This window comes from Leptothoe sp. PORK10 BA2 (genome assembly GCF_034932105.1).
GTDB lineage: Bacteria > Cyanobacteriota > Cyanobacteriia > Phormidesmidales > Phormidesmidaceae > Leptothoe.
Genome location: NZ_JAYGIG010000119.1, coordinates 1 through 84569, shown reverse-complemented (window position 1 = coordinate 84569; position 84569 = coordinate 1). Strand labels below are relative to the sequence as shown.

Genomic DNA, 84569 nt, shown 5'->3' with positions numbered 1-84569 from the left:
CGCCGAATCGACGCTTAAACTTTGAATTGCTAAGGGTTTGGGTGGCTTCGTAGTTCATCTGCCTAGGTGTAAAGCAATGAACCAAAACCTAAAAATCTACCATAGAAACTATTATGCAAGAGGTCTAATATGGCCCTAGTCAAAGCCGACCCCCAAGAAAAAACCGTCAGCATCAATGTCAACGGTCCCCTTAATAGCCGTCGCCGCCTACTCGCCATCATCCGGTCTGACTTTGACCGCATCCACAGCAACTTCAAGTTCATCCCCAAAGAACTGGTTCCAGTCCCCGGCTATCCCGATGTCACCGTCAGCTATAAAGACCTACTCATTCGAGAAAATAAAGGCAGAAAATCATTTGAGGAAGTCGTTGGGGATAAACTACTCGACCTCAATGTTCAAGACTTGCTCAACGGCGTAGATATCGAAGGCAGCCGCCCAAGAACGTCCGACATCGAGCGCCGCGACCAGGCCCTAAAACTGTTCTATAGCTATGCCCACAAGGACGAAACCCTACGCAATCACTTAGACACCCACCTCAAAATCCTCCAACGCCAAAAACTGATCAAACCATGGCATGACCGCTGCATTGTTGCCGGTACAGACTGGGCCAACGAAATCGACGACAACCTCAAGCAAGCAGACATTATCCTGTTGCTCATTAGCGCCGACTTTATCGCCTCAGACTACTGCTACGAAATCGAACTCAAACAAGCCATGGAGCGGCATGAGGCTAAGGAAGCCAGGGTAATTCCCATCATTCTGCGGCCTGTGGACTGGAAAAACACCCCATTTAGCAGCCTCCAGGTATTTCCCACCAATGCCAAACCCGTCACCTCATGGCCTAATCGCGACAAAGCCTGGCTCAATGTGGAGACCGCGATTAAGGCAGCGGTTGAGGATATTAAGGCACAGCGATATCGATAGGGTGTACGAACCCCTACCCTGCGGGAACGCTGACGCCGACACAGTGGGGTTGGCACCCATTAGCCCTGACACTTTGAGGGCAGAGTGAGCTGGCGCTGTTTACAATCAAATGAGATCGAGCATGACAATCAGCCGTTGGGTTCAGCTCCGCTCACCCAACTCAGCATCTATTCATCTCCCACAAACAATTGACAACCCGATGTCACAGGAATGTCACATCCCTTAGATAAGCTACAACTAACACATTGAACTTAGAACCATCACGGCTATGTCCTATCCCCTTCACCCCAAACCTGCTAACCCCAGAGCCCGGAGCATTTCAGCCCTCGGCAGCCTAGTCATAGGGGCCGGATTAGCAACAGCAGGCGGCTTCCTAGCCTGGTCACCAGTATCCCCCCTCCGCAGCGAAAATCGCATTGCCGTTGCCCAAACAGCCCCCACCCCAACCATTAGCCTAGCCGCTAACCCCAACTTCATCACCGACGTAGTCACCAAAGTCGGACCTGCCGTCGTCCGCATCGACGCATCACGCACCGTCAGCCAACAGGTGCCAGACATATTCAACGACCCCGGCTTCCGCCAATTCTTTGGGGAACGACTCCCCCAAGGTGGCCAAGAACGCACCGAACAGGGCCTCGGGTCAGGCTTTATCATCAGTGAAGATGGCCGCATTATTACCAATGCCCACGTCGTCGAGGGGGCAGACACCGTCACCGTCACCCTAAAGGATGGCCGCATTTTAGATGGCCAAGTCCTGGGAAGCGACCCAGTGACCGATATCGCCGTGATTAAGGTAGAAGATGAACAGGATCTACCTACCGTCGCCCTAGGGGACTCGGATCAGCTGCAGCCCGGCGAATGGTCCATCGCCATTGGTAACCCCCTGGGCCTAGATAACACTGTCACCGTAGGGATTATCAGCGCCGTCGGTCGCTCTAGCAACCAGGTGGGGGTGCCGGACAAACGGGTGGAGTTTATCCAAACAGATACAGCCATTAACCCCGGCAACTCGGGAGGCCCCCTGCTCAACCAGCAGGGTGAAGTGATTGGCGTCAATACAGCCATCATCAGCGGCGCCCAGGGCCTCGGGTTTTCCATCCCCATCAACATGGTGGAGCGCATTGCCACGGAGCTAGCGGAAACTGGCAAAGTGGAGCATCCCTTCCTAGGGATTCAGATGGTGACCCTGAGCCCAGCCGTCAAGGAAGAGATTAACTCGAACCCCAACAGCGGTCTGACGGTCGAAGCAGAGACCGGTATTTTGATTGTTCAGGTACTGCAAGGTTCACCGGCGGCTAAGGGTGGCCTCAGGGCTGGGGATGTGATTAAGACCATGGACGGTACCCCCGTGGCCGATGCAGAAGCGGTGCAACGGGTGGTGGGCCAAGGAAAAGTGGGCCAAAAGCTAACGTTTGAAGTCGAGAGAAATGGTGAACTCAAACGGGTGGATGTGAAACCGGAAAATATCCCCCAGTAGGTGTTGGGGCAGGGCTGTAGTTGGGCCTGTAGCCAGTTCGTAGCAGAGCTCTGAATCCTAGGAGAGTTGAGCGCATCCGGTGTGCCGGTCGCCCTGCTCCTAGGATTTTTTTAACCAATCTATGATGGATTTTAGCGATCGCACCCCATAATCCGCATAGTCCGACCAAATAAATTCCCCCGCCGGGTCAATGTAGACAGTCGTTGTCCCAGCCCGCTGCCCCGCCTCCAGATCAAATTTATAATCCCCCACCATCACCGCTGCCGTCGGCGCAGACTGCCACGTATTCAGTAGGGCCAAAATGCCATCTGGCTCAGGTTTCGGCGCATGACAGTCACGACTGAGCACCAGCGTCGGCTCAAAAAAATCCATCAAACCACAAGCATCCAGGGTTTCATGGGCAATATCCTTACCATTGCGGGTCAGAATCGCAATTTGTTTTCCCTGGGAAATCAACAGTTCCAGCAGCTCATGGGCCCCCGGCTGGGCAGTAGCCCGACGGGCAAAATCCATTTCTATGTCCCGCAACTGCTGGTGTTTAACCCTAGCAATATCAGGCGGCAGTTGCCGCAATGACTCTAAAATTGGCGCATCCGGAGGCAGTTCCAAGGCTGCTCGAATCGCTTCAAAGTCATGGATGCTAACGGTTAAGGTGCCATCCATATCAAACACCCAACAGGTGCGATTAGCCAGGTTTTCACTGCCGGTTAGGTTCATGGATATGGTGCCGCCTTGCGTTGCCTAGGCCAGTGTAGCGCGCAGCTACGCCGACAAAACTATGGGCTAATTGCCTGGACAAACGGACCATGATCAAAAGCAGATTGAACCATCACAAAAAGGGTATCAACTTAAGCCGGAAAATCCTGGCTAGGTGGGGAATCAGGGGCCAGAAGCCAGAAGCCAGTGAGGCCCTGACTCCTGACTCCTGAATACTATCCTTGGGAAAACGTCCCGCTTTGAGTTGATACCCCACAAAAAAACCTCCTTTTCCCTTAGGAAAAAGAGGCCCTGCAAATTAGGAATACTTCGTTGTCAATAACTCAGGCAATACTAAACGTCTTGGGTATACTTCACGCCACGATAGGTAAGCTGCGTCCGGTGGTGGGGATGGCTAGGAACCTTAAACGCCTTACGTTTGAGGGGAGCCCCACGATAGGTGCCAATATTTTCAGTATCAGTGACTTGAACATCTTCAAAATGCGCTTCGTAGGTAGCGCCAAGGAATGATAGTTTCATCTCGGTCCCTCCAAGTGTGTAGATGCCATGACAGAAACGTTCACCAATGGAGACGATTGCTAAACTTTCCTGTCAGAAACATGCATAATGTGTAATTGAATACAGTTTATATTTTATACGTGTGAATTAACGCGAAGTTAACGAAGCTTAAAGTTACAGATAAGCTTTGCCTAATGATTTAACTAATCACACAGGTCCCAACGGCAATAGTGCCACCACCACCCGGACTGTGAATGACGATGGTCAGATCATTCGGCCCCGTAGTGTCCGAATGGCAATGAAGTTACCACCGTGACGGCAGGTAGCGATGGTGTTTACACCCGTACGACCACCGGGCCCAATAGTCGTTCTGCGACTGGGACCCATGAAATTACGGTAGAAGATGGAACCATTAACCGTACATCCACCGGCCCCCTTGGCAATGAGCGCTCAGTCATCCGTCGTCGCTAGCCCCAGACTATCGAGCATAAAGGCATATTCAAAAGCGGTTTCTTCCAGCCAACCGTAGCGCCCGGAGGCTCCCCCATGGCCCGCATCCATATTGGTTTTGAGCAGTAGTCGGTTCTGGTCAGTCTTGAGCTGCCGCAGTTTTGCGGTCCACTTGGCGGGCTCCCAGTAGGACACCCGAGGGTCGTTTAGCCCCCCCGTAATCAACAGGTCAGGATAGTCCTGGGCGGTGACATTGTCATAGGGGGAATAGGATTTCATATATTTGTAGAAGTCCTGTTGGTTGGGGTTGCCCCACTCGTCCCATTCCATCACCGACAGGGGCAGACTGGGGTCCAAAATGGTGGTCAGAACATCCACAAAGGGCACGGCGGCCAAGGCCACCTTAAACAGATCAGGCCGCATGTTGAGCACCGCTCCCATCAGTAACCCACCAGCACTACCGCCATAGATCGCCAGTTTATTAGGCCGAGTCCACTGGTGCTGGATCAGATACTCGGCACAGGCAATAAAGTCGGTGAAGGTATTCTTCTTGTGGAGAAACTTACCGTCCTCATACCAGGGCCGTCCCATCTCACCGCCGCCACGAATATGGGCAATGGCGTAGACAACACCCCGATCTAACAACGAGAGGCGAATAGAGGAAAACGAGGCGGATGAGGAATGGCCATAGGAGCCATAGCCATAGAGAAATAGGGGATTGTTACCGTTGCGCTCCAGGCCTTTTTTGTACACCAGGGAAATGGGGACCTGGGTGCCATCTGGGGCGGCGGCCATCAGCCATTCGCTCTGGTACTGGCTGGGGTCATAGCCGCCGAGGACGGGGGTCTCTTTCTTTAGCTCGCGTTCGTGGGTGTCCATGTCATAGTCAAACACGGAGGCGGGGGTGATTAAGGATGTGTAGGTAAACCGTAGGGTTTTGTTGTCAAATTCGGGCATGGCCCCCGCCCACACCGAGTAGGTGGGTTCTGGAAAGTCTAGGGCGGTTTCTTCCCCGGTGGAGAGTTTTTGGATGCGAATGGTGGGGAGTCCACCCTGGCGCTCGTAAATGATGAGGTGATCGATGAATACACTGATGCCGGTGAGTTGCACCTTAGGCCGATGGGGGATAACCGTTTGCCAGTTCTCTTTGCCCAGGGAATTCACCGGGGTCACCATGAGTTTGGAGTTGATGGCGTCTTCATTGGTGATGATATAAAACCGGTCAGAGTCTCCCCCCTGGCCAGGGTGGTGGGAAATGGAATATTCCACCCCATGTTCCCGGGGACAAACAACTTTAAACGCTCCGTCGGGCTGGTTGGCATCGAGAATGTGAATCTCTGACGTCACCTTACTGTCAATGGAGATGAGCAAATAGGCGTCACTCCGGGTGTTCCCCAGGGAGACATAAAAGGCTTCGTCGGTTTCTTCGTAAATCAGCTGGTCTTGGCTGGGGTCTTCCCCCAGGCGATGTTTCCAGACCTGACAAGGGCGGTGGGCCTGATCTAGGCGAGTATAAAACACGGTGCGGTTGTCGTTGGCCCAAACAACTTCGGCCATGTCTTTAATCTCTTCTGGAAAGAGTTTACCAGTGGCCAACTCTTTGAAGACTAGGGTGCAGCGCTCTGAACCGTTGGTATCGATGGCATAGGCCAACAGCTGATGATTCAGGCTGATGTCGGAATCGCCCAGGGCAAAAAACTCGTGACCTTTAGCTAGCTCATTTTCGTCAAGCAAAATCTCTTCTGGAGCGTCTAGGCTGTACCGCTTACGACACAGGATGCCATAGGCTTTACCTTCTTCGGTGCGGCTGTAGTAGAAATAATCGCCGTCTTTGGTGGGGACAGACAGGTCGGTTTCCTGGATGCGGCCCAGCATTTCGTCGTATAGGGCTTTTTGGAATTCCTTGGTGTGGGCTGTCTGGTCTGTGGCGTAGTCGTTTTCGGCCTGGAGATACTTCAGGGTGGCATCGGAGGTGCGATCGCACAGCCAATAGTAATCATCAATCCGCACATCCCCATGATGCTCCAGGGTTTTCGGCTCTTTCTTCGCAATGGGCGCTTCAGACTGACTCAAAACCGTTGGCTCCTTAGGGATGTATTTCTAGAATACTGAGCTAGGGCGTGGGTGACCACCTTAAAACCCACCGATAAACCACTTATACTAATCAAACTCCACCCACCCTTACCCCTCCTCCATGGCTGATCTGATCCTGTTTTGGCACCGGCGTGACCTGCGCATCAGCGATAATCTAGGCCTGGCCACGGCGCGGGAACGGAGTCCTAAGGTGGTGGGTGTTTTTTGCCTCGATCCGGACATCTTAGCGGCGGATGATGTGGCTCCAGCCCGGGTGACCTACATGGTGGGCTGTCTGGCCCAGCTGCAGTCCCAGTATCAGATGGCGGGGAGTGAACTGCTGATTTTGCAGGGCCAGCCTACCCAGCAGATTCCCCAGGTGGCTGTGGCCCTGGGGGCCAGGGCGGTTTACTGGAACCGGGATGTAGAACCCTACTCCCGCCAGCGGGATACGGCGGTGGCCGCAGCCCTATCAGCCAAGGGCATCGAAATACACACCCAAACCTGGGACCAGCTGCTCCATGCACCGGGAGATGTGCTGACGGGGGAGGGAAAACCCTACACGGTGTATGGTCCCTTTTGGCGCACCTGGCAGAAACAACCCAAACTGGCTCCCGTGGCCACCCTGCAAAATGCCATCGGCCTTAGTCAGTCAGAACGGGCGTTGGCGGGTGCGATCGCACTCCCCTCTGCCCAGGCCCTAGGCTTTACCTGGGATAGCCCATTACCCCTAGAACCCGGTGAACTGGTAGCCCAGGCCCAACTGGCCAGCTTTGGCCACCGGGCCATTGAAGCCTATGACGAACAACGCAATTTTCCAGCGGTGGAGGGGACCTCTCTCCTCAGCGCCGCCCTCAAGTTTGGCGCAGTAGGTATACGCGAAGTGTGGCAAACGGCCGCCACCGCCTACGAAGCCTGTCGCAGTGACGAAGCCCGCACCAACGTACAAACCTGGATGCAGGAGCTCGCCTGGCGAGAGTTTTACCAACATGTGATGTATTTCTTTCCAGAGCTAGCCCAGGGCCCCTACCGAGAGGCATGGAAAGACTTTCCCTGGCATAATGACAACGCCCAGTTTACCGCCTGGTGTGAGGGCCGCACAGGCTACCCCATCGTAGATGCAGCCATGCGCCAACTGAACGAAACCGGATGGATGCACAATCGCTGCCGCATGATTGTGGCCAGTTTTCTCACCAAGGACCTGATCATCGACTGGCGCTGGGGAGAAAAGTACTTCATGCAAAAATTGGTGGATGGGGACCTCAGTGCCAACAATGGCGGCTGGCAGTGGAGCGCCTCCAGTGGCATGGACCCCAAGCCCCTAAGAATCTTTAACCCGGCTAGTCAGGCCAAAAAGTTTGATAATGAAGCGGAATACATCCGCCAATGGGTACCTGAAATTCGCCATGTGGATACGGGTGCCCTCGTCACGGGCAAACTCTCCCCGCTGGATTTAGCAGGAACTGGTTACGTCGCACCCATTGTGGATCATAAAAAACAACAGGCCCGTTTCAAAGAACTCTACAAACAACAAAAGTCTAAGTTGGAGTCTACGTTGGCATAACTCGTAGAACCCGGTGATCACCCTACCCACCCCAGGTGATTGATCACACATCGGCCCTCTAAGCGTAGCTATAAAGCTATATCTAGAGTTCTGACGCTTGATCTGGGACATATTGCAAAGTATTGAGTACTTTTTGGCCTGTCATCCGGATTTTTTTACCGGTCAGCTTGATTGAATTTTCATTACAAGGTTTTTCTATTTCTAGAATCGGGCAAATTGAAAGATATGCCGTCATCGTCTGCAACTATGATTGGCATGATGAAAACGCACACAGAAAAGGAAATGGAGCACAATGGCTAATTCAGGTGGAGTAGAAGGGGCCGACAAGAAAATTGTGGCCGGGATTTTAGGGATCTTGCGCGGAGCTTTGGGTATCCATAAGTTCTATTTATGTGCGTTTAGGCATATTAGGAGCGTTGTGTACCCCACTCCTAATGGTTGTACTCCATGGACTGGGGTACGAGGTTAATCTATGGGGATGTCCGTTAAAAGCCCTGGTGGGTATTCCTTGCCCAACGTGGGGTATGACTAGGGCGGTGTTTGCGATCGCAAACCGCCAATGGTCCACCGCCCTGCAATACCACCTGCTGTCCCCCCTAGTCATCCTCCTCTGGGCCATGGCCCTGGGGCAAATTAGTGCAGAATTGCTCACCAAACGCACCTGGGGAGGATGGTGGCAGAAACGCAACCTATGGCTCAGCGTTCTGGGGCTAATGTTTGGCTACCACAGCATTAGACTCTATGGTCTGTGGAGCTCTGGCACATTGACCACAGTCATGGAACAGTCTTTTCTCGGTCATCTGATCTAGCGCCGTTCATCTATTAGTGTGAAAAACACCATGCGTAACCGCAGACTTCCCCTCAAAGCTGGACTAGCCCTAGCCGGGTTGACCTACTGCCAAATCTTCGCCCACATAGACGTCAATCCCTTCCTCAAAAACTACCTAATCTTGGTGCCCATCCAGGTAGGCGTCCTGATATATTTTGGCTACACTTACTGGAATGGCAAATACAAACAGCCATAGGACCAGTAAAGCTTTGCCACTATATCTAGCCAAAATATCTAGCTAAAATATCTAGCCAAACCGCATCCAAGTTAAAACCTGGAGGTTTCCCACGGAAAAAACTACAGTTCTGGACGTGGACAAGGTTTAACAAAGCCAGCCTATAAATCCAGTTAAAGTTGCGGATAAATTGGCCAGGGATAAGTAGTGAGTAATGTTTGTCCTCAACCACCTATCTCTAATCTACTTATTACTACTTATTATATGAAGCCCTTAAGCTTAGATCTCAATCACGCCATGGGCGAACCCCGCCTCCAATTAGCTCAAAATCTCACCGAGTTCCCCCTAGAAATTTTAGATCTAGCGGATTCATTAGAGATTTTAGACCTCTCCAATAATCAGCTCAGCACCCTACCTGACGAATTTTCCCAGTTAAAAAACCTCAAAGTTGCATTTTTCAACAATAACCAGTTTGAAACATTTCCAGAGGTCTTGGCTGCCTGTCCAAACCTTTCCATGGTCAGCTTTAAAAGCAACAAAATTAAAACCATTGGAGAAACAGCCCTATCCCCAAACCTGCGATGGCTGATCCTCACCAACAACCAACTGACCACCCTGCCAAAAACCATCGGCAAACTAACCAAACTGCAAAAGTGCATGCTGGCGGGCAATCAGCTCCACACATTACCCGAGGAACTCGCCAACTGCACCAACTTAGAACTCATTCGCCTGGCCGCAAATCAGCTCCAAACCATTCCCCCATGGCTATTCACACTGCCCCGATTAACCTGGCTGGCCTACGCAGGAAATCCCTGCTGCACAACGGCAAACCCACCACAGACAGCCCCCCACAACCAGGTATCCCTGGCCACTATTGATCCAGCAGAACTACAACTGGGCGAAGTTCTCGGACAAGGGGCATCGGGAGTAATTTATAAGGGGCTGTGGGAGCCTGGCACAACAGCTGAAGCCCTTCAGCAGAGGAACCCTCAGGACGTGGCCGTAAAACTCTTCAAAGGAGAAATCACCAGCGATGGTGTTCCCCTAGATGAAATGCAGGCTTGCATTGCAGCAGCCGACCATCCCAATCTAGTCAAGGTTTTAGGGAAATTGGCCCAACCCATTGCAGATCAAGCCGGTCTCGTCTTCTCATTTATTACCCCTGACTATGTCAACTTGGGGAGACCCCCCAGCCTAGATACCTGCACCCGTGACACCTATGGTGACGACACCACATTTACCCTGCCAGTCATTTTAAAAATTGCCCAAGGGATTGCCTCCGTTGTCACCCATCTGCACACCCAAGGCATTATGCATGGCGACCTCTACGCCCACAATATTCTAGTCAACAATCAGGGAGAGAGTATCCTAGGAGACTTTGGTGCAGCCTCTTTTTATGACCCCAGCAATCCAGCAATTGCACGCTCCCTAGAAAGATTGGAAGTCAGGGCCTATGGCTGTTTGCTAGAAGATTTACTAGAACGCCATGTTTCTAAGAATGAAGAGACTGAAGTAAAAATATTTAGGCGTTTACGCAAGTTACAACAGCACTGCATGGACCCCATCCCCAGTGAACGGCCGCTGTTCAGTACAATTAATCAATTGCTGACCGAGGTATCAACGTTTGTTTGAGGTAGCTCCCTTTCGCATTCATCATCCAACGGCGACTCCGTGCCCCATTGTGGCCAGTATTCCCCACAGTGGGCTAGTCATGCCAGACGGGATTGTAGGAACGCTGAATGAAAAATATCAGCACTTTCTTCCCCATCAAGATTGGCATCTCGATAAGCTTTATGATGGCTTGCCTGAATTGGGCATTACGGTTTTAAAAGCTGTCTACAGCCGGTATGTGGTGGATCTTAATCGAGCGGCCAAGCCTCCATTTATGGGCAGTTTTTGGCAGGCGGCGGTGCCTCAGCAAACGGCCTATAGCCAGCGACTGTACCGAGTGTTGCCATCTCAGCAACAGGTCCAAGACCGAATTGAGCTGGTTTACCGCCCCTACTATCAAGCATTAGAGAAACTTCTACAGGAAACCATTGAACAGTTTGGCCAGGCATATCTGTTGGATCTGCACAGTTTTGCCGGACCGATTCAGGATCAGGTTTGTTTAGGTAATGCCAATGGCACAACCTGTTCTGATTTTTTGATGTCAGCGGTTGAATCAGCCTTCTCCTCCCAGGGGTATCAGGTGGCTCGCAACCATGTGTTCAACGGTGGTAACATTACTCGGCACTGTGGGGCCATGGAGAAAGTTGAAGCATTACAGATCGAGCTGAGGTACCACAACTATTTGAATCTACAGCAGCTTGACCAGGAACAAGTTCCAGATTGGGATATCCCAGAATTTCACCAGGCCAAACAAACCCTGCATTCAGTGTTCACCCACCTTACCAAGACTATTGCTGCCGATGGGCCATAGGTTGGGTAGATCCCTTGGACTCGACTAACTCGGCAGCTCCCATGCAACCCTATTGCTATACTGCAACGTATCATTCTCCTGTCCAGGTAATGCCCAAATGGTTTAACACGGCTGGTCCATGCCACCCGGATAAGCACTATATGCTGCCAGCCACAGTGCGACTCCCCTCACTGGCTCGTTGGATTGCGCAAGAAAGCTACTTCGTGATCCATGCCCCCCGACAAACGGGCAAAACCACGGCTATGCTAGCCCTAGCCCAGGAATTAACGGCTAGCGGTGACTATGCCGCCATCATGGTTTCTGCCGAAGTGGGTCAGCCGTTTAGTCACGACCCAGGCAAAGCAGAAATCGCGATGTTAGACGCCTGGAGAAGCGCAGCTGAGTTTTATCTACCGGATGAATTGCAACCTCCCCCCTGGCCTGCCGCTGGTGCTGGCCATCGGATTGGAGCAGCTCTACAGGCATGGTCCAAGGTTTGCCCCCGTCCTCTCGTCATCTTTATTGATGAAATCGATGCCTTAACGAATGACGCTCTGATGACGGTGCTACGGCAGCTACGGGATGGCTATCCTCGACGCCCTAGTCACTTTCCCCATGCCCTAGCTTTGATCGGCCTCAGAGATGTGCGCGATTACAAGGTGGCCTCAGGGGGTAGCTCCCATTTAAAAACCGCTAGTCCCTTTAATATCAAAGTAGAATCGTTGACCCTGCGAGATTTTAATCCAGATGAGGTAGCGCAGCTTTATGGTCAACACACGGCTGAAACAGGTCAGGTATTTACGGCAGAAGCCATAGATCTAGCCTTTGACCTCACCCAAGGCCAACCTTGGCTAGTCAATGCGTTGGTACGTCAGGTGGTAGAAGTGTTGGTACCAGATGGCAAAACAGTGATTCTCCCTGGACATATTCAGCAGGCTAAAGAAATCTTAATCCAACGACAAGACACTCATCTAGATAGTCTAGCCGAGCGCCTACGGGAAGATCGGGTGAGAGCGATTATCGAACCCATCTTGGCAGGACAATCTCTGCCTACGGTCCCCAATGAAGATTTGCAATATGTGTTGGATTTGGGTCTGTGTCGCTTAGCCAATGGCGGCGGATTAGTCATGGCCAATCCGATCTATCGAGAGGTGTTGCCACGGGTATTGGCCAAGGTACCCCAGGCTTCATTGCCTATGATTGCGCCATCCTGGCTAAATGACAACGGTGAATTAGTCCTAGAAACCCTCCTTGCCGCATTTCTCTCATTTTGGCAACAACATGGTGAACCCTTGCTTAAAAGTGCTGCTTACCATGAAATTGCGCCCCACTTGGTCATGATGGCCTTTCTGCATCGAGTGGTTAATGGCGAGGGAACTCTGGAGAGAGAATATGCCATTGGTACAGACCGCATGGATCTCTGTTTACGCTATGGTGCGGTCACTCTGGGCATTGAACTCAAGGTGTGGCGACAAGGTCGCCCCGACCCAATCACCGCTGGATTAACCCAGTTGGATAAGTACCTGGCAGGGCTGGGCATAGATACAGGTTGGCTAGTCATTTTTGACCAACAGCAAGGATTACCACCCCTGGCTGATCGGACCACGACAGAAATGGGAACCACAGTCCATGGACGCCGAATAACTGTAATTCGCGGGTAGATCAAGTCTGGACTTCTGGGCGAGGGAAAGTTTTAAGGCTTATTTGCCTAAATTTAGGCACGCTTCATAGCCAGCATCAGCCCATCGGCCATCGGCACCAGGCTCATCGCCACCCTCTCATCCCCATGAATTTTCTCATTCAGGGCATGGATGTGCTGCGTGCGATTATCTTGTCGCTCCATCGGCTCAGCCACTTGCCCCGACCACAGGACATTGTCCACCACAATTAATCCACCCACCCGCACTAGCTGCAACGCTCGCTCGTAATAATTGTCATAGTTACTTTTGTCCGCGTCAATAAATGCAAAGTCAAAACTGTTGCTATGCCCTTCGGCAATCAACTGATCCAGCGTCTCTAACGCAGGGGCAATGCGCAGGTCTACCTTGTGGGCCACCCCCGCCTTTTGCCAATACTTACGGGCCATGGTGGTGTATTCATGGCTAATGTCACAGGCAATCAGCTGCCCATCCTCGGGCAAGGCCATGGCCACAATCAGCGAACTGTAGCCGGTGAACACCCCGACTTCTAGGGCTTTTTTCACCCCCAATAGCTGCACTAGCAACCCCATAAACTGCCCCTGCTCTGGGGCGATCTGCATTACAGATCTGGGATGCTGAGCATTTTCTTCTCGCAGTTGTTGCAACAGCTCACTATCGCGCACACCAACGGAAAGCAGATAACGATAGAGATTTTCGGTGAGGTTGAGAATTTGGGTAGACATGGGAAAGAGGTTTGACGGCCTGTTATAGCCTCAAAACTCTAACTCAAAACTCTATAGATCTATAGATCGGCCTGGCAATGCCAATGTTGGGGCAAGGGAAGGGTTTGCTAACCTAGGTATAGATAAGTAAGTGAGGCACATCCCCCATGGATGTAACCCATGTAGTTCAAGTCTCTGCCCTGGTAGGATGGATTATTGAAATTACCCAGCAGGATAATGGCTACCGCTGCTGGGTAATTAACCGCGAGCTAGAAGTGCTGAGCGATGGCCACCTATACACCACCAGCAGCGCCGCCTTAGCTGCTGGCAGACTATTTGTGGAAAGACACTAAACCTTTTTTACGACTGGCACAGGACCCGACGCATGGTTTTCATGTTGCCAGGTAGGTCAATCTTCATGGCTTGCTCCAGCAAAAACTTAGGGGCTGGAATCATGGGTGTGGCCTTGACGGAGTAGGTAAGCAGGGTACCTTCACCAAAATCTTCGAGGACCAGGTCAGCGGCAAAGTCGGCAAAGGTACCGCGCTCTAACCGAAACTGAATGCTCTGGTGCAGGTGCTCTACGACGTTCAGATAAATTTCTACCTGGGCGGTGAAAAGGATAAAAGCTTTGCGGGCTGCTTGATAGAGCCTACGGGTAATACGCTTGGACTGCTGCTTGACTTGATGCTTGACGGAGGCTTCTAGCTCACGGCTTTGGGTAATGTCGGGGAAATAATGCACCCAGCGACTGTAGTCGGTCAGCTGCTCCCAAAGTTGCGATCGCACCAAAGGCACATACATTTGAGCAGTTACAGCGGCTCCTTTACCAGCGTGATGGTCAGTGGCTATTAGGACATCGCCGCGCAGCAATGCGGCCTGTTGTGTGATCGAAACCATAGGAAATATAAGGAAAACTCTAAAGATATTTATTTAGGCACTGGATAATCTACACCGATTGGAACCATGAATCAGCATTCAGTGTGCCGATTTCTACGGATTCGTTGCCATTATTAACCAGCCAGCGTAAGACTAGTGTCAAGCAGAGACACTATTGAGTAAAACCTTAGTGAACCTTGTAGCTCCCTAGGCATATATACCGGGCTTAATCAATGGCTAATCGTTTTCGTTTGCGTCCAATTACCCAACTTTTGCTGGCCACCATGGCCATGACTGCCATTGTCTGGATTCTACGCGGCATAGGGCTACTGGCGTTTTTGCCAGGGATTATTATTTGGCTCCTATTGTTAAGCTGCTTTGCGATCGCACTCTTCAGCAGTCTGCAATCGACCCGATAAAGGCACGGCCACCGGTGCAAATGGTTCTACTGGGCGGATTACCCCAGATTGCCCCAGATTTAAATCATTCCTCAACCAAACATTAAATTCCCCTTAAATTTAGACTGCTAGGTTGCCGGAGAGGTGTCAGGCAATCAGCCATGGAACTACTACATATACTCAACACCCTAGGCATAGCCCTGTTGTTACTGCTGCTGGGGGACTTCATCGCCACATTCGTCTACCATGTGCCCGAGCACGTATTCGGCCGCTACCACAGCATTGTCCACCACAGTCCCAACCGCAGCTTTGTCAGCTACGCTTGGCGCAAGCACTGCCCCCAGGCTCTACTACCCGGCTTTTTAGGCGCACTGCCTTACTTGATCTGGGTACCGCTGCTGTGGCTGCTATCTCCTCTGGGTACGGTCATCGGTTTGCTGCTAGCCGAACTCCACGTCATTTGGCGGCATCAGTTTGCCCCCGGCTACCGTACCCCCAAGGGACTGAAAATTCTCTGCCGCTGGTGTTGCATCACTACCCCAGAGCGTCATCGACTGCACCACCGCAATGCCAACCTGGCTTTTGGGGATGTCTTCACCTTTTATGGCCAGCCAGCCCAACATTGGCTCACCTTTCTCCGCCAGCTCAAACGCCAGTGGGCCTAGGCTGAAATCGCCCAAAATCCCTGGAACGCAGCTAGTCCAGTGCCGTCTACCCAATGACAGCTGCAGTTGTCCTGTTAATCTTTATAAAGGACAAATCGACTCACCGGCGCAAGGAGTACCATGGCCATCCAAACGGTTTCGACAACACCTTTTTCAGATCAAAAACCGGGCACATCCGGATTACGCAAACAGGTGACTGTCTTTCAGCAACCCCACTATTTAGAAAACTTTGTCCAGTCTATTTTTGATAGCCTAGACGGATATCAGGGTCAGACCCTGGTGGTCGGTGGGGACGGTCGCTTTTACAATCGCCAAGCGATCCAGATCATTCTAAAAATGGCCGCCGCCAATGGCTTCGGTAAAGCCCTAGTGGGCCAGGCGGGCATTTTTTCCACCCCAGCGGTTTCCTGCGTCATCCGCAAATATGGAGCCTTTGGTGGCATCGTTCTATCCGCCAGCCACAACCCTGGTGGCCCCGACGGCGACTTTGGCATTAAGTACAATACGGAAAATGGTGGTCCCGCTCCAGAAAAGGTAACCGACGCCATTTTTGATCGCAGCAAAGTAATTGATCAGTATCAAATTTTAGACGTCGAAGACGTCAACCTGGATCGCATCGGCCCCACCTCCCTCGGTAATATGACCGTTGAGGTGCTAGATGCGGTCAATGACTATGCCGCCCTGATGGAAACCCTATTTGACTTTGAGCAAATCCGTCAGCTGCTCACCTCCGGTAAGTTCACCATGTGCATGGACTCCCTCCATGCGGTCACCGGTCCCTATGCCAAGGCGATTTTTGAAGGACTGCTGGGGGCAGCCCAGGGCACCGTACAAAACGGTGAACCCCTAGAAGACTTTGGCGGTGGGCACCCCGACCCCAACTTGGTCTATGCCCATGACTTAGTCAAAGTTATGTTTGCCGCCAATGCTCCCAGCTTTGGGGCGGCCTCCGACGGCGATGGCGATCGCAACATGATCCTCGGCAATAACTTTTTCGTCACCCCCAGTGACAGTCTGGCGGTACTAGCCGCCAACGCCACCTTAGTCCCCGGCTACCGTAGCGGCATCACCGGTGTGGCCCGTTCCATGCCCACCAGCCAAGCTGTGGACCGCGTCGCCGAAAAGCTGGGCATTGACTGCTACGAAACCCCCACCGGTTGGAAATTCTTTGGCAACCTACTGGATGCAGACAAAGCCACCCTCTGCGGAGAAGAAAGCTTTGGCACCGGCTCCAACCACGTCCGTGAAAAGGATGGCCTGTGGGCGGTGCTATTTTGGCTCAACATCCTGGCGGTTAAGGGTGAGTCGGTGGAGACTATCGTTAAGGATCACTGGGCCACCTACGGGCGTAACTACTACAGCCGCCATGACTTTGAGGGGGTGGATTCAGCGGTGGCGAATGACCTGATGGCGGGGGTGCGATCGCAGCTACCCAGCCTCCAGGGTCAACCCCTAGGCAGCTACACCGTCGCCTATGCCGACGACTTTAGCTACACCGATCCTATCGACAATAGCGTCAGCAAAAATCAGGGCATCCGCATCGGCTTCACCGACGGCTCCCGCATTGTGTTCCGCCTATCGGGCACTGGCACTCAAGGAGCCACCCTGCGGCTCTATGTAGAAAGTTACGAGCCCGATGCCACCAAACACGACATCGACACCCAGGAAGCCTTGGCTCCCTTGATTCAACTGGCTGATCAAGTGGCGAAAATTAAGGAGTTAACCGGGTTCGAACAGCCCACGGTGATTACCTAAACCTCGGCCACTAAACTAAAACCTATTGCCGCTCGGGGTGGTCATCCCGAGCGGTAAATGATCTAGAGCATTTCTAGATCATTTACTGTCCCGGCACCGCCACACTACTTTTGACCGACTGCTTATCCGTACTTTTCCCATACTTCTCCGCCACAGCGGTCACTTCCGCCACCCGCTCAGCATTGGTCACCTCTTCAGCCACGCTGGCCTTGGCCATGTCTTCTGCCCTTACCTTTAGCCCCTGTTTTACCCGACTCAAAAAAGACGCGGTAAAGCCCACCCCGAGATAGGCCGTACTCAAAAGCACCCAGCCTTCGATGACGTAGGTCATCATTTCGTTTAAGGTTTCAACAGTCATGATGCGTTCCCGTCGGTAAAACAGCTTTATTAAAAGACAAAAGGACAAACCCCTACGCCCTAGGGTGATTTGATCATGCCCGGTACAGCAAGATTGTTTTCCACCATTTAAGCAAGTTCTTTTTAGGATCGGTACTTATCGCAAAAAATATTTGAGTACGCCTTTTATTAAGGCAACTTTATATACCTAGCAGTCATCCCAGATCTGACCAGGCAGCAATGTAAAGTGTGCTTTAGCTCAAATTTCTACCTTGGTAGAGTTTTGAGTCTATGGATAACTTTATTAAATTGGTGCTATGAATTTCTCTACGTTAACTAAGTCTCTGTCGGCAACCGTTGTAGGCTTACTGGCCATCGCTACCCCAGCCCTCGCCCAGCCTGGAGACAACGAAATTGGTAACTATGTTGGCCTGGGGGCGCGCTCAGGGCTGAACGACTCCTTCGCAGTGGTGATTGACTCTAAGTTCGAAATTTTTAAGCTGGATCAGAATACGGTATCCGTCAGGCCAGCCATTTATGTGGGTGATGACTTTGAAGGGCGCTTACCCATTTCCTACGACGTCATCCTCGATGAACAGCTCCTATTCTTCGGCGGCGGTGGCTTTGCCTACAACTTTGAGGACAGTGATTTTGACCCCATGCTCACAGCGGGGTTGGATATGCCCCTGAGTGAGCGTCTGATTCTGAATGTGGAAGGTAACCTGATCCTCAAATCCAACGACACGGATGCGGAAATCGCTGGCTCCATCAACTGGCGGTTCTAGACTATCTAGATGGGGTATCAATTTAAGCCGGGAAATCCTGGCTGGGTGGGGAGTCAGGGGTCAGAAACCAGAAGCCGGTAAGGCACTGAATTCTGACCCCTGTAGAGCTTGCTCTTCTCAAAGAGTCTTCTAAATTCTGTCCTTGGGAAAACGTCCCGCTTTAAGTTGGTACCCTCTAGATAGCCTCATTTTCTCGGCAGAAGATTGTCCATTTCCCCATGGGTTTGGGGATTAAGGTCAAGGGATAAACCTCGATCGGTTTATCCCCCAAGGACACCTGGATATAGCTCAAGCAGCACTATCTGTGCAGGGCGCTCTTCGGTATGGTGAAATACCAAGCGTCACTGTCTGTTTTATGTCTAACCGCCTATCTTTTCAAACCAAATTTACCTATGGCGTGGGTGAATTTGGTACGGCTATTCCCATCGGCCTATCGATTTTTTACCTGCTATTTTTCCTGACGGAGGTGGTGGGTCTATCCCCCACCCTGGCGGGAACGGTGCTGTTACTGGGTCGGGTGTGGGATGCCATTAACGATCCAGTGATTGGCTGGCTGAGCGATCGCACCCAGTCCCGATGGGGACGGCGCTATCCATGGCTGGTGTTGGGAGCAGTGCCCCTGGGCTTTTTCTGCTTTATGCAGTGGATTGTGCCCCCCCTAGAATCGCAAACCAGTCTGTTTATTTACTATGTGCTGATGGCCATGGGGGGCTATGCGGCCTTTTCGGTGGTTATTTTGCCGATGGTTGCGATCGCAACCGAACTCACCCCCGACTACGACGAACGCACCAGCATCATGTCCGTGCGTTCAGCGTCCGATATCCTTGGTTCGGTGGTGGGGCTAGTGCTGGCCCAAATTATTTTTGCCCTGGTTGAAGACACCCGACGGCAGTACATGATCCTCGGCGGGGTCAGTGGCATCGTTATTGTGCTAGCCATTGCCATTTGTGTGGTGGGTACCTACGACCAATATCGGCCCGTCCTCCGGCAGCAGACCCAGGCCTCATCCCATTCGATGGGCTTTCAACTCCGTCGAGTCTTTCAGAACCGTTCCTTCCGCTGGGTCATGGGGGTCTATCTATGCTCCTGGATGGGGGTACAGGTGACGGCGGCGATGCTGCCCTATTTTGTCACCGACTGGATGCAGCTGGGGGAGCAGCACTTTACCCAAATGGCCATCGTCGTCCAGGGTAGTTCGGTGAGCATGCTACCGTTCTGGCTGTGGATCACCAAACGCACCAGCAAGCAAATGGTGTACTTTGCCGGTGCCCCCATCACCCTCATCGGCGTGGGACTACTGGGGCTGGTGCAACCGGGGCAGGTGGCGGCCATGTACCTCGTCGGGGGCACCATCGGCGTGGGGCTGTCCACGTTTTATTTAGTGCCCTTTGCCATGCTGCCCGACGTGATTGATGACGAGGAACTGCGCACCGGCGAACGTCAGGAAGGCATGTTCATTAGCATGATGGTGTTTTTGCAAAAAGTGGGTGTGGCGATCGCCATCTTTGTATCGGGCTGGATGCTGGACTGGGCCAATCAAATCGGGCCAGACACCCGACTGCTGGTAATCCGTCTCCTAGCCAGCGCCCTGCCCAGTGTCTTGATTTTTGGCGGCGTCTACTGCGTCTATCGTTATCCCCTCACCCGCAAAGCCCACCACCGCATTCGCCTGCAACTAGAACGCGATCGCAAACAACCCCAAGAGCATTAATATTGCCCCTTACCCCGTGAGCTTTGCCCACCCTCCCCATGGCAACCGCGACCGAACGGGGATACCCGCCACTCACCCGCATCCCGAGCCTTCGTATGTCCATACGCCACCTATGGGTAAGATAAATCCGAATTAATATCGCCTGTTGTGTAGCTATGGGTAATGTCCCATTGACAGCTATGGTAAATCGACTCAGAAATTTTGCTCGCCTGATCGCCAGCTCCTGCGCAGGAGCCCTGTTGCTCGCTAGCTGCAACGGTGGTAGTGACACGGGTACTACTGGTCGCGGCTTTGAAGTGAAGCTCCTGGTGGGCAGCGCCCTCCAACACTTTTGTGAAGAAGCAGCGGTGCAGTTTAATCAGACCAACCCCAAACTAGCCAGTGGGGATGCCTTTCACATGACCTGTGAAGCAGCGGGCAGTGGGGACATCATTGAACGCACTGTAAACCTAGCGGAGCAGCTCCAGCAGGGCACCCTGACCGCCGATGCCCCTGAATTTCCCACCATGCTATCGGTGGATGGGGAAATCTATCAGAACCAGCTGATCTATCGCATGGATCAGCTCTACCCTGGCCAAAACTATATACCTGCAATTACCGATGCACCGCTGTTGGCCAATAGTCCCATGGTGTTTATGGTCCCGACGGATCTGGCCCCCGGTCTACGCCGGGTGGACGATCTATTTGCCAAACTGGTGACCGCCCAGACCCATAAGGATCTGGATGCTAGCAGCCCAGACCAGCCGGTCTACTACGTACACACGGCTCCTACCCGGTCAAACTCAGGCCTGCAAACATTGGTAGCTCAATTTGCCTCCGTATCCGGCAAACGCCCGGAAGAACTAACCGTGGCGGATGTGCAACAGCAGCAGGCGGCAGTGCAAAAAATTCAGAGCAAAATCACCCGCTACGGTAAATCCACTTCCAGCCTGGCCGAGTCCATGGTGGAAAACGGGCCGTTTTGGGCCTCCATTGGTTCGGTGTATGAGTCATCGGTGATTGAGGCCAATAGTGACTTACCCCCCGGCGGCACCCGTTATGAGGCGGTCTATCCCAAATCCACCTTTACCTCCAATATGCGGGGCATTGTGCCCAACGCCCCCTGGGTTAACGACCAAGAGAAAGAAGCAGCCGATCTGATTTTGGCGTACCTCACCTCTCCCCCCGCCCAGCAGATTGCCACCAGTTTGGGTCTGCGCCCCGGCACCCCCGGTGTGGCCCTGGGTCCCAAGTTTTCGGCTAACTTTGGTGTGGACCCTAAGGCCAGCTACGATTCCTACCGACCTCCCGCACCGGAGGTGGCAGAAGCCATGCTGACAGCCTGGAGCCAGGTCGCCAAGAAGTCTTCCCTGGTAGTGGTAGTGGTCGATACCTCTGGGTCGATGGAAGGCAACAAGCTACCGTCGGTGCAAAATACCCTCAAAACCTATGTGGATAGCCTTGGCCCCAAGGATCAGGTGGCCCTGATTGACTTTGACAGTAATATTCGTCAGCCCGTGCTGGTGGATGGCACGCCGGAGGGTAAATCACTGGGGTTACAGTTTATCGCCAGTCTCCAGGCCGACGGCGGCACCCGACTATATGATTCGGCCCTGGCGGCTCGCAACTGGCTCTCGTCCAACCTTAAGGCCAACGCCATCAATGCGGTTTTGATTCTCACCGATGGGGAAGATTCCGAGTCGGGAATTAGTTTGGATCAGCTGGGTCAGGAACTCTCTCGCAGCGGGTTTTCGTCGGATCAGCGGATTGCGTTCTTTACGGTGGGCTATGGCGAGGAAGGGGAGTTTGACCCCCAGGCCCTCGAGCAAATTGCCCAGCTAAATGGGGGGTACTATCGTAAGGGTGATCCGGCTACCATTGCCCAGCTGATGGCCGATCTGCAAGTAGAGTTTTAGTCAAGCGGAGTATTAGGAGCGCCGATGAAACTAGCCAATCCATTGCAGTATCCCCTGGCGGTACTGGCAGGGGGCGTTTTTCTGGTAGGGGGAGTGCGGCTGGGGGGTCTGCCTAGCGTGGTGGCCATCCCCGGTGCGGTTGCGATCGCAACCGCAGGAGCCGCCGTCCTCAAGTCCCGCGCACCTGACACCGTTGAACTCGCCAATAAAGTCATCAACCGTGAATTTCAGCAGGTGCGCCAGCAGGCAGTGGCCCTGGGAACGCGGGCCGATGAGCTGAATGCAGAAGCCACTAAGCTACTAACGGCCAGCGAGCAGATAGAGCTGTTGGGGGTGGTGCAGTATGCTTGCGATCGCACCCAAGAACTGCCCCAAAAAATCGACCAGCTGGCCCTGCGCATGGCAGGCAACGACGCCCTCTTGTCCGTTAATGACCTAGAGAGCCAGCTCAAACAAGCCGAAATCAAAGTCCGCAACAGCAAAGGCGTCGCCCAAGAACAATGGGGCAAACTCGCCAACAGTCTGAAGCGCAATATCGCCCTGGCCAAGCAAGGCGAAGATGCCCGTCAGGCCCAGCTAGCCAACCTATCCACCCTAATTGCCGAATCCGGCGGGGTGCTGCAACAGCTACAAAACAAACTGCGCACCGCCGATCTCACCAGCGAGATAGCCGCCGATGAACTGCGAGAACTCAGCGACGAATTCAAGGGTTTCCAAGAAAATGTCGATGTATTGATTGCCTAATGACCGCTCCAATGTCGGTGGGGGCATTGCATGCAATGCCCCCACGGGAAACCCCAAAAATGCCCATTGTCCAGTGGACCGTGCCCACCCTCCGATTGCCGATTGACCTACCCATTCCCCATGTCTAAACCCATTATCTCCCTTGCCATCATCGCCGCCGCCGCCGGTCTCGCCTACGCTCCCCTCCCCGGCGTCAACCAATCCATCACCATCGTCAGCGGCAGCGAACTCCAGGAGCCCCTCCAGCTGCTAGAGACCCGCTTTGAGCAACAAAACCCATCGGTACAAATTAACCTTGAATTTCAAGGCTCCCAAGATATCGTCAACAAATTTATCGACGACAAAAATGACTTCAAACCCACGGTCCTAATTCCCGCCAACAGCCAGCTGCTGGACGAGCTCAACCAGCGCTGGCAGGCCCAGTATGGTGACGAGCCCTTTTACGAAACACCCCAACCCATTGCCAAAACCATGCTAGTGGCTGTTTCCTGGCCCGAGCGGGCCAAGGCCCTATTCCCCGGTGGAGAGTTTCAGTGGCAGCGGGTAGAAGATGCCATGGCCAGTGGCAACTGGGGCAAAATTGGTGGCAATGCCGCCTGGGGTAGCTTTGACTTCATCACCACCGACCCCACCCGCTCCAACAGCGGTCAGCTCACCCTGAGTCTGTGGTCCCAGGCCGAGGCCAACAGTAACAACTTGAATACTAGCGACTTTAGCAAAGACAATGTTCAAGCCCTATTTGGGCTGGTGAAACGCTCGGTGTATCAGCCCCCCCGCTCCACTGATACGTTGTTACAAGAGTTCATTACCCGTGGCCCCAACGATGCTGACATTGCCACGGTCTATGAGAGTGTGGCCCTCCACCGTTGGGAGCAGTCCAGTGCAACCCAAGGCCAGCCCTACCAAATTCTTTACCTAGATCCCACCATTGAGACCGTCTCCACCGCCGCCATTGTGCGCCGTGACATCAGCGGCGGCGAAGCCAAAGCCGCGCGGGGGTTTATTGATTTCTTGATGGCCCCAGAACAGCAAGCTGTCTTTGTCCAACACGGCTTTCGTCCCATGAATGCCCAAGTTGATCTAGCCTCAGTCCCCAACAGCCCCTGGAGTAAAAATATTCCTGGAGCTATGACCGACCCTAAGGGACAGATCAGTCCTCCCCCCGATCGGAATGTGGTAGAAGAAGTTGTTCGTCAGTGGCAACGGGCGAACTAATCGCCGGAAAAATAAACAATGGTTCTCTGTCGTGGTGTGTCCAGTCGTGCTCGGTGCCATCACGCCAAACCTTCGGTAAGCCCCTGCCCTGGGGAATCATGGCGATAGTTTTTCCCTGACTACCGCGATACTCGGTCCGAGGCGTCTCTAAGATCAGGCGTGATTGGTTAGTAACAGCTTTTTGAAAAGTCAGAAAACTACTATGGGTTCGGGGTTCCCCTATCTCCAACACAAACCCGCGATCAAATGGATGGACGGCCACCCAAACTGGGTCACAGTCCAAAAACGTAATGGTATCCATCGGTTGTTCAACACAACTATCAGGAAAATCAATACTCGGTGATTCCGTTCCATACCAAATCAACAGATTTTCGTACTGGGCTATAACATGGGGCTGCTCAGCATTCACCTGAAACTGATCAATACCGCTGCCGTTCACTCCATGCAAACTAAATCCATTCCAATCACCGCCAGTCCCCTGGGCGAGGCTACCGAGCTGATAAACCTGGCCAATGTACAACGTTTCATAAAAGGCAGGGCCATAGCGGTCGGGTTTCCAGTTTTCGTAGTGGGGGTGGGTACGTTGTAGTTCCATGGGTTTAGAGAATCGACGCTGTGCGATCGCAACCACATCCTCAGGGGGTAAATAATCACTGGTCAGGGCATAGATCCAATCCCGCTCAACCTCTTTAGGGGCCGGGGCATCACCAAAATATAGCCAGAAAAACTGAGCCGCCCCATCCCCATAGGTCCGTTTAGACGGCCCAGTCCAAACACCGCGCCAATACTTGATAGCCGCTGAACGGTATAGCCAGTCCAGTGCATCCTGGGCCAACTGTTTCACCTCAGGATCCTGGGCAAAGTCATATAGGTTGAGATAGGCCGCCGTGGTATGCCCGTGGTATACCGGACTATCCCATTCCCCCATGCCAATATCCAGCAGCGTGGAAACATAGCGTTCCAGGTGTTGCTTATAAATTAACCGGGTGGCTTCGTTGCCGGTCTCCTCCGCCATCAGGTACACCGATGTATCGCGCATGGCCCTTAGATTGTCCGTGTTCCGACAATCCACCGGAGTATCACAGTCATCCGTAGATCGGGCCCAAAACTTGCGGGGTGGGTCAGCTTTACGCGTCAGCGGATCGGTGACAGTAAACCCATACATGGCCTCCCACATCCGCTGCCGATAGGCCGGGTCAAGCTGGTCCCCAAAGTAAAAATACTTGCGCATCTGGCCCTTCAGGGTAAACCCTGAGAGCAGATCGATCCCCTGGGTTTCAGCCGATTGGGCATCAATTTGTTGCAAAAAGTCAAGAGCCGATGCCTGTTGTCCCCACAGCACATCGGCCATAGCCAAGGGATACGAGTTTTTTTCATACTCATAGGCAATACTGCCATAGGTTGGCACCGCCGCCAGCTGCAGCAAGGCCAACTGTGCCCTCAGCTGAAACATCAAAATCCACCAGAGTTCTTGCATGGGTTACCTCGGCACCTATGCCTTACCCTAGCTCAGTGCAGACTCAGATCTTGTTTGAATTTCCCCAAAGACGTGGTTGAGATGCTCTACTTTACCGCTGTCCGAAAGCGCACATAACCATAGGCATCATTCACCACATTTCCAGCAGAGCTAGCGTTGGTGATGTTGCCAAAATCTACCACCACCACCCCATTTATATTAGACCTCTTGCATAATACCCACATTCCGCCCTTCTAAGTGGCACAAAGCTAATTAATGACGAAGCCAATGGATTACAGTCTCTAAAGAGGCATAGATTCTCAATAGCTAGGCACTATTGAGAATAATCTAAAAATAGTTCAAGAGAACTATTAAGGCATTCAAAGTCTCTATGTAAAAGGCTTTCAGATTTAATGCCTGATTGTGACAGTTGGGAGTGCGGAATGTTGGATAGAAAAAACGAAATTGAAGCTGTTTTAGCAGTTTCAATTTCGTTTTGTTTTTGATTAATTTTAGTTGTTGTTAAGCTGTTTCTGATATATTAGTCAACTTCAAAAGGTGGAAAACTCACAATATAGCGATAGCCATTGGTCTGGGATCCTTGAATAGTAATTTCGCCATCGTGGACAGCGGTAAGTTGTTGACTCAGGAGCAATCCTAGTTCTTGCCAGTCATCAGTTTCTACAAGTTCGTTGTGTGACTGGTCACGATTGACGGATCCCCCCCAATCTTCCATGACTTCAAAACCATAGGATGGCTCTGGAGCAGGTGCTGGCGGGAGTAAATCATTTTTCCGCCCCCAGGCAATGACTGTTTGAGGCAAATCTTCCCCCAGCCATGGGTTAGAGACCCACACAGCTAAGTTGAGACGCTCATCTTTGCGAGAGACATGGAGGCGCACCATACTGCCACCGGTGGATGCTTTTGAAATACTGAAGATGAGATAGTAGAGCAGTTGTTTAATGATGCTCTTGTCCAGCACCCATATCCGTGAACCTGGCTCTACCGTTAGATTAAAGCTGAGGTCTTTCTGGTTAGATCTGGCCTCTATCGGATGCAAGCTCTGTTGAGCCAGCATTTCAATATCTACAGGTTTAAGGAGTAACTCATAGGGTTGATGCTCAATCGAGCCCAACTCCATGATCTCGTTAGTTAAAGACAGTAGATTCTGACTGCTATGTAAAACAATGTTGGCGTATTCTTGCTGTTTCTCGGTTAGGGGACCATAAATTTCACGGCTTAGCATACTGGCCATGCCAGTGATAGCGGTTAGGGGATTACGTAAATCTTGGGTGAGCCGTGAGATTAATCCTATGCGGAGAGTATCGATTCTACTTTGACTTGTTTTCTCCGCAGGGGTGATGGAATTATTGTCAGCTGTTTTCTGTTGGATTTTTCCATTTTTTAACCAACATTGCTTTTCATATTCACTCATGGCCCAGCGAGCATTGAGTTCGAGTAGGACCAGATCCTGCTGAGTATATTGGCGCGGCATAATATCCATCACCTCTAGGGTGCCTATGCAGCATCTCTCAGCAGTCATTAGGGGGACACCCAAATAGGCCTGTACGCCATACTTTTGCACCAATAGGCTTTGGCTAAAGGCTGGATGCTGGGCCACATCTGCGAGCATGAGCGACTGTCCACTATCGACCACATGAATGCCAAAGGATTCGAGCTTGGGCAGTTCACGGGTAGCGGCCAACTGATTCATCAAGCCCAAGCTGGATAACCCCATGGTGGCCTTAAAAATCTGGTTATGTTTGTCAAACACGCTGACTAGGCAAATGGGGGCAGCAAGCAGTCGAGAGACACTTTGGGCGGCCTCTTCAAAGACAGGGATTGGTTCTGAGTTGGTTAAACTGAGCTGTTCTAGAGCACTGATACGCCTTTGTTCACGGGCCATGGGCGGCGTTCCATCCAGCGGACATGTCGGACGCGGCCCCATGGAGATAGTTGGCTGAGTATTCGTGCCAGTTGGAGTAACACCGTAGTGCATTGCGATATTGCTAAAAAAGTGGGTTTCGTGCCTCCATCATTCCCGAAACAGTATAGGGACTAAACGATGGAGCATTTATGGAGCATTGGGTTAGAGTGGTATAGCCTGTCTGGAAACTTACCCCCAGGCGTTGAACCTGTTGATGTCAACATTGTTTGGACGTTTACTATGCAGCCTGCCCTAGCCATCGGTGCTCTTTTGCAAAATCGATACCGCATTGTCCGATTACTGGGTCAGGGCGGGTTTGGGCGTACCTACCTGACCAAAGACCAAGGGCGCTTTGATGAGGAGTGCGTGATCAAAGAATTTATGCCCACAACGGGCGGCGATCGCTTCTCTAGTAAAGCGGCTGAGCTATTTCAACGAGAAGCTGAAATTCTGTACCAGATTAGTCATCCTCAGATTCCGCAGTTTCGGGCCACTTTTGAGCAAGACCAACGCCTATTTTTGGTGCAAGACCATATTGAGGGGCTAACCTACCGAGAAATTCTCCAACAGCGTCCGGGGCAGGCCTTTTCGGAAACTGAAATTCGGGCTTTTTTGGGGCAGCTATTGCCGGTTTTAGCCCATATTCATGCAACGGGCATTATTCATCGAGACATTAGCCCTGACAATATTATTTTGCGCCGTAGCGATCAAAGACCCGTGCTGATTGACTTTGGTGTGGTAAAAGAGGTGGTGACTCGGCTCCAGACTAGTACCACGACTGTGCAGGCAACCACGGTGGGTAAGGCAGGATATGCCCCCAGCGAACAGCTGCAGTCAGGGCGAGCTTACCCCAGCAGTGACCTCTATGCCTTGGCGGTGACCTGTTTGGTATTACTGACGGGGAAAGAACCCCATGAACTGTTTGATGATGCGACTCTGAGCTGGCAATGGCGGCCGTTTGTGCAGGTCAGCGATCAGCTGGCGGCGGTGCTAGACAAAGCCCTGAGCTATCGTCCCACGGATCGTTATCAGTCAGTCAGTGAAATGCTCCAGGCATTGCAGGGGAGGGGGCCCACCCCTAGCAGCCCTGGGCAAAATCCGACGGTGACGAGGGCACCACAACCGCTACCGATTTCTGAAATGCGGACGGTGGCGGTCAGTAGCCCAATGGATAGCTCTAGCACACAACTTAGGACTACCTCTGGGCATGGCCCCATGGGAACAGTGGGCGCTGACGGAACAGGGCGATCAGGCACCCGCCCGGCTGGGGCTAAAACCCAGGTGGTGACATCGTCCAAACGGCAGCAGGGGGCATTGGATAATCCATTGGTCTTGACAGCCATGTTTGTGGGGGCAACGACCTTAGCCGGAGTGGGGGGCTGGGCTACGGTGAATTATGTCTTGAAGCCAGAACCACCTGCCCAGGAAAATCAAGTGCAACGGCTACCACTGCCGGAGGAGTTGGACTCTACCAAAAACCCAGGGAATAAACAGCCTGATGCCTCTCAACCTAAGCCCTTGGAACCGGATGGCCCCACCAACTATGTCTCTGACATCGAGCTAGTGGTGGGTGAGCAGAAAACCGTTGAGGGAGAGATTCGGCAAGGCGACACCGTTGACTACGCGTTTGAGGGGAAAGCGGGACAAACCCTGAGTACATCCTTAGAAGGGGAGGGGGTGGTTCTGTCGGTGCTAGATCCTGAGGGCAAGCCATTAAGCGGGGGTCAGCAGGTGTTGGATTGGCAGGGGGAACTGCCCGAGGATGGCCGCTATAGTGTGCAGGTGGAGACTACCCGCGACACAGAGGAGGGAACCTATGGGCTGGGGCTATCCCTAGCCGCAGCGGGCACTGGTAGTCCTGAGGAGGATACCGATATCCCCTTGTCACCGGAGGAGGACGGCAGTGATAGCGGGGATACCGGGGCAGAGCAGGATGGTAGTGGGTCTGGGGACGGTGAATCGGATGGTGGGTCACCCGATGATGTGCAGGAACAGGTTTCTTCTCAGCGGGTGCTATTTCCTGAAGGGCAAACGGGGACGTTGTTAGCGAACTCGGTGGGACCTGGCCGAGTGCAGAAGTATGTGGTGAATGCCCAACAGGGACAGATTATTACGGTGAAAATTACCCAGGCTAGTGGCCCAGTCACCTTTGATGTGTCATTTCCAGGAGGAGAACCGATTGCGGATGCGGAAGGGGTGCTGTATTGGAACAGCTATTTACCTTTGGGGGGTGATTATGAGGTAGATGTGCGGTCGAGCAGTGCGGCGGAGTTTACCTTGGATGTGCAAATTGTGGGTCAGGGAAATCCTTAGGTTGTCTAGGGATTTCCATATTTTAGAAAAGGAAAAATTCGTAGGGTGGGCAAGGCCCACTATTGGCTAAATAGTGAGTGGATTATTAATTGCGGCGACGGATACGGATTGTGGTAAGACGGTATTGACCTGTGCTCTGATGGCCTATTGGCGACAGTATTGCGCTTCCCGGCGGTTGGGGGTACTGAAACCAATCCAGTCGGGGCGGGGAGATCGGGAATTATTTCAACAATTATTTGATTTGGAACAGTCCTTGGAGGAGCTAAACCCGGTGTTTTACCAGGCTCCTTTGGCTCCGCCGATTGCGGCGGCGTTGGAGCATAGGACGGTGGATTTGGCTCCTGCCTGGCACCGATATGTCACGTTAGGTCAGCAATGTGACTGGGTGCTGGTGGAAGGTCTGGGGGGGCTGGGGTCACCGGTGACGGATGAGATGACGGTGGCGGATCTGGCGGCGGACTGGCGGCTGCCAGTGGTGCTGGTGGTGCCGGTGAAGTTGGGTGCGATCGCAAACGCCGTAGCCAATGTCGCCCTGGCCCGTCAACACCAGCTCCAGCTCCAAGGCATCGTCCTCAACTGCTCCACCCCCGACGCCGAAAAAAACTTGGAGCACCTAGCCCCACCGGCCATGCTTAGTAACCTCACCCGCATCCCCATCCTGGGAGTGCTGCCCTACTTTAAAGATCCCACGGACTTAGAGCAGCTTAGCTCTGCCGCGCGTCAGCTCACCCTGGAGGCCATCATGCCCGCAGCATTTTGGGTGGCCTGAAAATAGGTTTATAGGATTGGTTTATAGGATTACGGTTTATAACAGTAACTGTAACGGTTGTGTCTGCTAAGGTCCTATGGTTTCTACGTTGCCCCTCAATACGCAAATCTCCAAAACACCGCCCCAGGTGCGGGCCCAGATTCAAACCCTACAATCCCAGCTAGTGCAATGGCGGCGTTACCTCCACCAGCGTCCCGAACTAAGTTTCGCAGAAAATCTCACCGCTGACTTTATCACCCAACAACTCACCCAATGGGGCATTGCCCACCAGACCGGCATTGCCAAAACAGGCATTGTCGCCACGGTTGAAGGCAGCAGCCCAGGGCCAGTTCTGGCCATCCGAGCCGACATGGACGCCCTACCCATCCAAGAACTGAACCAGGTGCCTTACCGGTCATTGCATGACGGCAAAATGCACGCCTGCGGCCACGACGGCCATGTCACCATTGCCCTGGGCACAGCCCATTATCTGTCCCAACATCGCGACACCTTCGCTGGCACCGTGAAATTCATTTTTCAACCGGCGGAGGAAGGCCCTGGCGGCGCTAAGCCCATGATCGAAGCCGGGGTGCTCAGCCACCCCGAAGTAGACGCCATCATTGGCCTCCACATCTGGAATAACCTCCCCCTGGGGACGGTGGGGGTGCGCAGTGGCCCCCTGATGGCCGCCACCGAGTATTTCCACTGCACCATTCAGGGGCGCGGTGGGCACGGCGCATTGCCCCACCAAACCATCGACTCCATTGTGGTGGGGGCCCAGGTGGTCAACGCCCTACAAACCATTGTGGCCCGCAACATTAGCCCGATCGAATCAGCCGTTGTCACCGTGGGGGAGTTTCAAGCAGGGACAGCGGTGAATGTAATTGCCAACACGGCCCGTCTGAGCGGTACCGTACGCTACTTTAACCCAGACTATCGAGACCTCTTACCCGAGCGCATGGAGGCCATTATTGCCGGACTGTGCCAGGCCCATGGAGCCAGCTACCAGTTTGACTATGAACGGCTCTACCCCCCGGTGATTAATGATCCAACCATCACAGAATTGGTTAGATCCGTTGCCAGCTCTGTGATTGAAACCCCAGCTGGAGTGGTGCCCGAATGCCAAACCATGGGGGGTGAAGACATGTCCTTCTTTTTGCAGGAAAAACCCGGCTGTTATTTCTTTTTAGGCTCGGCGAACCCCGAATTAAACCTGGACTATCCCCACCATCACCCTCGGTTTGATTTTGACGAAACCGTCCTGGGCACTGGGGTAGAAATATTTGTGCGATGCGTTGAGCAATTTTGCCAGAAAAAGTAAGGAGGCTGTGCTGTGCCCACCATGGGAATAACCGGACCAAAGCAGGCATGGAACATTAATGAAAACCATCGACCAGGTGCAGGCAGAACAACCAACCCAGGAAGATCAATGTTGGCGCGGCAGCCTCGATCTTCAATTTGCCAAAATCAACGGAAAAACCTTTCCTAAAAGAGCCTACAGCACAGCTCCCCTGCGAATTCAGCGACCGTTTTATCCAGCCGCAGCCCCCAACAACTGCCAGAGTGTCATTGTGCACACCGCTGGGGGCATGGTGGGGGGCGATCAGCTGGATATAGCCATCACCGCTGAGACCGACACCCAGGCATTGATCACCACCGCCGCCGCCCACAAGGTGTATCGCACCGAAGATAACTGGGCGGAGCAAACGATTCGAATGACGGTGGAGCCGGGAGCCTATGTGGAATGGCTACCCCAGGAGCTAATTTTGTTCAACGGGGGGCGGTTTCGCCAAACCGTTAGGGTCGAGCTGGAACCGAGTGGGGTGTGGATTGGGTGGGATGTTACCCGGTTTGGCCGCAGTGCCAGGGGGGAAACCCTGACCCAGGGGCATTGGCGATCGCAAACCGAAATCTGGCAGCAAGGCACACCGCTATGGATCGATCGGCAACAGCTCACAGGGGGCACTGAAGTCCTACACAGCTACCATGGATTAGCCGGATACCCTGTGGTGGGCACATTCCTGTTGTTGGGACAAGCCATGGCCTCCGAACACATCACGGCCATCAGAACCCTCATCGAGACCCAAGGCCCCACCCCAGGGGAGTTAGGGGTTACCCAGCTAGAGCAAGGCCTAGTGGTTCGCTACCGAGGCCCCTCTAGTCAAATGGCTCGGCAGTACTTTATGCATATTTGGCAATATCTACGAACGGAGACATTAGGTAAAAAGGCCTATATACCCAGGGTTTGGGGAGTCTAGGTCAGGGGGGTGAGCAGACTTTCCAAGGTCTTGGGGAGTGAGCGATCCAGGGAAGGAGACTCGTCCCGAGCATTTCTTGGTTTAATATCTCTGTTGTGGTCAGTTTCCTCCCCCTCCTATGCAACTCACTCCCCAAGAAAAAGATAAGCTACTGATTTTTACCGCTGCCCTAGTGGCCGAACGCCGTAAGGAGCGAGGCGTGAAACTCAACCACCCAGAAGCCGTTGCCTACATTTCTGCCGCCATTTTGGAAGGGGCACGGGATGGCCGTACGGTGGCGGATCTCATGAGCTACGGGACCACGCTACTGGGTCGAGATGACGTGATGGATGGCATTGCCGAAATGATTCACGAAGTACAGGTGGAGGCGACGTTCCCAGATGGGACTAAGCTAGTTACCGTACATAACCCCATTCAGTAGGAAAGGTTGCATGCAACATCCGCACAGCCAAAATTCGATTGTGTAGACGTATTGCCTAGATATTTTTATGGTTGAGTCGGATAGTTCTGATGGTTCTGTAAGGGCTGGTGGCGATCTGCAGGATGGCAATCTCCAGGATATTGATCTAGATCTGGTCAGTCGTACCCTTGTGCTTGAGGCGGTAGCTGAGGCCCTCGATCGCTATGCCTTACCCCAGGCGGCCGCCAAGGCCCAGGCAGATATTCGTCAGCGGCTGAACGGGGGCGGCTATGGCGACATCGTCAGCGGCTATCAGTTAGCAGAAACCCTCACCACTCAGTTACAAACCCTGACCGAAGATCGCAGTATGCGGGTGTACTTTAGCCCCACACCGCTGCCAGAACTGAGTGCCGACACGCCCCCAACGGCTGAGGAGCTAGCCTATCAAGCGCAGCAGAGCCAGCGCCGTAACTTCGATATTAACCGGGTGGAACGGTTGGCAGGGAACCTAGGTTTTTTGCAACTATATGGGTTTGAACCACCCGAGTTTGCCGGGGACACCCTAGCCGCAGCCATGACCTGCATCGCCCATACCCAAGGGCTAATTATTGATCTGCGATACAACCGGGGAGGGTCGCCGGGCATGGTGGCACTACTCTGTAGCTATTTGCTGCCCGCCTATCCAGCGGTACACCTAAGCGATGTGAACTGGCCCGCAGAAAACCGGACCCAGCAAAGCTGGACCATCCCCCATGTGGGTGGCCCCCGCTATTTGGATCGTCCTATTTATCTGTTGATCGGACCAGAAACAGCAACGGCGGCGGAGGAATTTGCTTATACCCTCAAACAGCTCAAACGGGCCACCTTAATTGGTGAAACAACGGCTGGCAAGGCCAACCCAGGGGCCGGACAGCGACTCCACGATCATTTCTGGATGTTCTTGCCTATGGGACAAGTGGTTAACCCGGTGACGGGTGCTAACTGGGAAGGCAGCGGCGTGCTACCGGACTTTAAGGTACCGGTGGAGCTAGCCTTGAAAGTCGCCCACTATATGGGACTGACCGACTTGAAAAAACACTCCCAATCCCTAGATCAGGAATTAGGGGCAGCCTTGGCAACGGTGAAAAACCAGCTGGATCAAATGCAGCAGGATTTAATTAGTCAACTTGGAGGATTGCGATAATGTCCGATAGCTCAACTAGTCAAACTATTATTCCTGGGGAACTGTTACCCGCAGACGGCGACATTGAGCTGAATGCCGGTCGCCCCACAGTCACATTGACGGTGGCCAACGGTGGCGATCGACCGATTCAGGTGGGTTCCCATTTTCACTTCTATGAAGTGAATGATGCCCTCCAATTTGAACGGGACCAGGCGAAGGGGATGCGGCTGGATATCCCAGCAGGGACAGCGGTCAGATTTGAACCGGGGGATGAGCGTTCTGTTACGTTGGTGACCCTAGCTGGATCACGCCAAGTCTATGGCTTTAACCAACGCATCGAAGGGAGTTTGTAAAGCTGCTGAGAAATCGGCAACGTGCCGGATGGCAAAGCAACAAAAGATTGATTATGACTGATATGGGGTTTAACCGCTTGAATCAGGAAAGGAACGCCTGGATAGCAGTTATTTACTGATTTGCTCTGTTGTGAAAATAGGGCATAAGCCAACGGCGGCTCACGGGAGCATGTCAACTGAAAATGCATTCTGAGATTAACTGACATTGACTATGTTGCGACTACACCATTTTGCTGCGATCGCTTGCCTACAAGGGACTCTGCTGTTAGGTCATGTACCAGCACTGGGTCAAACCTCTGGGAATGGTTCAGCAGAGGCAGCTCTGCCTGCGGCCATCAGCCCTGACATGGCAGGTATTGTGGATCTGGCTGACACAGATCTATCCCTGGGCGTAGGTTATCTCTCTCCAAAGGCGCGTTCAGGTCAAAATGCGAGTTGGCTATCCTCGGTGGAACTGCCCCTTTATAGTCAACCCGGTGGTGACCATTGGGGTTGGATTTGGCAGGGCTGGCTGATTCCCAACGGTCAACAAGCCTTTGCCATTGGCCGTGACGCTCGTTTTACCATGGTCAGTGTGGATTCCTCCCTGCTGGCGTTTCCGATCCTGGAAGCCCGTGAGGATGGCTGGTTGCAAGTGCAGTATACCGACGGTGGCAGTGCCTGGATTCATCGCAATCAGCTGGAGGATCGCGGTCTGGCACTAGCGTTTTATCCCTGGGAAGACCGGTTAGCAGAAGCTGAAATGCTGTCTCTGCGCAATGAGGAGGATACCCAAGTGTTGCGATCGCAACCCGAACGGGGCCGCAATGTCCTTAGCCTGGTCAGCCCCAACAGTCTGATCGAACCCCTAGAGATCCAAGACGACTGGATCCGCGTCCGCATCACCCGCCCGACCAATGGCTGTGAGCCCCTAGCCGGTGCCAGCGAAGAAGAAGGCTGGCTACGTTGGAAAGACACCGATGGCGAGGTGTTAATGTTGCCCAGCCGGGAAGCCTGTGCGGGGTAGCAGGGCGATGCAACAGGACACCTCGTTCTCAGCTTGGGCAAAGGTCCAGCTTGGGCTAGGTGCATCCTGAGCTAATTATTTAAAATGTTCGCGATATATCCATCGGCGTTCCTGAGCTAGCGTAAGCTATCCAATGGCTTTGCTTTTTACCCCCCTACGCTAGGAGACCCCGATGAGCTACCGCATGGATCGCCGCGCCTATGCTGAAACCTATGGCCCCACAGTGGGTGACCGGGTTCGATTAGCAGATACCGCCCTGGTGATTGAAGTGGAGCAGGACTTTACCACCTACGGGGATGAAGTCAAGTTTGGCGGTGGCAAGGTCATCCGTGACGGCATGGGACAGTCCCCCATCACTCGCGCCGACGGTGCCGTGGATATGGTCATTACCAACGCCCTAATTTTGGACTGGTGGGGCATCGTCAAAGCGGACATCGGCATCAAGGATGGCCGCATTGCCAAAATTGGGAAAGCAGGCAACCCTTATATTCAGGACAATGTAGACATCATCATCGGCCCCGCCACCGAAGCCGTAGCAGGGGAGGGCATGATCGTCACCGCTGGGGGCATTGACTCCCACATTCACTTCATCTGCCCCCAGCAGATCGATACCGCCATTGCCAGCGGTGTGACCACCATGATCGGTGGCGGCACCGGGCCAGCCACCGGCACCAACGCCACCACCTGCACCCCCGGTGCTTGGAACATCCACCGCATGCTGCAGTCAGCAGATGCATTTCCCATGAACCTAGGCTTTATGGGAAAAGGCAACAGCGCCCAGCCCAACGGCCTGATCGAACAGATACAGGCTGGAGCCATGGGCCTTAAACTCCACGAAGACTGGGGCACCACCCCCGGCACCATCGACACCTGCCTGGGCGTCGCCGACACCTTTGACGTGCAGGTAGCCATCCACACCGACACCCTCAACGAAGCTGGCTTTGTGGAAGATACCATCGCCGCCTTTAAGCATCGGGTGATTCACACCTACCACACCGAAGGGGCTGGGGGGGGCCACGCCCCGGACATTATCAAAGTGTGCGGTGAAGCCAACGTGCTGCCCTCATCCACCAACCCCACCCGCCCCTACACCCGTAATACCCTGGATGAGCACCTGGATATGCTGATGGTGTGTCATCACCTCAGCCCCAGCATTCCTGAAGATGTAGCCTTTGCCGAGTCCCGCATTCGTCGGGAAACCATCGCCGCCGAAGATATTTTGCACGACCTAGGGGCCTTTAGCATGATCGCCTCCGACTCCCAGGCCATGGGCCGGGTGGGGGAAGTGGTAATCCGCACCTGGCAGACCGCCCACAAAATGAAGGTGCAGCGCGGTGCCCTAGCAGAAGATTCTGATCGCAACGACAACCATCGAGCCAAGCGCTATGTGGCCAAGTACACCATCAACCCAGCCATTACCCACGGCATCGGCCATGAGGTAGGCTCCCTCGAAGAGGGCAAGCTGGCGGATATTTGCCTGTGGAAGCCCGCATTCTTTGGAGTAAAACCCGAGCTGGTCATTAAGGGTGGGGTCATTGCCTGGGCCCAGATGGGCGACCCCAATGCCAGTATTCCAACGCCACAGCCGGTGCATATGCGCCCCATGTTTGGAGCTTTTGGTGGAGCCATTGCTAGTACATCACTGACGTTTGTGTCCCAGGCGGCGATGGCAGCTGACATTGCGACTCAAATTGGTCTACAGAAAAGGGTAGTAGCTGTCAGAGGCTGCCGTGACCTGAGTAAAGCAGACATGAAGCTCAACGACTACTTACCAGCCATGGAAGTAGACCCTGAAACCTATGAAGTACGAGCAGATGGGCAATTACTCACCTGTGAACCAGCAGAGGTGCTCCCCATGGCCCAGCGCTATTTCCTATTTTAGGAAAAGATGCATCAGCCTTAGCCAATCCACCAGGAACAACTTCGTCGAGTTGTTGGTCGAGTTGTGGCTGGTCGAGTTGTTGTTTGCCATTGCAACCATAACAAGATAAATTACGCGATTGGATTGCAAGGCACTTCCCAACAGATTTTTCTGTCGGTTTTCACACTATACGCTTCTCTAAGATGCAAGACTTTTATGGACTGCTGTTAGAGAATAGTATCTCTTTAGGAGTAGCTATCAGCCTAGGGATGTAGTAGGCTCACACATGGTGACAGATGTCCGTCACCGCTTGTGACCATTAATCTCTAATCTCTAGCCGTTTTTTGGGATTTCCAATGATGATGTCTGCTATCAAAAGCCTAGGATCCTTCAGCTTAGTGACTACTCTGCTATTGCTAGTGGTGGACCCTAGTTTTGCCCAAACCCTGACACCGGAAGCGGTGGTTGCCCAAAGGCGCGATGATAATGAGCGCATCAACTACTTTGGCGTTGGTGGCACCATTGGAGTATCCGATGATGGCGACACAGAATTAGGAGATGGCGGGTTTTCCCTAGTCGGTCGGTTTTCATTGACCGACAGCTTATCCATTCATTCAGCATCGGTGCTGGGGGGAGATAACTTTGCATCATTTGCCCTCACTACCGGATTTCCTAAGACACAGAATGTTGACCAGTTTAGGGTTCATCCCTTTATCGGTGCGGGCGTCGGTGTGGAGTTCGATGAATTTGAATTGAGCCCCTTGGTGACAGCTGGGGTAGATGTACCGATTAATGACCTCATTACAGGCACAGCTCGGGTCAATGCAGCCTTTAATGACGGCACAGACATCGGTGTAGTCCTGGGTGTTGGCGTCGATGTGCTAAGTCTATTTTAGCGCCACCCCTAGGGACGTCCCATGACCACCTTTCAATACACGAGCCTGATCGCGGCAGCACCCGAAACCGTCTGGCGCTTCCACGAACGACCCGATATTCTTGATCTCCTCACCCCCCCCTGGCAACCCGTTGAGGCCGTCCGTCGAGAAGGCGGCCTCGGCCCTGGAGCTCTCAGCGAGTTTCGCCTGTGGCTTGGGCCTATTCCCATTACCTGGATAGCCCGCCACACCGACGAATACGAACCCAACCGACTTTTTACCGACATTCAAGCAAGTGGTCCGCTAGATGCCTGGACCCATCGCCATCGGTTTTTACCCGAGGGTAATCAGACACGACTGACGGACGATATTACCTTTACCCTACCGATGGCATGGGTCAGTGAGCCGATGATTAGCGGGTTTGTACTCCAACGACTAAACGATATGTTTGAGTATCGCCATCGGGTAACGCAGGAAGCCTGTAGCCAAGGTTAGGCAATCTCCGTCGGGGGATCCTGCTGCTCTGCCAGCTGCTGGAGCTGTGCCCGCATAACCTGCTCCAGCATGGTTCTCGGCACCTCAACGCCCTGGCCCTGACCCTTTTCCTGCATAAAAATAATGCTATCTACTTGCTTCATGGATAGGAGTTGAAATAGTAAATGGGTACTCGGATGGGGCAACGCCATCATCTGGGGATTGTCTGCCTGACCTACTGCCGCCGCCGCTAAGGAAGGGTAGGCATAGACCACCGTCTTCGTTGCTTGCGGATCTTGGCGACCGCGTAGGGTGGTTATCACCCAACCCTGCCCTAGGGATTGGACGACATAATATATTTCCTGCGGCAGCTGTTCTGCAATTTCCTTTAGTAGCGGAGCTACCAGCAAAACTGCCTGACCTATGCTCTGATCCGGAGCATCATCAATCAAAATTTGAATTTGTTTTTCAATATCCATCCGACTTTTTTGATAGTTTCGTGAAAATTACTGACTTTTGTTAGAACGGGCGGAAAACTGTCTATGCTCAGGTGAGGTATTGCCTGGGACGAGCACGTTCTAATGACTCCGCTGCTAATGCTTGAGGAAACATCTACAACACTTGAAAAAGCACTGAATACCGACGTTTTACAGTTGCTAAAGCAAGTGACCAGGACCGCCGAAAGAAGCTGTCAGACTGTGGCCGAGCGCATCTGTAGCGAATCGCTTCGTATTTGTACAGAAAGTCAACGCATTCAAGACTCCGGAGATGTAAAAAGTTGGGCATTTAACCTAGCTCACCATCGAGTTGACCAGTGCAGTCGCTATTACAAACTTAGCTCTGAACGGGGTCGGATCGAACTGCATAGTACCCTCAGTGCTATTATCTATCGCTACATTTCGGTCCCTTATACCCAAACCAGCTATCAGGCCCGCCTTTCACTCATTGAAGATTTTCTACAAAATTTCTATAGCGAAGCCATCAACGCCTTTCGCCGGGAAAACCAGCTGCCAGCTGAGTATAAGCCCCGTACGGCCCTAGAACTGGCAGAATACATGGCGTTCACCGAGCGATACGGCAAACGTCGCATTCCCTTGCGACGGGGCCGTAGCCAGCAGTTGATTATTTTACGAGCCCAAACCTTTTCTAAACAGCAACCCCCAGAAACCGCTGTAGATATTGAGCAAGCTACCGAGGCTGCCAATGACAATGAACAAAGCTGGAAAAATGCCCCTGTCCAACGGCTGCGGGAAGAGATCCTACTTCAGTCGGACATCCAGCCGGAGGATAACCTACGGGATCGGGTGGTGGATGAGCTGATGGTCTACCTCAAGGATAAAAAGCAAGAGGACTGCGCCGACTACTTTAGTTTGCGCCTAATGGATCTGCCCGCCAACGAAATTGAAGAACTGCTAGGGCTGACATCCAGAGAAAGGGACTACCTACAACAGCGTTTTAAGTACCATCTGCTCCGCTTTGCCCTCACCCATCACTGGGAACTGGTGCATGAATGGCTGGGCATTGAGTTAGAAAAAAACTTAGGACTCACACCTCAACAGTGGGATCACTTACAGGCCAAAATGGACCAAAGTCAGGCCAAGCTGCTGCAGCTCAAGCAGCAGGGGCTTTCCGATACGGATATATCTCAATCCCTGGGTCTGAGCTTGACACAGATTAGAAAACATTGGTCTAAATTGCTTGAACAAGCGTGGGAGTTACGTAACCTGTCAGTAGGTTAGCGATCTGCCAATGGATCGTCGTTTTTTATGCAGCCAACTGAGCTATTTTTTTTACACATCGGCTTTATTATCCGGATCAGGGACATTCAACCATGAATAGTGAGTCAGAAAATTTGAAACGCTTATTACTAGAGTTTTTAACTTTTGACCGCTCGGCATCCCCTAAATCAGGGAGGGAGCCTACCCCATCGACAGGATCCAACCCATCAGCAGTTTGTGCATCTGAAGTCGGATCTGACACTGTGCCATTTGATTTTTTATTTGAAACGGGTCAGTCGTTTAACTTCGGAGATAAAACCACTGTGCAAGATCGTTTCCACACACTTTTAAAGCACCGATTCCAAACGGAATTTGCTAACCGCCCCCCGCTGTTTCCTTGGGAAGCTGAGGTGCGTGAATATCCAGCTGAGATATCCATGCCTGCCTATGCTCAACCTATCAGCCGTCTGTGGCTTGAAAACCCACTCCGGTTTAGTATCTCAAGCAAACTGCCGGAGACAGTTCTGCAAGCTTTGTTAGACCGCTGCCAAAATATGGCCCAGTCTACGCAAAAGCAGGGCGTCAAACTCGTGCAGATTGTTGAGGCCCTTTTCCCAGACTCATTAGACGCTCTAGAGCCCATTGCCAATATTGTCCTCACTCCGGCTTACCGATCTGGGTCAGCCTTAGCCGAGGCAACCCTACAGGAAGTTGAAAACCTTGCAGGTGGTTATGACCAGGCCACACCAGAGCAGCAAATCGCCTTGACCATGTTGGCATCGATGGAAATCATGTCGGCACTCGCGTTAACGGTATCGACGGCAGAGCCCACCATTAGCCGCGACTGGGTCACACCCCAGGGCGTGGTTCATGTGGATGTGAACTATACGGGTGCAGTCTTGATTATCAATGCAACCATGCCGACTGGCGGCAGTATCCAACTGGTGGGTGCTGATGCAGATAGTCAATCATCTCGCCCAGAGGCAGGCATCCTAACACTGGCGCAAACGGCTCCGGTGATTGGTGGGGCTTACTCCTTGGAAGTTTCCTTGGATGATGATGATCAACGACCGCTGCGATTTTCATTGATGGTGGTAGAACCATCTGCGAATTAGGCCAGCTAGGATAGAACCACGCCAATTTTCGGTTTTTTCGTGCGTCTACTAGTATGGCTACTCCTATTTCTACCCTGAATACTCCGCCCCGAGGTTTGTTCTCACGATGGCGGCAGCGGTCATCGACCCTGCCGCCATCGGTGTCTGAAGATTCTATTTGGCTGCGGGTGCTAGTGCAGTGTTTGGTAACGGTGGGGATTGGTAGTCTCAGTGTCGCAGCCCTGGGGGTAACTGATACGTCCTTGTGGAATCTGTTGGCGATTCCCCTCAGTGGGGCAGGGGCCTATTGGAGTTGGCGCAGCCGTCGCCGTCGGAATATTGCGGCTAAGTTTTTGATTGCCCTGGGTATGTTGGTAGCCCTGGCATTTTTTCTGGGCCGGATGTTGCAGGTGCCTGGCGACACGCGGATTGTACTGGCGGAGCTATTGATCCATTTGCAGGTACTCCATAGCTTTGACCTGCCGCGTCGTAAGGACTTGGGTTATTCCATGATGATTGGGTTTGTGCTGATGGGGGTGGCCGCTACCATCAGCCAAACTTTAATGTTTGGCCCGTTTTTGCTTTTATTTTTTTTGCTGGCCTTGCCAGTGCTGGTGCTGGATTATCGCTCTCGGCTGGGGCTCCTAGATTGGCGGCGGGTATCGACGGGCTTACCCTTGAGACAGCTGGGGGGTATTGTGGCGATTGTCCTTTCCTTAGGTATGGCGATATTTATTGCCATGCCTAGATTGCCGGGGTATCAGCTCCAGACATTTCCGGCCAGCGGTAGCGTGGATGTGACTGGGGATGTGACAGAGCGACAGATTTTTAATCCAGGTTATGTCAGTCGAGGGAATAACGGCGATGACCCTGCACAGGGCAATGGTGACGGTGGGAATGGCAGTCCGGAAACAGGCCCTGGCCGCATCAGTACTGATTTTTATTACGGGTTTAATCGGCGGATTAATCAAAATCTGAGGGGGGAGCTGGAACCGCAGGTGGTGATGCGGGTGCGATCGCAACAAGCCGGTTTTTGGCGGGTTATGGCCTTTGATGAATATACGGGCCAAGGATGGAATGTGTCCCGCGGGGAAAACCTGATCGATCTGGGTCGTACGCCCTTGTCTTCTCGGTTTTTACCCGTTGGCCCCCAGAGCATTGGGCCAACCCAGGAAGTGGTGCAAACCTACACCATGGTGCAGGACTTTCAGAATCTGGTGCCGGTGCTGTATTGGCCAGAAGCGGTTTATTTTCCAGCTGAGGAGCTAGCCATGGACCCTGAGGGAGCGTTGCGCCCATCCGGTCTTTTGCCCGAAGGTCTGACCTATACGGTGGTTTCCCAAGTGCCGTTGCGCAATGGGGAGCGGTTAAACCAGAGTCGAACGGATTATGCAGACTCCATTCGCAAGCATTATTTACAAATGCCAGACGAGATTCGCGATCGCATCCGCACTGAAACTGAACGCTGGTTAGCCACCTCTGAAACGCCCCTCAACACCCCCTACGAAAAAGCCACATTCCTGACCCAGGTCCTGCAGGAGAACTACACCATTGAAAAGGATCTGCCCTATTTCGAAGAGGGTGAAGATCTGGTCAGTACTTTTTTGTTTAAGTATCAAGGGGGCACTCGAGATCAGTTTTCCACCGTGCTGACTATCATGCTCCGCTCCGTTGGCATTCCAGCTCGACTGGCCACCGGCTTTGGACCCGGGCAGTTTAATCCCTTCACTGGGTTTTATATTGTTCGCAATACTGACGCCTATGCCCAAACTGAGGTCTATTTTCCAGGAGAGGGCTGGTTTTACTTCAACCCCATTCCCAATAGTCTGTTGTTCTCCCCCGAAGACGATGGGGCCAACCCGTTTAGTGTGCTGCGCCAACTATGGGAATTTTTAGAGGGGGCGTTACCTACCCCTGTTATCCGGGTGATCCAGCGTGGGTTCCAACTCCTGGTCATGGTGCTGGGCATACTGCTGCGATTTTTATCCCGGTTTAATGGCCAGGGCTGGCTCAGTGTCATTTGGTGGGCCGTGGGCCTGACGGGACTTGGCTTTTTGGGCTGGCTCGGTTGGCAGGGCTGGCAACGGTGGCGGCGTAGTCTCCGGTTGAGACGTCTAGCCCCCGCCGAGCAGATTTACCAGCAGATGTTGTGGCTGCTACACCAGCAGGGTTATGGCAAACGGGCTAGCCAAACGCCGTTGGAATATGCGGTGGGTTTACAACGGCGGGAGGACTTTAGCCAGGCTAATTTGGTGCGTCAAATGGTCGATCGCTATGTGAGTTGGCGCTATGGTGGGCAGCCGTTGGATGTGGACGATTTGCAGAGAGATTTACAAACCTTGAAACGGTCTGGACGATAGAGTTAACCAGGGTGGGGATGGCTCTATCGTCAGCTCAATAGTTAGCTCGATGCCGTTTCCGATCCGGTGCCATGGTCCAGCTGTTTCTGAATTGTCTGCACGAAGACGGGTTCAGAACAGCCAGGATTAAACTTGGTGGCAACTAGGGCGGCTTCCCTGGCAATTTCGGTAGCGGTTAGGGGTTGTTGGTAGAGAATTTCTAAGGCTCCCAGGGCAAATCGACAGCCTGATCCCACGGCCCAAAATTTGGAGTATTCATTGACCTGGCGGTAGGGGTTAATGGAAAAAATACCATAGGGATTGATCAACATGGCCGTGAGCCACTGGGATTCAGTGGGCTGGCCTTTATCATTGCCGTTGTCTGTTTTCATGTAGTAGTCGGACTTGAGGGTATCCTGCTGAGCCAATAACCAACGAAAGACATCTGTCCGTGACGCTAGCCGAGCTGGCTCGCTACGCCCTAGGAGGTCTTCAAAGATTCGCATCACGGCACAGGAGCCAGAGACGCCTAAGATGCTTTCACCATAGGTAATGAGCTTGGAGGCATTGACCTGGTATTCGGCCAGAAGCATCAGACCGCTATCGCTACTGCTAATTTGGGTATCGCATGCGATCGCAACCTCATCACCCTTTTGGACAGCCGTAATAATCGTCATGGGACAACCAGAACCTATCAACTAACATCAATGGGTTAAGCATGCCCGAAAAGCTGCTGCTTTAGGTGATGAAGCAATTCGCAAGCGCCTCAGACAGCTTAGACATGACGGCAGCCGTCGGGCCGAGGCTCCCCACCCCCCTAAAAAACTGCCCACATCTATCAATTCTTCTAACGGTTAATGCCAGGATGATTGCCTACAATCATCTTAGAGAAATAACATCCGTCAGGTTAGTCAGGAGCATAGACATTCCTGCAAACTTTGAGCTCCAAAGCTAACCTGAGCCGCAACCGACCAATGCATTGGTCAGTTGCTACAAACGCGACATAGAAGAAGAGGTCAGTTCGTGGTCAATCTAAAACAGCTTGCTAAACTCCCCTTTAAGGCCTTTGGGTCAAAGTCCTCCAAAACCTTTAAACCCGAGGTATTCGACAGCCATGTGATGACCACCTACGGTCGTTTTCCCCTGGCCTTGACCCATGGGGCAGGCTGCCGCGTGTGGGATGACCAGGACAATGAATATTTGGACTTTGTGGCCGGGATCGCCACCTGCACCCTGGGCCATGCCCATCCGGTGATGGTGGAGGCTGTGACCCAGCAGATTCAAACCCTGCACCATGTATCGAATCTGTATTACATTCCAGAACAGGGGGCCTTGGCCCAATGGCTCACCGAGCATTCTTGTACGGACCGGGTATTTTTCTGTAACTCAGGAGCTGAGGCTAACGAGGCAGCCATCAAACTGGCCCGGAAATATGGCCACACTGAGCTGGGCATCGAGGAGCCGGTGATTATTACCGCCCATGCCAGCTTCCATGGCCGCACCCTGGCGACCGTTACCGCCACAGGTCAGCCCAAATACCAAAAGAACTTTGCCCCGTTGGTCCCTGGGTTTCACTATGTGACCTATAACGATATCGAGGCATTGGAAGGTGCGATCGCATCCCTTAATGCCAACGGTCCCCAGGTCGCCGCTATTCTCCTAGAAGCCCTTCAGGGCGAAGGGGGCGTCAATCCGGGCAATATTCAGTACTTCAAGCGGGTGCGTGAGCTGTGCGACCAGCATAAGATCCTGCTGATCCTGGATGAAGTCCAGGTGGGTGTGGGCAGAACCGGTAAGCTCTGGGGCTACGAAAATCTAGACATTGAGCCCGATGTGATCACCGTCGCCAAGGGCCTCGGTGGCGGTATCCCCATTGGCGCAATGCTCTGCAAATCTAGCTGCGACGTCTTCCAACCCGGAGACCATGCCAGCACCTACGGCGGCAACCCCTTCGTTTGCGGTGTGGCCCTAGCCGTATGTCAAACCCTAGAGTCAGAGCACCTCATGGCTAACGCTAGCGCCAGGGGACAACAACTACGCCAAGGGTTACTGAAATTAGTGGATACCTACCCGCACCTATTTGAGCAAGTCCGGGGTTGGGGACTGATTAATGGTCTGGTACTCAAGGCCGAAGCACCACTAAAATCTCTCGATATCGTCAAAGCAGCTACAGCCCAAGGGTTGTTACTGGTACCGGCCGGCCCCAATGTGATCAGATTTGTTCCACCCTTGATTGTCAACCCATCGGAGGTTAACGAAGCCCTTGAAAAACTGACTACAGCCATCAAAAACATTACCTAGGCCAGAGACAATTGAGCAATCAGCTAACCTGGCAAACGGGAAAATTAAGATAGCTATTTGCTAACTAGGCGACCGTTGGTCACATGTAAAACCTGGGAGGAGGTGAGCCATTTAGCGTCAAAAGATCCCAGATGGGTTGTGGTAATCAGGGTTTGAAAACGATCCTGGATCGTATCGAGCAGCTGATTTTGGCGATTTAAGTCCAACTCAGCCAGCACATCATCCAGCAACAACAGGGGAGGCTCCCCCACCACCGATTCAATCAGCTGTAGCTCTGAAAGTTTTAGGGCTAATACCAGTGTGCGCTGCTGTCCTTGGGAACCGTACTGGCGAGCTGGCGTGTCGTCAATCGAGAAGTCAATGTCATCTCGATGGGGACCCACTAAGGTGGTGCGCTGATAATACTCAGCTGTGGTGCGGGTTTTGAGCTGATCAAGAAACGCCTGTTGAATCTCATGGGCATCATCACTGTAGATCCCACTGTCCAGCCCACTGGCAAGCTCAACATTAGGGGCGTAGCGAATCTCCAATTGCTCAGTGCTACCGCTAATGGCTTGGTGCCATGACTGGGCAATGGGAATCAGCCGTTTGAGCATACGGGCACGTCGCCTAATGACACGGGTTCCGAGGGTGACTAGCTGGGCATCCCATAGGGCCAGCTGGGTCGGCTCAAGCTGAGGTGGCTGGTCTGGTGCTCTCTCCGCCGTCTGCTGTTTGATAAAGGCATTCCGCTGTTTAAGCACCTGGTGATATTGCTGCAGAATGTAGACATACAAGGGTTCTAGCTGCATTAGTAAGGTATCGGTCCAGGTACGTCGTTGCCCCGGACCGCCCCGCACCAGATCTAGGTCTAAACAGGAAAATTGCACGGCATTGAGGTGACCGAGAAAATCTTGCTGACGCCGAAGAGTTTCGCCATTGATTACGGCTGTGCGGCGACTGCCACTGCGGAGGGTGAGCTGGAGGGATGACACCCCCAAGTCTCGTTTGAGATGGGCTCGAATTTGGGCAGTGGCCATGGCGGTTTGGACCAGGTCGCGATCGCGACTCGTCCGATGGGATTTCAGGGTAGCCAACAGCTCCACCGCTTCTAGCAGATTAGACTTTCCCTGAGCATTTTCCCCCAGCAGGATAGTCTTGGGTGCCAAAAATTCAACGGACTGATCACCGTAGTTGCGAAACTGATGGAGGTGCAGCGATTGAAGAAACATAGATAGCCAGGACGCTACCCTAGTCTAGGCTGAATAAACCGGCATTTTGGTCTGGTCAGGCGCCAGACTTTCCTGGACATCATTGCACCAGTCCAATACTCGATTCCAAGCCCACCACTGATCGGCATCTTGGATTTGCCGTTGACAGGCTGCACTGCTGATATAACCCACATGCCCTCCCTGGGCCGTCAGGACCAAATCAATGGCCGGATTCGCCGCACACCGCGCCTGAATATCTGGCAAGAGAGTGGGATCAAAGAGGGGATCATCAGCGGCATAGATGATCAATGTGGGCTTTTGGAGTTCTGGCAAAAGATATAAACCACTGGTAGCTGTGTAGTAGTCCTCAACAGATTTAAATCCAAGCCGCCCAATCACCATTTCATGGTCGAAGCTCCAAATACTCCTCACACGCTCAACGGCATCGGGATCAAAGGCCCCGGGATGATCTTGCTGCAGCCCGGAGAGTAGCTGATTGAGTTTGCGAGTGATCGCTTTTTCAAGATATTTACCCAGGGGAGCGTTAACCAAATATTGCAGCGATCTCAACGACTCTAATGCAGGACAGATGACAGCACAGCCGCCAATATCATCCAACGTCAACTCCAAATCTGCCCCCCATGTTGGCAAATCTTGGGCCGCCTTAACGCCCCATAAGGCCAGCAGCCCCCCCAGAGAAAAAGCCGTAAACCAAAACGGTGCCGGACAGCCCATCGCCTTAGCCGCTGCGGCAATCCTGACAAAATCCTCCCCTTCATACAAACCATCGGAGGTTAGGGTGGGGGATAATTTGGCAGTTTTGCCATGGGCGCGCCAATCATAAATCACCACCGCATAGCCTTGGGCATAGGCTTTACGCCCCATAATGCGCAGAAACCACTGATTATCAAGATCACCCGTGATGCCATAGGTCCCAATGATGGTGCCTTTAGGATGAGGCGGAATGGCCACCAGACCAAAAATGGGCACCCCTTGAGCACCTGTGAAAACCGTTTCTCGGTAAATTGGCTCGGGATCAGCCAGGGTAGTTTGCCAGTTTTTCTCGGCCCATAGCCCAGCATGGATGGTCATCAGTAGACCATTGGTCAATGGCCAAGGGGCACGGTAGACAGTAGAATTCATGGCTTATGACTGCACAGGATGACGGATCGATCAGGTTCCAATATGCCATACAGCCAGCTGGAGAATTTGCTCCTTCTGAGCAGGATTGCAGCTGCCAGATATTGGCCTATAACCTTTTTAGAAAGACCGTTTCATCCCCTCACTCAACGATGGCACAAAAGTTGATGCAGCTATTGACACTACCAGGCTAAAAGCTGCTACTATATCTGAGTTAGCAGTTGGGATTAACTAAGTATTGGTTGTCTTGGTGCTTAAATCAAATTGTTGGGGCGTCGCCAAGTGGTAAGGCAACGGGTTTTGGTCTCGTCATTCCTAGGTTCGAATCCTAGCGCCCCAGTTTAGTTATTAATTCAGTCTCATCTAGGTTGCATTCAGACCTGCAGGGTTTTACTGAGTCTGCCCCTTGAGCTGAAATCCATAGTACTCAGCCATTCAGTTTCAACACCGTATATTTACGGTTTAATTCTAGGCGAGCAGGCTCAATCAATGACTCGTCAATTCAACAAGAGTTTTTGAATTCAGGCTATTTCGCTTAGGTTGTGTGAAGCCCGTGTAGGATTTTACTGAGTCTGCCTCTTGAGCTGGAATCCATGGTACTCAGCCATTCAGTTTCCACACTGTATATTTACGGTTTGCTTGTAGGTGGGCAGGCTCAATCAATGACTCGTCAAGCCAACAAGAGTTTTTGAATTCAGGCTATTTCGCCTAAATTTTAGGTCAAAACACAAAATTCAGTTTAAAACAAACGCCACATAACTGAATTTATCTTCCATTATGAGGAAACTATCGCTTATAACCCTGCGTCTAAGTAATCAGTAGTTTCAACGAGCAATCAGGTGGTTATTAATCAAATTCGCTTAATTAATAACTCAGCTGTACGGAAGACAGAGCAAACCGCTTTGTCTAGTGCTGTCAATGGGCTATTAGGGGTTCCTTTGCGAGGGGTATGCAATACCGTCTTATCAGGTCTTCACTATCACATTAAGTTTATTCGATGGGTTTCGATGATTTGTGGAGTGAGGACGACTTAAGCGTTATATCTTAGCTAGGCGGGATAGTCAGCATGACCATAGTCAGCATTACCTAAGATAGAGCTATCGGTTTGGTCTGATATTGCTCTTTAGGATTTTGAGTTTGTGTTCCCTAGGGGTCTTAGATATGTTCTTATCGGCTCTTCATTGTCTCATCAAGCTTATTCGATAAGTGTAGGCAAGTTACGGAAATCTCCCTACAGAAGCGTTATAAAGCTATTGAGATGGGTGTTCAAATTGTCAGCTCACCACTGGCAAACATTAGCTTTAAAGGGAATTGTTCTTTTCTATTCGGACTGGAGATTTCAGTTTTTACCTTTCATCTTAAGTTGTGACTGTTTTTTGTATTTAGTTAGTAAGAAAAACCTCTGAAAATCATGCAATACCAAGGCTCGGTTATCCCTTCAACGCAGCATGTCACGGACTCCCATCACAGTTTGCCAGTCCTACCTGCCAACAAAAGCGCCACAGTAAATATCCTAGATGTTGAAATAGACAATCTTACTCGGGAGGAACTACTGCAGCGTCTAGCCACCGATGGTGGTGTAGTCGTCACTCCAAATGTGGATCATCTGATGAAGCTGCAGCACGATCAAGAGTTTCGCGATGTGTACGAGGCAGTTGACTTCCGCGTTTGCGACAGCAAAATTTTAATGTATGCCGCTCAATTTTTGGGCACGCCCATTTGTGATAAAATTTCAGGCTCTGATTTGTTGCCTTGGTTCTGTGACTATAACCGGGATAATCCTGATGTCAAAATTTATATGTTGGGTGCGGCCCCTGGTGTTGCCAAGCTAGCGCAGCAGAAGATCAATGCCCGTATCGGTCGTGAAATTGTCGTCGCTGCTCATTCTCCTTCCTTTGGTTTTGAGAAAAATCCTGAGGAATGTAAGGCGATTATCGAACGCATTCAGGCATCATCGGCCAATGTCCTGGTAGTGGGCGTTGGTGCCCCTAAGCAGGAGAAATGGATTGTGAAGCATCGCCATGCCCTGACCAATATCAAAACATTCCTAGCGGTTGGTGCGGCCATCGATTTTGAGGCAGAGCACAAGCCTCGCTCACCTGAATTTGTTACTGAGCTGGGGCTTGAGTGGCTGTACCGCACGCTGTCAGAGCCTAAGCGGCTGTGGAAGCGCTATTTGATTGAAGACATGCCGTTCTTTGGTCTAGTGTTCCAACAGTGGTTAGCGGCTAGAAACGATCGACGCAAGTCGGCATAGGAACAGATCTTAAGCATGGGTCAACCGCAGTGAGCTGAACCATGTTTGAGATACTTTCATACAGACAAAAGCCCTTGGGTGTTTTAAACACCCAAGGGCTTTTGTTTGATTTATTTGTTTGATTTATAGGACACGAAGATAACAGGCCTGCTTACAGGTCTTCGATGTAAGCCTCTTGTCCCTGAAGGTTGCGGAGCGATGGGGAATCACGATTAATGATGTAGGGAAACTGGCCCGTGACGAGGGGGACAATTAATCGACTGTCCTGGGATGCATTTAGAGCTGATAGGGTGGCTTGAGCCGTTGCGATCGCATCCGCCCCTTGCCAGCGGGTCAACCAAAGATGAACCTGGTCAATCGATTGATTACCGGGCACCGAAGAGACCGCAAACAGATTATCCCCAGGATCAATCACCATCCGCTGGGCAATGCCTGTTTTGAGCACTTCAAACGACTGGTTAATGACCGTTGCCCTAACCGTATTCTCAGTTAGGCTCCCAGTACTTTGGGCATCGCCCCACACCAGTAACTTTTCCCCCACCTGGGAGTCTACTTGGCCCTGGATAGCGGTCACAATAGCCAACACCACCGGCCCCTCAACCAGCCGATCTAAAAGACAAGAAAAAAGTTCTAAAGAAGACGTTTTAGAATTAACCGTCAGTTGGGACATATATAAACAAGCGCTCAAGTAGCGCGATACTATGGATTGGGCAATTTGGGCAATCGGGATGGATTAACGGTCCCAGGCAATGTCTTAACTTAAGGCATAAAACGTAAAGATATATTATGACAATCATCCTTAAAAACGACATCCCTTGTCCCGAGACAGGGGACAGTTAAAAAAGGTAACCTGACCGTTCCCTTTCTATTCTTCGTATTGGATATGGCACAGACAGCACAGAAAGTTGGCATTATTGGTGGAGGTCAATTGGCCTGGATGATGGCCAGCGAAGCCAAAAACCTGGGTCTGAGCCTGATCGTCCAAACTCCCCATCAGTCGGACCCAGCCGTAGCCACGGCGGATCAGGTGGTGCTAGGGGCCGTAGCCGACGCTCAAACCACCGCCCGATTATCTGACCAATGCGATGTCATTAGCTTTGAAAACGAATTTATTGATCTACCCGCCTTACAACGGCTCGCCGATCAGGGTACTTCGTTTTACCCCCAGCTACGCTGCCTGGCCCCCCTATTAGATAAGTACGACCAACGTCTGTACTGCCAACAGCTGGGCCTGCCATCTCCCCAATTTGCCACCCTCAATTCAGAGGCTGACCGCCCCAACCTAGAGGCCGCTGTTGCCTCGGTAGGACTACCCCTGGCCCTCAAAACCAGGCGTCATGGATATGACGGCCAGGGCACATTTATCCTCAAAGATCTCGACGCCGTCAGGACGACTTGGGCAACGTTGGGCCACCAACCCATTTTGCTAGAGGCCTTTGTGCCGTTTGAACGGGAGCTAGCGATCATGGTCGCCCGTTCCCAGGCTGGAGAGATTGCCCTGTATCCTGTGGTGGAATCCCAACAAATTGATCAGATCTGTCGCCGGGTGATTGCGCCAGCGACCGTCAGCCATCAAGTCCAGCAGCAGGTAGCGGATATAGCCACCACCCTGATGACCCAGCTGGATGTGGTCGGGATCTTTGGCATTGAGTTGTTTCTCACCGCTGATGGCCAGGTTTTGCTGAATGAAATTGCCCCACGCACCCACAATTCAGGCCATTACACCCTGGATGCCTGCTTAACGTCACAATTTGAGCAACAGCTGCGGGCGGTGGCGGGACTACCCCTGGGATCAGCAGCCATGAATTGCCCCCAGGCAGTGATGGTCAATTTGCTGGGCTTTGAAACCTCCACCTCCGACTATGGTCAGCAGCGAGCGGCCCTAGCAGCCATGCCCAACGCCCACCTCTATTGGTATGGCAAGGGGGAGGCCCGGACCGGACGAAAACTAGGTCATGTGACCTTAACTTGCGATCGCATCCACACCCAGGACGAATTAAATCAGCTCATTCACCAGATCGAAGCCTTGTGGTACCCGCCCCTCAAGGCCTGATGTGCCATCGTGCGGCCAGCGCCCGATAGCCTCCTAAAGGGTCTGATTTGAAATAGTGATTGAGGTAGAGAAAATCCCTCAATCATCCCTATCGATCCCCCCTGTCGATTTACCAGGACAGTGGTTATGATGACGTTAGTTTCACTACGGCGTTGGTGACTGCCAACAATGTTTCTTGATCTATGCTTTTCTCTTACGGGCATCGAACAGGATTGCGACGGCAGTATACCGGGCTTGCTCCCGGAAACTATAAATCGCAGCCACGGGCCCACCTGGATTTTCCAGGTCAAAAACTGAGGTAAGACGGCGCTGCGGTGAAACTTTCAAGCTTTGAAAAGCTCTTGATCCCATGATGATCAAGAGCTTTTTGCTGTGGAAGCGAATATCCGGTATTATGATGGATATCGCTGGTAAGTACAAATATACTATTCCATGGTTCAGTACACGATTCCCCAAAGCCCCGAAGATGTATTGATCACCGTTGCTGGACGCGACTCGGCTAAAGCTCGCGAAAAGGCAATGGATCAGCTTCTGGAAATGATGGGTAATGGTGAGCTAGCGGCAGACTTGGATGATGGCTTTACCCCAAAGGATTTTATTGAAGTGAAAGAACACGATACAGAGCCTACAGCTGAGGAAAATGCAATTGTTGAGGCTGTTCAGGTACTCAGTAACTTGGCCAACTTAAAAATGAAGGTGCAGGGCTCCCGCAGTGAAGCCCTCAAGGTCAGGGATTTGGTCGATTTGCTATTCACGGATGATGTGATTGAGGAAGAGCAACTCGAAGAGCTAAAAAACGGATTTAAGGTGTTGAAAACTTTTGCCCAGAGCAATCTGCGCTATCGTGATGCCCGGGCCAGTGCAGAAGATGCTCGCAAAGTTTTGGATTCAGCCCTAGGGTAATAGGGGGTTGAGCTAACTCCATAGATTGGGTCAACGTCTAGAGTAGTGGAGTGTTTGATATGCCGTAGTGCCATACTATGGGGTCAATTGCTGCAACAAGATTGTGAATGGGTGCCTATGACGAGTCAGCACTGTCCTGAATTACTAGCACCAGCGGGCAATTGGGATTGTGCCAGGGCGGCGGTGGAAAATGGTACGGATGCCATTTACTTTGGGCTGGATCGGTTTAATGCGCGGATGCGATCGCAAAACTTCACCGAGGCTGACCTGCCCGACCTGATGGCATTTCTCCACAGCCGGGGCGTTAAGGGCTATGTCACCTTTAATACCCTGATTTTTCCCAAGGAACTGGCCGCCGCCGAACGTTACCTGCGCACCATGATCACCGCCGGAGTGGATGCCGCCATCGTGCAAGATGTGGGTATGTGTCGGCTGATTCGTCATCTGTCACCGGACTTTCCCATCCACGGTTCCACCCAAATGACCGTCACCTCTGCCGCCGGGGTGGAGTTCGCCAACAATCTTGGGGCACAGCTGGTGGTGCTGGCGAGGGAATGTTCCCTGAAGGATATTGAGAAAATACAACAACAGACCCAAGAGATTGCCCTGCCATTGGAAGTATTTGTCCATGGAGCGCTATGCGTTGCCTATTCGGGACAATGCCTGACGAGTGAGTCCCTCGGTGGCCGGTCTGCCAACAGAGGTGAATGTGCCCAGGCTTGCCGCATGACCTATGATATGAAGGTGGATGGAGAGGTTGTAGAGCTGGGGGATAAACAATATTTACTCAGCCCCCAAGATCTCTCCGGGTTACCCGTTCTCCCAGACTTGATTAAGTCTGGTGTCAGTTGTCTCAAGATCGAAGGACGGCTTAAGGCCCCCGAATATGTGGCCAATGTCACCCGGGTGTATCGTCAGGCCCTGGATCGGGCATGGCAAGACATTGCGTTAGTTCAGCCAGAGACAAGAGAACAATCTCCAGAACACTCTTCAAAACTATCTACGCTGACATTAGGCAATCCTCCCGTCACCTATCAGCCTACCGCAGACGAGCGCTATAACCTGGAAATGGCCTTTTCTCGAGGCCTCTATACGGGCTGGTTTCGGGGCATCAACAACCAGGAACTGGTCCATGGCCGGTTTGCTAAAAAACGGGGGGTGTACCTAGGGGATGTGGTACGGGTCACCCAACAACAGGTGGAGTTAAAGGTACTGGTCCCCGTGAAGGCTGGGGATGGCATTGTATTTGACTCGGGCCATCCCGATACGGACCAAGGAGGGCGCATTTACGGCGTGGAGGCCAGGGGACAGCATGTCTGGCTAAGCTTTGGGAAGCATGACATCGATCTAGGGCAAGTGAAGCCGGGGTATAAGGTGTGGAAAACCTCGGACCCAGAGCTGGAGAAAACCCTGCGCCAAAGCTACGGTGGGGAACAGCCAAAGGTACACCAGCCCATTGAGATTGAGGTGCATGGGGGTGAAGGGGAAAAGATGGTTGCGATCGCAACCGATCCCCAAGGCCACATTGCCAAGGCGATCTCTGAAAAGGTTTTGGCGGTGGCGCATAACAAACCTTTAACCGATGAAAAGTTGGTACAACAACTTTCTCGGTTGGGGAATACACCGTTTCGGCTAGGGAAGTTGACCAACCATCTGGCTGAGGGATTGATTTTGCCAGTGAGCGAGCTGAATCGTCTACGGCGGGGGCTAGTGGAGCAGTTGTTAGAGCAACGGGAGAGACCAAAGGTTTGGGGATTGGATGGGGAGCGAGGATATGGGGATTTGTTGCCAGCAACCGATGGCCTGTTGGCTTATCCCCAAGAGCAAAGCTCCGCCCCCAAGACTTCAACCCAACCTACGCTAATTCCGCTAGTCCGCAACCTGCCACAATTACGGGCAGTGCTGGCATCGGACCTCACCACGATTTATTGCGAACTGGAAAATCCGGTGCATTATCGGGATGCGGTGGCACTGACCCGTGAGCTAAATCCTGGGGCGAGGCTCTATGTTGCACCACCTCGGATTACGAAACCAGGGGAGCAGTACATCCTCAAGCAGGTGCGCCAATGTGACGCGGATGGCTATTTGGTGCGCAATTATGACCATCTAGCATTCTTTGCCGATCGGCCCTGTATTGGGGACTTTTCCCTCAATGTGGCGAACCCGATTACGGCCAACTACTTCAAAACGGAGTTTGGGCTGGAGCGGCTGACGGCCAGCTATGACTTGAATGTGGCCCAGCTGATGGATTTACTAAAAACCACCCCCCCTGACTGGTTTGACATTACAGTGCATCAGCATATGCCCATGTTTCATATGGAGCACTGCGTATTTTGTGCGTTTTTATCGGAGGGGACGGACTTTACCAACTGTGGACGCCCCTGTGAGCAGCATGAGGTGGTACTGTGCGATCGCACCGGCACAGAGCATATTCTCCACGCTGACGCAGGCTGTCGCAATACCCTCTATAACGGCGTAGCCCAAACGGGGGCAGAGTTTATCCCCCGCCTGATGGAGCAAGGCGCTCGCCATTTCCGCATCGACTTTCTCAATGAATCACCGACCCAGGTAAAACAGATTCTTACCCATTATCAACAGCTCCTCCAAGGACAGATCACCGGTCGCCAACTCTGGCAAACCCTCCAGCTATCTAACCAACTGGGCGTCACCCGCGGCACCCTAGAGAAAAAATAAACTCACCCTAAAGATCGTGATTTAAATCACTTAATTAAATGACCTAAATCGATGCGTTTAAGGACTCAAAAAAGTTGATTTTAAACGCTGTTTAAAATCAATAAATAACCCCGACATTACTGCCGGGGCTGATTACACATATTAGGTTATTCATAAGATGTGCCTTAAGCACAAATTCAATGTAGTCAATTTTGACAACCCCGATCATAAATTACTCGTAAATATATTTAAAGAATACCTAGGAGACAATAATTGTAACTTAGATCACCTTATTTCCAGGCTCAAATCAATCTATTTAGCTACTCTTCAGACATTAAAAACCCTACTTAAATACCTATTCAAACCCAATAAATAACCCCGACATTACTGCCGGGGTTGATTACACATATTAGGTTATTCATAAGGTGTGCTTTAAGCACAAATTCAATGTAGTCAATTTTGACAACCCCGATTATAAATTACTCGTAAATATATTTAAAGAATACCTAGGAAACAATAATTGTGACTTAGATCACCTTATTTCTAGATTTAAATCAATCTATTTAGCTACTCTTCAGACATTAAAAACTCTACTTAAATACCTATTCAAACCCAATAAATAACCCCGACATTACTGCCGGGGCTGATTACACATATTAGGTTATTCATAAGGTGTGCCTTAAGCACAAATTCAATGTAACCAATTTTGGATCCTGCCACCGTAAATACACCATGAACCTAATTAAAGAATAACTGAAGCAAAGTAATTAGCTACTCAAAACAAGGCTGAAAACATTGCCTTAAAAGGATTTCTTTAAATTGAAGATGAATGCATCAATTTTATTTTTTATCAACTGACACTGGCATAAAATCCTCAGTATTGTGATGTAAATCACTTATGCGATAGAACGTCCGGATTGTAATACAGACCCTTTGTAAGGGAGATTTTCATAAATACAAGGCTATTTTCTTTGCCCATTTATGCCCCTCCATCAACCCAATAAAAAACCCCGACATTACTGCCGGGGCTAATTACACATATGGGTTTTATATAGGTTGTGTTGCAAGAATAAATTCAATTTAACCAATTCTTTGGCACACCACCATAAACCCATTGGACCTAACCAAAAGTTCTACCATTCCATCCCCACATGGCCCCTTCAGAGTCAGCAAATTCGATGTAGGTGCGGTCTGGGGGGACCCCCAAGGCGGCCTGAACCTGGGCGCAGAATTCCTGGCTCATAGTTTTGGTTTTGCTGCCCATGGTGCCCACGCTTTTGATTTCGATGTAGCAGGTGGGGTCGGTACTGCCCCCAAAGGTCATGGGGGTGCTGGGCTGAAATGCAGTCATCACATAGGACTCTGGTTTGCCAATATGTTTTGCCAAGCTGGCAGATAGCTGCTTGAGCATGTCTTCGACAGCGCCTTTAGATGGGGCATCGACGGAGGTTTGGACTTTGATAAGAGGCATGGTTATAGCAGGGATAAACAACTAATCTCATTGTGTAAAGAGGTGGAGTCCTTTGCCAACGGAGTATATCCACACATTCAGACTATCCGCCGTAGTTCCAACCGGTGGTGGATAATAATAGGGCATCGCCTTCACGGTGAATGCCTGAGCCAATGACTTCACCGACAAAGACGGTGTGGTCGCCATGCTCAACAGCGCTGATCACGCTACATTCCACATAGCCCAGGGTGTCTTTGATGATGGGGCAGCCGGTTTCGGGACCGGGATAAAATTCGATGTCTTCAAATTTGTTGCCCACCCGACGCAGAGGCTTAAAGAAGTTTTGAGCCAGGTCTTTTTGACCGTCTTCCAGCACACTCAGGGCAAAGACGCCACTGGCTTTAATCATGGCATGGGATGTGGAGTCGGCTTTGACGCAGTTGACCACTAGGGGTGGGGCAAAGGACGCTTGCATAACCCAGCTAGCGGTAAAGCCGTTGACATCTTCGCCATCTTTGACTCCACAGATGTAGAGCGCATGGGGAATTTTGCGCAGCATCGTCTTTTTGGCCTGTTCGTCGAGCATGGAATTTATCCTTCGCATTGCCTACAACAGTTCAGTTTAAACGAATTGAATTACGCAGAAACAGTAAATCTGTATGGCTGTGAACTCATTGCCCATAGTTACCCCAGTATTAGACGTACTTGAGTCAGAAATCCGTCAGCTACTGAGATAGCCCGTTTTGCTTCATCAAGGGTTACCCGACGAGATTCACCATAATCTCCAACCTGGCGGAGTTCGGCTAACCAGTTTGAATTCCTGCCATAACTTTTATCTAGACGGCCTGTTTTAACAAAGTGAAGGCTAATGGCTCGCAACACTTGGACTACTCACAGCAGACGAATTCCTTCCTGTTGAATATTTCTATAGAGTTGTGTGTTGCCTGCTTCGAAGTCATCTTGAGCAGCTGGTTTAATGGAAATCCAATGGGTTGCTTCTAATTGCAGCGGGTAAAGTAAATCAACTAATGAGCTTAGTTCTTGGGCATGATCTATTGTTGACGGCAATAACACCAATAAATCAATATCACTCGTGTCAGTCCTTTCTTGTCTAGCAGCAGAACCAAATAGGATAAGTCCCTTTAGACGCTGACCATAATGATCAACCAGTAAGGTTTTACAGGTTTCTAAGGTGCTGTTGATAGGTAGCTGGGCTAGAAAGTTCTGCGAGTTCATGTTTCTGATGCTGGTCGGGACATCTCTTGGTTAGCACCCACAGGACGGAGCGGCGGAACGCCTCCGCACTTCCTACGATTTTATATCTACTTCGATTTTGCAGCGCCCCATGGAGCTGCTCTAATGCATTGCCATGGTCGCTAGGGTAGAGAATGTGTTTCAAAAAGGAACGATCACTACCAAAATTACGTAGAGCCTAATCGAGGAAGAGTATCGTTCTCTGAGAATTTCTCCATCTAGGCCGCATAGCCAAACAGACTATCCAAATAAAGACTATTCACATGGGGTTGATTCACACCATTTTGCATGAGAAAGAGAGAAAGCGCAGCCTGCATGACCCGCTCCTGACTCCAAAGCTCGTGGGTATTCAAATAGTCCTGCATGGATAGATGTAGAGCTTCAGGAATTTCTACCATCAGGCTGACAGTGGCTGGATTTACAGCAGCTGGATTTATCGTGGCTGGAGTTGCAGTAGCTGTATTGGCCGGAACTGTAGTCATCAATCTAACGCCTCTTTAATTCAAAACACAAATTCAAAACACAACAAGCTAGAGCTTAGTACGAGCACCCTTACCCCATTGCTACTACAAACGATTTAGCAGCATCGGCACCCAGGGTAAAGCAGGAGACTTTTCACTCGGTCTCCTGATTCAGTGGAGCTTCATTGTGCAAGAGACGATCGCCCTTGGCAATGCCTGCCATTCTTTAGAATTTCCTAATTCAAAAATCTGGCTGACGGTACCAAGAGGGTTAAAGCAGTATTTTCGTTATATTGACTTACAAAGTCAGACTGATCCCCAGACGAACGAGTTTTCCACAGAAGCTGTGCATGGATTGAGCGTTGGTAGCAACCTGGGGAAAACCCTGCTTAACCTGGGGAAAACCCAAGGAAAACCCTGGGGAAAACTGCGTCTATTATTAAGAAAAAAAAATAGTGATTTTACGCAGATTGGGCATAATTCACGAGAAGTTTTTTAACAGTCAAACTATGGATGGTATAAGGGGCTACCTCACAACTTGGCCCATATAGTTGCTCCAAAGTTGGGCAGCTTCTGCACTACTGCCGTTGGTGGGGTCGTTATTGTCATTCCCCAGCCAGATACCGGTGACTAGGTCGGCGCTGGGGACAAAGCCGACAAACCAAAGGTCAACGTTGTCGTTGGTGGTACCGGTTTTGCCCGCTTCACCCAGGCCTAAATAAGCGCTAGAGCCAGTGCCACCGTTGACGGTGCCTTGCATCAGGGTGGTCATGGTGCGGGCGGTTTCGGATGTGAGGACGTCTTGGTTAACGTCGGAGCTGTTGGTGGCAAAGTCAAAGATGACGCGGCAGGTGTTGCGATCGCGACTATCTGCACAGTCGCTACTGTCCAATATCCGCTGAATACCGTGGGGCCGATTCCAGATACCGGCATTTGCGATCGCACCCACCGCCCCGGTCATTTCCAAAGGGGTCACCCCACTTTGCCCCAGCACCATCCCCGGCACCGGATCAAGTTCTGACTCAATGCCCATGGTACGAGCCAAAGCCGCAATATTATCTAATCCAGCCTCGCGAGCTACCCGGAGCGCCACCACATTCTCTGACCGGGCAAAGCCTCCATACATATCCAGGGAGCCCCCCCCCGAACGACAGCCCTCGTAAAATTGGCCACCCCAGTTAAAGTCATCACAGCTATAGGCAGTACCAGGGGAAATGCCCTGTTCTAGGGCACTGGCATAGGCAAAGACTTTAAAGGCGGAACCGGGCTGACGGATCGCCTGGGAGGCTCGATTAAACTGGCTTTGAGCATAGTCCGCTCCGCCCACTAGGGCCCGAATTTCCCCCGTGGAGGACTGCAGCGTGACTAACGCCCCTTGGGAAAAACCGGAGCGCTCCCCCAGGTTGGCAATGCCCGAACGCAGGGAGGTTTCGGCCTGGGCTTGGACCGCTAAATCCAGACTGGTTTCCACATGAAAGTTGCCCTCACGAGCCAGCCCCAGCCCCAGCAGCTGGTCCAGCTCATCAAACACATAGCTGTAAAAATAGGGAGCCCGAATGCTCTGGAGTTGGCGACGCGCCTTGGGACTAATCTCAATCCGGGAGCGCCTAGCCCGACGACCATCCTCCTGGTTGATCATGCCTAGCACCACCATGCGCTCAATCACCCGGTTGCGGTAGTCCAGGGCGTCATCGTAGCTCTGCACCGGGTTAAAGGCATTGGGGGCGGGCAAAATTCCCACCAACATGGCGGCCTCTTGAATGTTTAGGTCCTTGGCAGACTTTTCAAAATAAAACTGGGACGCATCTTCAAACCCGTAGAGATTATTGCCCAGATACACCCGGTTTAGATACAGCAACATGAGCCGGTTCTTACTGAAAAACGTTTCCAGCTTGAGGGCGACGACCATCTCACGGATTTTGCGCATGGCGCTGTCATCACTGCCCACATACTCCGGATAGATGTTGCGGGCCATTTGCTGGGTGAGGGTGCTAGCCCCTTCCCGAATGGAGCCGCTGCTGAGGTTCGTTTTGGCAGCGCGGGCAATACCCCAGGGATCCACCCCTAGGTGCCAGTAGTAGCGAGAATCTTCCGAGGCCACCACCGCCTGGGGCAAGTAGGGGGAATACTCCCGCAGCCGAGCTTTTTCGATGTGGGCCTGGTTATTGATCGGGTTGAGCAGCACCCGATCGCCATTTTCGTTGCCATAGACCGACACTGGCCCCTGCACCGACTCGGGGATGGGGCGAATGGGAATTTTGGGCCATTCAATGGCCACTACCCAGAAGGCCGCTAGGGCAATGGAGCCGGTCATACCGTAGAGACCGTAGCGAATGGTCTTGAGGTACCACGGGGCCGGGTTTCGGAACCGTAGGGTGACGGCATCGTTCAGTTCCCTGGGGCCCAGGCTGAGGACATCGCCGTCTTGCAGTTTGAAGGTTTTTAGCCGCTTTTTGCCACAGTAGGTGCCGTTGGTGGATTGCTTGTCTTTGAGGACAAAGGGGTTGCCCGGTTGGTTGCGATCGCGAGTCAACGTCAAATGGGTTTGACTCACCAACGGGCTGCGCACCACAATGTCACAGCTCTTAGAACTCCGCCCCAGCACATAGTGATCACCCACCAGGTCATACACCTGCTGCTGAGCGTCATACTCCACCACCAGCTGAGGTACCCTGGCCCCTGGCTTCAACACCAGCTGATTAAAATCTATCCGAGCGACATTTTGAATCACTTGGGTCATGGTCCCCAAGATGGTTCGAGGGGGAGACATCGATGATTTTCGAGGGGGCGGCTGAGTCATCCTGGAACGCAAGAGAATTAATTAAATTAAAAATGCATATAAGCAATAGGGGTACCCTTTCCCCCTAACAACTGGCCCCTGATCTGCCTAATTCGTTGATTGCAAATACAAACGACACAATCAGGATTACGGACATGATAACTAAACGAAGCCTAACCAAGACTACTCACTACGACTCACTTTGAGTTGAATTATGCATTTAAATGAGTCATTCCAATCCTAAACAATGCCCCTTGTCATAGACCTTATAGAATCTCAGTCACCCCATAAGGCCCCTTGTTATAGACCTTATAGAACTCAGTCACCCCATAAGGCCCCTTGTTATAGACCTTATAGAACTCAGTCACCCCATAAAGTCCCTGATCATAGACCTTATAGAATCTAATCACCCCATAAGGCCCCTCATCACCATAGGGCTTAAGATTGCCGTTTCTCCCGTTTTGCCGTCAGCAAAATGGCAATAAACAAACAAACAATACCCACGTTTATCCATATATCTGCCAGGTTAAACACCGGAAACCGGGTCACCGGAAAGGCCTGGATAAAGTCCACCACTTCCCCCGCCTTCACCCGATCAATGCCATTGCCCAAGGCTCCCGCCAAAATAAAACCCCAGCCAGCCCGCTCCCAACGATCCTCAATCCGGACCCACAGACCATAACCGGCAATACCAATACTGACAATAATCGACAGCCAGGGAAGGATCCAACGACAGCTATCACCACTACAAATACTCCAAGCGGCACCGCGATTGAGCACATAGGTAAAATTCAGCACCCCCGGAATCACAGTCACCGGCTGACCTAGGTCAAAATTTTGCACCGCCCAATGCTTGGTTACCTGGTCTAACAAAAGGCCAACAAAAGCCGCTACCCAGAACAGGCGATTGATCTTTGTTCTTCTGAATCTGCCCATGCTGTTATGACGACACTAACTAAAACACTTGGAAACACTAATAAAACATAAGCTGACGCATACCGTAGGCCATCACCGAAACGGCACAGACCAAAACTAGCTGTCCTGGAATAGGGGCAATGGAATAGGTAAAAACAGCCTCTGCCAGAGATGGAGCATTGGCCCCAGTCCACTGTAATACATAGGCTAGGGGCAAATACACCAACCCCACCCCATGCATCGTTAACAGCCCCCCCAAACAGCTGAGGGCTAAGGTCTCTAATTTAAGGGTTTCCCAAAAGGCCAGATAACCACAGACCCACGCCGCCGGGATAAACCCCAGCAAGTAACCAAAGCTCGGCTCCCGTAAATAGCTCAGCCCACCCCCCTGGGTAAAAACTTGCAAATCAAATGTCTGAAACAGCAAAAGGCCCAAACCGAGATAGGCAATCTGGGAAAGGGCTGCGGCATTTTGCCCCCCTAAACAACCAATCAACAAGACGGCCCCCACCTGAAAGCTCACCCCCAGGGAAAATACCTCTACACCACTGGTCCAAGCCCAAGGTCCGTTGATCACGAAGACCTCTAGCCAGGTACCCCCAATGGTTAGAATCAAGCCGATTAGAGCCCATAGCAGCTCTGCCGTTGCAAACACCTAAAATACCCCCACGGTGACGGTGGCTCATTTTATCGCTTCTGGTTCCAGTTCTCAGGAATTTCCTAGGGGTTGCCATGGAACACCTCGACAAAATTCACGGCCCCATAGACCCATATTTCCGAACGTTACTTTTTTTAATCTGACTGAAAATAGACCCCTAAGCAGGTTCTAGACTATTTACTTAAACCCTTTTATACGGCTTTCTTTAAGAACTGACATGTTTCCAACTCATCGCCCTCGTCGGTTGCGCAGCCACCCCCAATTGCGCCGCATGGTCCGTGAAAACGTCGTGACCACCAGCGACTTTATCTATCCGCTGTTTGCGGTGCCTGGTGAGGGCGTTGCCAATGAAGTCAAGTCCATGCCCGGCGTCTACCAGTTATCGGTGGATAAAATCGTCGAGGAAGCGAAGGAAGTTTATGACCTTGGCATTCCATCGATCATTTTGTTTGGCATTCCCGAAAGCAAAGATGACGACGCCACCGATGCATGGCATGACTGCGGCATCGTGCAAAAGGCGACAGAAGCAGTCAAAGCAGCTGTGCCTGAGCTCGTGGTGACCGTCGATACTTGCCTGTGCGAATACACTCCCCACGGTCACTGCGGCTACCTAGAGGTGGGCGATCTCACCGGTCGGGTGTTGAATGATCCCACCCTAGAGCTACTGAAGAAAACGGCGGTTGCCCAGGCCAATGCGGGGGCCGATATTATTGCCCCCTCCGGCATGATGGATGGCTTTGTCACCGCTATCCGCTCTGCCTTAGACGAGGCAGGCTTTGAAAATATTCCGATTCTGTCCTACGCCGCCAAGTACTCTTCGTCCTACTACGGACCGTTTCGGGATGTGGCAGAGTCCGCTCCCCAGTTTGGTGACCGTCGCACCTACCAGATGGACCCGGCCAACGGACGGGAAGCGCTCAAAGAAATTGAGCTGGACATTGCCGAAGGGGCGGACATGCTCATGGTGAAGCCCGCCCTAGCCTATATGGACATTATTTGGCGAGTCAAAGAAGCCAGCAACCTACCCGTGGCTGCCTACAACGTTTCCGGGGAATACGCCATGGTTAAAGCCGCTGCCCTGAATGGCTGGATCGACGAGGAAAAGTTGGTGATGGAAACCATGATGAGCTTTAAGCGCTCAGGGGCCGATTTGATTTTGTCCTACCATGCCAAGGATGTCGCCCGCTGGCTAAAGGGTCAATAAAACAGGGCATAAGCATAAAAACTAGCCAGGATGACAAAACCCTAAGCAAGCGTAACAATAATTAACGAATATCTTCCGTTGGGGATATTCGTTATTTTTTTGATCATCTAGCCCACCTACTAGTTTTAGCCCTTGAGCACCTCCTCAGACGCCATCTCCCATTCCCACCCCCATGGTTCCCGTACCGCCCATGGCCACAGCGCAGAATCCCTCAAACGCATTGTTAATCGTCTATCTCGCATTGAGGGCCACGTGCGCGGCATCAAGACCATGGTGCATGAGGACAGACCTTGCCCCGATGTCTTAGTGCAGATCGCTGCAGTGCGTGGAGCATTGGACCGAGTCGCCCGGATGATTTTGGATGAACACATTAGCGAATGTATTAGCCGAGCCGTAACGGAAGGCAATATTGAGGAGGAGCTAACTGAACTAAAAGCCGCCCTAGACCGTTTCTTCGACTAGTACATAGACTCTACTGGATAAACGCTTATGGCCAACCTAATCGCTAGCCAACAGTCATCCTTTTGCAATTAAGCTGCAATTGAGTCGGTCAGCACCCCCAGTTAAGATTGCGAATAAGATTGCGAAAAATCACAAAACGATACAAAGCATATACTTGAATGTGCCGTTGTTAAGCCTCTTCAGGGAAGGGTTTAGGGGCTCCTGGGAGGCCTGCCCGGATGTGATTAGCGTGTCCTGTGCGTAAAAAAATTTAATGAAAGGCCTAATCAAAACGGTCTACGGTAACAAATGTGGTGATGTATCCATTGCTAAAACGATTTAGCCCGTCGTCCTACGCCTGCAGCGGACGATATTAAACTCCATTTAACGTCGAGATATTTTAGTATGAGCAGCAATTTAGCCGAAAAGCTCAAGAAAGGCACGCAGAAAGCGCACACAATGGCCGAAAATGTGGGCTTTGTGCGCTGTTTTTTGCGGGGCGTGGTTGAGAAGAAGTCCTACCGGAAGCTAGTGGCAAACTTCTACTATGTTTACGCTGCCATGGAAGAAGAACTGGAGCGTCATAAGGACCATCCTGTGGTCTCGTCGATTTATTACCCTGAGCTTTACCGCAAGGAAACCCTAGAAACCGATTTGGCCTACTACTACGGCCCCAATTGGCAGGACCAGATTTCCATCTCCCCAGCGGGTCAGGCCTATGTGGATCGGATTCGTCAGGTCGCCAATGAGTCTCCTGAGCTATTAGTGGGGCATTCCTACACTCGCTATTTGGGTGACTTGTCCGGTGGTCAGATTCTAAAGAATATTGCCCAGCGAGCCATGAATTTGGCGGATGATGAGGGTGTGGCTTTCTATGAATTCCCCTCCATTCCTGATGATGCCGAATTTAAGGCGAACTATCGCAGTTCCATTAATGCAGCTCCCGTGGATGACGCGATGGCTGAGCGGATTGTGGAAGAAGCCAATGATGCCTTTGGCACAAACATGAAGCTGTTCCAAGAGCTGGAAGGTAACTTAGTGAAGGCCATTGGTCAGATGCTGTTTAACAGCCTCACCCGGGGTCGTCGTCGTGGCAGCACCGAGCTAGTCACAGCTGAGTAGAGTTTAGACTCGATCAAAACCGAAAAAAGACTAAAAAGGGGTCGGATTCCTGGTGTGGATCTGTCCCCTTTTCAGTATTTGCCGTTTTCCTAGGCCCAATTCGTCGCCAGGGGTTGTCCTTTAGAAGTCGCTCCTGTAGGATGAGGCTCAATTTCCAGTCAATTAGTCGGTCGATTCCAGGTTCCTGATTTTGGAAATTCCGGCGGAATGAGTGGAACGAGTTGGATACTCTTTTCCATTGCGTGCCAAATAATACTTGAGATATTGACGTTTTCTGGTATTTTTTGGTGATGTGTGAAAAAGTAACCACGGTAGGTTTGGAGCGTGCCTAGCTCTGACCTATGGGGGCAACATGTTATGTGTGAGTGAAGGAGTAAACGAGTGGGTTTTGCCATTAGGGCTGATCAAGAGAGAAATGACGATGTTGGGGGCTCTAACCCACAGAACCTGTTATTACTGCACCCTATAGGGTCGTGGCCTAGACCAGTCGCCACCCCGTCAGCCCAGGCTGTGGCTAGGATGCCGATGGAGGCCCCCACTGCCATACCGGACCAACCTAGGGTTCCGGCTGAAGTCCGACAACTGCCCAAGGCACCTCAACTCCCTCTCGGCCTAAAGTTATTAGTGGGTGTACAGCAGGGTTCTACGGTCTTAACGGGGGGACTGGTGGCGACAGCCCTGGTAATTTATAGTTGGACGGTCTATCTGGATAAAACCGTTGCCCGCTCATTTCAGCACTTGGAATCCCTTAAGGTTTCTACCCAGCAAGTGACCACCGCCAATGAAACGTTGAAACACAGCATGGCTCAACAGGCTGAATCACCAGCCTCTGGACTCCAACCCCTGGAGCCGAAGCGTGCTATCTTCGTGTCACCTGCCCCACCCCGGCAATTGGTTAAGCCCGACCTAGTAGAGCCCAAGGTGCAGCCTCCCATGCCCCATCCATTGGGTTACTAAGTTACTAAATGGTTACGCAATGGTTACGCACCCATCTCATCCATCCCCTCGTCAGTCATCTCGTCGGCCCCGTTACTTGTCATCGCCACGGTTTCGGCTAGTCACGGTATGGGGCTTTATGGTGCTGGCAATGGTGGGACTGAGCGTGCGCCTGGCCCGCTTGCAGCTGGTGTTAGGCAGCGAACTTAAGGCCCAGGCTGAGGGGCAACGTCAGAATTTACCCCAGGTACCCCAGGCATCGCGACGACCCATTATTGATCGCCAGGGCAACGTGCTGGCGGTGGATCGGGTGGTGTATACCATCTATGCCCATCCCATGCTGTTTAGCCGCTCCCGTGAGGAGATGGCGGAAACCTTGGCAGGGCTATTGGCTCAACCCCAGGAGACTCTTTTGGCCCGTTTTCAGGAACAGGAAACGGGTATCCAGGTGGCAGTGGATGTGTCGGAGGAGCTAGCGGAACGGATGCGCGGCATGGGGCTGGAGGGGTTAGATCTATTCCCCAGTCAGCAGCGCTTTTATCCCCAACAGGAGCTGATGTCTCAGTTGGTGGGATATATCAATCTGGAAGGGGAACCCCAAGCCGGTTTGGAATATGCGCTACAGGACAAGCTGCTGTATGAGTTGGATCAGGCCCCGTTACCCAACCAGGACTTGCAACGGCTGCCCAATCGTGACGGTATCCGGTTACAGCTGACGGTGGATAGCCGTCTGCAAAGGATCGCCCAGCGCAACTTGGAGGCCACCGTAAGCCAACATGGGGCTAAGCGAGGGGCCTTGATTGTGATGGACAGTCGGGATGGGGCTGTGCTCTCGTTGGCCGTTGCCCCCACATATGATCCCAATCGCTACTACGAAGCGGATGTGGAACAGTTTAAGAACTGGGCGGTGAGTGACCTGTACGAACCGGGGTCAACATTTAAGCCGATTAATGTTGCGATCGCACTAGAAGCAGGGACGCTTGACCCCGACGACTACATCTACGATGAAGGAAGTTTGCAGTACGACCAGTGGACCATTCAAAACGTCGACTACAAGTCGGTGGGGGGCCGGGGCTCCATCTCCATCACCGATGTTTTGCGCCATTCCAGCAACGTGGGCATGGTCCACATCATGGAGCAGCTCAAGCGCTCCGAGTATTATGATTGGTTAGAAAAACTAGGTCTAGGGGAAACCACGGGCATTGAACTCCCCGCCGAGTCCCCAGCCCAGCTCAAGAGTCGTCCCCAGTTTGTCAACAGTGCTGTAGAAGCCGCCACCACCTCCTTTGGCCAGGGCTTTTCCCTCACCCCCATGCAGCAGGTACAGCTCCACGGAGCCTTAGCCAATGGGGGCAAGCTAGTGACTCCCCATGTGGTGCGGGGCCTGGTGGACCAGGAAAATAACCTGATCTGGCAACCAGAGCGCCCCCAGGCGACATCCGTCTTTTCCCAGGAAAACACCGAAGCCGTGGTGAGGATGATGGAGGAGGTGGTGAAATCAGGCTCGGGCCAACCAGCCCAGGTCGCCAACTATCGAGTCGCGGGGAAAACGGGCACTGCCCAAAAAGCCAACGAATACGGCCAATATGGCGACGGTCGGATTGTCAGCTTTGTGGGTATCGTCCCGGTGGAGAATCCGCGCTATGTGGTGCTGGCGGTAATCGATGAACCCCTGGGGGAAGATGCCTATGGATCAACGGTGACAGCTCCCTTGGTTAAGTCGGTCATTGAGTCTCTAGTGGTAATGGCCGGGGTCCCGCCATCTCCTCAGGAATAGAGGCATAGAAGTCACGACCGGGGTCCCGCCATCTCCTCAGGAATAGAGGCATAGAAGTCATGACCAGGGTCCCGCCGTCTCCCCCGACGAATTGAGCGAACCCAATACCAGCTGCTCCAGCTCAGTCAGGGCCAGGTCTAGGTCGTCGTTGATGATTTGATGATCAAACTCAGCGGCGGCGGCAATTTCGACTTGGGCACGGGCTAGGCGTTTTGCGATCGCATCCTCAGAATCCTGACCTCGCTCACGAATACGGGCTTCCAACGCCGCCAGGTTAGGCGGTAAAACAAAAATCTGATGGGCCGTAGGCAAGGTGGTGCGCACCTGACGTGCCCCTTCTAACTCAATCTCTAACACCACCGTATGGCCATGGGCCACCATGGCATCCAGGGGCTGGCGCGGGGTACCGTAATAATTCCCAGCAAACTCAGCCCATTCCAATAGCTGGCCCAATTGCACCATCGCCTCAAACTCAGAACGGGAGACAAAATAATAGTGCTTGCCATGTTCTTCCCCCGGACGGGGCTGACGAGTAGTGGCCGAAATCGATAGTTGAATATCTGGATGCCGGGCTAGCAATCGGCGCAGTAGGGTGCCTTTACCTACGCCGCTAGGGCCGGTAAAAACAATCAGCTGACCTGGGGGCGCAGCTTTGATCGCCGCTTCTGAATCCAAGGGCACCGATGGGGAAAGCATAGTTAACTCAGGGAACTGCAAAGTAATGGCTAAAACTAATCGCTAGAACTGTAGCCACAAGTAAAACAGTCAGGACAGCCAACCGTGACCACCCTAGGGTGACTGCCCATAGTTTAAACAAATGCGGGCCTATTCCCCAGGCAGATCAAACAGCACCGTAGTCATGTAACGTTCAGCCCAAGCAGGGTCAAACGCCTTTTCTAAAATGCGACGGGTTTTATCATTTTGCTGTTGGTGGATGCAGTAGTTGCGCTGCCCAGCCAACACCTTGGACCGCTGATGGGGGGCCGGGGGGGTAGCCACCGCCTGGGTGCAATGCAGGGTGAGATAGTGCAGCACCTGCTGCAAGAAGCGGTGATTTTCTTGGGGGCCAATGGGCTTCACAAAACAGCAATAGTCAGAAAAAATATGCCCCCACGAAGGTAGCTCCCTTGGATGGCTATACCCAGCTGTCCCCATCCCCTCCAGGGCCAGTTGATAGGCCACCGGTAGGCCATCGGGGCTAGTGGGGGACAGATCCACCACAGCAGCGCTAATTTGCCCCCGACCACTGACAATGTCGCAACCAAATATGGGCAAGCCATAGTCCAACCGAGGAAACATCACACAGTGGAGAATATCCAAGTTAGGACCGACCTGAGCCAATTCTAGGTGGAGCTTGCGGAATTCTGGAGTCTGATAACAGGCATTCTCAATCACCAACCGTTCACCTTCCAGCCGCCCCTCCACATGGCCCAGGTCCTTGGGAAGATGGTAGGGCGATAGGGCAAGATGACGCTGCCAGGTCGCTTCAATCATATCGGCCAGGTCGCAGATGACAGAATGCTGATGCTGGCGGATGGAAGACTTTACCGTAATCGACATGGATGAGCGTTCAATTCACCCCTCAAGTTTACAGTAGTGCCCAGGTCTCGGGCAGGATTGACCGAGTATGTTCCAATTTGTCACCTGAATTCCTGATGCTGACTGTTTTTTAAGGAAAAGATGGTTACTTCATTGTTTTGATGATTAGGGCATAGCATGGCAACGGCCCAAGAGTTGGCCCCCGCCCCCGCGTTTGTTGCGCTCCGCCCCGCAGTTACTGTCCCGCAGTTACTGGCCCGCATTTTCTGCCCCGCGTTTACTACGTCGCTTCAACATTACCCACACTTTTTCTCCGCTATGGTGGCTACACAACTCAGGTCTCGTCAGGTTTTGGGGCTCAATCAACGGCAATACGAAGGCCTCAAAACCACCCTACAGCTCAACCTCAGACGACAGCTTTTAATTGCCGTCTGTGATAGTGATAGTCTGCAGGCTCAACTGGTGCAGCGACTCCAGTCAGATTTGGCCACGGCGGCAAGTATTGATGATGACTTTGGGGCGGTTAAGCTGACCACGCTGACCTTTGAGCCCACCCAGCCAGATTTGGTGGTGCAGCTGGCCCATTGGATTAAGCAAGCCCCCCATCCCCTGCCCAATGTGCAAGTGGTAGGGCTGGAGGCCATGACCCACCAGTCGATGCGATCGCAAAATCATTTCCTGCGCTCCCTTGAGAAAATCCAGGCCCTGCTGCCCCACCTCGAAAGCAGCTTGGTGCTATGGCTCTCATGGCCCTGGTACCGAACACTACAGAAGTCTGCCCCAGAGTTTTGGCAATGGCGTAGCGGCGTCTTTACCTTTGTCAGTGAACTCGTTTCCGGGGTATCCACCCCCCCAGAAAATCCCCCCATGGATGGCCTATACGGCCAGATCAATCCCCGACAGACCCAGCAAAATGCTGATATATGGCAAATCCTCAGCGAAGACCTGGCTCAGCTGGAACAGCCTGCCCATGGAACTCAACAGGCTGCAGCGGCGACGGTGCCCACAAAAACTCCGGTAGCTCAGTCTGCGACCCCAGCTCAGTCTGCGACCCCAGCTCAGTCTGCGACCGCAGCTCAGTCTGCGACCCCAGCTCAGTCTGCGACCCCAGCTCAGTCTGCGACCCCAGCTCAGTCTGCGACCCCAGCTCAGTCTGCGACCCCAGCTCAGTCTGCGACCGCAGCTCAGTCTGCGACCGCAGCTCAGTCTGTGACCGCAGCTGTCGCCATCCCCCAAAGCCCAACAATTGATCTCACTACGTTAGAAAACCCGCTGGAATTCATCGCTCAGCGGCAGGCCGAGGGCGCAACACCGGAGGAACTGAGCCAGGCATACCGGACCCTAGGCAACCACTATCGCGATCGCATCGAAGCCGGGGACATGACCCCAAGCCTGCTAGCCACCGCCATCGAAACCTTTGATCTCTATTTGCACTGGCTGCCGCAAGACGATGACCAGCGGGCAGCGGGTCTCAATGATCTGGGCACCCTGCATTGGCTCCAAGCCCAACACCACAGCGATCGCACCGCCCTGATTGCAGGCATGAACCGTAGTGTGGAGCTATATAAAGCCGGTCTTGACTGCCCCCTGGTGGAGGCCGAAACCCATAGCCGCCTGTACGGCAACCTGGGAGCCGTATATAGCGCCCTAGCAAATTACGATGACTCGGTCACCCATCTCAAGCAAGCGGTCGCCGTTTACCTTCAGGCCCTACCATTCGTCCCCGTAGCTACCCACGCCGAAGAGTACGGCACCCTGCAAAATAGTCTGGGCTCGGTCTATTGGAAACTGGCCTACTACGAAGAACCCAAAACCTATCTGCACCGAGCCATCGCCGCCTACAACGAAGCCCTAGGCTGCCACCATCCCGACCGGTCCCCCCTGGACTATGCCGCAGTGCAAAATAATCTGGGCATTGCCTATTGGAGCCTGTCCCGTCATGAGCGGCCCATATTTTTACTCAAACATGCCATTGCCGCCTACCGAAAGGCTCTCCAGTACCGTACCCCGACCACCGATCCCATCGGCTGTGCTAGCACCTATAACAATTTAGGCACCGCATTTTGGGAATTGGCCAACCATCCGGAGGCACCGGCAGACCCAGAGGGACACTATCGGCAAAACGCCGTGATTGCCTACGAAGCCGCCCTCAAAGCCTCGGAGTTGACATCGGAGTTGGCCCCATCCAGCCTTGACCTGGCATCCATTCGCCACTGCTTGGGCAGCATCTATGACCGGCTGGCCCGGTCCGACGATGGCCAGTCCACCTCCGCCAACCTGGAGCGGGCATTGGGCCATTATGTCACCGCCCTCAAGGAAACCCCGAAAACCGCCGCCACCTATGACCCGATCTTTAAGGCCCTAGTACGCAATGTAGCCATGCACTACGAACTACTGGGGCTAGAGGGACAGCAACAGGCCCTGAACCAGATTCCGGCGGAGCTATTGCCCGAGGTGATGCTCAAACTATAGGAGAGCGATGAGAAGCCACCGCCTGGGTAGTAACTAGGTCTTAGATCCGGTTAATTCCGGTAAGGATTTGGCCAACAACGCATTGAGTTCCTTACTCAGATCGTTATCACTGCGATGGGCTTCCCAAGCACCGTTATGCCGGTTATCAATACGCCACTGACCGTGGATATGATCGCCATCCTCTGACACGGTCCCCTGGTACTGAATGGTATAGGTAGGGTTATTGAAATACTTCTTAGTAAAGGTGACCTGCCGTCCGGTCACCTGACCCTGAATTTGAGCCTCCCCCAAGGGACTGTCGTCCATAATTCGACCAATGAGGCTATTTTGTGCTTGCACAAAGGTGGCTTCAAAACGGATGGGGGCTTCTCGATCCCAATAGGACCCCAGCCAGGGACCGGTTAACTCAGCCATCGCATGGGTCCTCTCGCAACAACATTACTTCTGATTTTGCTGCAACTATTGGGATTTGACCGATTAGTTTTAGCAAACTTCTGACAAACATTGGGCCGCCATCAATGGGTAGGGACCTGTCATCAGTAGGGGCCGGGCATGGGGAAAAACGCCCCCTAGGCGGTGCCTTTATCAGCCAAAATTGAAGAAATTCCCAACTTTAGCCGATAAAAGCTGGAGGTCAGTTTCACTAGGCTTGGGTTAATTGCTATTTGCGGGCTATTTTACCGATGGCGCTATTTCTTATCTTTGCTCTGGTGATTGCGTTTTTTGCGATCGCATTCGCCCTCCAAAACGATCAGCTGATCACCATCAACTTCTTTCTCTGGCAGCTAGAGCGGCAGCATCTGGCCACCGTGCTGTTGCTCACCTCCGGCCTCGGGGTGGTCTTTGGCCTACTGGTCACCATCCCCACATTTCTCAAACGGGAATGGCGGATCTCCCGCACCAAACGCCAAGCTAGCAGCCTAGAGACTCAGCTCCTAGCCAAGCAGCAAGAAGTCAACAGTCAGGCTCGCCAAGCCAGCACCCTGCGCCACAGCCACCAAAACCTACTGCGGTCTCTGGATCTGCTAGACCACACCACAGGCCTAGTCAATGATGCCGTGGTTCCCCGCACCACGAGGGCCCTGCTCCAGCAGATGAAAATGCAGCCCCTCAACCCAGAATTTCAATCCGTCGGATTACTGATCATCAAACCCCATCGACGGCAACCCAATGCCAGTGATCTCGGGGGGGATCTCAGAAAAGATCAGGCCCTATGGTCAGCCATTTCCCATGTATTACAGCAAAACTTGACCGTAGACGCTTGGCTCTTTAGCGACAACCAAGGCACATTCACCTGTAGCCTTACAGGCCTAGATGTCAAAGCCATTACCCAGTATGCCGAAACCCTAAAAACCTTCCTGACAGAGGCCCCCCTATCCCTGAAAGACGGCACTCAAACCACCCTCGATGTCCACATTGGTGGAGCCGTCACTGACAAGGATCACCCCACAGAAAGCGAAAAACTATTGATGGACAAAGCCGAAGAGGCCCTGGCCCTGGCCACTAAACGCGGTCGCAATCGTCTGCGGGTGATGTGGGTAACCGACAAATTGCAAACTCATTGACCAGGCGCTAGCAACCTTGGGCACAGCTTTTTAAGCACAATTAAACCAAAATGCTCTGAACTTAGAACACCCTGAGCGTACCCAGGCAAAATCTAGACAAAATTCTTAAGTCATGAAACCTAAATTTTCTCGACTTTTTTTTCCTTTGCCGAGAAAAGCGTAACGCTTTGCGTCTAGGGACTATGAGTATTTTTACTCAGGCAGACATTAGTTCGCCTAGACGTATTCTCTGACACAGATTCTTGAGCCTAGCGCCGTTGGTGCCTAAGATGAAACTAATGATTGAGTTGCAGAAAATCTAAAGAAGCAGGAGATATGTCCATGGCAGACCGTCCGATCATCCTTGGCATTGTTGGAGACAGTGCCGCAGGTAAAACCACCCTAACCCGCGGGATCGCCCAGGTACTCGGTGAGCATGATGTAACGACCATCTGCACCGATGACTATCACCGCTACGATCGTCAACAGCGCAAGGAAATGGGAATTTCCGCCCTGCATCCCGATTGCAACTACGTTGACATTATTGAGCAGCATTTGGGTCTGCTGCGTCAGGGACAACCCATTCTTAAGCCCATCTACAACCACACAACCGGTGGTTTTGATGCCCCTGAATACATCCAGCCCAAGAAATTTGTCATCGTGGAAGGCCTGCTGGGCTACTCCAGTAAGGTGGCCCGCGATGCCTATGACGTGAAGGTTTACCTCGCACCACCTGAAGACCTACGTACCAAGTGGAAAATCAAGCGTGATACCCGCAAGCGTGGCTACACTGAAGCTGACGTATTAGCAGCTCTAGCGGCCCGTGAGCCCGACTCCGAAGCATTCATCCGTCCTCAAAGAAAGTGGGCTGATGTCGTGATCACCTTCTATCCACCGACCACGCCCGAAGACGCCTCTAACGATCTGCTCCTTAACGTCAACCTGGTGCTACGTCCCACCATTCCCCACCCTGACTTTACGGATATCTTAGATACCGATCTGGGTAAAGCAATTCGTCTAGGCCTAGAACGCGATATGGGTAAACCCGTAGACGTTTTAGCCATTGATGGTCACGCCACCCCCGACCAGGTCCAGCAGCTTGAGCGCATCCTTTGTAGTGACGTTCCCTACCTGGGCCAGTTCTGTAGCCTAGAGGGCAACCAGGAAGTCGGCAAAATTGTCGGCACCACGGGGGAAACTCTACAGAGTTATCCCCTAGCCCTGACCCAGCTGCTCATCACCTATCACATGCTGAAAGCGATGAACGCCACCGGCAAGGTGCAAGTGGCTGCCTAGATTCTAGCCATCCTCTAAAATGCACAACGGTTAAACGCCCTCCAGGGATTGCCTGGAGGGCGTTTATTTTGGCCTTTATTTTTCAGGGTGATCAGACTTGGGGTTAAAGCCATGTGCCACAATTACCGTGCCTGACCATTAAACCAGGTCCATCCAACTGTTCCAGACCCCGATCCTTTCCCCGCCCTTGACCATGTTTGGTTTTTCTAAACTAGCGCCCATCCATGAATTTAAAACCTATGACCAGTGGCGTCATCAGTTTATGCAGCGGCGAATGCGGTTGGGCATTTTATTTGGTCTGCTGTACCTTGTTACCTTTTTACCGCTAGATACCCTCCAGTACCTGACGACCGGCCGCAATCCGTTTGATTTACTCTGGATTCTCACTAACCTGGTGCGGATTGCCCTGCTGTTAGTCTGTCTCAGACTCATCCGCCACAACGTCTATCAGCCCCGTCACATTATTGCCGTCTTTTTGCTGGCATCGTGGTCCATTAGCCTGTTGCATCGGTTCCATGAAACCTATGTGGGACTGGCCAGTAACACCCCCATTGCCGAGCCCGATCTGTTTAGCTGGGCGCTTTCCTTTATTACCCAGGCGACGCTGATTCCCGTAGGCTGGCCGCTGCACCTGATCTCTCAGCTGGGGGTGCTGGTTTATTATCTTGTGGTAAATCCACTGCTGGGATTACAGGTGGTCACTCCTGGATTGCATGCGGCCAGCTTGTTACTTAATATATTTTGGATTTGCTGTATCTGTAACTGCTCGGTTTACTTCTATGAAAAACTGTCGCGGGAAAACTTCACCACAAATCGACAGTTGTTGGAGGCCCAGGAAAAGTCTGAACGACTGTTGCTGAATATTCTGCCCGGTCCCATTGCGGAGCAACTCAAGCAAAGCTCCGACATTATTGCGGAAAGTTTTGCGGAGGTGACGGTACTGTTTGCAGATATTGTCAATTTCACCCAAATGACGGAAACCCGATCAGCGAAAAATGTGGTCAATTTTTTGAACCAAGTATTTTCCCGGTTTGATCAGTTAGCTGAGCGCCACGGCTTAGAGAAAATCAAAACCATTGGGGATGCCTATATGGTGGTGGCCGGGTTACCCCAACCCCAGGAGAATCATGTGGGGGCGGTGGCAGCCATGGCCGTGGAGATGCAGGCAACCCTAGCTGAATTTAATGCCCAGACGGGCCAGAACATTGCGCTACGCATTGGGATTCACACTGGGCCTGTGGTGGCGGGGGTGATTGGGCTGAAAAAATTTGCCTATGATCTGTGGGGTGACACGGTGAATACGGCTAGCCGGATGGAGTCCCATGGGGTACCCAATGGGATTCAGATTAGTGAGGCTACCTATGAGCGATTGAAAAACTGTGGTGATCGCTATGGGTTTCATCCCCGGGGGCCGATAGTCATCAAGGGCAAAGGAACCATGTTGACCTATTTACTGGAGCCCAACGAACAATAAAAAACATTATTCGACCGCTGTGGCATAATCTATCTCCATCTCTATCTGCAACAATTGAGGTCTGTAGGGATCTCGAAGGAATGTATCATGGCCGACAATCGTAAAAGCCGCGTCGTTACCCAGGGAGTACAGCGTTCTCCCAACCGGGCCATGCTAAGGGCCGTGGGCTTTGGGGATGAGGATTTTAATAAGCCCATTGTGGGTCTGGCCAACGGCTATAGCACGATTACGCCTTGCAACATGGGGATTAATACCCTGGCCCTACGGGGTGAGGCCGCCCTACGGGATGCGGGGGCCATGCCTCAAATGTTTGGCACCATTACCATCAGTGATGGCATTTCCATGGGAACGGAGGGGATGAAGTACTCCCTGGTATCCCGAGATGTGATTGCGGACTCCATTGAGACGGCTTGCATGGGCCAGAGTATGGATGGGGTGCTGGCGATCGGCGGCTGCGATAAGAATATGCCGGGGGCGGTGATTGCGATCGCACGCATGAATATCCCCGCCGTCTTCGTCTACGGCGGCACCATCAAACCCGGCCATCTAGATGGCGAAGACCTCACCGTCGTCAGCGCCTTCGAAGCCGTCGGTCAGTACAGTGCGGGCAAAATCGATCAAGCACGCCTCACCGCTGTGGAAAAAAATGCCTGTCCCGGTGCTGGATCTTGCGGTGGTATGTTCACCGCCAACACCATGTCATCGGCCATAGAAGCCATGGGCCTAAGCCTGCCCTACTCTTCTACTATGGCAGCAGAAGATGCGGAAAAAGCCGACAGTGCCGAGAAATCTGCCTTTGTGTTGGTAGACGCCATTCGCAACCAGATTTTACCCAGCCAGATCCTCACCCGCAAAGCGTTTGAAAATGCCATTTCCGTGATCATGGCCGTGGGCGGCTCCACCAACTCGGTGCTCCACCTATTAGCCATTGCCCACACCATTGGCGTCGAACTCTCCATCGATGACTTTGAGGCTATCCGCCATCGTGTGCCCGTCTTCTGCGACCTCAAACCCTCCGGTCGCTATGTGGCCACTGACCTGCACAAAGCAGGCGGCATTCCCCTAGTGATGAAAATGTTATTAAACCAGGGATTGCTCCATGGGGATGCTCTGACCGTTTCCGGTCAGACTATTGCAGAGACCTTGGCAGAAGTACCCGATCAGCCCAGCCCTGACCAAGATGTCATCCGTCCCTTTGACCAGCCCATTTATGCCCAGGGGCACCTAGGTATTCTCAAGGGCAACCTAGCCATCGAAGGCTCCGTTGCCAAACTCACCGGCATCAAAAAGCGCAATATCACCGGTCCAGCGCGAGTCTTTGAATCTGAAGAAGCCTGTCTAGACGCCATTTTGGCGGGCAAAATTCAAGCCGGAGACATTCTGGTAATTCGTTACGAGGGTCCCAAGGGTGGTCCTGGTATGCGAGAAATGTTGGCTCCCACGTCTGCCATTATCGGTGCTGGCCTGGGAGATTCGGTTGGTTTGATTACCGACGGGCGTTTCTCTGGGGGTACCTACGGCATGGTGGTTGGCCATGTGGCGCCTGAAGCCTATGTAGGTGGCACCATTGCGCTTGTGGAAGAAGGTGACTCCATCACAATGGATGCAGATCAGTTGTTATTGCAGCTAAATGTCTCTGAAGAGGAACTGGCTAAGCGACGAGAGCATTGGACTGCACCGGAACCTCGGTATAAACGGGGTGTGCTGGCGAAGTATGCGACGTTAGTTTCTTCGAGTAGTCAAGGTGCCGTAACAGATAAGGACTTATTTTAGAACGCGAAGAGTTTAATAGAAATGCTGCTATTAAACTCTTAAAGTCCCTACTTATCACCGCTACTTTGTGGGACGGGTGTGGGACGGGTAGAGACTTTTGTGTGGCAGCATGGCATTACACTAATTGAACGAAACAGGCTTAGACCCTCACGGTCTTCGCGTTTGTATTTACCCATCTAGTTGCGAAAACCTAGACTGACTTTAGCTCTTTGGCAATACCCGTCAGAATTTCTGGCACCGAACGGGGCTGCCACCCCAGCTCGCGCATTGCTTTTTCGCCACTGATGCGGACACATCGATCATAGATATAGTGAACCAGTTCATTATTCAGCGGCGCATTCCAGGAAAATGCTTTGCCGACGGGGTCCAGCAGACCGCCAATAGCCCGCACTAATGGCTTCGGTGCATCGACAGGGGCTTTAATACCAGCAGCCTGACCCAAGATTTGAAACATTTCACCGATGGATAGCTCCCCGGCGGAGATGATGAAATGTTCGCCGGAGGGGGCTTTCTCGGCAGCCAGCACCATGGCTTGGACTAGGTCATCTACGTGGACGATGCCGGTGATGCGATCGCACCCCGGCCAAATCGGCAAACGCCCCTTCAGAAATAGCTTAATCACCGGCCCAAAGTGGGGGTCGTCCGCCCCAAAAATCCCACCGGGCATCACACTCACCGCCGACAAGCCATCGGCCACATGCTGATTCACCAGCTGCTGGGCCTTAAACTTTGTCTCGTCATAGGCCGAGGAAAACCCCTCCTGGGTGCGCTGGTAGGTTTCATCAATCACCTGGCCCGCCGTATCCCCATAGATGCCAATAGTACTGCAATAGACCACCTTGGGAGGCATCGGCTGAGACCTTACCGCCGTCAGTACCGTGCGCGTTCCCTCCACATTGACCCGTTCCATGCGAGCCGCGTCTACGATGCCCAAATCCACACAGGCCGCAATGTGAAACACCACATCCACCTCGGCCATGGCCTGGTTCAGCACATCCCCATCGGTAATGTCGCCATAGACCAACTGCACGTCAGTATCCACCAACCGCGATAGATCACTGGTGCGACGCACGAGTCCGACCACAGAATGACCTTGGTCCACCAATCGCCTCACCAAGTGGGATCCTGTAAAGCCGTTTGCCCCCGTAACCAATGTTTTCATACGTTTATTGATGGTGATAGACCTAGACCCCAGGCTGTATCGTAGTCGAAATCAAGGGTGCAATAAAATGCTGACCTTAGCCTGGATTAACCACCCATGGATCCAGGCTCCGTAGCAACCAGCCTCGGAATCAACGGATTTTATGAACAGAGATCGTTTTCCAAGAAAAACCAATCTAAGATATGTAGATACATTAAGCGGCTCCAGTGAATGAATAAACCAATTAATAAGTCTGACTTTGTGCTCACTCCCTACATGAAGAGCAATGACTTACGAGCCACTTACCAAGTCTTAAATACCCTGGTTCCCTACATTTTTCTCTGGTTTTTGGCGGTGAAAGCTTCCCAGGTATCGCTTTGGCTGCTACCGCCGATCATCGTTTTGCTAGTGCTCTTTTCCCTTCGTTGCTTTTCGCTAATGCACGACTGTGGGCATTACTCACTCTTTAGGTCCAAGAAAGTCAACCGCGTGGTGGGTTTTATCCTGGGTCTGGTCAACGCCATGCCCCAATACTGGTGGTCTAGGGACCATGCCTATCATCACAAAACCAATGGTGACTGGGAGCAATATCGCGGCATTGGGGATTTCCTATCGGTGCAAGAATACTCCCAGCTCACCCCATCGGACCAAACCATGTATGGCGTCCTCAGGCATCCCCTGATGGTAATTCCAGGGGGCTTTTTCTACCTGGCTTTTAAACCAAGGCTAATTTTCATCCTGGGCATCTATGAGTTTGTCCGGGCTCTGTTTTCCTCAGTTAAAACCAATGCAAAGCAGGAACTATCGCTTATTCTGCCTGCCCACAAATCGCAATATTGGTCTACTTCAGCAGAATTTTGGGATATTTTGCTCAACAATATTTTTGTAGTCGGGGGATGGATTTTTCTGTGCCATTGGCTGGGGGCGGGCTTTTTCCTCAGCGTGTATTCCATCGTGCTGACGTTTTCCGCTGCTATTTTCATTAATGTGTTCTTTGTGCAGCACAACTTTGATGGTGCCTATGCCCATAAATCTGAGGGTTGGGACTATTTGGCGGGGGCAGTTGAAGGTAGTAGCTACTTAGATATGCCAGCGATATTCAAATGGTTCACCGCTGATATCAGCTATCACAATATTCATCACCTGTCGGAAAGAATCCCGAACTACCATCTCAAAGCATGTCACCAGGCCAATAGTCACCTGCTTTCCAAGATAAAAACCATTGGTCTTGGAGACATTTTGGACTGTTCTCAGTTTATTCTGTGGGACTCTGACCAAGATAAGTTGGTTTCTATCAAGTCCTTTAGCCCTGTGGCCCAAGTCAATGCTTAGCGGTTGAAACCGACCTTAGACTAGGGCTTTTTCGTAAATGCGGTAGGTTTTGTAGATAGTGGCTCCGGTGCTTTCGATGATATTGCGCGATCGCATATTGTCCTCATACACCCAGGACAACTCAGCCCGCTTATAGGGAGGCGTTTTGTCGGTGCCCCCCTTCATACCTAAATAAACCACCGCTAGGGCGACCATTTTTCGGCTATATTCCGGCAGGGTACAAATGGCCAGTACCCTAGCCTGGTCTATCCTACGGCGATACCAAAGAAACTTCAGAATGCCAAAGATATTGAGTTTACCCTTCACCTGTTTGAGGGCAATATTGTAGTCGGGCAACGCCATAAAAAATCCCACCATCTTGTTGTCAGACTCTTTTTTCGGATCTTCTGCAATCACGAAGATGTCGGTATCCACTAGCGTTTGTAGCTCCCGTGCTTCTACCATAAACTCCGCTTCGGTGCGGGCGCTGGAGCTCCAGTTGTGGGCAAAAGCCGTGGTAAAAAGCTCGTAGATGTGGCGGCAATCCTGTTCAAAGGCGTCGCCTTTAGTCTGAATGGAGCGAAACGTAATGCCCGCTTTCTGGGCAATCTTGTAGCCTCGCTCAAAGGTGTCGGGCAAGGGATGATCTAACGGTAAATCGTAGGCATAGGCATCTTTTGCTTTGTGCCAGCCATGGGCCGCCATGATGTCCAGATAATACTGGGGGTTATAGGGCATCATTAACATCGGATCCGAGTCAAACCCATCGACCAAGAAACAGCAGTTGTTGTGGGTAGACAGATCAATCGGTCCCCGAGCATGGGTCATGCCTTGCTGCTGTAGCCAGCGAGTCGCCTCCTCCAGCAGTGCCTGACCGATTTCAATATTATTGATGCATTCAAAAAAACCGATTAGCCCAATGGGGATACCTTCCCGCTCAATCAGCCGATCATTCACCGCTGCCACCACCCGACCCACCGGCTGATCACCCTGACAAGCCAAAAACTGTTGTAGTTTGCCGTATTGGAAAAATGTATTTTCCTGGGAAAACTGTTTAACCGTACTCGACTCAATCGGCGCAACCCAGTGGGGGTCAGTGCGATAGACATGGGCCGGAACAGCAATAAATGCAGCCTGATCGTCAGGGGTGGTGACTGGTCTAATGGAAAAAGTACTCATAGGGGGTGAGTAGTAAATAGTGAGCTGTGTTCGAAGTTAGACCATTTAGCTACTAAAAAGCCAGTCTTTTTCCCTTATACAGCTCACTATAATTCACTACTCATCCCCTCTACCGGCTAGGCATACTGCGCAACGGCACCGCCGATCTTTTGGCGCACAGCCACCATGGACTCCACCAGTTGATCCATTTCCGCATGGGTATGGAGGGCATTGGCCGTAATCCGTAGACGAGGCTTAGCAATAAACCAAATGGCCGAAACCCAGATACTATGCTCCTCCATCAGCGCCCGGGCAAAGGATTTGGGCTCTAGGTCGGGCGGTAGCAGCACAGGAATGACGTTTGTTTCACCAATAGCGTCAAACCCAGCAGCCACTAGCTTAGACCGCAAGTACCGCGTATTTGCCTGCAGTTTAGCCACCCGTTCCGGTTCCCGGCGCACTAAGCGAATGCTTTCTAGGGCCGCAGCGGTCACCGGCGGTGGCAGGGAGATGGTCCCAATGGATGTGGGTGATACATCTAACAAGTCAATCAGCTCACGGTTAGGGGCGCTGATGGCCGCACCGGCAGAACCAGCAAACTTGGAAAATGTAGTCATGATGATGGGCACAATGCCCCGCTCAATCACGGACTGGGGACTAATGCCAAAGTGGTCATAAATACCCTCCCCTTTGCCGCCAATGGCTCCGCTGGCATGGGCTTCGTCCATAACCACAACGCTGCCGGGATAGGCTTCCATAATGTCGAGCATACGGGGTAGGGGCACCACGTCGCCGTCCATGGAGAAGACCGCATCAGAAATGACAATCACCCGATCGTCAGGACGCACATAGCGCCGCATCTTGCGCTCCAGGTCATCCATGTCGCAGTGACGATAGGCCTTTACCCGCACCTTGGGGCTGTGGCCAAACATTTTGCCCGACCGATTGTCGGCGTTAACCACCGCTGCAATGATGCAACCGTGGTTGAGCACATCACTGAAGATGATGGTCTCACGGGTATGCTGAAAGCCCTGTACCGGCACCGCCAGATGACAAAAGCCATCCATGAGAGCCTGCAATGCCATCCAGGCATTGAGGAACAGTTGGGTATGGGGCAAGTGCTTAAAAGCAGAAATTTCTTCTTCGAGCTGCCGATGCAAATCAATCCGACCGCTGAGCACTGAACAGGAGCTATTGGAGGTGCCATAACGACGGATAGAGTCGATGGCTGCCTGGGTTACCTCCTTGTCTTGGGCCATACCCAACACATCATTGGTACAGAACGTCAGAACCTGGTGCCGTTTGCCAGTCCCCTGCTCTTCTACTTCGATTTGATTGCCATTTTTTTGATGGCAAATAAATTTATCAGGGTATAACCCGCTTGAATAGACCTCTTGCAAAAATGATTATGTGCTAAATTGCTGTATTTTGCTGCCAGTCTTCGGCAAGGTTGAGTTCATAATTGTAGAGTGCCGCTATCAAATTGAATCGCAGCCCATAGCGTCGTCGT

76 protein-coding genes, 1 tRNA gene and 1 other RNA gene are annotated in these 84569 nt (G+C 52.2%); 52 read left to right on the top strand and 26 right to left on the bottom strand.

The genetic code is table 11. From position 1 onward, the window contains the following. The first annotated feature begins 129 nt into the window (after positions 1–129). Complete coding sequence (locus tag VB741_RS18160) at positions 130–924, top strand: toll/interleukin-1 receptor domain-containing protein (protein ID WP_323366608.1); 795 nt, start codon at positions 130–132, stop codon at positions 922–924. A 268-nt stretch (positions 925–1192) separates the two neighbouring features. After that, entirely contained in the window at positions 1193–2401 is a 1209-nt protein-coding gene (locus VB741_RS18155; protein ID WP_323366607.1) for an HhoA/HhoB/HtrA family serine endopeptidase, read from the top strand. Between the two features lie 99 nt (positions 2402–2500). Here VB741_RS18155 and VB741_RS18150 read toward each other — a convergent pair whose 3' ends face one another. Both VB741_RS18150 and VB741_RS18145 read right to left on the bottom strand, forming a co-directional pair. Then, positions 2501–3118, bottom strand: a complete 618-nt coding sequence (locus VB741_RS18150; protein WP_323366606.1) for an HAD family hydrolase — start codon at positions 3116–3118, stop codon at positions 2501–2503. Between the two features lie 333 nt (positions 3119–3451). Beyond that, the gene (locus VB741_RS18145; RefSeq protein WP_323366605.1) at positions 3452–3637 is read right to left on the bottom strand and encodes a DUF4278 domain-containing protein; all 186 of its coding nucleotides are present in this window, start codon (positions 3635–3637) and stop codon (positions 3452–3454) included. Positions 3638–3928: 291 nt separating this feature from the next. Between VB741_RS18145 and VB741_RS18140 the strand changes: the two genes are divergently transcribed. Beyond that, positions 3929–4087: a hypothetical protein gene (locus tag VB741_RS18140; protein ID WP_323366604.1), complete on the top strand. Its 159-nt coding sequence runs from the start codon at positions 3929–3931 to the stop codon at positions 4085–4087. On the opposite strand, the gene VB741_RS18135 is transcribed toward VB741_RS18140, so the two are convergent. Beyond that, a complete protein-coding gene (locus tag VB741_RS18135; protein WP_323366603.1) occupies positions 4067–6139 on the bottom strand; it encodes a S9 family peptidase in 2073 nt (690 codons plus the stop codon). The genes VB741_RS18140 and VB741_RS18135 overlap by 21 nt on opposite strands. A 121-nt stretch (positions 6140–6260) precedes the next feature. Between VB741_RS18135 and VB741_RS18130 the strand changes: the two genes are divergently transcribed. The 6 genes from VB741_RS18130 to VB741_RS18105 all read left to right on the top strand — a co-directional run bounded on the left by VB741_RS18130 (position 6261) and on the right by VB741_RS18105 (position 12769). Further along, a complete protein-coding gene (locus VB741_RS18130) occupies positions 6261–7703 on the top strand; it encodes an FAD-binding domain-containing protein (RefSeq protein WP_323366602.1) in 1443 nt (480 codons plus the stop codon). A 434-nt stretch (positions 7704–8137) separates the two neighbouring features. Further along, positions 8138–8512, top strand: coding sequence for a DUF2752 domain-containing protein (locus VB741_RS18125; protein WP_323366601.1), 375 nt, complete (start codon positions 8138–8140; stop codon positions 8510–8512). 30 nt (positions 8513–8542) lie between these two features. Beyond that, a complete protein-coding gene (locus VB741_RS18120) occupies positions 8543–8728 on the top strand; it encodes a hypothetical protein (RefSeq protein WP_323366600.1) in 186 nt (61 codons plus the stop codon). Between the two features lie 243 nt (positions 8729–8971). Further along, positions 8972–10339 carry a leucine-rich repeat-containing protein kinase family protein gene (locus tag VB741_RS18115; RefSeq protein WP_323366599.1) on the top strand — a complete coding sequence of 456 codons (1368 nt, stop codon included), beginning with the start codon at positions 8972–8974 and terminating at the stop codon, positions 10337–10339. Beyond that, on the top strand, positions 10332–11129 hold the full coding sequence (locus VB741_RS18110) for an N-formylglutamate amidohydrolase (RefSeq protein WP_323366598.1): 798 nt from the start codon (positions 10332–10334) through the stop codon (positions 11127–11129). Before VB741_RS18115 ends, VB741_RS18110 begins: the two co-directional genes overlap by 8 nt. 89 nt (positions 11130–11218) lie before the next feature. Next, positions 11219–12769 carry an ATP-binding protein gene (locus VB741_RS18105; protein WP_442786390.1) on the top strand — a complete coding sequence of 517 codons (1551 nt, stop codon included), beginning with the start codon at positions 11219–11221 and terminating at the stop codon, positions 12767–12769. Between the two features lie 53 nt (positions 12770–12822). Here the strand turns inward: VB741_RS18105 and VB741_RS18100 are convergent, their stop codons facing one another. Further along, positions 12823–13491 carry a class I SAM-dependent methyltransferase gene (locus tag VB741_RS18100; RefSeq protein WP_323366596.1) on the bottom strand — a complete coding sequence of 223 codons (669 nt, stop codon included), beginning with the start codon at positions 13489–13491 and terminating at the stop codon, positions 12823–12825. A 146-nt stretch (positions 13492–13637) separates the two neighbouring features. Here VB741_RS18100 and VB741_RS18095 point away from each other — a divergent pair, with 146 nt between their 5' ends. Continuing rightward, positions 13638–13823 (top strand): hypothetical protein, encoded by a 186-nt coding sequence (locus VB741_RS18095; RefSeq protein ID WP_323366595.1) that lies wholly within the window; start codon positions 13638–13640, stop codon positions 13821–13823. Positions 13824–13830: 7 nt separating this feature from the next. Here VB741_RS18095 and VB741_RS18090 read toward each other — a convergent pair whose 3' ends face one another. Next, positions 13831–14370, bottom strand: a complete 540-nt coding sequence (locus VB741_RS18090; protein ID WP_323366594.1) for an SRPBCC family protein — start codon at positions 14368–14370, stop codon at positions 13831–13833. Between the two features lie 212 nt (positions 14371–14582). Between VB741_RS18090 and VB741_RS18085 the strand changes: the two genes are divergently transcribed. From VB741_RS18085 to VB741_RS18075, 3 genes are all read left to right on the top strand, one after another. Then, positions 14583–14768, top strand: coding sequence for a hypothetical protein (locus VB741_RS18085; protein WP_323366593.1), 186 nt, complete (start codon positions 14583–14585; stop codon positions 14766–14768). 140 nt (positions 14769–14908) lie between these two features. Continuing rightward, the gene (locus VB741_RS18080) at positions 14909–15412 is read left to right on the top strand and encodes a sterol desaturase family protein (RefSeq protein ID WP_323366592.1); all 504 of its coding nucleotides are present in this window, start codon (positions 14909–14911) and stop codon (positions 15410–15412) included. 120 nt (positions 15413–15532) lie between these two features. Beyond that, a complete protein-coding gene (locus VB741_RS18075) occupies positions 15533–17167 on the top strand; it encodes an alpha-D-glucose phosphate-specific phosphoglucomutase (RefSeq protein ID WP_323366591.1) in 1635 nt (544 codons plus the stop codon). Positions 17168–17249: 82 nt separating this feature from the next. Here the strand turns inward: VB741_RS18075 and VB741_RS18070 are convergent, their stop codons facing one another. After that, on the bottom strand, positions 17250–17525 hold the full coding sequence (locus VB741_RS18070) for a hypothetical protein (protein ID WP_323366590.1): 276 nt from the start codon (positions 17523–17525) through the stop codon (positions 17250–17252). Between the two features lie 295 nt (positions 17526–17820). On the opposite strand from VB741_RS18070, the gene VB741_RS18065 reads away from it, so the two are divergent. The 6 genes from VB741_RS18065 to VB741_RS18040 all read left to right on the top strand — a co-directional run bounded on the left by VB741_RS18065 (position 17821) and on the right by VB741_RS18040 (position 23853). Beyond that, positions 17821–18288 carry a hypothetical protein gene (locus VB741_RS18065; RefSeq protein WP_323366589.1) on the top strand — a complete coding sequence of 156 codons (468 nt, stop codon included), beginning with the start codon at positions 17821–17823 and terminating at the stop codon, positions 18286–18288. A gap of 355 nt (positions 18289–18643) precedes the next feature. Further along, positions 18644–19999, top strand: coding sequence for an MFS transporter (locus tag VB741_RS18060; protein WP_323366588.1), 1356 nt, complete (start codon positions 18644–18646; stop codon positions 19997–19999). 179 nt (positions 20000–20178) lie between these two features. Beyond that, entirely contained in the window at positions 20179–21894 is a 1716-nt protein-coding gene (locus VB741_RS18055) for a VWA domain-containing protein (RefSeq protein ID WP_323366587.1), read from the top strand. A 24-nt stretch (positions 21895–21918) separates the two neighbouring features. Further along, positions 21919–22638 carry a hypothetical protein gene (locus tag VB741_RS18050; RefSeq protein WP_323366586.1) on the top strand — a complete coding sequence of 240 codons (720 nt, stop codon included), beginning with the start codon at positions 21919–21921 and terminating at the stop codon, positions 22636–22638. After that, positions 22638–22766 (top strand): hypothetical protein, encoded by a 129-nt coding sequence (locus VB741_RS18045; RefSeq protein WP_323366585.1) that lies wholly within the window; start codon positions 22638–22640, stop codon positions 22764–22766. The genes VB741_RS18050 and VB741_RS18045 overlap by 1 nt, the downstream gene beginning before the upstream one ends. Then, positions 22759–23853, top strand: a complete 1095-nt coding sequence (locus tag VB741_RS18040) for a substrate-binding domain-containing protein (RefSeq protein ID WP_323366584.1) — start codon at positions 22759–22761, stop codon at positions 23851–23853. The genes VB741_RS18045 and VB741_RS18040 overlap by 8 nt, the downstream gene beginning before the upstream one ends. On the opposite strand, the gene VB741_RS18035 is transcribed toward VB741_RS18040, so the two are convergent. Beyond that, on the bottom strand, positions 23789–25330 hold the full coding sequence (locus tag VB741_RS18035) for a hypothetical protein (RefSeq protein ID WP_323366583.1): 1542 nt from the start codon (positions 25328–25330) through the stop codon (positions 23789–23791). The genes VB741_RS18040 and VB741_RS18035 overlap by 65 nt on opposite strands. Positions 25331–25850: 520 nt before the next feature. Further along, on the bottom strand, positions 25851–27308 hold the full coding sequence (locus VB741_RS18030; RefSeq protein ID WP_323366582.1) for a GAF domain-containing sensor histidine kinase: 1458 nt from the start codon (positions 27306–27308) through the stop codon (positions 25851–25853). Positions 27309–27374: 66 nt separating this feature from the next. On the opposite strand from VB741_RS18030, the gene VB741_RS18025 reads away from it, so the two are divergent. From VB741_RS18025 to VB741_RS17975, 11 genes are all read left to right on the top strand, one after another. After that, positions 27375–29549, top strand: a complete 2175-nt coding sequence (locus VB741_RS18025; protein ID WP_323366581.1) for a serine/threonine-protein kinase — start codon at positions 27375–27377, stop codon at positions 29547–29549. A gap of 73 nt (positions 29550–29622) precedes the next feature. Beyond that, the gene (gene bioD, locus VB741_RS18020) at positions 29623–30318 is read left to right on the top strand and encodes a dethiobiotin synthase (RefSeq protein ID WP_323366580.1); all 696 of its coding nucleotides are present in this window, start codon (positions 29623–29625) and stop codon (positions 30316–30318) included. Positions 30319–30394: 76 nt separating this feature from the next. Continuing rightward, the gene (locus VB741_RS18015; RefSeq protein WP_323366579.1) at positions 30395–31618 is read left to right on the top strand and encodes a M20 metallopeptidase family protein; all 1224 of its coding nucleotides are present in this window, start codon (positions 30395–30397) and stop codon (positions 31616–31618) included. 58 nt (positions 31619–31676) lie between these two features. Beyond that, positions 31677–32555: an urease accessory protein UreD gene (locus VB741_RS18010; RefSeq protein ID WP_323366578.1), complete on the top strand. Its 879-nt coding sequence runs from the start codon at positions 31677–31679 to the stop codon at positions 32553–32555. A gap of 118 nt (positions 32556–32673) precedes the next feature. Further along, positions 32674–32976 (top strand): urease subunit gamma, encoded by a 303-nt coding sequence (locus VB741_RS18005; RefSeq protein ID WP_323366577.1) that lies wholly within the window; start codon positions 32674–32676, stop codon positions 32974–32976. A 67-nt stretch (positions 32977–33043) separates the two neighbouring features. Then, a complete protein-coding gene (locus tag VB741_RS18000; RefSeq protein WP_323366576.1) occupies positions 33044–34138 on the top strand; it encodes a S41 family peptidase in 1095 nt (364 codons plus the stop codon). A 26-nt stretch (positions 34139–34164) separates the two neighbouring features. After that, complete coding sequence (locus VB741_RS17995; RefSeq protein WP_442786392.1) at positions 34165–34470, top strand: urease subunit beta; 306 nt, start codon at positions 34165–34167, stop codon at positions 34468–34470. Between the two features lie 211 nt (positions 34471–34681). Further along, entirely contained in the window at positions 34682–35476 is a 795-nt protein-coding gene (locus tag VB741_RS17990; RefSeq protein ID WP_323366574.1) for a hypothetical protein, read from the top strand. A gap of 172 nt (positions 35477–35648) precedes the next feature. Beyond that, entirely contained in the window at positions 35649–37358 is a 1710-nt protein-coding gene (gene ureC / locus VB741_RS17985; RefSeq protein WP_323366573.1) for an urease subunit alpha, read from the top strand. Positions 37359–37735: 377 nt separating this feature from the next. Then, the gene (locus VB741_RS17980; protein ID WP_323366572.1) at positions 37736–38233 is read left to right on the top strand and encodes a hypothetical protein; all 498 of its coding nucleotides are present in this window, start codon (positions 37736–37738) and stop codon (positions 38231–38233) included. A 21-nt stretch (positions 38234–38254) separates the two neighbouring features. Continuing rightward, positions 38255–38707 carry an SRPBCC family protein gene (locus tag VB741_RS17975; RefSeq protein ID WP_323366571.1) on the top strand — a complete coding sequence of 151 codons (453 nt, stop codon included), beginning with the start codon at positions 38255–38257 and terminating at the stop codon, positions 38705–38707. Here the strand turns inward: VB741_RS17975 and VB741_RS17970 are convergent. Then, entirely contained in the window at positions 38704–39165 is a 462-nt protein-coding gene (locus tag VB741_RS17970) for a hypothetical protein (protein WP_323366570.1), read from the bottom strand. The genes VB741_RS17975 and VB741_RS17970 overlap by 4 nt on opposite strands. A 117-nt stretch (positions 39166–39282) precedes the next feature. On the opposite strand from VB741_RS17970, the gene hetZ reads away from it, so the two are divergent. The 3 genes from hetZ to VB741_RS17955 all read left to right on the top strand — a co-directional run bounded on the left by hetZ (position 39283) and on the right by VB741_RS17955 (position 43858). After that, positions 39283–40425 carry a heterocyst differentiation protein HetZ gene (gene hetZ / locus VB741_RS17965; RefSeq protein ID WP_442786391.1) on the top strand — a complete coding sequence of 381 codons (1143 nt, stop codon included), beginning with the start codon at positions 39283–39285 and terminating at the stop codon, positions 40423–40425. A gap of 242 nt (positions 40426–40667) precedes the next feature. Beyond that, the gene (locus VB741_RS17960) at positions 40668–41519 is read left to right on the top strand and encodes a hypothetical protein (RefSeq protein WP_323366568.1); all 852 of its coding nucleotides are present in this window, start codon (positions 40668–40670) and stop codon (positions 41517–41519) included. A 53-nt stretch (positions 41520–41572) separates the two neighbouring features. Further along, positions 41573–43858, top strand: a complete 2286-nt coding sequence (locus tag VB741_RS17955) for a DUF3488 and transglutaminase-like domain-containing protein (protein ID WP_323366567.1) — start codon at positions 41573–41575, stop codon at positions 43856–43858. A 41-nt stretch (positions 43859–43899) separates the two neighbouring features. On the opposite strand, the gene VB741_RS17950 is transcribed toward VB741_RS17955, so the two are convergent. After that, a complete protein-coding gene (locus tag VB741_RS17950; RefSeq protein WP_323366566.1) occupies positions 43900–44514 on the bottom strand; it encodes a hypothetical protein in 615 nt (204 codons plus the stop codon). A 346-nt stretch (positions 44515–44860) separates the two neighbouring features. On the opposite strand from VB741_RS17950, the gene VB741_RS17945 reads away from it, so the two are divergent. Then, positions 44861–46138 (top strand): aspartate aminotransferase family protein, encoded by a 1278-nt coding sequence (locus VB741_RS17945; protein WP_323366565.1) that lies wholly within the window; start codon positions 44861–44863, stop codon positions 46136–46138. Between the two features lie 53 nt (positions 46139–46191). Here the strand turns inward: VB741_RS17945 and recF are convergent, their stop codons facing one another. Then, positions 46192–47349 carry a DNA replication/repair protein RecF gene (gene recF, locus VB741_RS17940; RefSeq protein WP_323366564.1) on the bottom strand — a complete coding sequence of 386 codons (1158 nt, stop codon included), beginning with the start codon at positions 47347–47349 and terminating at the stop codon, positions 46192–46194. Positions 47350–47373: 24 nt separating this feature from the next. After that, positions 47374–48471, bottom strand: a complete 1098-nt coding sequence (locus tag VB741_RS17935; RefSeq protein WP_323366563.1) for a YheT family hydrolase — start codon at positions 48469–48471, stop codon at positions 47374–47376. Between the two features lie 265 nt (positions 48472–48736). On the opposite strand from VB741_RS17935, the gene VB741_RS17930 reads away from it, so the two are divergent. Further along, positions 48737–48808, top strand: a tRNA-Gln gene (locus VB741_RS17930). Positions 48809–49939: 1131 nt separating this feature from the next. After that, the gene (locus tag VB741_RS17925) at positions 49940–50725 is read left to right on the top strand and encodes a WecB/TagA/CpsF family glycosyltransferase (RefSeq protein ID WP_323366562.1); all 786 of its coding nucleotides are present in this window, start codon (positions 49940–49942) and stop codon (positions 50723–50725) included. A gap of 151 nt (positions 50726–50876) precedes the next feature. Here the strand turns inward: VB741_RS17925 and VB741_RS17920 are convergent, their stop codons facing one another. Next, a complete protein-coding gene (locus VB741_RS17920; protein ID WP_323366561.1) occupies positions 50877–51395 on the bottom strand; it encodes an XdhC family protein in 519 nt (172 codons plus the stop codon). Positions 51396–51608: 213 nt separating this feature from the next. On the opposite strand from VB741_RS17920, the gene VB741_RS17915 reads away from it, so the two are divergent. From VB741_RS17915 to VB741_RS17900, 4 genes are all read left to right on the top strand, one after another. Then, a complete protein-coding gene (locus tag VB741_RS17915; RefSeq protein ID WP_323366560.1) occupies positions 51609–52778 on the top strand; it encodes a 5-(carboxyamino)imidazole ribonucleotide synthase in 1170 nt (389 codons plus the stop codon). A gap of 138 nt (positions 52779–52916) precedes the next feature. Beyond that, positions 52917–53100: non-coding RNA, 6S RNA (gene ssrS, locus VB741_RS17910), on the top strand. A gap of 110 nt (positions 53101–53210) precedes the next feature. Further along, positions 53211–53681 carry a hypothetical protein gene (locus tag VB741_RS17905; protein WP_323366559.1) on the top strand — a complete coding sequence of 157 codons (471 nt, stop codon included), beginning with the start codon at positions 53211–53213 and terminating at the stop codon, positions 53679–53681. Positions 53682–53798: 117 nt separating this feature from the next. Beyond that, positions 53799–56375, top strand: a complete 2577-nt coding sequence (locus tag VB741_RS17900; RefSeq protein ID WP_323366558.1) for a U32 family peptidase — start codon at positions 53799–53801, stop codon at positions 56373–56375. 1099 nt (positions 56376–57474) lie between these two features. Here VB741_RS17900 and VB741_RS17895 read toward each other — a convergent pair. The 4 genes from VB741_RS17895 to VB741_RS17880 all read right to left on the bottom strand — a co-directional run bounded on the left by VB741_RS17895 (position 57475) and on the right by VB741_RS17880 (position 59540). After that, entirely contained in the window at positions 57475–57825 is a 351-nt protein-coding gene (locus tag VB741_RS17895) for a phenylpyruvate tautomerase MIF-related protein (protein ID WP_323366557.1), read from the bottom strand. An 82-nt stretch (positions 57826–57907) separates the two neighbouring features. Continuing rightward, entirely contained in the window at positions 57908–58390 is a 483-nt protein-coding gene (locus VB741_RS17890) for a flavin reductase family protein (RefSeq protein WP_323366556.1), read from the bottom strand. 305 nt (positions 58391–58695) lie between these two features. Beyond that, positions 58696–59040: a nucleotidyltransferase family protein gene (locus VB741_RS17885; RefSeq protein ID WP_323366555.1), complete on the bottom strand. Its 345-nt coding sequence runs from the start codon at positions 59038–59040 to the stop codon at positions 58696–58698. Between the two features lie 236 nt (positions 59041–59276). After that, the gene (locus tag VB741_RS17880; RefSeq protein WP_323366554.1) at positions 59277–59540 is read right to left on the bottom strand and encodes a DUF2811 domain-containing protein; all 264 of its coding nucleotides are present in this window, start codon (positions 59538–59540) and stop codon (positions 59277–59279) included. A gap of 166 nt (positions 59541–59706) precedes the next feature. On the opposite strand from VB741_RS17880, the gene VB741_RS17875 reads away from it, so the two are divergent. Continuing rightward, on the top strand, positions 59707–60018 hold the full coding sequence (locus tag VB741_RS17875) for a hypothetical protein (RefSeq protein WP_323366553.1): 312 nt from the start codon (positions 59707–59709) through the stop codon (positions 60016–60018). A 27-nt stretch (positions 60019–60045) separates the two neighbouring features. On the opposite strand, the gene VB741_RS17870 is transcribed toward VB741_RS17875, so the two are convergent. The 3 genes from VB741_RS17870 to VB741_RS17860 form a co-directional block, all read right to left on the bottom strand. Then, the gene (locus tag VB741_RS17870) at positions 60046–62319 is read right to left on the bottom strand and encodes a transglycosylase domain-containing protein (RefSeq protein WP_442786389.1); all 2274 of its coding nucleotides are present in this window, start codon (positions 62317–62319) and stop codon (positions 60046–60048) included. Positions 62320–62736: 417 nt separating this feature from the next. Then, positions 62737–63234 (bottom strand): signal peptidase II, encoded by a 498-nt coding sequence (gene lspA / locus VB741_RS17865; protein WP_323366551.1) that lies wholly within the window; start codon positions 63232–63234, stop codon positions 62737–62739. A gap of 37 nt (positions 63235–63271) precedes the next feature. Next, entirely contained in the window at positions 63272–63868 is a 597-nt protein-coding gene (locus VB741_RS17860; RefSeq protein ID WP_323366550.1) for a biotin transporter BioY, read from the bottom strand. Positions 63869–64088: 220 nt separating this feature from the next. On the opposite strand from VB741_RS17860, the gene hemB reads away from it, so the two are divergent. The 5 genes from hemB to VB741_RS17835 all read left to right on the top strand — a co-directional run bounded on the left by hemB (position 64089) and on the right by VB741_RS17835 (position 69351). Continuing rightward, entirely contained in the window at positions 64089–65075 is a 987-nt protein-coding gene (gene hemB / locus VB741_RS17855; RefSeq protein WP_323366549.1) for a porphobilinogen synthase, read from the top strand. A gap of 132 nt (positions 65076–65207) precedes the next feature. Next, positions 65208–65537 carry a metal-sensing transcriptional repressor gene (locus tag VB741_RS17850; RefSeq protein ID WP_323366548.1) on the top strand — a complete coding sequence of 110 codons (330 nt, stop codon included), beginning with the start codon at positions 65208–65210 and terminating at the stop codon, positions 65535–65537. A gap of 384 nt (positions 65538–65921) precedes the next feature. Then, the gene (locus VB741_RS17845; protein ID WP_323366547.1) at positions 65922–66638 is read left to right on the top strand and encodes a biliverdin-producing heme oxygenase; all 717 of its coding nucleotides are present in this window, start codon (positions 65922–65924) and stop codon (positions 66636–66638) included. Between the two features lie 381 nt (positions 66639–67019). Next, positions 67020–67595 (top strand): hypothetical protein, encoded by a 576-nt coding sequence (locus VB741_RS17840; protein ID WP_323366546.1) that lies wholly within the window; start codon positions 67020–67022, stop codon positions 67593–67595. A 19-nt stretch (positions 67596–67614) separates the two neighbouring features. Beyond that, positions 67615–69351: a peptidoglycan D,D-transpeptidase FtsI family protein gene (locus VB741_RS17835; RefSeq protein WP_323366545.1), complete on the top strand. Its 1737-nt coding sequence runs from the start codon at positions 67615–67617 to the stop codon at positions 69349–69351. Positions 69352–69408: 57 nt separating this feature from the next. On the opposite strand, the gene gmk is transcribed toward VB741_RS17835, so the two are convergent. Together gmk and VB741_RS17825 are read right to left on the bottom strand one after the other, a co-directional pair. Continuing rightward, the gene (gene gmk, locus VB741_RS17830) at positions 69409–70047 is read right to left on the bottom strand and encodes a guanylate kinase (RefSeq protein WP_323366544.1); all 639 of its coding nucleotides are present in this window, start codon (positions 70045–70047) and stop codon (positions 69409–69411) included. 129 nt (positions 70048–70176) lie between these two features. Next, positions 70177–70911, bottom strand: coding sequence for a phycocyanobilin:ferredoxin oxidoreductase (locus VB741_RS17825; RefSeq protein ID WP_323366543.1), 735 nt, complete (start codon positions 70909–70911; stop codon positions 70177–70179). Between the two features lie 156 nt (positions 70912–71067). Here VB741_RS17825 and VB741_RS17820 point away from each other — a divergent pair, with 156 nt between their 5' ends. Beyond that, complete coding sequence (locus tag VB741_RS17820; protein ID WP_323366542.1) at positions 71068–73362, top strand: tetratricopeptide repeat protein; 2295 nt, start codon at positions 71068–71070, stop codon at positions 73360–73362. A 33-nt stretch (positions 73363–73395) separates the two neighbouring features. On the opposite strand, the gene VB741_RS17815 is transcribed toward VB741_RS17820, so the two are convergent. Then, a complete protein-coding gene (locus VB741_RS17815; protein ID WP_323366541.1) occupies positions 73396–73776 on the bottom strand; it encodes a hypothetical protein in 381 nt (126 codons plus the stop codon). Between the two features lie 269 nt (positions 73777–74045). On the opposite strand from VB741_RS17815, the gene VB741_RS17810 reads away from it, so the two are divergent. The 4 genes from VB741_RS17810 (at position 74046) to ilvD (ending at position 79449) form a co-directional block, all read left to right on the top strand. Beyond that, on the top strand, positions 74046–74927 hold the full coding sequence (locus tag VB741_RS17810; protein ID WP_323366540.1) for a lipopolysaccharide assembly protein LapA domain-containing protein: 882 nt from the start codon (positions 74046–74048) through the stop codon (positions 74925–74927). 321 nt (positions 74928–75248) lie between these two features. Beyond that, entirely contained in the window at positions 75249–76202 is a 954-nt protein-coding gene (locus VB741_RS17805) for a phosphoribulokinase (RefSeq protein ID WP_323366539.1), read from the top strand. 193 nt (positions 76203–76395) lie between these two features. Next, positions 76396–77676 carry an adenylate/guanylate cyclase domain-containing protein gene (locus VB741_RS17800; RefSeq protein WP_323366538.1) on the top strand — a complete coding sequence of 427 codons (1281 nt, stop codon included), beginning with the start codon at positions 76396–76398 and terminating at the stop codon, positions 77674–77676. 87 nt (positions 77677–77763) lie between these two features. Beyond that, positions 77764–79449, top strand: coding sequence for a dihydroxy-acid dehydratase (gene ilvD, locus VB741_RS17795; protein WP_323366537.1), 1686 nt, complete (start codon positions 77764–77766; stop codon positions 79447–79449). A 190-nt stretch (positions 79450–79639) separates the two neighbouring features. Here the strand turns inward: ilvD and VB741_RS17790 are convergent, their stop codons facing one another. After that, positions 79640–80611 carry an NAD-dependent epimerase/dehydratase family protein gene (locus tag VB741_RS17790; RefSeq protein ID WP_323366536.1) on the bottom strand — a complete coding sequence of 324 codons (972 nt, stop codon included), beginning with the start codon at positions 80609–80611 and terminating at the stop codon, positions 79640–79642. A 210-nt stretch (positions 80612–80821) separates the two neighbouring features. Here VB741_RS17790 and VB741_RS17785 point away from each other — a divergent pair, with 210 nt between their 5' ends. Next, positions 80822–81922 (top strand): fatty acid desaturase, encoded by a 1101-nt coding sequence (locus VB741_RS17785; protein ID WP_323366535.1) that lies wholly within the window; start codon positions 80822–80824, stop codon positions 81920–81922. Positions 81923–81937: 15 nt separating this feature from the next. On the opposite strand, the gene VB741_RS17780 is transcribed toward VB741_RS17785, so the two are convergent. Beyond that, the gene (locus VB741_RS17780; RefSeq protein ID WP_323366534.1) at positions 81938–83080 is read right to left on the bottom strand and encodes a hypothetical protein; all 1143 of its coding nucleotides are present in this window, start codon (positions 83078–83080) and stop codon (positions 81938–81940) included. Positions 83081–83196: 116 nt separating this feature from the next. Beyond that, on the bottom strand, positions 83197–84459 hold the full coding sequence (locus tag VB741_RS17775) for an aminotransferase class I/II-fold pyridoxal phosphate-dependent enzyme (RefSeq protein ID WP_323366533.1): 1263 nt from the start codon (positions 84457–84459) through the stop codon (positions 83197–83199). Positions 84460–84569: the final 110 nt, after the last annotated feature.

Excerpts from the sequence above, each read along its gene's own strand:
- VB741_RS18160 (WP_323366608.1), top strand. The coding sequence starts at position 130 with ATGGCCCTAGTCAAAGCCGACCCCCAAGAAAAAACCGTCAGCATCAAT.
- VB741_RS18155 (WP_323366607.1), top strand. The coding sequence starts at position 1,193 with ATGTCCTATCCCCTTCACCCCAAACCTGCTAACCCCAGAGCCCGGAGC.
- VB741_RS18150 (WP_323366606.1), bottom strand. The coding sequence starts at position 3,118 with ATGAACCTAACCGGCAGTGAAAACCTGGCTAATCGCACCTGTTGGGTG.
- VB741_RS18145 (WP_323366605.1), bottom strand. The coding sequence starts at position 3,637 with ATGAAACTATCATTCCTTGGCGCTACCTACGAAGCGCATTTTGAAGAT.
- VB741_RS18130 (WP_323366602.1), top strand. The coding sequence starts at position 6,261 with ATGGCTGATCTGATCCTGTTTTGGCACCGGCGTGACCTGCGCATCAGC.
- VB741_RS18125 (WP_323366601.1), top strand. The coding sequence starts at position 8,138 with ATGGTTGTACTCCATGGACTGGGGTACGAGGTTAATCTATGGGGATGT.
- VB741_RS18120 (WP_323366600.1), top strand. The coding sequence starts at position 8,543 with ATGCGTAACCGCAGACTTCCCCTCAAAGCTGGACTAGCCCTAGCCGGG.
- VB741_RS18115 (WP_323366599.1), top strand. The coding sequence starts at position 8,972 with ATGAAGCCCTTAAGCTTAGATCTCAATCACGCCATGGGCGAACCCCGC.
- VB741_RS18105 (WP_442786390.1), top strand. The coding sequence starts at position 11,219 with ATGCCCAAATGGTTTAACACGGCTGGTCCATGCCACCCGGATAAGCAC.
- VB741_RS18100 (WP_323366596.1), bottom strand. The coding sequence starts at position 13,491 with ATGTCTACCCAAATTCTCAACCTCACCGAAAATCTCTATCGTTATCTG.
- VB741_RS18095 (WP_323366595.1), top strand. The coding sequence starts at position 13,638 with ATGGATGTAACCCATGTAGTTCAAGTCTCTGCCCTGGTAGGATGGATT.
- VB741_RS18090 (WP_323366594.1), bottom strand. The coding sequence starts at position 14,370 with ATGGTTTCGATCACACAACAGGCCGCATTGCTGCGCGGCGATGTCCTA.
- VB741_RS18085 (WP_323366593.1), top strand. The coding sequence starts at position 14,583 with ATGGCTAATCGTTTTCGTTTGCGTCCAATTACCCAACTTTTGCTGGCC.
- VB741_RS18080 (WP_323366592.1), top strand. The coding sequence starts at position 14,909 with ATGGAACTACTACATATACTCAACACCCTAGGCATAGCCCTGTTGTTA.
- VB741_RS18075 (WP_323366591.1), top strand. The coding sequence starts at position 15,533 with ATGGCCATCCAAACGGTTTCGACAACACCTTTTTCAGATCAAAAACCG.
- VB741_RS18070 (WP_323366590.1), bottom strand. The coding sequence starts at position 17,525 with ATGACTGTTGAAACCTTAAACGAAATGATGACCTACGTCATCGAAGGC.
- VB741_RS18065 (WP_323366589.1), top strand. The coding sequence starts at position 17,821 with ATGAATTTCTCTACGTTAACTAAGTCTCTGTCGGCAACCGTTGTAGGC.
- VB741_RS18060 (WP_323366588.1), top strand. The coding sequence starts at position 18,644 with ATGTCTAACCGCCTATCTTTTCAAACCAAATTTACCTATGGCGTGGGT.
- VB741_RS18055 (WP_323366587.1), top strand. The coding sequence starts at position 20,179 with ATGGTAAATCGACTCAGAAATTTTGCTCGCCTGATCGCCAGCTCCTGC.
- VB741_RS18050 (WP_323366586.1), top strand. The coding sequence starts at position 21,919 with ATGAAACTAGCCAATCCATTGCAGTATCCCCTGGCGGTACTGGCAGGG.
- VB741_RS18045 (WP_323366585.1), top strand. The coding sequence starts at position 22,638 with ATGACCGCTCCAATGTCGGTGGGGGCATTGCATGCAATGCCCCCACGG.
- VB741_RS18040 (WP_323366584.1), top strand. The coding sequence starts at position 22,759 with ATGTCTAAACCCATTATCTCCCTTGCCATCATCGCCGCCGCCGCCGGT.
- VB741_RS18035 (WP_323366583.1), bottom strand. The coding sequence starts at position 25,330 with ATGCAAGAACTCTGGTGGATTTTGATGTTTCAGCTGAGGGCACAGTTG.
- VB741_RS18030 (WP_323366582.1), bottom strand. The coding sequence starts at position 27,308 with ATGCACTACGGTGTTACTCCAACTGGCACGAATACTCAGCCAACTATC.
- VB741_RS18025 (WP_323366581.1), top strand. The coding sequence starts at position 27,375 with ATGGAGCATTTATGGAGCATTGGGTTAGAGTGGTATAGCCTGTCTGGA.
- VB741_RS18015 (WP_323366579.1), top strand. The coding sequence starts at position 30,395 with ATGGTTTCTACGTTGCCCCTCAATACGCAAATCTCCAAAACACCGCCC.
- VB741_RS18010 (WP_323366578.1), top strand. The coding sequence starts at position 31,677 with ATGAAAACCATCGACCAGGTGCAGGCAGAACAACCAACCCAGGAAGAT.
- VB741_RS18005 (WP_323366577.1), top strand. The coding sequence starts at position 32,674 with ATGCAACTCACTCCCCAAGAAAAAGATAAGCTACTGATTTTTACCGCT.
- VB741_RS18000 (WP_323366576.1), top strand. The coding sequence starts at position 33,044 with ATGGTTGAGTCGGATAGTTCTGATGGTTCTGTAAGGGCTGGTGGCGAT.
- VB741_RS17990 (WP_323366574.1), top strand. The coding sequence starts at position 34,682 with ATGTTGCGACTACACCATTTTGCTGCGATCGCTTGCCTACAAGGGACT.
- ureC (WP_323366573.1), top strand. The coding sequence starts at position 35,649 with ATGAGCTACCGCATGGATCGCCGCGCCTATGCTGAAACCTATGGCCCC.
- VB741_RS17975 (WP_323366571.1), top strand. The coding sequence starts at position 38,255 with ATGACCACCTTTCAATACACGAGCCTGATCGCGGCAGCACCCGAAACC.
- VB741_RS17970 (WP_323366570.1), bottom strand. The coding sequence starts at position 39,165 with ATGGATATTGAAAAACAAATTCAAATTTTGATTGATGATGCTCCGGAT.
- hetZ (WP_442786391.1), top strand. The coding sequence starts at position 39,283 with ATGCTTGAGGAAACATCTACAACACTTGAAAAAGCACTGAATACCGAC.
- VB741_RS17955 (WP_323366567.1), top strand. The coding sequence starts at position 41,573 with ATGGCTACTCCTATTTCTACCCTGAATACTCCGCCCCGAGGTTTGTTC.
- VB741_RS17950 (WP_323366566.1), bottom strand. The coding sequence starts at position 44,514 with ATGACGATTATTACGGCTGTCCAAAAGGGTGATGAGGTTGCGATCGCA.
- recF (WP_323366564.1), bottom strand. The coding sequence starts at position 47,349 with ATGTTTCTTCAATCGCTGCACCTCCATCAGTTTCGCAACTACGGTGAT.
- VB741_RS17935 (WP_323366563.1), bottom strand. The coding sequence starts at position 48,471 with ATGAATTCTACTGTCTACCGTGCCCCTTGGCCATTGACCAATGGTCTA.
- VB741_RS17920 (WP_323366561.1), bottom strand. The coding sequence starts at position 51,395 with ATGTCCCAACTGACGGTTAATTCTAAAACGTCTTCTTTAGAACTTTTT.
- VB741_RS17915 (WP_323366560.1), top strand. The coding sequence starts at position 51,609 with ATGGCACAGACAGCACAGAAAGTTGGCATTATTGGTGGAGGTCAATTG.
- VB741_RS17905 (WP_323366559.1), top strand. The coding sequence starts at position 53,211 with ATGGTTCAGTACACGATTCCCCAAAGCCCCGAAGATGTATTGATCACC.
- VB741_RS17900 (WP_323366558.1), top strand. The coding sequence starts at position 53,799 with ATGACGAGTCAGCACTGTCCTGAATTACTAGCACCAGCGGGCAATTGG.
- VB741_RS17895 (WP_323366557.1), bottom strand. The coding sequence starts at position 57,825 with ATGCCTCTTATCAAAGTCCAAACCTCCGTCGATGCCCCATCTAAAGGC.
- VB741_RS17890 (WP_323366556.1), bottom strand. The coding sequence starts at position 58,390 with ATGCTCGACGAACAGGCCAAAAAGACGATGCTGCGCAAAATTCCCCAT.
- VB741_RS17885 (WP_323366555.1), bottom strand. The coding sequence starts at position 59,040 with ATGAACTCGCAGAACTTTCTAGCCCAGCTACCTATCAACAGCACCTTA.
- VB741_RS17880 (WP_323366554.1), bottom strand. The coding sequence starts at position 59,540 with ATGACTACAGTTCCGGCCAATACAGCTACTGCAACTCCAGCCACGATA.
- VB741_RS17870 (WP_442786389.1), bottom strand. The coding sequence starts at position 62,319 with ATGACTCAGCCGCCCCCTCGAAAATCATCGATGTCTCCCCCTCGAACC.
- lspA (WP_323366551.1), bottom strand. The coding sequence starts at position 63,234 with ATGGGCAGATTCAGAAGAACAAAGATCAATCGCCTGTTCTGGGTAGCG.
- hemB (WP_323366549.1), top strand. The coding sequence starts at position 64,089 with ATGTTTCCAACTCATCGCCCTCGTCGGTTGCGCAGCCACCCCCAATTG.
- VB741_RS17845 (WP_323366547.1), top strand. The coding sequence starts at position 65,922 with ATGAGCAGCAATTTAGCCGAAAAGCTCAAGAAAGGCACGCAGAAAGCG.
- VB741_RS17835 (WP_323366545.1), top strand. The coding sequence starts at position 67,615 with ATGGTTACGCACCCATCTCATCCATCCCCTCGTCAGTCATCTCGTCGG.
- gmk (WP_323366544.1), bottom strand. The coding sequence starts at position 70,047 with ATGCTTTCCCCATCGGTGCCCTTGGATTCAGAAGCGGCGATCAAAGCT.
- VB741_RS17825 (WP_323366543.1), bottom strand. The coding sequence starts at position 70,911 with ATGTCGATTACGGTAAAGTCTTCCATCCGCCAGCATCAGCATTCTGTC.
- VB741_RS17820 (WP_323366542.1), top strand. The coding sequence starts at position 71,068 with ATGGCAACGGCCCAAGAGTTGGCCCCCGCCCCCGCGTTTGTTGCGCTC.
- VB741_RS17815 (WP_323366541.1), bottom strand. The coding sequence starts at position 73,776 with ATGGCTGAGTTAACCGGTCCCTGGCTGGGGTCCTATTGGGATCGAGAA.
- VB741_RS17810 (WP_323366540.1), top strand. The coding sequence starts at position 74,046 with ATGGCGCTATTTCTTATCTTTGCTCTGGTGATTGCGTTTTTTGCGATC.
- VB741_RS17805 (WP_323366539.1), top strand. The coding sequence starts at position 75,249 with ATGGCAGACCGTCCGATCATCCTTGGCATTGTTGGAGACAGTGCCGCA.
- VB741_RS17800 (WP_323366538.1), top strand. The coding sequence starts at position 76,396 with ATGTTTGGTTTTTCTAAACTAGCGCCCATCCATGAATTTAAAACCTAT.
- ilvD (WP_323366537.1), top strand. The coding sequence starts at position 77,764 with ATGGCCGACAATCGTAAAAGCCGCGTCGTTACCCAGGGAGTACAGCGT.
- VB741_RS17790 (WP_323366536.1), bottom strand. The coding sequence starts at position 80,611 with ATGAAAACATTGGTTACGGGGGCAAACGGCTTTACAGGATCCCACTTG.
- VB741_RS17785 (WP_323366535.1), top strand. The coding sequence starts at position 80,822 with ATGAATAAACCAATTAATAAGTCTGACTTTGTGCTCACTCCCTACATG.
- VB741_RS17780 (WP_323366534.1), bottom strand. The coding sequence starts at position 83,080 with ATGAGTACTTTTTCCATTAGACCAGTCACCACCCCTGACGATCAGGCT.